The organism is Paenibacillus sp. ATY16 (assembly GCF_003399985.2).
GTDB classification, from domain to species: Bacteria; Bacillota; Bacilli; order Paenibacillales; family Paenibacillaceae; genus Pristimantibacillus; species Pristimantibacillus glycanilyticus.
Genome location: NZ_NMOK02000002.1, coordinates 115,343 through 230,685 on the forward strand (window position 1 = coordinate 115,343; position 115,343 = coordinate 230,685).

Annotated in this window: 120 protein-coding genes and 1 other RNA gene (1 of these 121 cut by a window edge); 102 read left to right on the forward strand and 19 right to left on the reverse strand. The window is 51.3% G+C overall.

Annotation, left to right across the window (positions count from 1 at the left end; all coding sequences use genetic code 11):
• Positions 1-181 precede the first annotated feature (181 nt).
• From hemW to CFI03_RS01330, 13 genes are all read left to right on the forward strand, one after another.
• Entirely contained in the window at positions 182-1,360 is a 1,179-nt protein-coding gene (hemW, locus tag CFI03_RS01270) for a radical SAM family heme chaperone HemW (RefSeq protein ID WP_248756238.1), read from the forward strand.
• Between the two features lie 89 nt (positions 1,361-1,449).
• Complete coding sequence (locus tag CFI03_RS01275) at positions 1,450-1,932, forward strand: N-acetyltransferase (RefSeq protein ID WP_127496419.1); 483 nt, start codon at positions 1,450-1,452, stop codon at positions 1,930-1,932.
• Positions 1,933-2,109: 177 nt separating this feature from the next.
• Complete coding sequence (gene hrcA / locus CFI03_RS01280) at positions 2,110-3,135, forward strand: heat-inducible transcriptional repressor HrcA (protein WP_201003766.1); 1,026 nt, start codon at positions 2,110-2,112, stop codon at positions 3,133-3,135.
• Positions 3,136-3,412: 277 nt separating this feature from the next.
• Complete coding sequence (gene grpE / locus CFI03_RS01285) at positions 3,413-3,952, forward strand: nucleotide exchange factor GrpE (RefSeq protein ID WP_248756240.1); 540 nt, start codon at positions 3,413-3,415, stop codon at positions 3,950-3,952.
• Positions 3,953-4,014: 62 nt separating this feature from the next.
• Positions 4,015-5,859 (forward strand): molecular chaperone DnaK, encoded by a 1,845-nt coding sequence (dnaK, locus tag CFI03_RS01290; protein ID WP_248756241.1) that lies wholly within the window; start codon positions 4,015-4,017, stop codon positions 5,857-5,859.
• 104 nt (positions 5,860-5,963) lie between these two features.
• Positions 5,964-7,103, forward strand: a complete 1,140-nt coding sequence (gene dnaJ / locus CFI03_RS01295) for a molecular chaperone DnaJ (protein WP_127496415.1) — start codon at positions 5,964-5,966, stop codon at positions 7,101-7,103.
• Positions 7,104-7,205: 102 nt separating this feature from the next.
• Complete coding sequence (locus CFI03_RS01300) at positions 7,206-7,376, forward strand: YfhD family protein (protein WP_015843810.1); 171 nt, start codon at positions 7,206-7,208, stop codon at positions 7,374-7,376.
• Positions 7,376-7,588: a hypothetical protein gene (locus tag CFI03_RS01305; RefSeq protein ID WP_127496414.1), complete on the forward strand. Its 213-nt coding sequence runs from the start codon at positions 7,376-7,378 to the stop codon at positions 7,586-7,588. Before CFI03_RS01300 ends, CFI03_RS01305 begins: the two co-directional genes overlap by 1 nt.
• 101 nt (positions 7,589-7,689) lie before the next feature.
• Complete coding sequence (gene prmA, locus CFI03_RS01310; protein WP_201003760.1) at positions 7,690-8,691, forward strand: 50S ribosomal protein L11 methyltransferase; 1,002 nt, start codon at positions 7,690-7,692, stop codon at positions 8,689-8,691.
• Complete coding sequence (locus CFI03_RS01315; protein ID WP_201003758.1) at positions 8,688-9,359, forward strand: site-2 protease family protein; 672 nt, start codon at positions 8,688-8,690, stop codon at positions 9,357-9,359. Before prmA ends, CFI03_RS01315 begins: the two co-directional genes overlap by 4 nt.
• 63 nt (positions 9,360-9,422) lie before the next feature.
• Positions 9,423-10,199, forward strand: coding sequence for an RsmE family RNA methyltransferase (locus CFI03_RS01320; RefSeq protein WP_248756243.1), 777 nt, complete (start codon positions 9,423-9,425; stop codon positions 10,197-10,199).
• A 7-nt stretch (positions 10,200-10,206) separates the two neighbouring features.
• Positions 10,207-11,553 (forward strand): tRNA (N(6)-L-threonylcarbamoyladenosine(37)-C(2))-methylthiotransferase MtaB, encoded by a 1,347-nt coding sequence (gene mtaB / locus CFI03_RS01325; RefSeq protein ID WP_201003756.1) that lies wholly within the window; start codon positions 10,207-10,209, stop codon positions 11,551-11,553.
• Between the two features lie 108 nt (positions 11,554-11,661).
• Positions 11,662-12,093, forward strand: a complete 432-nt coding sequence (locus tag CFI03_RS01330; RefSeq protein ID WP_127496409.1) for an NUDIX hydrolase — start codon at positions 11,662-11,664, stop codon at positions 12,091-12,093.
• Here the strand turns inward: CFI03_RS01330 and CFI03_RS01335 are convergent.
• Positions 12,090-13,058, reverse strand: a complete 969-nt coding sequence (locus CFI03_RS01335; protein WP_201003754.1) for a Na/Pi cotransporter family protein — start codon at positions 13,056-13,058, stop codon at positions 12,090-12,092. The two genes, CFI03_RS01330 and CFI03_RS01335, sit on opposite strands and share 4 nt — an antisense overlap.
• A gap of 96 nt (positions 13,059-13,154) precedes the next feature.
• Here CFI03_RS01335 and CFI03_RS01340 point away from each other — a divergent pair, with 96 nt between their 5' ends.
• The gene (locus CFI03_RS01340) at positions 13,155-14,522 is read left to right on the forward strand and encodes a class I SAM-dependent rRNA methyltransferase (protein ID WP_248756245.1); all 1,368 of its coding nucleotides are present in this window, start codon (positions 13,155-13,157) and stop codon (positions 14,520-14,522) included.
• 258 nt (positions 14,523-14,780) lie between these two features.
• Here the strand turns inward: CFI03_RS01340 and CFI03_RS01345 are convergent, their stop codons facing one another.
• Positions 14,781-15,101, reverse strand: a complete 321-nt coding sequence (locus CFI03_RS01345; RefSeq protein ID WP_248756246.1) for a hypothetical protein — start codon at positions 15,099-15,101, stop codon at positions 14,781-14,783.
• 187 nt (positions 15,102-15,288) lie between these two features.
• Between CFI03_RS01345 and addB the strand changes: the two genes are divergently transcribed.
• The 30 genes from addB to rnpB all read left to right on the forward strand — a co-directional run bounded on the left by addB (position 15,289) and on the right by rnpB (position 47,484).
• Positions 15,289-18,816, forward strand: a complete 3,528-nt coding sequence (gene addB / locus CFI03_RS01350; protein ID WP_248756248.1) for a helicase-exonuclease AddAB subunit AddB — start codon at positions 15,289-15,291, stop codon at positions 18,814-18,816.
• A complete protein-coding gene (addA, locus tag CFI03_RS01355; RefSeq protein ID WP_248756249.1) occupies positions 18,803-22,624 on the forward strand; it encodes a helicase-exonuclease AddAB subunit AddA in 3,822 nt (1,273 codons plus the stop codon). The genes addB and addA overlap by 14 nt, the downstream gene beginning before the upstream one ends.
• Before the next feature lie 99 nt (positions 22,625-22,723).
• On the forward strand, positions 22,724-23,323 hold the full coding sequence (locus CFI03_RS01360; RefSeq protein WP_248756251.1) for a hypothetical protein: 600 nt from the start codon (positions 22,724-22,726) through the stop codon (positions 23,321-23,323).
• 50 nt (positions 23,324-23,373) lie between these two features.
• A complete protein-coding gene (locus tag CFI03_RS01365) occupies positions 23,374-23,781 on the forward strand; it encodes a hypothetical protein (protein WP_248756252.1) in 408 nt (135 codons plus the stop codon).
• Between the two features lie 124 nt (positions 23,782-23,905).
• Positions 23,906-24,259, forward strand: coding sequence for a histidine triad nucleotide-binding protein (locus tag CFI03_RS01370; RefSeq protein ID WP_248756254.1), 354 nt, complete (start codon positions 23,906-23,908; stop codon positions 24,257-24,259).
• Positions 24,260-24,351: 92 nt separating this feature from the next.
• On the forward strand, positions 24,352-24,525 hold the full coding sequence (gene rpsU, locus CFI03_RS01375; protein WP_005547957.1) for a 30S ribosomal protein S21: 174 nt from the start codon (positions 24,352-24,354) through the stop codon (positions 24,523-24,525).
• Positions 24,526-24,540: 15 nt separating this feature from the next.
• Positions 24,541-24,984, forward strand: coding sequence for a GatB/YqeY domain-containing protein (locus tag CFI03_RS01380; protein WP_127496401.1), 444 nt, complete (start codon positions 24,541-24,543; stop codon positions 24,982-24,984).
• Between the two features lie 122 nt (positions 24,985-25,106).
• Positions 25,107-26,483, forward strand: a complete 1,377-nt coding sequence (locus tag CFI03_RS01385) for an NfeD family protein (protein WP_248756256.1) — start codon at positions 25,107-25,109, stop codon at positions 26,481-26,483.
• 37 nt (positions 26,484-26,520) lie between these two features.
• Entirely contained in the window at positions 26,521-27,504 is a 984-nt protein-coding gene (floA, locus tag CFI03_RS01390) for a flotillin-like protein FloA (RefSeq protein WP_127496399.1), read from the forward strand.
• Between the two features lie 35 nt (positions 27,505-27,539).
• The gene (locus tag CFI03_RS01395; RefSeq protein ID WP_248756257.1) at positions 27,540-28,031 is read left to right on the forward strand and encodes a hypothetical protein; all 492 of its coding nucleotides are present in this window, start codon (positions 27,540-27,542) and stop codon (positions 28,029-28,031) included.
• Positions 28,032-28,198: 167 nt separating this feature from the next.
• Positions 28,199-28,486, forward strand: a complete 288-nt coding sequence (gene yqfC, locus CFI03_RS01400; RefSeq protein ID WP_015843829.1) for a sporulation protein YqfC — start codon at positions 28,199-28,201, stop codon at positions 28,484-28,486.
• A gap of 2 nt (positions 28,487-28,488) precedes the next feature.
• Positions 28,489-29,682, forward strand: a complete 1,194-nt coding sequence (yqfD, locus tag CFI03_RS01405) for a sporulation protein YqfD (protein ID WP_248756259.1) — start codon at positions 28,489-28,491, stop codon at positions 29,680-29,682.
• Positions 29,679-30,659 (forward strand): PhoH family protein, encoded by a 981-nt coding sequence (locus CFI03_RS01410; protein ID WP_201003738.1) that lies wholly within the window; start codon positions 29,679-29,681, stop codon positions 30,657-30,659. The genes yqfD and CFI03_RS01410 overlap by 4 nt, the downstream gene beginning before the upstream one ends.
• A 17-nt stretch (positions 30,660-30,676) precedes the next feature.
• Positions 30,677-32,917 carry an HD family phosphohydrolase gene (locus CFI03_RS01415; protein WP_201003736.1) on the forward strand — a complete coding sequence of 747 codons (2,241 nt, stop codon included), beginning with the start codon at positions 30,677-30,679 and terminating at the stop codon, positions 32,915-32,917.
• A gap of 6 nt (positions 32,918-32,923) precedes the next feature.
• Positions 32,924-33,421, forward strand: a complete 498-nt coding sequence (gene ybeY, locus CFI03_RS01420) for an rRNA maturation RNase YbeY (protein WP_248756261.1) — start codon at positions 32,924-32,926, stop codon at positions 33,419-33,421.
• The gene (locus CFI03_RS01425; protein ID WP_201003734.1) at positions 33,421-33,783 is read left to right on the forward strand and encodes a diacylglycerol kinase family protein; all 363 of its coding nucleotides are present in this window, start codon (positions 33,421-33,423) and stop codon (positions 33,781-33,783) included. Before ybeY ends, CFI03_RS01425 begins: the two co-directional genes overlap by 1 nt.
• A gap of 24 nt (positions 33,784-33,807) precedes the next feature.
• Positions 33,808-34,239, forward strand: a complete 432-nt coding sequence (gene cdd / locus CFI03_RS01430; RefSeq protein ID WP_248756262.1) for a cytidine deaminase — start codon at positions 33,808-33,810, stop codon at positions 34,237-34,239.
• An 8-nt stretch (positions 34,240-34,247) separates the two neighbouring features.
• Positions 34,248-35,147, forward strand: coding sequence for a GTPase Era (era, locus tag CFI03_RS01435; RefSeq protein WP_248756263.1), 900 nt, complete (start codon positions 34,248-34,250; stop codon positions 35,145-35,147).
• 100 nt (positions 35,148-35,247) lie between these two features.
• Positions 35,248-35,409 carry a YqzL family protein gene (locus CFI03_RS01440; RefSeq protein WP_091188858.1) on the forward strand — a complete coding sequence of 54 codons (162 nt, stop codon included), beginning with the start codon at positions 35,248-35,250 and terminating at the stop codon, positions 35,407-35,409.
• A gap of 49 nt (positions 35,410-35,458) precedes the next feature.
• Positions 35,459-36,208 (forward strand): DNA repair protein RecO, encoded by a 750-nt coding sequence (recO, locus tag CFI03_RS01445; RefSeq protein ID WP_248756264.1) that lies wholly within the window; start codon positions 35,459-35,461, stop codon positions 36,206-36,208.
• Positions 36,209-36,767: 559 nt separating this feature from the next.
• Positions 36,768-37,655 (forward strand): glycine--tRNA ligase subunit alpha, encoded by an 888-nt coding sequence (glyQ, locus tag CFI03_RS01450; RefSeq protein ID WP_127496388.1) that lies wholly within the window; start codon positions 36,768-36,770, stop codon positions 37,653-37,655.
• Entirely contained in the window at positions 37,648-39,729 is a 2,082-nt protein-coding gene (glyS, locus tag CFI03_RS01455) for a glycine--tRNA ligase subunit beta (protein WP_248756265.1), read from the forward strand. Before glyQ ends, glyS begins: the two co-directional genes overlap by 8 nt.
• Positions 39,730-39,790: 61 nt before the next feature.
• A complete protein-coding gene (locus CFI03_RS01460; RefSeq protein ID WP_248756401.1) occupies positions 39,791-40,603 on the forward strand; it encodes a pyruvate, water dikinase regulatory protein in 813 nt (270 codons plus the stop codon).
• Positions 40,604-40,686: 83 nt separating this feature from the next.
• A complete protein-coding gene (locus CFI03_RS01465; protein ID WP_127496385.1) occupies positions 40,687-41,157 on the forward strand; it encodes a YaiI/YqxD family protein in 471 nt (156 codons plus the stop codon).
• Between the two features lie 41 nt (positions 41,158-41,198).
• Positions 41,199-43,037, forward strand: a complete 1,839-nt coding sequence (dnaG, locus tag CFI03_RS01470) for a DNA primase (protein WP_248756266.1) — start codon at positions 41,199-41,201, stop codon at positions 43,035-43,037.
• 31 nt (positions 43,038-43,068) lie between these two features.
• A complete protein-coding gene (gene rpoD / locus CFI03_RS01475; protein ID WP_127496383.1) occupies positions 43,069-44,199 on the forward strand; it encodes an RNA polymerase sigma factor RpoD in 1,131 nt (376 codons plus the stop codon).
• A gap of 99 nt (positions 44,200-44,298) precedes the next feature.
• The gene (locus tag CFI03_RS01480; RefSeq protein WP_127496382.1) at positions 44,299-45,138 is read left to right on the forward strand and encodes a hypothetical protein; all 840 of its coding nucleotides are present in this window, start codon (positions 44,299-44,301) and stop codon (positions 45,136-45,138) included.
• Complete coding sequence (locus tag CFI03_RS01485; RefSeq protein ID WP_248756267.1) at positions 45,138-45,926, forward strand: tRNA (adenine(22)-N(1))-methyltransferase; 789 nt, start codon at positions 45,138-45,140, stop codon at positions 45,924-45,926. The genes CFI03_RS01480 and CFI03_RS01485 overlap by 1 nt, the downstream gene beginning before the upstream one ends.
• Entirely contained in the window at positions 45,893-47,014 is a 1,122-nt protein-coding gene (locus CFI03_RS01490; RefSeq protein ID WP_248756268.1) for a Nif3-like dinuclear metal center hexameric protein, read from the forward strand. The genes CFI03_RS01485 and CFI03_RS01490 overlap by 34 nt, the downstream gene beginning before the upstream one ends.
• A 64-nt stretch (positions 47,015-47,078) precedes the next feature.
• Positions 47,079-47,484: RNase P RNA component class A (gene rnpB, locus CFI03_RS01495), an RNA gene on the forward strand.
• Between the two features lie 694 nt (positions 47,485-48,178).
• On the opposite strand, the gene CFI03_RS01500 is transcribed toward rnpB, so the two are convergent.
• Complete coding sequence (locus tag CFI03_RS01500) at positions 48,179-50,050, reverse strand: S8 family peptidase (protein ID WP_248756269.1); 1,872 nt, start codon at positions 50,048-50,050, stop codon at positions 48,179-48,181.
• A 187-nt stretch (positions 50,051-50,237) separates the two neighbouring features.
• On the opposite strand from CFI03_RS01500, the gene CFI03_RS01505 reads away from it, so the two are divergent.
• From CFI03_RS01505 to CFI03_RS01525, 5 genes are all read left to right on the forward strand, one after another.
• Positions 50,238-50,738, forward strand: coding sequence for a YpuI family protein (locus CFI03_RS01505; RefSeq protein ID WP_127496378.1), 501 nt, complete (start codon positions 50,238-50,240; stop codon positions 50,736-50,738).
• 54 nt (positions 50,739-50,792) lie between these two features.
• Positions 50,793-50,999 (forward strand): DUF1540 domain-containing protein, encoded by a 207-nt coding sequence (locus CFI03_RS01510; protein WP_127496377.1) that lies wholly within the window; start codon positions 50,793-50,795, stop codon positions 50,997-50,999.
• Positions 51,000-51,005: 6 nt separating this feature from the next.
• On the forward strand, positions 51,006-51,452 hold the full coding sequence (locus tag CFI03_RS01515) for a DUF4190 domain-containing protein (protein WP_127496376.1): 447 nt from the start codon (positions 51,006-51,008) through the stop codon (positions 51,450-51,452).
• A gap of 150 nt (positions 51,453-51,602) precedes the next feature.
• Positions 51,603-52,397 carry an ABC transporter ATP-binding protein gene (locus CFI03_RS01520; RefSeq protein WP_248756270.1) on the forward strand — a complete coding sequence of 265 codons (795 nt, stop codon included), beginning with the start codon at positions 51,603-51,605 and terminating at the stop codon, positions 52,395-52,397.
• Positions 52,382-54,649 (forward strand): alpha/beta hydrolase family protein, encoded by a 2,268-nt coding sequence (locus CFI03_RS01525; RefSeq protein WP_248756271.1) that lies wholly within the window; start codon positions 52,382-52,384, stop codon positions 54,647-54,649. Before CFI03_RS01520 ends, CFI03_RS01525 begins: the two co-directional genes overlap by 16 nt.
• 62 nt (positions 54,650-54,711) lie before the next feature.
• Here CFI03_RS01525 and CFI03_RS01530 read toward each other — a convergent pair whose 3' ends face one another.
• Entirely contained in the window at positions 54,712-55,404 is a 693-nt protein-coding gene (locus CFI03_RS01530; RefSeq protein WP_248756272.1) for a queuosine precursor transporter, read from the reverse strand.
• Between the two features lie 302 nt (positions 55,405-55,706).
• Here CFI03_RS01530 and helD point away from each other — a divergent pair, with 302 nt between their 5' ends.
• Complete coding sequence (gene helD, locus CFI03_RS01535; protein WP_248756273.1) at positions 55,707-58,031, forward strand: RNA polymerase recycling motor HelD; 2,325 nt, start codon at positions 55,707-55,709, stop codon at positions 58,029-58,031.
• Between the two features lie 8 nt (positions 58,032-58,039).
• Here helD and CFI03_RS01540 read toward each other — a convergent pair whose 3' ends face one another.
• Positions 58,040-58,618 (reverse strand): helix-turn-helix domain-containing protein, encoded by a 579-nt coding sequence (locus tag CFI03_RS01540; RefSeq protein ID WP_248756274.1) that lies wholly within the window; start codon positions 58,616-58,618, stop codon positions 58,040-58,042.
• 663 nt (positions 58,619-59,281) lie between these two features.
• On the opposite strand from CFI03_RS01540, the gene glgB reads away from it, so the two are divergent.
• Genes glgB through CFI03_RS01565 form a run of 5 tightly spaced genes read left to right on the forward strand, consistent with a single transcriptional unit; the run spans position 59,282 to position 66,938 of the window.
• Positions 59,282-61,225, forward strand: a complete 1,944-nt coding sequence (gene glgB / locus CFI03_RS01545; RefSeq protein WP_248756275.1) for a 1,4-alpha-glucan branching protein GlgB — start codon at positions 59,282-59,284, stop codon at positions 61,223-61,225.
• Positions 61,204-62,373 carry a glucose-1-phosphate adenylyltransferase gene (locus CFI03_RS01550; RefSeq protein ID WP_248756276.1) on the forward strand — a complete coding sequence of 390 codons (1,170 nt, stop codon included), beginning with the start codon at positions 61,204-61,206 and terminating at the stop codon, positions 62,371-62,373. Before glgB ends, CFI03_RS01550 begins: the two co-directional genes overlap by 22 nt.
• On the forward strand, positions 62,370-63,482 hold the full coding sequence (gene glgD, locus CFI03_RS01555) for a glucose-1-phosphate adenylyltransferase subunit GlgD (RefSeq protein WP_127496367.1): 1,113 nt from the start codon (positions 62,370-62,372) through the stop codon (positions 63,480-63,482). Before CFI03_RS01550 ends, glgD begins: the two co-directional genes overlap by 4 nt.
• Positions 63,483-63,522: 40 nt before the next feature.
• Positions 63,523-64,986 (forward strand): glycogen synthase GlgA, encoded by a 1,464-nt coding sequence (gene glgA / locus CFI03_RS01560; protein WP_248756277.1) that lies wholly within the window; start codon positions 63,523-63,525, stop codon positions 64,984-64,986.
• Positions 64,968-66,938, forward strand: coding sequence for a glycoside hydrolase family 15 protein (locus tag CFI03_RS01565; protein WP_201003692.1), 1,971 nt, complete (start codon positions 64,968-64,970; stop codon positions 66,936-66,938). Before glgA ends, CFI03_RS01565 begins: the two co-directional genes overlap by 19 nt.
• 62 nt (positions 66,939-67,000) lie before the next feature.
• Here CFI03_RS01565 and CFI03_RS01570 read toward each other — a convergent pair whose 3' ends face one another.
• The 6 genes from CFI03_RS01570 to CFI03_RS01595 form a co-directional block, all read right to left on the reverse strand.
• Positions 67,001-67,132 (reverse strand): sporulation protein YjcZ, encoded by a 132-nt coding sequence (locus tag CFI03_RS01570; protein WP_127496364.1) that lies wholly within the window; start codon positions 67,130-67,132, stop codon positions 67,001-67,003.
• Between the two features lie 114 nt (positions 67,133-67,246).
• Positions 67,247-67,657 (reverse strand): spore germination protein GerPE, encoded by a 411-nt coding sequence (locus CFI03_RS01575; protein ID WP_248756278.1) that lies wholly within the window; start codon positions 67,655-67,657, stop codon positions 67,247-67,249.
• Positions 67,658-67,671: 14 nt separating this feature from the next.
• Entirely contained in the window at positions 67,672-67,890 is a 219-nt protein-coding gene (locus CFI03_RS01580; RefSeq protein ID WP_248756402.1) for a hypothetical protein, read from the reverse strand.
• 19 nt (positions 67,891-67,909) lie between these two features.
• The gene (locus tag CFI03_RS01585; protein WP_248756279.1) at positions 67,910-68,587 is read right to left on the reverse strand and encodes a spore germination protein GerPC; all 678 of its coding nucleotides are present in this window, start codon (positions 68,585-68,587) and stop codon (positions 67,910-67,912) included.
• Between the two features lie 27 nt (positions 68,588-68,614).
• A complete protein-coding gene (locus CFI03_RS01590) occupies positions 68,615-68,818 on the reverse strand; it encodes a spore germination protein GerPB (RefSeq protein ID WP_127496360.1) in 204 nt (67 codons plus the stop codon).
• Between the two features lie 3 nt (positions 68,819-68,821).
• Positions 68,822-69,052 (reverse strand): spore germination protein, encoded by a 231-nt coding sequence (locus tag CFI03_RS01595; protein WP_015843867.1) that lies wholly within the window; start codon positions 69,050-69,052, stop codon positions 68,822-68,824.
• A 165-nt stretch (positions 69,053-69,217) separates the two neighbouring features.
• On the opposite strand from CFI03_RS01595, the gene CFI03_RS01600 reads away from it, so the two are divergent.
• The 11 genes from CFI03_RS01600 (at position 69,218) to mntR (ending at position 77,521) form a co-directional block, all read left to right on the forward strand.
• Complete coding sequence (locus tag CFI03_RS01600; RefSeq protein ID WP_248756280.1) at positions 69,218-69,667, forward strand: Hsp20/alpha crystallin family protein; 450 nt, start codon at positions 69,218-69,220, stop codon at positions 69,665-69,667.
• A gap of 173 nt (positions 69,668-69,840) precedes the next feature.
• On the forward strand, positions 69,841-70,041 hold the full coding sequence (locus CFI03_RS01605) for a hypothetical protein (protein WP_127496358.1): 201 nt from the start codon (positions 69,841-69,843) through the stop codon (positions 70,039-70,041).
• A gap of 35 nt (positions 70,042-70,076) precedes the next feature.
• Positions 70,077-70,301, forward strand: coding sequence for a hypothetical protein (locus CFI03_RS01610; RefSeq protein ID WP_248756281.1), 225 nt, complete (start codon positions 70,077-70,079; stop codon positions 70,299-70,301).
• A 94-nt stretch (positions 70,302-70,395) separates the two neighbouring features.
• Positions 70,396-70,833, forward strand: a complete 438-nt coding sequence (locus tag CFI03_RS01615) for a Fur family transcriptional regulator (protein WP_015843871.1) — start codon at positions 70,396-70,398, stop codon at positions 70,831-70,833.
• Positions 70,833-71,108 (forward strand): membrane protein insertion efficiency factor YidD, encoded by a 276-nt coding sequence (gene yidD, locus CFI03_RS01620; RefSeq protein WP_248756282.1) that lies wholly within the window; start codon positions 70,833-70,835, stop codon positions 71,106-71,108. Before CFI03_RS01615 ends, yidD begins: the two co-directional genes overlap by 1 nt.
• A 381-nt stretch (positions 71,109-71,489) precedes the next feature.
• Entirely contained in the window at positions 71,490-73,481 is a 1,992-nt protein-coding gene (gene metG, locus CFI03_RS01625) for a methionine--tRNA ligase (protein ID WP_248756283.1), read from the forward strand.
• A gap of 189 nt (positions 73,482-73,670) precedes the next feature.
• Positions 73,671-74,624, forward strand: coding sequence for a metal ABC transporter substrate-binding protein (locus CFI03_RS01630; RefSeq protein ID WP_248756284.1), 954 nt, complete (start codon positions 73,671-73,673; stop codon positions 74,622-74,624).
• 34 nt (positions 74,625-74,658) lie between these two features.
• Positions 74,659-75,459, forward strand: a complete 801-nt coding sequence (locus tag CFI03_RS01635) for a metal ABC transporter ATP-binding protein (RefSeq protein ID WP_248756285.1) — start codon at positions 74,659-74,661, stop codon at positions 75,457-75,459.
• Positions 75,443-76,252, forward strand: coding sequence for a metal ABC transporter permease (locus CFI03_RS01640; protein ID WP_248756286.1), 810 nt, complete (start codon positions 75,443-75,445; stop codon positions 76,250-76,252). Before CFI03_RS01635 ends, CFI03_RS01640 begins: the two co-directional genes overlap by 17 nt.
• Positions 76,253-76,273: 21 nt before the next feature.
• Positions 76,274-76,990, forward strand: coding sequence for a cytochrome c biogenesis CcdA family protein (locus CFI03_RS01645; RefSeq protein ID WP_248756287.1), 717 nt, complete (start codon positions 76,274-76,276; stop codon positions 76,988-76,990).
• Positions 76,991-77,098: 108 nt separating this feature from the next.
• A complete protein-coding gene (mntR, locus tag CFI03_RS01650; RefSeq protein WP_015843878.1) occupies positions 77,099-77,521 on the forward strand; it encodes a transcriptional regulator MntR in 423 nt (140 codons plus the stop codon).
• Between the two features lie 555 nt (positions 77,522-78,076).
• On the opposite strand, the gene CFI03_RS01655 is transcribed toward mntR, so the two are convergent.
• Both CFI03_RS01655 and CFI03_RS01660 read right to left on the reverse strand, forming a co-directional pair.
• The gene (locus tag CFI03_RS01655; protein ID WP_248756288.1) at positions 78,077-78,670 is read right to left on the reverse strand and encodes a uracil-DNA glycosylase family protein; all 594 of its coding nucleotides are present in this window, start codon (positions 78,668-78,670) and stop codon (positions 78,077-78,079) included.
• Positions 78,671-78,687: 17 nt separating this feature from the next.
• Entirely contained in the window at positions 78,688-79,194 is a 507-nt protein-coding gene (locus tag CFI03_RS01660; RefSeq protein WP_248756289.1) for a hypothetical protein, read from the reverse strand.
• A gap of 276 nt (positions 79,195-79,470) precedes the next feature.
• Between CFI03_RS01660 and CFI03_RS01665 the strand changes: the two genes are divergently transcribed.
• Positions 79,471-80,400, forward strand: a complete 930-nt coding sequence (locus tag CFI03_RS01665; RefSeq protein WP_248756290.1) for a patatin-like phospholipase family protein — start codon at positions 79,471-79,473, stop codon at positions 80,398-80,400.
• On the opposite strand, the gene CFI03_RS01670 is transcribed toward CFI03_RS01665, so the two are convergent.
• On the reverse strand, positions 80,394-80,690 hold the full coding sequence (locus tag CFI03_RS01670; RefSeq protein WP_127494396.1) for a hypothetical protein: 297 nt from the start codon (positions 80,688-80,690) through the stop codon (positions 80,394-80,396). The two genes, CFI03_RS01665 and CFI03_RS01670, sit on opposite strands and share 7 nt — an antisense overlap.
• Before the next feature lie 31 nt (positions 80,691-80,721).
• Complete coding sequence (locus tag CFI03_RS01675; RefSeq protein WP_127494414.1) at positions 80,722-81,627, reverse strand: DUF1385 domain-containing protein; 906 nt, start codon at positions 81,625-81,627, stop codon at positions 80,722-80,724.
• Between the two features lie 223 nt (positions 81,628-81,850).
• Between CFI03_RS01675 and CFI03_RS01680 the strand changes: the two genes are divergently transcribed.
• The 5 genes from CFI03_RS01680 to CFI03_RS01700 all read left to right on the forward strand — a co-directional run bounded on the left by CFI03_RS01680 (position 81,851) and on the right by CFI03_RS01700 (position 86,022).
• Positions 81,851-82,393, forward strand: coding sequence for a YqhR family membrane protein (locus tag CFI03_RS01680; RefSeq protein ID WP_248756291.1), 543 nt, complete (start codon positions 81,851-81,853; stop codon positions 82,391-82,393).
• A gap of 94 nt (positions 82,394-82,487) precedes the next feature.
• Positions 82,488-82,934, forward strand: coding sequence for a type II 3-dehydroquinate dehydratase (aroQ, locus tag CFI03_RS01685; protein ID WP_248756292.1), 447 nt, complete (start codon positions 82,488-82,490; stop codon positions 82,932-82,934).
• A 14-nt stretch (positions 82,935-82,948) separates the two neighbouring features.
• Positions 82,949-84,022 carry a M24 family metallopeptidase gene (locus CFI03_RS01690; protein WP_127494390.1) on the forward strand — a complete coding sequence of 358 codons (1,074 nt, stop codon included), beginning with the start codon at positions 82,949-82,951 and terminating at the stop codon, positions 84,020-84,022.
• Between the two features lie 37 nt (positions 84,023-84,059).
• Positions 84,060-84,620: an elongation factor P gene (efp, locus tag CFI03_RS01695; RefSeq protein WP_127494388.1), complete on the forward strand. Its 561-nt coding sequence runs from the start codon at positions 84,060-84,062 to the stop codon at positions 84,618-84,620.
• 148 nt (positions 84,621-84,768) lie between these two features.
• Positions 84,769-86,022: an aspartate kinase gene (locus CFI03_RS01700; RefSeq protein WP_127494386.1), complete on the forward strand. Its 1,254-nt coding sequence runs from the start codon at positions 84,769-84,771 to the stop codon at positions 86,020-86,022.
• Between the two features lie 214 nt (positions 86,023-86,236).
• Here the strand turns inward: CFI03_RS01700 and CFI03_RS01705 are convergent, their stop codons facing one another.
• The 3 genes from CFI03_RS01705 to comA all read right to left on the reverse strand — a co-directional run bounded on the left by CFI03_RS01705 (position 86,237) and on the right by comA (position 88,337).
• Positions 86,237-86,695: a DUF441 domain-containing protein gene (locus CFI03_RS01705; protein ID WP_127494384.1), complete on the reverse strand. Its 459-nt coding sequence runs from the start codon at positions 86,693-86,695 to the stop codon at positions 86,237-86,239.
• A 69-nt stretch (positions 86,696-86,764) separates the two neighbouring features.
• Positions 86,765-87,487 (reverse strand): 2-phosphosulfolactate phosphatase, encoded by a 723-nt coding sequence (locus CFI03_RS01710; protein WP_127494381.1) that lies wholly within the window; start codon positions 87,485-87,487, stop codon positions 86,765-86,767.
• Positions 87,488-87,515: 28 nt separating this feature from the next.
• The gene (gene comA / locus CFI03_RS01715; protein WP_248756293.1) at positions 87,516-88,337 is read right to left on the reverse strand and encodes a phosphosulfolactate synthase; all 822 of its coding nucleotides are present in this window, start codon (positions 88,335-88,337) and stop codon (positions 87,516-87,518) included.
• A gap of 198 nt (positions 88,338-88,535) precedes the next feature.
• Between comA and CFI03_RS01720 the strand changes: the two genes are divergently transcribed.
• From CFI03_RS01720 to spo0A, 26 genes are all read left to right on the forward strand, one after another.
• Positions 88,536-88,802: a YqhV family protein gene (locus tag CFI03_RS01720; RefSeq protein WP_127494377.1), complete on the forward strand. Its 267-nt coding sequence runs from the start codon at positions 88,536-88,538 to the stop codon at positions 88,800-88,802.
• Positions 88,803-88,899: 97 nt separating this feature from the next.
• Positions 88,900-89,952 carry a stage III sporulation protein AA gene (spoIIIAA, locus tag CFI03_RS01725; RefSeq protein WP_248756294.1) on the forward strand — a complete coding sequence of 351 codons (1,053 nt, stop codon included), beginning with the start codon at positions 88,900-88,902 and terminating at the stop codon, positions 89,950-89,952.
• Complete coding sequence (gene spoIIIAB, locus CFI03_RS01730) at positions 89,949-90,467, forward strand: stage III sporulation protein SpoIIIAB (RefSeq protein WP_127494373.1); 519 nt, start codon at positions 89,949-89,951, stop codon at positions 90,465-90,467. Before spoIIIAA ends, spoIIIAB begins: the two co-directional genes overlap by 4 nt.
• Positions 90,468-90,482: 15 nt before the next feature.
• Positions 90,483-90,686 (forward strand): stage III sporulation protein AC, encoded by a 204-nt coding sequence (gene spoIIIAC, locus CFI03_RS01735; protein WP_015843896.1) that lies wholly within the window; start codon positions 90,483-90,485, stop codon positions 90,684-90,686.
• Between the two features lie 34 nt (positions 90,687-90,720).
• Positions 90,721-91,116, forward strand: coding sequence for a stage III sporulation protein AD (gene spoIIIAD / locus CFI03_RS01740; protein ID WP_015843897.1), 396 nt, complete (start codon positions 90,721-90,723; stop codon positions 91,114-91,116).
• Positions 91,117-91,120: 4 nt separating this feature from the next.
• Positions 91,121-92,359 (forward strand): stage III sporulation protein AE, encoded by a 1,239-nt coding sequence (gene spoIIIAE / locus CFI03_RS01745; RefSeq protein WP_201003665.1) that lies wholly within the window; start codon positions 91,121-91,123, stop codon positions 92,357-92,359.
• A gap of 34 nt (positions 92,360-92,393) precedes the next feature.
• Positions 92,394-93,122: a stage III sporulation protein AF gene (spoIIIAF, locus tag CFI03_RS01750; RefSeq protein WP_248756295.1), complete on the forward strand. Its 729-nt coding sequence runs from the start codon at positions 92,394-92,396 to the stop codon at positions 93,120-93,122.
• 21 nt (positions 93,123-93,143) lie between these two features.
• Positions 93,144-93,776 (forward strand): stage III sporulation protein AG, encoded by a 633-nt coding sequence (gene spoIIIAG / locus CFI03_RS01755; RefSeq protein ID WP_127494367.1) that lies wholly within the window; start codon positions 93,144-93,146, stop codon positions 93,774-93,776.
• Between the two features lie 28 nt (positions 93,777-93,804).
• Complete coding sequence (locus tag CFI03_RS01760; RefSeq protein WP_248756296.1) at positions 93,805-94,434, forward strand: SpoIIIAH-like family protein; 630 nt, start codon at positions 93,805-93,807, stop codon at positions 94,432-94,434.
• Between the two features lie 297 nt (positions 94,435-94,731).
• Complete coding sequence (gene accB, locus CFI03_RS01765; protein ID WP_248756297.1) at positions 94,732-95,229, forward strand: acetyl-CoA carboxylase biotin carboxyl carrier protein; 498 nt, start codon at positions 94,732-94,734, stop codon at positions 95,227-95,229.
• A gap of 47 nt (positions 95,230-95,276) precedes the next feature.
• The gene (gene accC, locus CFI03_RS01770; protein WP_248756298.1) at positions 95,277-96,641 is read left to right on the forward strand and encodes an acetyl-CoA carboxylase biotin carboxylase subunit; all 1,365 of its coding nucleotides are present in this window, start codon (positions 95,277-95,279) and stop codon (positions 96,639-96,641) included.
• Between the two features lie 134 nt (positions 96,642-96,775).
• Positions 96,776-97,183 carry an Asp23/Gls24 family envelope stress response protein gene (locus CFI03_RS01775; protein ID WP_127494359.1) on the forward strand — a complete coding sequence of 136 codons (408 nt, stop codon included), beginning with the start codon at positions 96,776-96,778 and terminating at the stop codon, positions 97,181-97,183.
• Positions 97,184-97,285: 102 nt separating this feature from the next.
• Entirely contained in the window at positions 97,286-97,843 is a 558-nt protein-coding gene (gene amaP, locus CFI03_RS01780; RefSeq protein ID WP_127494357.1) for an alkaline shock response membrane anchor protein AmaP, read from the forward strand.
• Positions 97,844-97,857: 14 nt separating this feature from the next.
• On the forward strand, positions 97,858-98,088 hold the full coding sequence (locus CFI03_RS01785; protein ID WP_015843906.1) for a DUF2273 domain-containing protein: 231 nt from the start codon (positions 97,858-97,860) through the stop codon (positions 98,086-98,088).
• Between the two features lie 121 nt (positions 98,089-98,209).
• Positions 98,210-98,671: a transcription antitermination factor NusB gene (gene nusB / locus CFI03_RS01790; protein WP_127494355.1), complete on the forward strand. Its 462-nt coding sequence runs from the start codon at positions 98,210-98,212 to the stop codon at positions 98,669-98,671.
• Between the two features lie 41 nt (positions 98,672-98,712).
• Entirely contained in the window at positions 98,713-99,573 is an 861-nt protein-coding gene (gene folD / locus CFI03_RS01795) for a bifunctional methylenetetrahydrofolate dehydrogenase/methenyltetrahydrofolate cyclohydrolase FolD (RefSeq protein WP_248756299.1), read from the forward strand.
• Between the two features lie 7 nt (positions 99,574-99,580).
• Positions 99,581-100,954, forward strand: coding sequence for an exodeoxyribonuclease VII large subunit (xseA, locus tag CFI03_RS01800; RefSeq protein ID WP_248756300.1), 1,374 nt, complete (start codon positions 99,581-99,583; stop codon positions 100,952-100,954).
• Entirely contained in the window at positions 100,929-101,189 is a 261-nt protein-coding gene (gene xseB / locus CFI03_RS01805; RefSeq protein ID WP_127494349.1) for an exodeoxyribonuclease VII small subunit, read from the forward strand. The genes xseA and xseB overlap by 26 nt, the downstream gene beginning before the upstream one ends.
• Positions 101,190-101,191: 2 nt before the next feature.
• Entirely contained in the window at positions 101,192-102,100 is a 909-nt protein-coding gene (locus CFI03_RS01810) for a polyprenyl synthetase family protein (RefSeq protein ID WP_127494347.1), read from the forward strand.
• A gap of 129 nt (positions 102,101-102,229) precedes the next feature.
• Positions 102,230-104,125, forward strand: a complete 1,896-nt coding sequence (gene dxs / locus CFI03_RS01815) for a 1-deoxy-D-xylulose-5-phosphate synthase (protein ID WP_201003646.1) — start codon at positions 102,230-102,232, stop codon at positions 104,123-104,125.
• Between the two features lie 12 nt (positions 104,126-104,137).
• The gene (locus CFI03_RS01820; protein WP_201003644.1) at positions 104,138-104,974 is read left to right on the forward strand and encodes a TlyA family RNA methyltransferase; all 837 of its coding nucleotides are present in this window, start codon (positions 104,138-104,140) and stop codon (positions 104,972-104,974) included.
• A gap of 248 nt (positions 104,975-105,222) precedes the next feature.
• Positions 105,223-105,681 (forward strand): hypothetical protein, encoded by a 459-nt coding sequence (locus tag CFI03_RS01825; RefSeq protein ID WP_127494340.1) that lies wholly within the window; start codon positions 105,223-105,225, stop codon positions 105,679-105,681.
• Positions 105,682-105,701: 20 nt separating this feature from the next.
• On the forward strand, positions 105,702-106,154 hold the full coding sequence (gene ahrC / locus CFI03_RS01830) for a transcriptional regulator AhrC/ArgR (RefSeq protein WP_127494338.1): 453 nt from the start codon (positions 105,702-105,704) through the stop codon (positions 106,152-106,154).
• Positions 106,155-106,176: 22 nt separating this feature from the next.
• A complete protein-coding gene (recN, locus tag CFI03_RS01835; protein WP_248756301.1) occupies positions 106,177-107,886 on the forward strand; it encodes a DNA repair protein RecN in 1,710 nt (569 codons plus the stop codon).
• Between the two features lie 123 nt (positions 107,887-108,009).
• Positions 108,010-109,335 carry a SpoIVB peptidase gene (gene spoIVB, locus CFI03_RS01840; RefSeq protein ID WP_248756403.1) on the forward strand — a complete coding sequence of 442 codons (1,326 nt, stop codon included), beginning with the start codon at positions 108,010-108,012 and terminating at the stop codon, positions 109,333-109,335.
• Positions 109,336-109,597: 262 nt separating this feature from the next.
• On the forward strand, positions 109,598-110,416 hold the full coding sequence (gene spo0A / locus CFI03_RS01845; RefSeq protein ID WP_127494332.1) for a sporulation transcription factor Spo0A: 819 nt from the start codon (positions 109,598-109,600) through the stop codon (positions 110,414-110,416).
• Between the two features lie 118 nt (positions 110,417-110,534).
• On the opposite strand, the gene CFI03_RS01850 is transcribed toward spo0A, so the two are convergent.
• Positions 110,535-110,828 carry a DUF2627 domain-containing protein gene (locus tag CFI03_RS01850; protein WP_201003640.1) on the reverse strand — a complete coding sequence of 98 codons (294 nt, stop codon included), beginning with the start codon at positions 110,826-110,828 and terminating at the stop codon, positions 110,535-110,537.
• Positions 110,829-111,095: 267 nt separating this feature from the next.
• Between CFI03_RS01850 and lpdA the strand changes: the two genes are divergently transcribed.
• The 4 genes from lpdA to CFI03_RS01870 form a co-directional block, all read left to right on the forward strand.
• A complete protein-coding gene (gene lpdA, locus CFI03_RS01855; RefSeq protein WP_127494328.1) occupies positions 111,096-112,523 on the forward strand; it encodes a dihydrolipoyl dehydrogenase in 1,428 nt (475 codons plus the stop codon).
• Positions 112,524-112,618: 95 nt separating this feature from the next.
• Positions 112,619-113,632, forward strand: a complete 1,014-nt coding sequence (locus CFI03_RS01860; protein WP_248756302.1) for a thiamine pyrophosphate-dependent dehydrogenase E1 component subunit alpha — start codon at positions 112,619-112,621, stop codon at positions 113,630-113,632.
• 1 nt (position 113,633) lies between these two features.
• Entirely contained in the window at positions 113,634-114,617 is a 984-nt protein-coding gene (locus tag CFI03_RS01865; RefSeq protein WP_248756303.1) for an alpha-ketoacid dehydrogenase subunit beta, read from the forward strand.
• A 37-nt stretch (positions 114,618-114,654) separates the two neighbouring features.
• Positions 114,655-115,343, forward strand: the 5' portion of a protein-coding gene (locus CFI03_RS01870; RefSeq protein ID WP_248756304.1) for a dihydrolipoamide acetyltransferase family protein. Its footprint extends 622 nt past the window's final position; 689 of the gene's 1,311 nt are visible here — the first part of the coding sequence; the start codon lies at positions 114,655-114,657; its stop codon lies beyond the right edge, outside the window.

Below are 115,343 nucleotides of genomic sequence, written 5' to 3' on the forward strand. Positions count from 1 at the left end.
TTCCTGGATAAAGTGTTATCGGAAGAAAAAAATGCAGCAAAGGCGGGCGCTTCGCTCCTCCAGGAGATACCCTTTACCCCAAAGCGGCCTATGCCAATAATCTAGACAGGACTAAGGAGCATGCTCTCCTTAGTCCTGTCGATTTTTTTAATTGGGGAGTAAAAAAGAAGGAAGTGTTGAAATGATTAATTACGCGCCTAAGGCGCTTTACATTCATATCCCGTTCTGTACGAACAAGTGTCATTATTGCGATTTTACTTCGTATGTATTAAAGGGACAGCCTGTCGACGAATATCTCGACGCCTTGGAGAGAGAGATGGCGCTCACGGTTGCTCAAATACCGCCGGAGAGAATCGATACGGTATTTGTAGGAGGAGGTACTCCTACGGTATTGACGCCGCCTCAGATGGAACGTTTTCTCGCTTCGGTGAAAAAGTATTTTCCGCTTGCCGACGATGTGGAATTTACGATGGAAGCAAACCCGGGCACGACCGACCCGGAGAAGCTCGCCGCCATGTTTGCCGGCGGAGTGAACCGGATCAGCTTTGGCGTGCAATCGTTTGATAACGGGCTGCTGGAGCGCATTGGGCGCATTCATAATGTAGACGATGTTTATCGCAGTCTGGAAAATGCCCGCGCCGCAGGCTTTACGAATCTGTCGATTGACCTGATGTTCGGACTGCCGAAGCAGACGGTTGAGATGCTGGAGGACAGCGTTAATAAGGCATTGGCGCTTGATCTGCCGCACTATTCGCTTTACAGCCTGAAGGTGGAGGAAAATACGCTGTTCCACAAGCTTTATCAACGCGATGAGCTGCCTCTTCCTCCGGAAGACGAAGAGTTTAATATGTATACCTTGCTTATGGACCGGCTGAAGCAGGCGGGTTACGTTCATTACGAGATCAGCAATTTTGCTAAGCCGGGGTATGAAAGCAGGCATAACTCGACGTATTGGCGCAACGAGCCTTATTACGGGCTTGGAGCCGGCGCTCACGGTTATGCACGCGGACTCCGCCATGTGAATGTGAAAGGCGTGCAGCCTTTTATCGACTATACAAAAACAAAGCTTCCGCGTCTTGAAGAAAACGTTGTTCCGGAGTACGAAGCAATGGAGGACTTCATGATGGTAGGTCTGCGACTGCTCAAGGGCGTGCGCGTTTCCGATTATGCCGCTCAATTCGATGGCCAGAAGCTGGAGGATAAGTTTGGCCCCATCATTGAGAAGCTTCTTAAAGACGGACTGCTCGAGAAGGTCCTCGAGGAAGGCGATACCGTATACAAATTGACCGATAAAGGCGTTCTTTTCGGCAACGATGTATTTGGTTCGTTTATCGGTTTGGAGGAAGAAGCCGCTGGCTAAAATTCGGAAAAATAGTTCTTGAGAAAACATGCGACTTGCTGTATATTTATTCAATAGAATTTATATGCACCGGGTGGAGGCGAAGCAGCATGGAGGCAACGGAACAGTTAACGGTAGTTTGCAGAAAAGCAGCACCGGAAGATGTGGAAACTTTGTACGAACTCATTAAAGGCTATGCGGAACAGGGAATCATGCTGCCCCGCACCCGGGAAACGTTGCTGCGTCAGATTGATACGTTTGTCGTTGCGGAGATCGGGGATAAGGTTGTCGGGTGCGGCTCCTTATTGCGGCTTGGGCAGGATCTTGTAGAGATTCGTTCCCTTGGCATGTCCCAGGAATATAGAGGCCTTAAGATCGGCAACAAGCTGGTCGATTTTCTGGTCGAGCAAGCCAGAGAGCAGCAGATTCCCAAAATCATGGCGCTAACGTACGCCGTAAATTTCTTTTTGCGTAACGGATTTACCGTTGTGGAGAAAGAGATTTTTCCGGAAAAGGTTTGGAAAGACTGCGTGAACTGTCCGAAGCAGCATGCATGCGACGAAATCGCCGTACTCAAAATGTTAAACGAATAGATGAAGGGTCAGGCTATAATGCCTGACCTTTTTATTTTTATCGAAGGACATAGGCCTGAAAAAAGGGAACTGACTTGACAATGCTTAAGGTGGTTTGGTATTTTTGTATTAATGATTAGCACTCGGGTCTAATGAGTGCTAACGAGAAGATCCGATAAACTTTTTGGAGGGATGCGAATGTTGACTGAACGGCAACGAATGATACTGAATGCAATTGTAGACGACTATATCCGTTCGGCTGAGCCTGTTGGTTCCAGGAGCATATCTAAGCGCGGCGATGTCGCTTTTAGTCCTGCAACGATCCGTAATGAAATGGCCGACCTGGAGGAGCTTGGATTCCTCGAGCAGCCGCATACATCGGCGGGACGTATTCCATCAACCAAAGGTTATCGTTATTATGTTGATCATCTCGTGAAGCTGAATGAAATAAACGAAAATGATTTGAAGCAGGCTCATTCTTTCTTCTCGGAGAAAATGATTCAGATGGAGCAGGTTATCCAGCATGCCGCGATGATTTTGTCCAACCTGACGAATTACACCTCGATTTTGCTTGGACCGGAGATGTTCAGCAACTCGCTGAAGCATTTTAACCTGGTGCCTCTGGACGAGTCGACGGCGGTTGCGATTATCGTAACCAATACCGGCCATGTGGAAAACCGGACCATCACGGTTCCTCCGGGCATCCATATGGATGAGATGGAGAAGATCGTAAACATCCTGAACGCCAAGCTGGTTGGCATTCCGCTCGTGCGGTTGAAGTCGAAGCTGTACGCCGAAGTAGGCCAGGAGCTGGAGCGTTACGTTGACCATTGCGAGGAAGTGCTGGGCATCCTTGACAGCGCGCTGTCTAACGATTCGGAGCAGCGTGTGTTCCTCAGCGGAACAACGAATATGCTTACGCAGCCGGAATTCAAAGACGTCGACAAGGTGAAAACGATCCTGGATCTGCTGGATGAAACGCCTACCGTGATGAAAATGATTTCCGCCGCGCCGTCGGGTATACAAGTACGAATTGGAACAGAAAATGACCATGAGGCAATCGCGAATTGCAGCTTGATTACGGCTACGTATCAGATTGACGGCCAGTCGCTTGGCACCATCGGCATTCTTGGGCCGACACGGATGGAATACGGGAAAGTCATTACGCTTCTTGACGTGATTTCGAAAGATATGGCCCATATATTGGGCCGCTTCTATAAATAAGCTGCTGTTGCTGTGTGGGCGGGTGCTGTGGGCTTGTGCGCGTACGAGCGGGGTATTGCCTTCCGTCGCTGTTGAAAACGGGAATGTGGATTAGGATTCCTGGGGAATATTCCCGTTTTCAAAGGCGAGCGCTCACGCTCTTCAGGCAATACCCCGCTCTCCCGCGCCCGGAGCGCAGCACCGCAGCAAAAGAGCAAAGGCAACACATTTTACGCGCTTGGGGCGCGTATTCAACTGGCACTGAACCGCCAGTTGCAATTCTTTTAAGGAGGTGAATATGGTGAGTAACGACCAACATAACGAAACAATCGATGAAGTTATAGAAGAACTACAAACAGAGCAGCAGGAAGAGAACGAAGCGCATGAAGATCCGCGCATCGAAGAACTGACAAAGCTGGCTGAAGAGAATCAGCAACGATACTTACGCGCGCAAGCGGATTTCGATAACTTCCGCCGTCGTACGCAAAAGGAAAAGGAAGATCTTGCGCAATACGCTTCGATGAAGCTGATCGGGCAGCTGCTTCCGGTTGTCGATAACTTCGAGCGCGCTGTTTCCGCGGCTTCCGCGAATCAGGATTTTGAAGCTCTGGCTAAGGGCGTGGACATGATCTTCCGTCAGCTGGAACAAACGTTGCAGCAAGAAGGCTTGAAAGCAATGGATGCTGTTGGCGAGCCGTTTAATCCCGAATTCCACCAAGCGATTATGACAGTGGAATCGGATGAGCATGAAGAAGGCATCATCGTAGAAGAAGTTCAGAAAGGCTACATCCTGAAGGAGCGCGTTCTGCGCCCTGCCATGGTTAAAGTTAGCGGCTAATCCCTTTTCCGGTTACCGGAATTTAAATACGGAATAAAATTGATATTTAGGAGGAACTTACGATGAGTAAAGTTATCGGTATTGACCTTGGTACTACAAACTCTTGTGTTGCTGTAATGGAAGGCGGCGAAGCTGTCGTTATCCCGAATCCGGAAGGCAACCGCACAACGCCATCCGTTGTAGGCTTCAAAAAAGACGGAGAGCGCATTGTCGGCGAAACGGCGAAACGCCAAGCCATCACGAATCCCGACCGTACGGTAATGTCGATCAAACGTCATATGGGTACTAACCATAAAGAAGTTATTGACGGCAAAGAATATACGGCTCAAGAGATTTCGGCTATTATTTTGCAAAAACTGAAATCCGATGCGGAAGCCTATCTGGGCCAATCCGTAACGCAAGCGGTTATTACCGTTCCGGCTTACTTCAACGACAGCCAGCGCCAAGCAACAAAAGACGCAGGCAAAATCGCGGGACTTGAAGTTCTTCGTATCGTCAACGAGCCAACGGCGGCTGCGCTGGCTTACGGTCTTGAGAAAACAGAAGACCAAACGATCCTCGTCTATGACCTTGGCGGCGGTACATTCGACGTATCGATCCTGGAACTTGGCGACGGCTTCTTCGAAGTTAAAGCAACAAGCGGCGACAACAAGCTGGGCGGCGACGACTTTGACCAAGTCATCATCGACTACCTCGTAGCCGAATTCAAGAAAGAGCAAGGCGTTGACCTGTCCAAAGACAAAGCGGCTGTTCAACGTTTGAAAGACGCTGCCGAAAAAGCGAAAAAAGATCTGTCCGGCGTAATGTCGACGACGATTTCGCTTCCGTTTATCACAATGGCCGATGGCGTTCCACAGCACTTGGAGCTTAACCTGACTCGCGCGAAATTCGAAGAATTGTCCGCTCATCTGGTTGAACGTTCCCTCGCTCCTACGCGCCAAGCTTTGAGCGATTCCGGTCTCTCCGTAAATGACATCGATAAAGTTGTTCTTGTCGGCGGTTCGACTCGTATCCCTGCCGTTCAAGAAGCGGTTAAGAAGCTGATCGGCAAAGAGCCGCACAAAGGCGTTAACCCGGATGAAGTCGTTGCCCTCGGCGCAGCGGTTCAAGCCGGCGTATTGACTGGCGACGTAAAAGACGTGGTATTGCTTGACGTCACTCCGCTGTCCCTCGGCATCGAGACTGCAGGCGGCGTCTTCACGAAGATGATTGACCGCAATACGACGATCCCTACAAGCAAATCCCAAGTGTTCTCCACTTATGCGGATAACCAACCGGGCGTTGAAATTCACGTTCTGCAAGGCGAGCGTCAAATGGCTGCCGGCAACAAAACGCTTGGCCGCTTCACGCTGAACGATATTCCTCTCGCACCGCGCGGCGTTCCGCAAATCGAAGTTACCTTCGACATCGATGCGAACGGTATCGTTAACGTATCCGCTCTTGATAAAGGCACAGGCAAGAGCCAAAAAATTACGATCACTTCCTCGGGCGGTCTGAGCGAGGCTGAAATCGAGCAAATGATGAAGGATGCCGAGCTGAACGCGGAAGAAGATCGCAAACGCCGCGAGCTTGTTGAAGCGAAGAACAGCGCAGACCAACTCGTTTACTCGGTTGACAAAACATTGAAAGATCTGGGCGATAAAGTAGATGCTTCCGAGATCGAGAAAGCTAACGCCGCGAAAGAGAAAGTAACAAGCGCGGTAGCGACAGACGATCTGGATCAAATTACGAAAGCTACCGAAGAGCTGACTGAAATCGTGCAACAGCTGTCCGTGAAGCTGTATGAGCAAGCGCAAGCTGCTCAAGGCGGCCCGGAAGCAGGCGCTGAAGCAGCCGATGCAGGCGCTCGCGGCAAAGACAATGTTGTGGACGCTGACTATGAAGTAGTTGACGAAAACAAGAAATAAGACTTAACTTGTAATGGGAGAGGTCAAAGACAGGGTCTTCCTGTCTTTGGCCTCCTTGTGTGAATAGGCTGTAGTGCAGCAAACATGGGTGGAGGTGAGATGAGTTGGCAGATAAACGCGATTATTACGAGGTGCTTGGAGTAGGCAAGAGCGCTTCCGGAGACGAGATCAAGAAGGCGTACCGACAGCTCGCGCGCAAGTACCATCCCGACGTCAATAAAGAAGCAGACGCGGAAACGAAGTTCAAAGAAGTAAAGGAAGCATACGATGTCCTAAGCGATGACGGACAACGCGCAAGATACGACCAGTATGGTCACGTCGATCCGAATCAAGGCATGGGCGGAGCTGGCGGATTCTCCGGAAATGGTGATTTTGGCGGCTTTGGCGATATCTTTGACATGTTCTTTGGCGGTGGCGGCGGACGCCGCGACCCGAACGCGCCGCAGCGCGGCAATGACCTGCAGTATTCGATGACCATCGAATTCAAGGAAGCTGTGTTTGGCAAAGAGACGGAAATTACGATTCCGCGCACGGAATCTTGCGATACTTGCGCCGGCTCCGGCGCGAAGCCGGGAACCAAACCGGAAACTTGTTCGGTATGTCACGGTTCCGGCCAGCAGGAGGTTGTCCAGAATACGCCGTTCGGCCGTATGGTCAATCGCCGGGCTTGTTCGCATTGCGGCGGCTCGGGCAAAGTCATCAAAGAGAAATGCGGAACCTGCCACGGCGCAGGCAGAGTGAAAAAACAGCGTAAAATCAATGTCCGCATCCCTGCCGGCGTGGATGACGGAGCTCAAATTCGTCTCTCCGGCGAAGGCGAAGGCGGACTCCGCGGAGGCCCGGCCGGCGATCTGTACATCGTGATCCGCGTGAAGGCGCATGAATTCTTCGAGCGCGAGAATGACGATATCTACTGCGAAGTGCCGTTAACCTTCGTCCAGGCGGCGCTCGGTGATGAGATCGAGATCCCGACGTTGACCGAGAAGGTAAAGCTGAAAATTCCCGCGGGCACGCAGACGGGTACTTATTTCCGACTCAAAGGAAAAGGGGTGCCGAAGCTTCGCGGCTACGGCCAAGGCGACCAGCACGTCAAAGTGACGATTGTTACCCCGACGAAATTGTCGGATGAGCAGAAGGATCTGCTTCGCCAGTTTGGCGGAATCGGCGGCGAGTCCCCGGCAGAGACCCAAGAGCATCACGAATCGATTTTCGAGAAAATGAAGAAAGCGTTCCGCGGCGAGTAGCCCGGAACGTCTTTTTTTTGCGGTTGCGAATAGTTCGGCTTTCCTTGCAACAAGCTACTTAAGTAATGGACCTACCTACTTACTTGAAGGAGCTGGATAACAATGACTAACGAGAACAAAGACTATATGGAAAAAGTGAACTTCGGGGATTTGCCGGTTGGCAAAAACGAAGATGTCGAATTCTCCCAAGAGCTTGCCGATGAAGCGGACAAACAAGCGGCGCAACGCGCGGCAGCAGCGGATGCGCGGGCTCAGAACGAGCAGGGCGAGTAATGTCCCAGCAGGTTGAGATCCGGGCAAACTTCGGCGAGCCGGCCGCAGCCCAGGAGGCGCTTCGCAAGCTGCAGGCACTTAGAGCGTTTGAAGTGAACGGTTTGTTCGAGAACGGTCTGCTTACCGCCACGGTGGACGAAGCGATTGTCGAACGGGCCATTCATATGATTGAACAGATCGGCGGAAGTCCGGAGACCGGAACGATCGGCTGATTGTCGTGAGCGGCAAACTTGTGTTTGCCGCTTTTTTGTGCATAAATGATGAATAGTGTACAATAGATGGTAGTTTTCACTTATGGAGGGTTATAGTACATATGAAATGGCATGAAATTACGATCTCGACAACGGAACAGGCAATCGAGATGATCTCTAACTTTTTGCATGAAATGGATGCGGGCGGCGTATCCATTGAAGAATCGGGTACTTTGAACAAGGAGCGGGACACTTCTCTGGGTCAATGGTACGAGAAGCCGCTGAACGATATTCCGGAAGGTCAAGCGGTTATCAAAGGATACTTTACGGAAAGCGTGGACATGAATGAGCTCAAGCTGCAGATCGTGCCGCGGATTGAGCAGTTGAAGGAATTCGGCATTGACCCGGGCACCTACGAAATCTCGTTTAAGCTTGTTGACGAAGAAGACTGGGCTACAGCCTGGAAGCAGTACTTCAAGCCTATTAAAGTGTCGGAAAGGCTGACGATCAAGCCGACTTGGGAAGAATACGAGCCGGCTGCCGGAGAGAGCATCATTGAACTTGACCCAGGCATGGCCTTCGGCACGGGCACGCATCCAACAACCGCGCTTTGCCTTCAAACGCTGGAATCGGTCATTAAAGGCGACGAAGAAGTGATTGACGTAGGTACGGGATCCGGTATTCTGGCTATCGGCGCGATGAAGCTTGGCGCACGCCGCGTATTGGCGCTGGATCTTGATCCGGTGGCCGTATCGAGCGCTACGGAGAACGTAAGGCTTAACGGCCTGCAGAACGATGTCGAGGTGCTGGAAAGCGATTTGCTGGGCGTGCTTGGCGGTAAGGTTGTCCATGCGGTTAACGAACGGGATGCGCTGTCAACGTCGGTAACGCTTCCGGTAGATCTGGTCGTAGCGAACATTCTCGCGGAAATTATTTTGCTCTTTATCGACGATGTGTTCGCGGCGCTCAAGCCTGACGGTATTTATATTGCATCGGGTATTTACATGAACAAAGAAGCCGACGTGGAGGAAGGGTTGATCCGCTCGGGCTTTGAAATCGTAGATAAGCGCCGCGATCAGGATTGGATTGCATTCGTGGCGAGAAAGCCGCAGGTGAATGAATGAGCTGGGATGATTTCTTAGCGTATCCAATCGAGGACCTGCCTTTTATTGCGCTGGTCCTGATCATATCTTTCACGGTGCATGAGTTCGCGCATGCTTATAGCGCCTATAAGTTTGGCGATAACACGCCTAAAGAGATGGGAAGAGTAACTCTCAACCCTCGCGTGCATATCGATCTGCTTGGCGCCATCCTGATTCTGATCGCGGGCTTCGGTTGGGCGAGGCCTGTTCAGATCAACCCAAGCCGCTTCAAGAATCCGCGCGTCATGGGCGTTATCGTATCGGCCCTTGGTCCTATCAGCAATTTGCTTCTTGGCGTCTTAGGCGTTCTTCTTGTGTTAATACTGGATAAGACAGGTTTGATGTATGCAGGCTCAAACGGCGTTAACTTGGCGCTTCAGCATTTTTTCTTTTATTTCATGTATCTGAACTTTCTTTTGTTTATCTTTAATCTGATTCCGCTGCCGCCACTCGACGGATACCGGATTATTCAGGATCTGGTGCCGCTGAAGACGCGGATTAAGATGGATCAGAACGTACAGTGGGGCATGTACATCTTCCTCCTGCTCGTGTTTCTTCCGCCGCTTCGCCGGGTAACGCTGGATCCGATTCTCGGCTGGTGGGAGCCGCTTTACAATTTCTTTTTCAATTTATTCCAACCGCTGTTTTAAGCCGCATTTCATAGATTTTTAAGGCGGAAACATGCTATGATGAAGGATGGTTAGACTGACGCAATGCAGCGATATTTTGTGGCAGCGGAGCAATTTGACGGCTCTAGCGTGCGTTTAATAGGAGAAGATGCCTTCCACGCCGTCCGCGTAATGCGGATGAAGCCGGAAGAGAAGTTTATCGCAAGCGACGGCATTTCCCGCGTCGTGCTTGCTTCGGTACGCGAGGCAGCCTCTTCGGAGGTGGTGGCGGACATTGTGGAGGAGCTGCCGATGGACAGCGAGTCCAGCTGGTCGGTAACCATCGCGCAAAGCTTGCCGAAGGGCGATAAGATGGAGCTGGTCATCCAGAAAGGGACAGAGATTGGCGCTTATGCTTTCGCGCCTTTTCAATCCGAGCGGATGATCGTTCAATATGACGGCAAGAAGGAAGCGAAGCGTATGGAGCGCTGGAGCAAGATTGCCAAGGAAGCAGCGGAGCAGTCGCATCGCTGCCGCGTTCCCGCTATCGAGCCCGTGCGCAGCTGGCGCGAGCTGAAGGAAGCGATTCCGGCTTTTGATTTAGCGTTATTTTGTTATGAACGGGAAGGCGATGCAGCAGCGGGTACGGGCATCCGGGATGCCTTGCTAAGCTGGAGGCAGGCTGGCCATACGGCAGCCGAGCTGAAGGTGCTGCTCATCATTGGACCTGAAGGCGGCTTTACGGAACGGGAAGCAGATGAGGCGGAGGCGGCTGGAGCCGTTATTGTAGGCCTTGGCCGGAGGATCCTGCGGACGGAAACCGCGGGTATCGTCGGGTTGACCTGCTTGCTGTACGAAGCCGGAGAAATGGGAGGAGCGTAAGGATTTTATGCCATCGGTTGCATTTTACACCTTGGGATGCAAAGTTAACTTTTACGACACGGAAGCGATTTGGCAGCTGTTCAAAAACGAAGGATACGAGCAGGTTGATTTCGAATCGACGGCTGACGTTTATCTGATCAATACATGTACGGTTACCAATACGGGCGACAAGAAGAGCCGCCAGATTATCCGCCGCGCGGTGCGCCGTAATCCGGATGCGGTTATTGCGGTTACGGGCTGTTACGCCCAAACGTCTCCTGCGGAGATTATGGCGATTCCGGGGGTGGACCTCGTTATCGGAACGCAGGACCGCGAGAAAATCATGACGTTTGTGAACCAGATTCACGATGACCGCCAGCCGGTTAACGCGGTTCGCAACATTATGAAGACCCGTGAGTTCGAGGAGCTAGACGTACCGGATTTCAACGAGCGCACACGCGCATTCCTGAAGATCCAGGAAGGCTGCAACAACTTCTGCACCTTCTGCATTATTCCGTGGTCGCGCGGTCTTTCGCGCAGCCGCGATCCGAAGAGCGTGCTCGAGCAAGCGAAGCAGCTTGTAGCTTCCGGCTACAAGGAAATCGTCCTTACCGGTATTCATACGGGCGGTTACGGCGACGATATGGAGAACTACCGTCTCGTTGACCTGCTGTGGGATCTGGACAAGATCGAAGGACTGGAGCGGATCCGGATCAGCTCGATCGAAGCCAGCCAAATTGACGATGCGATGATCGACGTGCTTAACCGTTCGACCAAAATGTGCCGCCATCTGCATATTCCTCTTCAAGCCGGCGATTCCTCCGTGCTTAAGCGGATGCGCCGCAAATATACGACGGACGAGTTTGCAGCCAAGCTGAAACGTATCCGCGAAGCAATGCCTGGCGTAGCGATTACGACTGACGTTATCGTTGGCTTCCCCGGCGAGACGGAAGAGATGTTCGAGAACGGCTACAAGTTTATGGAAGAGGTTGGCTTCTCGGAAATGCACGTCTTCCCGTATTCGAAGCGTACAGGCACGCCGGCTGCCCGCATGGATGATCAAGTGGACGAAGAAGTGAAGAATGAACGCGTCCATAAACTGATCGACTTGTCCGAGAAAATGCAGCTTGCTTATGCCGAGCAGCATGTAGGAGCCGTCCTGGACGTTATTCCGGAGCGTGACTACAAAGGCGCTCCCGGTACGGGGCTTGTGATGGGGTACTCGGATAACTATATTCAGATTGTGTTTGAAGGAACCGAAGCGCTTGTCGGCAAGCTTTGCCGCGTGAAAATTACTGAAGCAGGCGTCAATGAATGCCGCGCTCAGCTTGTCCGCGTACTGGACGATGTCCCGGCGGAAGCGATGAGAGCTTAGAGATAGTCATAACGCACGAGGATTTCACGCTCATTTCTGTCGTATCGGAATAAGTGGGGAATCCTCGTTGTTGCATGCAAATGTCGAGCAGGCAAGGGGGAAACGGAATTGGTTGAAATTTCGGCAGGAGGCGTAGTCTATCGCCGGAACGAGGCTGGGCTTTTGCAGATTCAGCTGATACAGGACCGTTATGGCAAAGTGTCGCTCCCGAAAGGCAAGATGGAGCCCGGGGAGACGGTCGAGCAAACGGCGCTTAGGGAAATTGCCGAGGAAACGGGCATGATCGGGGCTATCGTTAAACCGATTGACCAAATCAAGTATCAGTACCATGATGCGAATAAGGGAACCGTCAACAAGGAGGTTCATTATTATTTGGTTGAAGCGGTAGGCGGATCGCTCCAGGCACAGGTGGAAGAAATCCGGGGCGTCGAATGGTTTGATCCGCTTGAAGCCTGGAGACGCCAGAAGCAGTCGGGCTATGAGAATAATAACCGGATCGTGGCGGGGGCCCTCAGCTTGCTTGGCGTGAAGTTTGATTAGACCGGAAGCTTGCGGAAAACAGGCAAATAGCAGAACGGCAAGGCAATCAATGAGCTTAGAATATTGAAAATCGTTTGCGCGTGAGCGATCTGGCTGGCTGGGGAATGGGCGAACCATCCTGATGCAGCCGATAACTCGCCAAGGAACGGCATGAAGAGCAAAGCGCCGCCGGCATTTAGGATGGTATGGGACCAAGCCACGTATTGACCGGGCTTTGAACCGCTGAAGGATGCGAGCAGCGCGGTAGCGCATGTACCGATATTCGCCCCTAGTACAACGGCAACGCCAAGCTCGAGAGGCATTGCCCCGATGGCTGCAAAGCCCATAATAATACCGATTACAGCAGCACTGCTGTGGACGATTGCTGTCAGCACCGCGCCGGCGGCTAATCCCCACCAGAGGCTGCTTGTTGATTTTTCAAGGAACCAGCCGAACATGGGACTTTCCTGCACGGCGGGTCCAATCGCCTGCATCATGGCCATCCCGGCAAGCAGCAGGCTGAAGCCGCCTAAGGCAACGGCGGAGGAGCGAACGGTCTCAAGCAGCCGAAGCGACCGGGTTCTGGGCCAGATTCCGAGTTCGTTCAGCAGTACGGTTGCGAGCCAGCCAGCCAGCGCCAGCAGAAGCAATGGAACGGAAAGTTTATTTAAGCTCAGGCCGATAAGCTCGGTCGTCAGGCAGGTGCCGATGTTGCTTCCGAGGATAATGCCAAGTGTCCGGGGGAAGGTAAGCAGGCCGGCATTGACTAGCCCTATGGCGATAACGGTAACGGCTGTACTGCTCTGCAAAAAGGCGGTAGTTGCCGTACCGACAGCAAGGCCATGGACCGGCGTCGCCGTTGAGCGATGCAGGACACGCTGCAGATACGGGCCGGCTAACCGGTGCAGCGCCAGCTCCATCAGCTTCATCCCGCTTATAAAGATGGTGAAGCCGATCGCCATTGGCAGAAGAATCGAATGGAGCATAGCAAAGGTCTCCTTTTTATAAAAAGTTATCGTTGATACATATGCTTACGCTTAGACAAGCATGACAAGCCAGGAATAGAGAGGGAGATTAACGAAGTGAGCAAAGCGAAAGTTTGGCTGCAGAAGGGCCGCAGGAAACGTCTTGAAGCAGGCCACCCATGGATTTACGCAAATGAAATCGATAAGCTGGAAGGGGAAGCGGAGCCGGGAGCGCTGGTAGACGTCGTTGGGTCTAACGGCAAATATTTGGCGACCGGATATTACAATCCCAAGTCCCAAATCACGGTCCGCGTCGTCTCCTATCAGCCGCTTGAAGAAATGGACGCCGACTACTTCCGCGAGAAGTTTCGTTTATGCGAAGCGCACCGCAGCCGGTTCGTGCAGGACCGCGATTGCCGGCTCGTCTACGGAGAGGCTGATTTTCTTCCCGGTCTAGTGGTAGACCGGTTCGCCGATGTGCTGGTCGTTCAGATTTTGACGCTTGGACTGGATATCCGCCGGGAAGCGATTGTAGCCGCTCTTGTTGACGTGTTCCAGCCGAAAGGGATCTACGAACGGAGCGATGTCGGAGTTAGACAGCTCGAAGGGCTTGAGCTGCGCACCGGAGTGCTGTTCGGGGAATGCCCGCGGATTCTCGAGATTGAAGAGAATGGCCTTAAGCTGGAAGTCGATATCGTGGAAGGCCAAAAGACCGGTTATTTCTACGATCAACGCGAGAATCGCGCTTCTATCGAGCCTCTCATGAAGGGCTGGGGCGCTCGCAGCGGCATTCGCCTCGAGAACCGCCCTGCTGATACCGATACGGAAGTTACAAGGCTTGTACCGGTGAATGCGAACGGCAAAGAAGTAACCTTCCCATATTGGGACGGTGCGACCGTGCTGGAGTGCTTTGCCCATACCGGCAGCTTCACTCTCCATGCCTGCAAATACGGGGCGAAAAAAGTAACCTGTCTCGACGTATCCGAGCATGCCATCGACACGGCGCGCCGCAACGTCGAGCGTAACGGCTTCACCGACCGCGTGGAATTTGTCGTGGCGGATGCCTTTGATTACTTGCGCACGCAGGTAAAAGGCGTTGAAGAGCGCGCGGAGCGCAGCCGTGCCGGTGCGGATACTTCCAAGCCGCTTAGCGGCGGCGGCCGTACATGGGATGTTGTTATCCTTGATCCCCCCGCCTTCGCAAAGACCAAAAGCGCGGTTGCCGGGGCATGCCGGGGTTATAAAGACATCAACCTGCATGGCCTCAAGCTGGTTAACGAAGGCGGCTATCTCGTTACGGCCAGCTGCTCGTACCACATGCGGCCGGATCTGTTCCTAGAGACGATACAGGAAGCGGCATCCGATGCCGGCAAGCTGCTGCGTCTCGTGGAGTGGCGGGCTGCAGGCAAGGATCATCCGCAGCTGCTTGGCGTATCGGAAGGACATTACTTGAAATTTGCCGTGTTCGAAGTGCGGAGTAAATAATACGAAAAAAGCCGTATGGATCGGTGAGGGATCCATGCGGCTTCTTGTTCTAAAAATAGACATATTCAATCGATTGATAGATGTGTATAATAGGAATGTAACGCTGAGAGACAGACGACTGTACCCAGCGGTTCCATAATGGACAGAGCAGTTCACTGCATGTCTACTAACCCATAATCCGGCAGAGCGGAAATCCGCATGCGGGATTTTTTATTTTATTCTAAAAAATTCATAATCGGCGATAGCCGTTTCATCCTGCTAGAAGGATTCTTTGAATTGCCGGCTCAGCTCGACACGCTGCAGCTTTAACAGCCAGACCTCTTCCCGTAACGTTTTCAAATCGGAAGAATCATCGGAATTTCTCAATTGCTGATAAAGATCAATCATCTTCCGGTTAATGACGTCAAACTTTCTCCATAACTCAGCGGCTTTCGTCGACAGAGCTTGCTGGCTTGTTTGTTCCTTCCACCCGGCGAGCGAACGGGTAATCTCCTGCTGCCACTCCAGATCACCGATTTGCTTGGCGTAGTTGAATAAATCCAGATAATCGTTAATCCATTGCGTTTCTTCCGAGGTCATTTGCCGTTCCTCCAATCCGGATCATTATATTACCTAGTATTATACTCGGTATATAAGGGATTGCAATATTTTCTTGTTAAAAAGATAGCACTTCTTCCAGAACATACGTTTGTCGTCCGGGTGAAAAAGGCCCCGCGTTATGGTAGAATGATAGATTATGAGATAGTTTCGGAGGGGAAGAGTTAGGATGGGGCTTCGATTTGTGCTTGGCCGCTCGGGAACGGGGAAAACAACGTATTGTCTGGACGCAATCCGCGCCAAGCTGCAAGGCGAGCCGGATGGAGCGCCGCTTGTTATGCTGGTCCCGGAACAGGCTACTTTCCAGACGGAGTACGCGCTTTTGAAAAATACGACGCTAAGCGGAACGATTCGCGCCCAGGCGCTAAGCTTCCGCCGTCTGGCCTTTCGCGTCATGCAGGAGACGGGCGGCACCGCCTTAATTCCGATCAGCGATAACGGCAAGCATATGATGCTTTTCAAGATTATACACCGGCTAGGCAAGCAGCTTGAGCTTTTCCAAAGCGGGGCGGAGCAGCCCGGTTTCATTGAACGGCTGGGCGAGCTGTTGACCGAGTGGAAGCGTTACGGGATTGACGCCGATCTGCTGAAGAAAAAAACGGCATCGGTGGAAGACGCGTCGCTTCTCAACCGGAAGCTGCATGATCTTCGTCTTGTGTATGACAAGCTGGAGCAGGAATTGCTTGGCCTTTATATCGATTCGGAAGATTATTTGACGCAGCTGATTGCAGGCTATGCCGACGCGCCGGCGATGCAGGGTGCCCATCTGTGGATTGACGGCTTCCATGGTTTTACGCCGAAGGAATACGATGCGCTTGGCACGCTGATCGCTTCTTCCGCGGAAGTGACCGTTGCGCTTACGCTTGACCGTCCTTACGATAACGGCGAAATGCCGCATGAGCTTGAACTTTTCCACCCTACGGCTGAAACGTACGGAAAGCTGGCTGCATTGGCGGCTCAAGCCGGCGTGCCCGTGCATGAAACCGTCGTGCTGGATGAGGGAGTTCCATACCGCTTTACTGGGAGTTCGATGCTTGCCCATTTAGAGAAGCATTACGGCGGAAGAGCCCCAATGCTTATACCGGATAAGAAGATGCTGGCAGTAGACAATTCCGCCTGCGGGGTATCCCTTCATGCCTCCGCGAACAGAAGAGCCGAGGTCGAAGCAGCGGCGCGCGATATGGTTCGCCGGGCACGCGAAGAGGGGCTGCGCTGGCGCGACATGGCGGTTATGGTACGGAACGCGGCTGAATATACGGACTATATTCAAACGATATTCGATGATTACGAAATTCCTTATTTCCTTGACCAAAAGAATAACACGGTCCATCATCCGCTGGTTGAATTTATCCGTTCCGCGCTGGAGACGGTGCTCCACGGCTGGCATTACGAGGCGGTATTCCGATGCATCAAGACGGAGCTGCTGTTCCCGATTGACGGCAGCATGTCTCGCGAGCTGTTTGACCGCCTGGAAAACTATGTGCTGGCAGCCGGAGTCGACGGATGGAAGTGGCTTGACCGCTCCAGGTGGAAGCCGCTTATGCAGCAGTCTCTCGAGGATGAGCCGGAAACGGTATCCGAGCCGTCTGCAAAAGCCAAACGGGAATTTCAGGCCGTAATGGCGGCGAGAGAGGCGATTGTCCCTCCGCTTCGCCGGTTCGAGCAGTCCTTGAAGAAAGCCTCCAGCGTCAAAGAGATGTGCGAAGCGTTGTACAAGCTGCTGGATCATGCGGATGCCGCCGACCGCCTTGAACGCTGGAGCCGCGAGGACAGCGCGTCCGGTCGTACGCAGCGCGCCAGATCACACCGCCAGCTATGGGATGGCGTCATGCAGCTGCTGGATCAGCTGGTGGAAATGGTCGGGGACGAGGATATGCCTCCGGAGCTGTTCGCCGGCATGGTGGAGACGGGGCTCGAAAACTTGAAGCTTGCGGCGGTGCCGCCCGCACTTGATCAGGCACTGGTCGGCAGCATGGACCGGACGCGTTCCGGGGATGTAAAGATCTGTTACGTGCTAGGCGCTAACGACGGCGTCATGCCGATGCGCATTCAAGAAGACGGCGTGCTGACCGAGCAGGAGCGGGAACGCCTTGCCGAAGAAGGACTGGTTATGGCGCCGGGCGTAAGACGCAGGCTTCTCGACGAACGTTTCCTGATCTATAACGCCTTGACAACGGCCAGCCAGCATCTGTGGATCAGCTGGGCGCAGGCGGACGAGGAAGGGAAAACGCTGCTGCCTTCGGAAGTCATCCGGCAGGTGAAGCAGCTGTTCCCAGGCATTCCGGTTTATCAGAAGTCGGGCGAGCCGACTCCGGGAATGGAGACGGGCGAACAGCGCTCTTATATCGAGCATCCTCAGCGGACGCTTGCTTATTTGATCACGGAGCTTCGTGCCTGGCGGCAAGGCTCCGAGATTGCGCCGTTCTGGTGGGATGTCTATAACTGGTTTGCGATCCGGCCGGAGTGGCAGGACAAGCTGCAGCTCATGAACGCGTCATTAAGCTTCTCCAATCAGGAGACGGTGCTTACGACAACGACGGCGGAGCAGCTCTACGGGACAAAGCTGAAGGCCAGCGTGTCGCGGATGGAGAGATTCGTGTCCTGTCCGTTCCAGCATTTTGCCATTCACGGCTTAAGGCTTCGCGAACGCCAGATGTACCGCCTTGAAGCGCCGGATGTCGGGCAGCTGTTCCATGCGGCGCTCAGCCGTCTGGCCGGAAGCGTCGGACAGCGCTGGGGCTCGATGCCGGAAGGGCAAATCCGCGAAGCGGCGGCAAAGACCGTTGACGAGCTGGCGCCAAGGCTGCAGTCGCAAATCCTGCTCAGCAGCGGCCGGTTCCAATACATTGCCCGCAAGCTGAAGGAAATCGTTGCCCAGGCGGCGGTTATTTTAAGCGAGCATTCCCGCAGGGCTCAGTTCCAGCCGGTTGGGCTCGAGGTTGATTTTGGACCGGACGGCACGCTGCCTGCCCTTGTCATACCGCTGGATAACGGGGGCACGATGGAAATTATCGGACGGATTGACCGCGTAGACGCGGCTGAGACCGAGGAGGGCTTGCTGCTGCGCGTCTTGGATTACAAATCGAGCGCAACGCAGCTTAAGCTGGAGGAAGTGGCGTTTGGACTATCTCTGCAGATGCTCACGTACCTGGACGTGCTTGTTACGCATGCTTCCGAATGGCTCGGAAAGCCGGCATCGCCCGCGGGCGTGCTTTATTTCCACGTTCATAATCCGATGCTTGCGGTATCCAACGGGCTATCCGTGGCCGAGGTAAACGCAAGAATGCTGAAAAAGTTCAAAACTCGGGGACTCATTACGGCCGAAGCGGAAACGGCCCGGCTGATGGACGGCGATCTGGAATCCGGCTACTCGGAGATTCTTCCCGTTGCCTTGAAGCGCGACGGAAGCTTTTACAGCAGTTCTTCGGTTGTGACGGACGATCAGTGGGATGTGCTGCGCAGCTCCGTCCGGCGGACCATCGGAAAAATAGGCACGGAAATCGGCTGCGGAAAGGTGTCGATCGAGCCTTACCGTCTCGGAACGAAGTCGCCTTGCCAATACTGCGATTACAAGCCGGTATGCCAATTCGACCCGTTATTCGACGGCAATGAATACATGAAGCTGAGCAAGCTTTCGGAAAATGAAATTTGGCAGAAGCTGCATGGAGAGGAGGAGACAGCGGATGGAAACGATTAATTTGCCGGCTAAGCCGGAGAACAGCACATGGACCGATGACCAGTGGCGCGCGATTGTGACGGAAGGCTCGGATGTTCTCGTTGCCGCGGCAGCAGGCTCGGGAAAAACGGCGGTACTGGTAGAACGGATTATTCGGAAAATCTCCTCGTTCTCCGATGTCGATCGGCTGCTGGTCGCAACCTTCACGAAAGCGGCGGCTGCCGAAATGAAGGACCGGATCCGGATTGCGCTGGAGAAAGAGCTCGAACGTCAGCCGGAATCCGAGCATTTGCGCAGACAGCTTGCGCTTATGAACCGGGCGTCGATTACGACGCTTCACTCCTTCTGTCTCGACGTTATACGGAGGTATTATCCGTTAATCGGGCTCGACCCGGGTTTCCGGATCGCGAATGAAACAGAAAGCGAACTGATGCGCATCGACGTGCTGGATCAGCTCTTCGAAGAAAAATATGAAGGATCAGCCGGCGACAGCGGGGCATTCCTGCGCCTGGCCGACCGCTACGGCGGCGAGCGCGGCGACGAGCCGTTGTATAAGCTGGTTCAACAGCTCTATGACTTTGCGCAGAGCCATCCTTGGCCGGAGCATTGGCTCCGCCAGACCGCGGCCAGCTTTATGGTTGAGAACGTGGAAGGGCTCAGGAGCAGTCCTTGGGTGGCAAGCTTGAGGACTGACGTGGAACAGGCGCTGTCGGGTGCGGCGTCCCTTCTTGACCAGGCAATGCGGTTGACGAGGGAGCCGACTGGCCCGGCACCTTACGCGGCAACTTTTGAAGAGGATCTCGCGGTTGTGGGCAGCCTAGCCGAAACCGTTCGCATGCATCCTTGGGAGAAGTGGTTCGAATCGTTCCAAGCCGTGCAGTTCGGCAAGCTGAAGGCTATGCGCGGCGATGATTACGATAAAAGCATGCAGGAGCAGGCTAAGGAGCTTCGCGATCAGGCCAAGAAGCTGATTAGCTCGCTTGCGGACGAATTGTTTGGACGTTCGGCGGAGGAGTTCGCTTGGGAGCTGCGGGAGCTTGCCCCGCTCATGGCTGCGCTGTCCGAGCTTGTCATCGAATTCGGCCAGCGTTACGAAGCCGCGAAGCGGGCTAAGGGTCTGCTCGATTTTGGCGACCTGGAGCATTATTGCTTAAGGATACTGAGATCGCCGGAATCAACGCCCGAGCTTACGACTCCGTCGTCTGCGGCTATGGAGTACCAGCGCCAGTTCGATGAAATTCTGCTTGACGAATATCAGGATACCAACATGGTGCAGGAAGCCATCGTGTCTCTGATTGCCAATCCGCATGCCGGCAACCGGTTTATGGTAGGCGATGTGAAGCAGAGCATTTACCGGTTCCGTCTGGCGGAGCCGAATTTGTTCATGAGCAAATACAAAAATTACGGCGCGCCCGGGGGTGACGGTCTTCGCATCGATCTGGCCCGCAACTTCCGGAGCCGGCTTGAAGTCGTTGACGGAGTAAATGACGTGTTCCGCGCCATCATGAGAGAAACGGTCGCGGAGATGGATTACGACAAGCGTGCCGAGCTGGTATGCGGAGCTTCCTATCCTGAGCCTGACAGGCCAGGACGATTTGCCGTCGAGCTTGCGGTTATCGACAAAGCGGGCTCTTCGGACGAGGAGGATGGGGCGGCTTCTGCCGCGGATTCCGAAGAAGAATCCGAGCAAGGAGCCGAATCGGCGGAGGAGCTGCAGACGGCGCAGCTGGAGGCAAGGCTTATTGCCCGCCAGATCCGTTCCCTGCTTGACGGGGGCTTCCGGGTATATGACGGCAAGAAGCGGGAAAGCCGCCCGATGGAATGGCGCGACATTGTCATTTTGCTGCGGGCTACGCAGGCTTGGTCTCCCGTCATTATCGAGGAGCTTCAAGGTGCGGGTATTCCCGCCTACGCGGAGCTGAGCAGCGGGTATTTCGACGCGACGGAAGTAGAGACGATCCTTTCCTTGCTGCGGGTCATTGACAATCCGTATCAGGATATCCCGCTCGCGGGCACTCTCCGATCGCCGATTTTTGGCTTGAATGCCGAAGAGCTGGCTCTTATCCGGATCGGAGCGATGCACGATACCTACTATGACGCGGTGCTGCAGGCAGCGGGCGATCTTCTTTTGCCCGATGAGCTGAGACGCAAGCTGTCGCTGTTTCTTGACCGGCTAGACAGATGGCGGAATGATGCCAGACAAGGCTCGCTTGCGGATTTGATCTGGAGCATTTACAGGGAGACCGGCTATTACGATTTTGCGGGGGGTCTTCCCGGAGGCGTGCAGCGTCAAGCGAATCTTAGAGCGCTTCATGACCGTGCCCGCCAGTATGAGGCCACCTCCTTCCGGGGCTTGTTCCGCTTCCTGCGCTTCGTTGAGCGGATGCGGGACAGCGGCGGTGATCTGGGTACGGCCAGGGCGCTTGGCGAACAGGAAAACGTCGTGCGCATTATGTCCATTCATAAGAGTAAAGGACTTGAATTTCCCGTCGTATTTGTGGCAGGCTTAGGCAAGAACTTCAATCAGCAGGATTTGCGCAGCGCATTTCTGAAGCATAAGCAGCTTGGGTTCGGTCCCAAATTTATCGACCCGGAGAAACGCGTCAGCTATCCGACTCTGCCGTTCCTCTCGATCAGGCGGCGTATGCGGATGGAAATGCTTGCCGAGGAAATGCGCATTCTATACGTTGCCTTAACCCGTCCAAAGGAGAAAATGTTCCTGGTCGGCACCGTGTCCGATGCCGCGGCCAAACAGCGCCGCTGGCAAACCGCCGCGGATGCCAAGGGATATATTCCGGATTTCCGGTTAAGCTCGGCGTCTACGTTTCTGGACTGGCTGGGTCCGCTCGCAGCCGCGGCCTTTAATCAGCTGCCGGATGAGACGGTGCCGGGACAGGAGGATTCAAGGCTGCTGCAATGGCGCGCGGGCGTGGTAGATGCCGCTATGCTGGGGCTTGAAGCGGCGATTGGCGTCGAGGAGCGTACGGAAGAGGATCAGGCGAGGGAGGACCGCCTGCAAGGGGTATTGTCTTTAGCCCAGCTTGATCAGGTGGAGCGGGATGAAGAGCTTCGCAATCGGCTGGAGTGGCGTTACGGCTATCGCGCATCTACCCTTGTGGCAGCCAAAACGTCGGTTACGGAGATGAAACGGCTGCATTCGGAAGCGGTGGAAATGCCGGATGACAGCGCAGCTTTATACCCGGCCGATGTCTTTTCCGAGAGCCAGCAAGAAGAAGGCAGGAAGAGCGGCAGCGGAGGCAGTTATACCTTCCGGTTAAGAAGGCCGCGGTTCATGGAAGAGGCCGCGCTTACGGCTGCCGAGAAGGGAACGGTAAGCCATCTTCTGATGCAGCATTTGCCGCTAACGGGCGACGTGGACGTGGCCCGGCTGGAGTCGATTCTGAGCGATATGGTATCGCGCAAGCTGCTGACCGCAAGGCAAGCAGAGTCGATTGATCTTCCGGCCGTGGCAGCCTTTTTCGACACGGAGATCGGCAAGCGGCTTGTTCTTGCCAAATGGGTACGGAGAGAGGTCCCGTTCAGCTGCATGTTCCCGGCGCAGCGCGTGTATCCTGGACTTGCATCCGATATGGCCGGCGAACCGGTTCTGATTCAGGGCGTTATTGACTGTCTCTTCGAAGACGAGAACGGCATTGTCCTGCTTGATTATAAAACCGACCGGATCTATATGAAGCAGTGGGAGCAGGCGGCGGAGCGCCACAGATTCCAATTGGAGCTGTATGCGGAAGCTATCCAGTCAGTTATCGGCCAGCCGATTGCGGAAAGCCATGTATTCTTTTTTGATGGCGGCCAGGCAGTAAAGTTATAAAGACGTTAGGCTATCGCATTCTTTTCTGCGGGAGGGCAGCAATCCTGTCCTTCCGCGGAATAATGACTTCTGTTAACGACTTGGAAGGATGAACAAGAGATGGAACAGGATAAGGAACAATCAAAGAAACGGTCTTACGCAATGCCGATTACTTTATTGCTGCTTGTATTCAGCCTTACGGGCAACGTGTTTCTATACTCGCAATCGCTGCAGGGCGACCAGGATGACAAGTACGAGAAAGGGTTGGATATAATCGAAGCCGCTAAGAAAGCAACCTCTTATTATGAGGCTGTGCTTGATGATGCGGCTGCTATTCTGGAAGGGAAAACGTCAGAGGCGAGCACCGTGATCCGCGATGCGGCCGGCGTGAATGATTTCTTGCAGCTAGCGGGCAGCTTTGATGAGGATCATCCCTTTGATTCCGGCAAAATCTATGCTTATATGATTGACGTTGATCATTCCCTATCGTACATAAAAGAGCAGGACGGACCGCTTACAACGCAGGAATCCGCGTACTTGAAAGCATTGCAGGACGTCTATTCGAAGCAGCTGGCGATCGTCAAGCAGTTTAACGTCGACGCGGACAAAACGCGCAGCGGAGCGATTCAGATTGGGGCGGGAATCGGATGGCTCGATATTGCCAAGCAGCTGGAGCAATCTATCGAAGAGCAATCTAGCATGAAATTGTCCGCCCAGTAGCCAAAAGCCCAGTTCTGCATACGATAGTAGCAGACGGGAGGCTGACAAGGATGGAGAAAAGCAAGAAGGAAAAAGGGAAATTGACAGATGTGAAGCCGGCTGCGTCCAAGCCGGCTACGATTGCTCCAGCAAAGGCAGAGAATCAGGCACCGGCCGTGCAGGCGTCGGTAACGGCGCCGCAGACCCAATCGCTGAAGGATCACTGCTCCGCGCATACCCACCGCTATGTGCTCGCGCAGACGCATGACGGATGGTGTATCGACGGCATCGTTGAATACGTGGATGACCAGTATTTATGTCTGGCAGTCCCGTGCAGCGGGTCCATGGGCTGGGACAGCAGAGCATTTTTGCCGTACCCCGGTCTATATCCTTACCCCTACTACCCGAGAGGACGCTTCTACCGCCAGGTATTGCCGCTGGCCGGGCTCCTCGCATTGTCGTTATTGCCATTTTACTAAGAGCAAAAGGCTATATCCGGCTCAGGAGCGCGTTTGCGTTCCGGCCGACATCCTCCGATTGGACGAGCATGCCATTTGTTTGTTATAATTATTGGCATAGTATGGAATGAAGGGAGGGGCATATTTGGACTGTATTTTTTGCAAAATTATCGAAGGCTCCGTTCCTTCGACGAAAGTGTTTGAATCCGAGAACGTCATAGCGTTTAAAGATATTCAGCCCGCGGCTCCTGTACATATATTGATTATTCCCAAAAAGCATATTCCTACGATGAACGATGTTGCCGAAGAGGATGGACCGGTCATTGCGGAATTGTTTGCGGCTGCTCGGGAAATCGCGAAGCAGCAAGGAATTGCCGAGTCGGGTTACCGGCTGATTAATAATGTGAACAGCGACGGCGGACAGGTTGTTTATCATCTCCATATCCATTTATTGGGCGGGGAGAAGCTAGGTGCACTAGTAGGAAATAGTGTAAGTTGACACTTCATTTTGTTTTGTCTTATAATGAAGTGTGATAAACCGTGTTTATGTTTAATGCTCTGGACGGTCTGTTTCGGAGGGAGGGAAAACTGGTGTCTGAAACTAAAGTTCGCAAAAACGAAACTATTGATGCTGCGCTTCGCCGCTTTAAACGTTCCATCGCTAAAGATGGTGTTTTGGCAGAGGTGAAAAAACGCAAGCATTATGAAAAGCCAAGTGTAAAGCGCAAGAAGAAGTCCGAGGCTGCGCGTAAGAGAAAGTTTTAGGAGGATCCTTCCATAATGAACCTGAGCGATAGATTGAACGACGATATGAAGCAAGCCATGAAGAATCAGGACAAGTTCAAGCTGACTACGATTCGCATGATTCGTGCGGCTATAAAAAATTTGGAAATTGATTTGAAGCGTCCTCTCGAGGATGCTGAAGTGGTAGATATACTTAGTCGTGAAATCAAACAACGTAAAGATTCCCTCCAAGAATTTAGCAAAGCCGGCCGAGATGATCTGGTTACAGATCTTTCAGCAGAAATTGAAATTATTAGTCAATACCTTCCCGTACAGCTGACCGAAGAAGAGATAAAAGCGATTGTAACGCAGACCATCCAGGAACTCGGTGCTTCTTCCAAAGCCGAGATGGGAAAAGTCATGGGTGCGCTTTTGCCAAAAACAAAAGGGCGCGCTGATGGTAAACTAGTAAATCAATATGTACAACAATTTCTGCAATAACTATATGTTCGGACGAAAACACCCCTTTCGAGGGGTGTTTTTGCTTTATTTATGACAATTTTGAAACATAATGTTCATATAAGCGTATTAACGGTTACTGATTGAAAAGGAGGAGCGACACTTTGCAAACGAAACGATGGCGCATTGCAGCTGTCATTTGGCCTCTTCTGATGCTTGTTTCGATGCTGCTGGTTACGGCAGGAGGGCTGGCAACCGGCGGTAAAGCCGCGCATGGAGCGGAAGGGTCAGAGCTTGGTCCCGCGGTGTACGTTGTGCCGGTGAAGCAAACGGTGGAGTCCGGACTTAAATCGTTTTTGGAGCGGGCATACAAGGAAGCGGCCGAAGCAAAAGCGGAGAGAGTCATTCTGGTGATCAATACGTTTGGCGGAGAAGTAACCAGCGCCGAGGAGATTGGCGAGCTAATCCGCAAAAGCAGCGTTCCTACCACTGCTTACGTAGAAGGTAAAGCGGTTTCGGCAGGGACTTATATTGCTCTTAATGCGCAAAACATTGTAATGGAACCCGGGAGCACGATTGGCGCAGCGGCAGTCGTTAACGGCTCCGGCGATCTTATCGAGAACCCGAAGGTCGTTTCCTTCTGGGTGAAGACGATGAGGGAGGCGGCTGAGCTAAACGGACGTGACCCGGATATTGCCGCCGCGATGGTGGATCCAGGCGCCACATTACCCCTTCCGGATCTGAAACAGGTGAAGCAGTCCGGCCAGATTCTGACCTTGACGGCCGATGAAGCGCTTAAAGTCGGCTATGCCGAATACAAAGCGGAGTCCGTGGATGACGCGATCAAATGGCTGGGGCTTGAAAACCGGGAGCGAATCGAACTTAATCCTTCGATTGCGGAGAAGCTTGCTTCCTGGCTGGTAAATCCGATCGTTATGACCGTGTTATTTATCTTGGGCATTGCCGGTATTGCGATCGAGCTGTTCGTGCCGGGCTTTGGAGTTCCGGGCATTGTAGGTATACTTTCGTTCGGCCTGTATTTCTTCGGCCATTACATTGCGGGGTTTGCGGGGATGGAGTCCGTTGTGCTCTTCATTGTCGGCATTGCTCTGTTGTTGATCGAGGTCTTTGTGCCTAGCTGGGGAATTCTCGGCATTCTCGGCAGCGCCTCGCTGATCGCCGGCGTGTTGACAGCGGCTTCAAATCCGATGACGGCATTTATTTCGCTCGTTATCGCTTTGGTGGCAGCGGCCGTAATCCTGTACTTTGTAGTCCGCAAATACAAAGACCGGGGGATCTGGAACAAATTTATTTTGCGCGAGAAGCTGACGACCGAGCAAGGTTATTTATCCGCCGAAACCAAGGAGGACCTGCTAGGCCAAGAGGGGATTGCGATAACGCCGCTCCGCCCGGCAGGCACGATCCAGATTGGGGATAACCGGATTGACGTTGTGACTTCCGGCGAATTTATCGCTTCAGGCAAGACGGTAAAAGTAATAAAAACCGAAGGGACTTGGGTTGTCGTAAGAGAGGTCCTGTAGGATAATAAGAAAAAAATGACATGGAGGGTTATACCCAATGGACGGAATGGTATCTGTTTTAATTATTGTAGTGGTTGCGATTATTGCCCTATCGGTATTCCTCAGCTTCTTCCCGATTATGCTGTGGATTTCCGCTCTGGCATCGGGCGTACGGATCGGCATTATTACGCTTGTTGCGATGCGCCTTCGCCGCGTAACGCCTAGCCGGATCGTGAACCCGTTGATTAAGGCGACAAAGGCCGGACTAGGGCTTACGATTAATCAACTGGAGAGTCACTTCCTCGCCGGCGGTAATGTTGACCGTGTCGTTAACGCCTTGATTGCAGCGCAGCGCGCGAACATTCCGCTTGTCTTCGAGCGCGCCGCAGCCATTGACCTCGCGGGCCGCGATGTACTGCAAGCCGTGCAAATGAGCGTAAATCCGCGCGTAATTGAGACGCCTATCGTAGCCGCGGTAGCAAAAGACGGCATCGAAGTGAAGGTTAAAGCCCGCGTGACGGTACGCGCTAATATCGAACGCCTCGTCGGCGGTGCCGGCGAAGAGACGATAATCGCCCGCGTCGGCGAAGGTATCGTTACGACGGTTGGTTCTTCCAATTCGCATAAAGACGTACTCGAAAACCCGGACATGATCTCCCGTACCGTTCTTGGCAAAGGTCTTGACGCAGGTACGGCCTTCGAAATCCTGTCCATCGATATCGCGGACGTAGACGTAGGCAAAAACATCGGCGCGCATCTGCAAACCGAGCAGGCTGAAGCAGACAAGCGGATTGCGCAGGCGAAAGCCGAAGAGCGCCGCGCGATGGCCGTAGCGCAGGAACAAGAGATGAAGGCCCGCGTCGTAGAGATGCGCGCGAAGGTCGTGGAATCCGAATCCCAAGTGCCGCTCGCGATGGCGGACGCATTGAAATCCGGTAAAATCGGCGTAATGGATTACATGAACCTTAAGAATATCGAAGCAGATACCCAAATGAGAAATACGATTGGCAAGCCGGACACTCCTAACGATAAAGACAACTAAGGCGCTTAAGCCGTGTCTAGCAAGGAGGTGCTGGCGTGAAAATTATAAGTTTTCTTCTCGAGAACATCTATTGGGTGATCGTGGTGGGCGGGGTGCTCTTCTCGATGTTCGGGCGTTCGGGCGCCAAGAAGCGTACGAACCGGATGCCGAGCTTTGGAGGAAGCAACGAGCGCGAGCCGCATAGGCCGGAACGTCGTCAAGATCCGGTATGGGAAGAAGAGGATGAAGAGGAATATCAGCCTCAGAAGCCCGTAATGGCTGGCTCCCCCCTTCAAGGAGAAAGGGGAAGCTCTGGGGAAGTCAACAGGCCGCAAACGCTGGAGCGGGCGATTCAGGCGGCACCAAGCCGGCCGGCGGAACCGCCTCGAGCGCGGCTTGCAGCGGCTAACAAGCCTCAGGCGACAGCGGCTCCAGCTGCAACTAGCCATACCGAAACGCTGAATCCCAAAGCCGACGAGCTGCGCAAAGCGGTCGTATGGGCCGAAATTTTAGGTCCTCCGCGTTCCAAGCGCCCATTCGGCAAATAGAACTAAAAACCGTAACAGCCGGGTAACGATGCGATCATGCATCGCTGCCCGGCTGTTTTTTTATCGGAACGTTCCTCCAGATATCTCATAAATCGTTCCAACGTCGCATATTTTGGTACAGTACAATAATGTGCACTCGCGCGGCGGAGGGGGACAATGGATCAGCTATGGGCCGTATAAACCGTAAATTTCGAAAATGGACTGCCGATATATTGGATTTGCCGCAGGATGTGGTCTATGATCTGCCCCGCATGACGATGATCGGCGACCGGCAGCTTTATATCGAGAATCACCGCGGCGTGCTTCATTTCTCCAGCGATAAGCTGAGACTTGCCTTAAGCAAAGGCGAGCTGGAAGTAACGGGAACCTCGCTTGTCATACGTACGATCTGGACGGAAGAGGTATTCATAGAGGGTCAAATTAAAAGTATCGAAGTTAGGGATCAGGAGGGATAAGCATGGCGGGTCAATGGCTGCAGTGGGTACGCGGTGTCGTTACGGTAAATATCAGGGGCGGACAACCTGAACGGCTTGTGAACAGGGCTCTCGAAGGGGGGCTCGAGCTGTCTTCCATTCGTTGGACAAGCGGTGGGAAGCTGGAATTCGAGCTGTCGGTAGGCGATTTTTTCCTTCTTCGCCCGTTTCTGAAAGAGACAGGCTGCAGGGCGCATGTCGTCAAGCGGGAAGGGATGCCCTTCTGGCTGGTCCGCTTTGAGAAAAGAAAGTTTTTCGCGATCGGGATCGGCCTGTTTTTTGTGGGCATCTATTTGCTGTCTTCCCTTGTGTGGTCCATTGAAGTGAAAGGAAATGTCAAGCTGACCGAGGAACAGATTCTGACCGCCGCCAAGAAGGAAGGAATCTTTCCGATGCAATGGTCGTTCAAGCTTAAGGATAAAGACCTGTTATCCAAGGAATTGGTAACCGATCTTCCGGGAACAACCTGGGTTGGCGTAGAGAAAAAAGGGACAAGGATCGTTATTCAGGTCGTGGAATCCACGGAAGCGGAAAAGGCCGAGCTTCAGAATCCGCGGCATTTGGTTGCTTCGAACGACGCGGTAATAACGGAAATCTATACAGAGAAGGGACGCCCCGTCGTCAAGAAAAACATGAAAGTCAAGAAGGGCCAGACCTTAATTTCGGGAACGATAGGAGGCGGTGCGTATACGCAGTCGGTTGTGGCGAAAGGCAAGGTGCGCGGCCTCGTATGGTATGAATTTAACGTGGCTTCTCCTCTTACGCAGGAGGTCAAAGTATACACGGGCGAGAAGAAAACGAAATGGTACGCGGTAATAGGAAGCCGTGCGCTGCAAGTGAGCGGGTACGGGAAAAATCCGTTTGATACGTCCGAAAACGTTGTGGTGGAGGAACAGGCGACATGGCGCGGTTTGAAGCTGCCGTTCGGACGGCTTAAGAAAACGATTATGGAGGTCCGCACCGACGAGAGGGAGCTTACCGAAGAGGAAGCGAAAAACAACGGAATGCTCCAGGCGAAGGCCGATGTCATGCTGAAAGCAGGCAATGATGCGGTTATATTAAAGGAAATTGTTTTGCATGAAAAGACGGACAATGGTAAAGTTTATATGAAAGTTCTTTTTGAAGTGGAGCAATCAATCGTAGAAGAGATGCCACTAGTCCAGATGCAAGGAGAATGAGGTTGTTGCAGAGTGAAGCAAAAGTAGTCAAAATTCCGCTCCAAAATGCAGTAGAGGGCTTGGCCGTATTTGGTCCCCAAGATAAGTATCTAAAGCTTGTGCAGCAGCAGATGGAGGCGACTCTGTCATCCCGAGACGCGGAGATTGTGATTTCCGGCCCGGCACAAGAGGTGGAATCGCTAGAGCAGTTGTATAACGTGCTGCTACAGCTTGTCCGCGGCGGATACACTCCGTCCGAGAGAGACATTACTTATGCGCTTGATCTTGCGCGCAGCATGCAAGCGGAAGAATTGCTCGATTTGCTTAAAGCTGAAATTACGACGACTTACAGAGGCAAGCCGATTCGCGTGAAGACGATCGGACAGCGGCACTACGTGAAGACAATCAAGAAGCAGGACATCGTGTTTGGGATTGGCCCTGCCGGTACCGGCAAAACCTATCTTGCGGTTGTTCTCGCCGTAGCGGCGCTTAAGGAAGGCTCTGTTAAAAAAATAATGTTGACCCGTCCTGCGGTTGAAGCCGGCGAAAATCTGGGCTTCCTGCCAGGCGACCTGCAAGAAAAGGTAGATCCTTATTTGCGCCCGCTCTATGACGCTCTGCATGACGTATTGGGTCCTGATCAGACGACAAAGGCGTTTGAGCGCGGAACCATCGAGATCGCTCCGCTGGCTTACATGCGCGGACGCACGCTCGATGATTCGTTTATTATTTTGGACGAAGCGCAAAACACGACCCCGGAGCAAATGAAAATGTTCCTGACAAGGCTCGGCTTTGGCTCGAAAATGGTGATTACGGGCGACGTGACGCAGATTGATTTGCCGCGGGGCAAAAACTCCGGGCTTATTGAAGCGCAGCGCATTTTGAGAGATATTGAGGAAATTGGTTTTATTCATTTTTCCGAGCAGGACGTCGTTCGCCATTCCTTGGTTCAGAAAATAATCGTGGCATACAACTGGGACGCTGAAAACAAAGCATAGAGAGGAATGTCCGCTCGATGAATCAGACTCAGGCCGGAAAACAAATTAACCTTCAACAGACAAAATCGGCTGGCTGGAAGCAGAGCACAGCAGTGCGAGCCCTGCTCTTATTTTTGTTTGTGCTGCTGTTTTATTTCAGTCTGGCTCCCCATCTGGTACCTGAAACTTACGATATCCAGGTGGATGCCCCTAGCGACAAGGATATAGCAGCCCCGCATCAGATATTCGACAGCAAGGCTACGCTGGAAGCGCAGGAACAAGCTGCGAATAAGATCGATTCCATCTATTCCAATGTTGCTCTGCGCAACGAACAGCTGATCGATCAAATTTTTATTCGGATTGAGCAGCTGAATCTGGATGATCAGGTGACGGTACAGAACAAGGTTGAAATTTACCGGAATGAGATTCCCGGCAAATATGATGCGTTTGTCGATAATTTCGTCAAAATGAATATGGGCACGGGCAAGTACAACGACTCGCTGCTCGAAGAGATGTCGAAGGTAATCAAGGAGCAGGTATATACGATTCCGGAAGAGACGTTCTACAAGCTCCCGAATCTGACACTGGATCAGCTGGAGGAGATGCGCTCCGTCGGGCAGGATGTTGTGCGCAAGCTGATGAGCGAGCAGCTTCGCGATGCGGAAACGGCGCGCACGAAGGTTGCGGAGCTGGTGAACGCAAGCTCGCTGACCAACCGCACCAGCCGCGAAATTGTGCAGGAGCTGGCACGATTTACGATAATGCCGAACCGGTTCCTCGACCAGCAGGCAACCGATGAAGCCAAAATTCTCGCGAAGCAGAACACGCCGCAGGTTGTCATCAAAGAAGGCGATCTCATCGTGAAAAAGGGCGAGATCATCACGCCCGAGATGTATGAGCTGCTGAAGGAATCCGAGCTTCTGCAGGACAAGCGCAATTATTGGCCGCAGCTTGGACTGCTGCTGATGTCCGTCATGATCGTGGTTGGCCTGTATACATATATACACCAATACGGAAGCAACGACACGACCAAGCCAAGCTACAGCAATACTCATCTGCTGATGCTCTGGCTCATTTATCTGATCAATATTATTACGATGCAGGTTATCTCCCTTACGCAGACCGATTCCGCGCCTTATGCCGGTTATTTGGCTCCGGCTGCGCTTGGCACGATGCTGATTACGCTGCTGCTGGATGTGCATCTGGCGCTGATCAGCTCTGTTTTGTTCGCGCTTTGCGGAAGTATTATACTAAATACGCAAACCGGTCAAATTTTCGACTACCAATACGGATTTGTTATTATCGTCGTTTCCCTGGCGGCAATATTCTCGATTCACCGGGCAAGCCAGCGGTCTACCATCCTTAAGGCGGGCATTATGGTCAGCTTGTTTGGTTCGCTGGCCGTATTGTCGCTGATGTTCCTGAAGGAGCAGTTAGAGCAGGGGCCGCTCGTGTATTCTCTTGCTTTTGCGTTCGCAAGCGGACTATTAACGGCGATTCTCGTTATCGGGCTTATGCCATTCTTTGAAATTACGTTTGGCATATTGTCCGCGCTGAAGCTCGTAGAGCTGTCCAATCCGAATCATCCGCTGCTGCGCAAGCTGCTTACGGAGACGCCGGGAACGTACCATCACAGCGTAATGGTAGGTAATCTTGCCGAAGCGGCTGCCGAATCTATCGGAGCAGACGGCCTGCTTTGCCGCGTAGGTTCTTATTATCACGATATCGGCAAGACGAAACGGCCAAGCTATTTTATCGAGAATCAGACGAATATGGAAAACCCGCACGATACCATCGAGCCTAAGCTGAGCAAGTCGATCATTGTCGCCCACGCCCGCGACGGCGTCGATATGCTGAAGGCGCAGAATATTCCGAAGCCGATACGGGATATAGCGGAGCAGCATCATGGCACAACCTCCTTGAAGTTCTTCTACTTCAAAGCGCTTAAGCAAGCGGAGGAGCAGGGGCTAACCGTGAATTTCACGGAGGATGACTACCGTTATCCGGGTCCGAAAGCGCAATCGAAGGAAGCGGCAATCGTTGGTCTTGCCGATTGCGTGGAGGCGGCTGTCCGCAGCCTGCGAAGCCCTACGGTCGAACAGGTGGAAGCGATGATCCAGAAGATTATTAAAAGCCGCGTAGATGACAATCAATATAATGAGTGCGACCTGACCATGAAGGAGCTCGACAAGATCGCCCATTCTTTGAAAGAGAGCGTTATTGGCATATTCCACTCGCGGATTGAATACCCGGAAGACGTAAAACCAAAGGAGCGTTAACGAAGCATGAGCTTGCAATTGGACTGGAGCAACGAACAAGATAAAATGGAGATTCCCGATCAATGGGTCGAGAGGCTGGAGCAGCTTTTGCAGATTGCCGGCGAAATGGAAGGGCTGACGGATGGCGAAGTGACGTTGACCTTTACCGACAACGAGCAGATTCACCAGCTTAACCGCGAATACCGCAACATCGACCGCCCTACGGATGTTTTGTCCTTCGCGATGCAGGATGACGGAACGGAAGAGCTCGATATTATTTTCGAGGTGGAGAGCGAGGATGAGATTGATCCCATCTCCGGCATGCTTGGCGATATTGTGATCTCGGTTGAGAAAGCGCAGGAGCAAAGCGAGGATTACGACCACTCCCTGGAGCGGGAGATCGGCTTCCTCTTTGTGCATGGATTCCTTCATTTGCTCGGTTATGATCATATGGACGACGCGGGCGAAGCCGAAATGACGGCTAAACAGGAAGCCGTTCTGCAGAAGGCAGGTCTGTCGCGTTAATGCTGAAGTTTATCCGCAGCCTGTCCTTTGCTTGTTCAGGAATTGTCTTGGCTGTCCGGTCTCAGCGTCATATGAAGATTCACACGGCGGCAGCCGTTGCCGTGTGTCTGTTAGGGGCGTTCCTGCCCCTGACCCGGCTGGAATGGGCGGTGCTTCTGTTAACGATATCTGTGGTGTTCACGCTGGAAATGGTGAATACGGCGATCGAAAAAACCGTTGACCTGGCTAGTCCCGGCATTCACCCGCTTGCGAAAGCGGCAAAGGATATTGCTGCCGGTGCCGTGCTGGTTGCGGCATGCTGCGCGATTATGATTGGGCTGCTCATTCTTGGGCCGCCCTTATGGCATTTTCTCATGGATTAATAGAAAGAATAGGAGTTGAGGCTTATGGCATTCGAAGGATTATCGGAGCAGTATTCGAACTTGCTTGAAGCAGCGAAGGAGGCCATGTCGCGGGCATACGTGCCTTACTCCAATTTTCGCGTAGGCGCCGCGCTGCTGGATGAAAGCGGCCATGTCCACTCCGGCTGCAACGTGGAGAATGCCGCGTACAGCCCTTGCAATTGCGCCGAGAGAACGGCGTTGTTCCGCGCAATCGCCGATGGCAAGCGGCCTGGAGAATTCCAAGTCATAGCCGTCATGGGGGATACGGACGGACCCATTACCCCTTGCGGAGTATGCCGCCAGGTACTGGTGGAGCTGTGCAAGCCGGATATGCCGGTAGTTATGGGCAATCTGCGCGGCGACTGGAACATTATGACGGTAAGCGAGCTGCTGCCGGGTGCATTTACACCGGCTTCATTAGAGAAAGGAAGTTAACTATTCACATGACTCAAACGAAATTCCGTTCCGGATTCGTGGCGATTATCGGTCGTCCGAATGTCGGCAAATCCACGCTTATGAATCATTTAATCGGGCAGAAAATTGCCATTATGTCGGACAAACCTCAAACGACTCGGAATAAAATCCATGGCGTGTACACAACCGATACATCGCAGATCGTTTTCCTTGATACGCCCGGTATTCATAAACCGCAGTCCAAGCTTGGCGATTATATGATGAAAACCGCTGAAGGCGCTCTAAAAGAGGTTGAGGCCGTTCTCTTCCTGATTGACGTTGCAGACGGACTAGGCGGCGGTGACCGCTTTATCATCGAGCAGCTGAAAAAGGTGGATACGCCCGTATTTCTTGTCATGAACAAGATTGACAAGGTGCAGCCTGAGAAGCTTTTAGAAATTATCACCCAATACAAGGATCTGTATCCGTTTGCGGAAATAGTGCCGATCTCGGCTCTTCAAGGCAACAACGTGGAGACGCTGCTTGCGCAGATCCAGAAATATTTGCCTGAAGGGCCGCAATATTATCCGGCCGATCAGGTCACTGACCATCCGGAGCAATTCGTCTGCGCGGAGCTTATCCGCGAGAAGATTCTGCATATGACCCGTGAAGAAATTCCGCACTCCATTGCTGTTGGCATCGAGGATATGAGAGTGCAGGAGAATGGCGTTGTTTATATAGGAGCGGTTATTTTCGTGGAGCGGGATTCCCAAAAGGGCATTATTATCGGCAAAAAGGGTGCTTTGCTGAAGGAAGTTGGCAAGCAGGCCCGCCGCGATATCGAAGCTTTGCTTGGATCCCGCACTTTCCTGGAGCTTTGGGTCAAGGTGAAGAAGGATTGGCGCAATCAGGAGCGCGTATTGAAGGACTTCGGCTTCCGGCATGATTAAGCCGGATTGACGAATTTTGTTAAGGATAGCATTCGGTAAAATGCCGTATCCTAATTACCGTCTGGGGCTTCATTTCCATGGCGGAAAGGGATGAATACGAATGCGAAATTTTTCGTGGAAGTATTTTACATTGACCGGTGATGTGGAGTCATACATGCTCTACAAGGAAATGGATCAACTTGGTCCAGAGAATCATCCTCAACATTTGCCGGGAGACAATGAGGAGCTTGCTGCTGAGTTCGAGGATTCGTCTGCCCTTTAATGGATTACCCTGCAGGCTGCCTTGAATCAAGCATGGGGGAGAAGGTAGTATGCTATATCGTGTGGAGGGCATTGTCATCCGCAGCATGGATTATGGGGAAGGCAACAAAATAATTACGCTGCTTACGAAAACAAACGGAAAGCTTGGCGTAATGGTGCGCGGCGCGAAGAAGATGAAGAGCAGGCATGCTTCTCTCGCGCAGCCATTTACATACGGTGAGTTCGTATTTTTCCGGAATAAAGGTTTAGGTACGCTTAATGCTGGTGAGATTCTTGAATCTCACCATCTTTTACGTGAGAAGCTCGATTTGGCGGCTTACGCCTCTTATTTGGCAGAACTGACGGACAAGATGCTACAGGAAGACGAATCCGGTGCCATGTTGTTCGAACAGCTGAAGGCGGGGTATGCCGCAATGGAGGAAGGCAAAGATCCGCAAATCGTATCGCATCTGTTCGAGATGCGCATATTGGAGGCTGCGGGTTATGCTCCGGAGCTGGAGATTTGCGTCAATTGCAGCAGCGAGCAGGGACCGTTCCGGTTAAGTCCTCACGCTGGCGGCGTATTGTGCCTCAGATGCGCAAGAAACGATGCCCAGGCGATCCCTATGGGGGAAGGGGCTTATAAGCTTCTGCGGCTGTTCAGCCGGATGGACTTGAGGCGTCTTGGGGCTATTCAGGTGAAACCGGAGACGAAAAAAGAACTGAAGAAGCTGATGAGGGAGCTTATGGACGTCCACATCGGCATTCCGCTGAAATCCAGAACATTTCTTGATCAAATGGACAAATATTCATTCGAATAAACGACGTGATCGGTCCCCAGACCGAGCACGCCGTTTTTATTTTCCTGTAAGATTAATCTTGTTCAATTGGGAGGAAATGGAGGGATCTCTACGCATGTCGAGAGCCCAGATTCCGCAGGATGTCATGCGAGCGTCTAGTTCATGGGGAAGGCCTCCATGAAGGATCTGATTGGTCATCCTGTAAAAGCGGAACCGGATCGCTACGGAAGTGCCTGGGCATTAGTGCCTAATACCTGGTTTGACAACGGCATTAAAAATGTTTAATATATTTGAATATGAATATGGACAGTGATGGAGAAAGTAGCAGTTGATGCCTAGAGCTAGCGATCCGGGGATAGTGGAAGCCCGGGCAGGCTAAACATGCGAAAAGGCACTCCGGAGTCAATTAACGAAAAGAGGATTTTCGCACGCTGCCGGAATAAGCAGCGGCAAGCGGAAGTCAAGTAGGGTGGAACCGCGGGAGTCAGCTCTCGTCCCTACGTCTGGCAGCAGGCGTAGAGACGAGAGCTTTTTGTGTCTCGCCTTCGCCATACTAATGGATAAAGGAGCGGAAATTGTCATGAATTTTCAAAACATGATATTGACTCTGCAGCAGTTCTGGGCAGAGCAAAACTGTATTCTCGTACAGCCGTACGATGTAGAGAAGGGTGCGGGAACGATGAACCCGATGACCTTCCTCCGCACGATTGGCCCAGAGCCATGGAACGTAGCTTACGTCGAGCCTTCCCGCCGTCCTGCCGACGGCCGTTACGGCGAGAACCCGAACCGGTTGTACCAGCATCATCAATTCCAGGTTATCCTGAAGCCGTCTCCGGACAACATTCAAGAGCTGTATCTGGAGAGCTTGAAGCGTCTTGGAATCGATCCGAAGCATCACGATATCCGCTTTGTTGAAGACAACTGGGAATCGCCGACACTGGGCGCATGGGGCCTTGGCTGGGAAGTATGGCTGAACGGCATGGAAATTACCCAGTTTACGTACTTCCAGCAAGTCGGCGGCATTGACGCTAACCCGGTTGCGGTCGAAATTACGTACGGTATGGAGCGTCTGGCTTCGTACATTCAGGAAAAAGAGAATGTGTTTGATCTGGAATGGGTAGACGGCGTGACTTACGGAGACGTCTTCCTGCAGCCGGAGTTCGAGCATTCGAAATATACGTTTGAAACTTCCGATTCCGCGATGTTGTTCCAGCTGTTCAACATGTATGAGGAAGAAGCGAAAAAAACGATGGAGCATAACCTCGTATTCCCGGCTTACGATTACGTGCTGAAATGCTCCCATACGTTTAACCTGCTGGACGCACGCGGCGCGATCAGCGTAACGGAACGTACGGGCTATATTATGCGCGTCCGTAATCTGGCGCGCGCTTGCGCAGCGACATATCTCGAGGAGCGGGAACGTCTCGGCTTCCCTCTGCTGAAGAAAGGAGTGGAGAACAATGGCTAAGGATTTATTGCTGGAGATCGGGCTTGAGGAAGTACCGGCGCGTTTTGTGCGCGGTGCCATGAACCAATTGAAGGAGAAGGCGGTCAAATGGTTCGACGATTCGCGTATTCCTTACGATTCGGTTGAAGTGTTTGCGACACCTCGGCGTCTGGCTCTGTATGTAAAAGGCGTAGCCGAAAAACAGGAAGACGTAAACGAACAGGTTAAAGGTCCTTCGCGTAAAATCGCCCTTGACGATCAAGGCAACTGGAGCAAAGCGGCGCTTGGTTTCGCGCGCAGCCAAGGCGTTGATCCGGAACAATTCTTTTTCCAGGAGCTTGCCGGCGTTGAGTATGTGTATGCGAACAAAAGCAGCGTAGGCACGGAAACGGCTTCCGTATTGCCGGAAGGGCTGACAAACCTGATCACATCGATGTCCTTCCCGAAAAACATGCGCTGGGGCAGCTATGAACTGAAGTTCGTACGTCCTATCAAATGGATTATCGCTTTGTTTGGCCAAGATATTATTCCGGTCGAAATCACGAACGTGAAGAGCGGCAACGTATCCCGAGGCCATCGCTTCCTTGGCGAGGAGACGGTTGTGGCATCTCCCGCGGATTATAAAGAGCGTCTGCGCGATCAGCATGTCATTGTTGAAGTTGAAGAACGCGAGCAGCTGATCGTGGCTCAAATCCAGGAACTGGCCAAAGAAAAGAACTGGGAAATCGCGATTAAAGAAGATTTGCTCGAAGAGGTCTTATTCCTGGTCGAGTATCCGAACGTATTATATGGGACATTTGATCCTGCATTCCTCAATATCCCGCAAGAGGTTCTTATTACGTCGATGCGCGAGCATCAGCGCTACTTCCCGGTATTAAATGCGGAAGGCCAGCTGCAGCCGTTCTTCGTAACGGTGCGTAACGGTGACCGGACTTCGATCGAGAATGTTGCGAAAGGCAACGAGAAGGTTCTTCGCGCCCGTCTTTCCGACGCGAAATTCTTCTACGAGGAAGATCAGAAGCTTGCGATCAACGATGCGCTTGCGAAGCTTGAAAATATCGTTTATCACGAAGATCTGGGTACGGTTGCGGACAAGGTTGGAAGAATCCGCGCGACAACCGATCTGATTGCCGCAAAACTTGGTGTAGACACAGACGCGGCTTCGGCAGCAAGCCGAGCGGCGGATATTTGCAAGTTCGACCTCGTTACTCAGATGGTATACGAATTCCCTGAACTGCAAGGCATTATGGGCGAAGATTACGCCCGCAAGGCAGGAGAAAGCGAAGCGGTAGCGAAAGCGATCAATGAGCATTATCAACCTCGCTTTGCAGGCGACCGTGCGCCGGCATCCCTTGTAGGCGCCATCGTAAGCCTTGCCGACAAGATGGATACCATCGCGGGCTGTTTCTCGATCGGCATCATTCCGACAGGTTCGCAGGACCCTTATGCCCTGCGCCGTCAGGCATCGGGCATCGTTCAGATCATTCTGGCTCAAGGTCTCGATCTGAAACTGACAGACCTGTTTGACGCAGCGCTCCAGGTGCATGAAGCGCGCGGAATGAAACGCGGCGCGGACGAGATCCGTAAAGATTTGAACGACTTCTTTGCGCTTCGCGTGAAGAATGTTCTGTCGGAGCAAGCTAACCGTTATGACGTCGTTGATGCAGTTATGGCAACCGGTTTTAATGATTTGCGTATTACCGTTGAACGGGCGGCACTGATTAACGAACTGGCATCCGGCAATGAGCGCAGCGAGTTCAAGCTGACGATCGATGCTTTCAACCGGGTATGCAACCTGGCTTCCAAAGCGGAGTCGCGTGCAGTGGATCCGGCTCTGTTCGAAGTAGAGGCAGAGGGTGCTCTTTACGAGCAGTGGCAAAAAGCCCATCCAGCGGTTGCGGCAGCTGTCGCCGAGGGAGATATTGCTTCCGCGCTTGCTAATTTGTCTTCGCTTAAGCAGGCGATCAACGCCTATTTCGATTCGGTAATGGTTATGGCCAAGGATGACGCCGTGCGCAGCAACCGTCTGGCAACCCTTTCGCTTCTCGCGGACGACATTACGGCTATTGCCGACTTCTCGAAGCTGGTCTGGTAATACAGGTTGCACTCGTCAATGTATCATTGTCGTCAATCCATAGAGGGAAGGGATGATGATTATGGCAGGTTCAGCTGAAGTGATTATTTACGTTGTATCCGACGCTGCGGGGGATACCGGAGAGCTCGTCGTAAGGGCTGCGGTAGCGCAGTTCCATCCGGTTCAGACGGACATTCGCCGCGCGCCGTTTGTCATGGACGTGCCCACTCTGGAGCGGTTTGTTCTGCAAGCCAAGCTGTCGGGCGCCATCGTTCTCTATACGCTGGTCATCCCGCATTTGCGGGAAGCGATGAAGAACCTGGCCAGGGAGCATCAAGTGGAAGCCATTGATCTGCTTGGATCGCTGATCGAAAGCCTCGAGCGGCAGACCGGACGTCATTCGCGCCAGGAGCCTGGCCTTAACCATGTTCTTGACGCGGATTACTTCCGCAAGGTGGATGCCGTCGAATTTGCGGTGCGTTACGATGATGCCAAGGACCCTTCCGGCGTCCTGAAAGCGGATATCGTGCTGATCGGCGTATCGCGGACGTCGAAGACGCCGCTGTCCATGTATCTGGCGCATCAAAAATACAAGGTAGCCAATATTCCGCTCGTTCCGGAAATCAAGCCGCCCAAGGAACTGTTCAATGTTCCGGTCGAAAGGATTATCGGCTTGACGATTGGCGTGCCGTACTTGAATACGATCAGGAAGGAAAGGCTCAAGGCGCTTGGTTTGCCCAACAGCGCGTCGTATGCCGCGGAGGACCGGATATTGAAGGAGCTTGAATACGCGGAAGCGATTATGAAACAAATCGGCTGCGTCGTTATCGATGTATCGCATCGCGCGGTGGAAGAAACGGCGAGTCTGATTATGGAGCATTTTCGCGGCGTTTAAGCCAAATTGCAGGATTTTTTTGAAGTATTGCCGTATATAATAGTACGGTAATTGAAATATACAACAATAAGCGGTGATGCGTGATGGAGCTTAATCAACCGACAGTCGTCGTTGACGGCGACGCTTGTCCCGTTAAGACCGAAATTGCTCGGACCGCACGCAGCTTCCGCGTCCCGGTTGTCATGGTATCTTCCTATGACCATCGGCTTGAGCCGCAGGAAGGTGTTTCGGTTGTGCAGGTCGACCGGAGCAGCCAATCGGTCGACTTGTATATCGTCAATCATATAGCCAAAGGCGATATCGTGATTACGCAGGATTTCGGTCTGGCATGTATTGCAATCGGAAAAGGGGCGGTCGTCTTGTCTCCGCGCGGCGAACAGTATTCGGACGAGAACATCGATTATTTGATGGAGCGGCGTCATGAATCTGCGAAAAGAAGGCGTGCCGGGGGTAAAACGAAAGGCCCAAAAGCCATGAATCATGAGGATCGGGAGCGTTTTCAACAAAAGTTGACAAAAGTTTTATCAAACTTGCAGGAGAAACATGACATTTAGCGAATATTATTTACGTGTCATTAGGATGAAGGTGATGGATAATGACCTACGGTAAAATACCGGATGACGTTATTGAGGCGGTACGCCGTCATCATGACATCGTAGATACGGTGAGCAAATACGTTCATCTCTCTAAGAACGGCAAGTATATGAAAGGGCTTTGTCCCTTCCACTCGGAGAAGACGCCTTCCTTCACCGTGACGCCGGAGCTGCAGATTTTTCACTGCTACGGCTGCGGCAAGACGGGCAACGTAATCCGGTTCGTGGAAGAGATTGAAAGCTATACCTTTCCAGAAGCGGTTCGAGTGCTTGCCGAAGAGGCGGGCATACCTGTTACCTGGGCCAACCCGGACGGCTCGAAGCCAACGGCGGCCGATACCGAACGCAGCGCTGTTCTTGAAGCGCATGAGCTGACTGCGAAGCTGTATAACTATCTGTTGAACAATACGCAGCATGGCCGTGCCGCCAAAGACTATTTGCGCGATCGCGGGCTTGGCGACAAACTGATCAGTCATTTTATGATCGGTTACGCGCCGGAACAGTGGGATACGCTAAGCCGGTTCTTGACAGCCAGAAATTTCGATCCCTCTTTAATGGAGAAAGGCGGGCTGCTATCCGCGAAATCAGACGGAAGCGGATATGTGGACCGGTTTCGGGGACGAATCATGTTTCCGATTTGGGATCGGGACGGCAAAGTAACGGCGTTTGCGGGACGAATAATCGGTGAAGGCCAGCCGAAATATTTGAACTCACCGGAAACGATGCTGTTTACGAAAAGCCGCACGATTTACAATCTGCATCATGCGCGACCTGCCATCCGCAAGAGCAAGCAAGTTGTTTTATTCGAAGGGTATATGGATGTCATTAAATCTTGGAGTGCGGGCGTAAAGAACGGGATTGCCACAATGGGAACGGCCTTGACGGAGGAGCATTGCAGCATTCTTGCAAGGCAGGCTGAAGAAATTGTGATCTGTTACGACGGTGATGACGCCGGACAAGCAGCCGCCATGAAGTCTATTCCGATGCTCGAAGGAGCAGGGCTTAGAGTGATGGTGGCCATGCTTCCGAAAGGAAAGGATCCGGATGAATATATTACCGAATACGGTCCGGATGATTTTCTTCGGGAAGTCATTGATCAGCCTGTCACAACTACAAAATTTAAGCTTATATATTCAAGAAAAAACCATATACTGCTAAAAGAAGAAGGTCGGAAAAATTACTTGCTTGAAGCCGCCGGAATTGTGGCAGAGCTTGATTCGGCTATTGAACGCGAGGTTTACCTGCAAGAGCTTTCGCGCGAATTTAATTTCCCATTAGAGGTATTAAAGCAGGATTGTCACCTAAAGCATCAAGAATTGCAAAAAAAGAAACCCGGAAGGGATAATAACGACAATTCGTGGAATAATGGTAGGAATGAAAATCGCCGAAGATCGGGGCCTCCCGTGCTAATGCCTGCTTATACGTATGTAGAGCGGAGGCTGCTTCATGTGATGATGCGCGACAGGGATGTGGCGCAGACTGTCCATGAAAAGCTGGGAGACGCGTTCAATATTGAGGATCACGCAGCGCTTGCTGCTTATTTATACGCATTTTATGCGCAGGGCTATGATCCGGATGCCGGGAGGTTTATCGCCTCGCTCCAAGACGAACGTCTGGAGAGAACGGCTGCAGCCATTCTGATGATGGACGGAGATTTTCCTTTTGACGATGCAATTTTGGAAGCCGATATTCAGGACATTATCAAAGTACCTAGGTTCCGGGAGATCGACCGAAAAAAAGAGGAAATGATGCAGGCGGAACGCGCCGGAGATCATCTGCTCGCCGCGCAAATGTTAAGTGAGATTATAACCCTAGAGAGACAGCTAAAAGGAACGACTTGACGATCGGTTCTAGGGAGGAGGGAGTCGGAATATGGCGAATGATCAGCATACTGAACTAGATGCCGAACAAAAACTGGATTTAGTGAAGGAACAATTGATTGAACAGGGGAAGAAAAGAGCCTCCTTAACTTATAAAGAGATTATGGAGAAATTGTCGCCGTTTGATCAAGATCCGGAGCAAATCGATGAGTTTTTCGAACAGCTTGACGATTTAGGAATTGAGGTATTAAACGAAAGAGACGAGGATCGTGATCCGCTTAACCGCGGTGAGGACTCGGATCGCGAGCAGGATGATTTCAACTTCGACGATGACTTGGCTCTGCCTCCGGGGATCAAAATTAATGACCCTGTACGCATGTATTTGAAAGAAATCGGCCGTGTTCCGCTCCTGTCAGCGGATGATGAAATCGAACTGGCAAGACGGATCGAGAACGGGGATGAGGAAGCGAAGCGCAGACTTGCGGAAGCGAACCTTCGTCTCGTTGTCAGTATTGCGAAACGCTACGTCGGCCGCGGCATGCTGTTCCTTGATTTGATTCAGGAAGGCAACATGGGTCTGATTAAAGCGGTAGAGAAGTTCGACCATCAAAAAGGCTTTAAGTTCAGTACGTACGCAACCTGGTGGATTCGCCAAGCGATTACGCGCGCCATTGCGGACCAAGCGCGTACCATTCGGATTCCGGTTCATATGGTCGAAACGATCAACAAGCTGATTCGGGTCTCCAGACAGCTCCTTCAAGAGCTTGGGCGCGAACCGACCCCGGAAGAAATCGCTGCGGAGATGGAACTCAGTACCGATAAAGTAAGGGAAATTATGAAAATTGCTCAAGAGCCGGTATCGCTCGAAACACCGATCGGTGAAGAAGACGATTCGCATCTTGGCGATTTTATTGAGGATCAAGAAGCACTTGCACCTGCTGACGCGGCGGCTTACGAGCTGCTTAAGGAGCAGTTGGAAGATGTGCTTGATACATTGACAGAGCGTGAGGAAAATGTACTCCGTCTGCGTTTTGGACTTGACGACGGCCGTACTCGCACCCTCGAAGAGGTTGGCAAAGTATTCGGCGTAACCCGTGAACGGATTCGTCAGATCGAAGCGAAAGCACTCCGCAAGCTCCGTCACCCAAGCCGCAGCAAACGGCTTAAAGATTTCCTAGAATAAGATAGCATTAACCGATAAGGACCTTTCTGCTCTTGCAGCAAGGTCTTTTTTTCCAATTGAACCTATCGTCATTCTACCTGAGAGGATAACATAAGGCATATGAATGAAGAGCGACGCCAGATTATCGTCAGAGAAATTGAGCACTGGAGCAGGAGCAAATTGCTGCCGGATCAATATTGTGATTTTCTGCTTAACTTGTATATGGATCATGATCAGGAAGTAAGGCGTGAATCCAATCATTCGATAGCCAAGGCGGTAATGGCCGTTCAACAGGCTTCAGGCAAACATTGGCTCCTTACATTTGGTTTTTTTACCTTTATTTCCTTTGTTGTGCTTTATTTTAACGTTTTTCACCCTCTATTGCAAATTGGGGTTTCGGCCGTTGGCGTCATTGGTCTGTTGTGGTTTGGCGCCCGTTTGAGAAGACGCCATGAGTCAGCCGGGCTTGCTGTAACCGGCGCGGGCATGCTGTTAATGCTTGGCGCCGGCCTATACATATTGGATTTGCACGAGATGACGGAATGGGGCTGGAAGGCAGGGATGCTTGGTTTTTGCGCGCTGTTCTGGGTGGTGTACGGAATCGCGGCAAGAATCCAGCTGCTGCATCTTTGCGGCTGGCTTGCGGGAATAATGGTATATGCATGGCTGCTAGCCAAGTTTACGAGCGCGCCGGAGTGGTATGAATCGCAGCTCTATTGGATGCCGCTCTCGGTTCTGTTCGGCTGGGCAAGCTGGTTTGTCCACCGTTGGTCCAAGCAGGCTGCTATGGTTTTATTCGCGGCATGCGCGATTTTATGGTTTGTGCCGGAGTTATACGAAATGATTGTATGGAAAGAACCGGTTATGCTGCAGCTGCAGCTTCAATTGCTCTTGAAGATTGCGGTGGGCGGCGGGCTGTTGTTCTTTATGCGAAAACAATGGATGGTGTGGGTTGCTTAATGTTGAAATTATCGAGACGTCTGCAAAGAATCGCAGACTTTGTAACGCCGGGCTCGCGCGTAGCGGATATCGGTTCCGATCACGCGCTGCTTCCGGTTTATTTGATTCAATCCGGCCGAGTTCCCTCTGCCATTGCAGGAGAGCTAAATCCCGGTCCGTTTGAGGCGGCGCGTAAGCAAGCCGCGGATGCGGGCCTTACCGGCAAGCTTCAAGTCCGCCGCGGGGACGGGTTGTCCGTCCTGCAGCCCGGGGAGACCGATACGGTAACGATTGCGGGCATGGGCGGCAGCTTAATGAGCAGCATTTTGGAAGAAGGTTATTTAGCCGGAAAGCTGAATGGGGTAAAGGAATTGGTTCTCCAGCCTAATGTCGGCGAAGAGTTTGTGCGAGGCTGGTTATTGAAGCGCGGTTGGTTCCTTGCGGAGGAGTCCATTCTGGAGGAAGACGACAAAATTTACGAAGTGCTGCATGCCTTCAAATATGATAAGGCAGAATCGAAGGAGCGGAATACCGAAGTTTACGACTCCTCTTTCCTTGCACTGCCTACTTATCAAGAGAAAGGTGCTGCGATTCTGGAAAGGATGGGGCCGCATCTGCTTCGCGCGCCGCAGGATGTCTTCTTCAAAAAGTGGCGTCTAGAGCTCGATAAGCTTGGCAAGATTGTAGCTCAGATGTCCCAATCCGATCTCGAGCAAGCGGAGCAGAAGAAGCAGCAATTCCGTGAGGAAATTAATGTAATCGAGGAGGTGCTTCAATGTTTGCAAACGGACAGACCGTCATCCAAATAATGGAGCAGCTTGCGCCAAAGCATTATGCAGTCGAGAATGATAAAATCGGACTGCAGCTTGGGACGTTGAACAAGGAAATCCGGAAAATCGTTGTAGCGCTGGATGTGACGGATGAAGTTGTCGATGAGGCCATCACTGCCGGAGCAGAGCTTATTATTGCGCATCATGCCATCATCTACCGTCCTTTGGCGAAGCTGGATACCTCTACGCCGGCAGGCAGGCTGTACGAGAAGCTAATCAAAAATGATATCGCGGTCTATATCTCGCACACCAATCTGGATGTGGCTGACGGCGGCATTAACGATTGGATGGCCGACCTGGTTGGCATTAAGGCGGAAGGCCGCCAATGTCTCGAAGAGGTGCATACGGATAAGCTGTATAAGCTGGTTGTTTTTGTTCCGGAGGAGCAGCATGAAAAGGTGCTTCAAGCGATGTTCCAAGCGGGAGCGGGCCATATCGGCGATTACAGCCACTGCAGCTTTAATATCGAAGGGACGGGAACCTTCCTTCCCGGAGAAGGCACGAATCCGTTTATCGGCCAGCAGGGGCAATTGGAAAAAGCGAAGGAAATCCGCATTGAAACGATTGTTCCGCATAGCGTTCACCGCAAGGTGGTGCAGGCCATGCTGAAGGCGCATCCTTACGAGGAAGTAGCCTATGATCTGTACTCGGTTGATCTGAAGGGGAGATCCTTTGGCCTTGGCCGCAGCGGAAAGCTGGAGCAGCCTGTCACCCTTGGCGAACTGGTCGAAAAGGTAAAGGAAGTGTTCGAGGTGCCTTATGTTAGACTTGTTGGCGACCCGAACCGAGTCATTAAGAAAGCTGCCGTTTTAGGCGGCTCAGGCGGGCGTTACACCCGTCATGCGCAATTTGCCGGAGCGGATGTGCTCATCACGGGGGACGTCGATTATCATACCGCTCATGACGCGCTTGCGGATGGACTTTCCATTATTGATCCAGGTCATAATGTCGAAAAAATCATGAAGCAGCGTGTGGCCGACTGGCTGAATCAACAGCTGTCGGAACGGAAATACGAGACAAAAGCTGTTCATTCCTCCATAAATACGGAGCCTTTCCGGTTCGTGTAGCATTTGGGACGATAAAACAGGTTGAGGTTTTGTAAAATACCCTGTATACTTATTCGTGCATCGGAAAGTTTGACAGACAATCGCTGGCGGCCTTGTTGCCGCGAGAGGAAAGTCCGGGCTCCACAGGGCAGGGTGCTGGATAACGTCCAGTCAGCGCGAGCTGAAGGATAGTGCCACAGAAATGGACCGCCGATGGCTGGTTTACGCCGGCACAGGCAAGGGTGGAACCGTGGTGTAAGAGACCACGAGGAGTATGGGTGACTATATTCCTGGTAAACCCCACTTGGAGCAAGACCGAGAGAACGTAGCAGCCTAGAGCTGCAGCCTTAGCCCGAGGCTCGTTCGGGTTGGTTGCTTGAGCTGTTTAGCAATAAACAGCCTAGATAGATGATTGTCGCTTCGCCCGTGGGAGGGTCGTTCCCGTTATGACCACTAGAAGCACAGAACCCGGCTTACGGCAAACTTTCCGCAACGGACAACAAATTACGCCTCCTGGCATTCGCCGGGAGGCTTTTTTGTTGCTTGTTGCGGAAAATTTAGGTGGTTGGCCGTTGGATCGTCGGGGCCGGAGTAGCTCTTTCGACCGCTATTGTCTACGGCGGACGCTTCGCTTCTCAAGAGGTACTCCTTTTCCTGTTATCGCCAACCCTTTTCCTGCACGACAAGCTCCACTTGCTACTTATACCAAGGAAGCTTAAGCTTATTACATAATGGCAGCCAGGCTACGTTGTACAAAATGCAGGATATTTCGAGGTTTTCAGCAATGTGTGAGATACATTGCCATAAATGCAGGAAATCTTCGCGCAAATGACTTAAAAAGAGCTGGCTTGGCGAAATATACTGTATTTCATACAACATAATTCCTAATACAAGCCTAAACGAGCTAATTATACTGTATTTCGTGCAAGGTGAGCAGCAGGATATTTTACCAAAAGAAAAGCATCCTCGGCGAAAAGGCCAGAAGATGCTTCCATTTTTATATATAAATTGAACGGCGGGAGTCGAGGGTAAGGGCAAGTATGTTTCCAATCAGGAAATGGTCGAGAAACAGCGGCCGGAAGAACATACTGTCCGTCCCAAGCAATCTGCTGTGAACTCCATACTGTCCGTCCTGAGCAATCTGCTGTGAGCTTCATACTGCCCGTCCCGAGCGAAGAGCCGTTCTTAGCTGCCAGCGCTATACCGCCGGCTAATCGCTTCCAGGCGACGTTCGGTTTGACTTGGGAAGTTCTGCAGGGCAGTGGTGTAGTTCGATGCTGCCTTCAGAGCTTTGTCGACGTCGATCAGACCGTAGCCGAAGTAGTTGTCTTTACCCTTGTTGCCAAGGTCAATAGCCGATTTGCGCATAATGTCCATAACCTCTTCATTGTTGAGGTCAGGGTTAATGGAGCGAATCAAGCCGGCTAAGGCCGCTACGTGCGGGCTGGCCATAGAGGTGCCTGACAACGCCGCATATTGGCTGCCCGGATAAGTGCTGGCGATGCTGTCGCCAGGCGCCGCTACGTCAATGTAATCGCCGAAGTTCGAGAACGAAGCTTTGTTTTTCGACGCATCCGTTGCCGCAACGGCAAAAACTTCCGGATATGCGGCCGGATAACCAGGCCGGTCGGTATTGTCATTGCCGCTTGCCGCAACCATCACGACGTCGTGATCGTAGGCATACTTAATCGCATCATGCAGGAATTCGGCCTGCGCATAGTTGCCAAGACTCATATTAATAACTTTGGCGCCATGGTCGGTAGCCCATATGATCCCTTGCGCAACCGAATAGGTAGAGCCTGCGCCGCTGCTGTCGAGCACTTTTACCGGCATAATTTTGTTATACCAGGAGATGCCCGCAACACCTTCGCCATTGTTGACGGTTGCGCCAATAATACCTGCCACATGGGTACCATGACCAACGTCGTCATTCGGAGCGGCATTCGTATCCACGATGTTTGTGCCATTGAGCAGCTTGCCCTTCAAATCCGGATGATCGGCTTGGACGCCGGTATCCAGAATAGCAACGATAACTTTGTCATTGCCTTTGGATAAGCCCCAGCCTTTTTCGGTTTCGATGGAAGGCAGATTCCACTGGTATTGGGAATATAGGGCATCGTTAGGAGTGATGATGTCGGCTGTGTTATCGGACGCGGCCGTTTCATTCGTCAGGTACAGATAATGAGGCTCCACGTATTCGGTTTTCCAAGATTTTTGGAAATAATGAACCATTTTATCGGCATCCATGTTCTTGGAACGGAATACATAGGTATCGCCAACGCGCTGAATTTTCTCGGCATTGATTTTTTGCTTGATTTGTTCTAATTGCTGATTTGTCAGCTTATCCTGGAAATGTACAACCACATCCTTGACATGATAATGGCTGGCATTGCCGTTGTCTTCGCCATCCCGTACTGTCGTTTCGCGGTTGGTATTAGGTTCCACCGATTCGACTCGGTAGTTGCCTTCAGCAGGATAAGGCACAAGCCGCAAATTCCGTTTTTGATGGCGCTCGACCTGCATAACGATATCCTGATTGATGACGCCTACGACACCAATGCCGTTATTTTTGCCGCTAGGCACTCCAAGCACCATGTATCGGCTGCCGGTTTCGCTCATAAACGGCTTGGAGTGATAAGGCTGGCTGGCTTTTACCTTAGCCTTGGCTTCTTCCACATATTGCGACGCTGTTTTGTCCGGGAGAGCGCCGCGGTCTACGCTTCGATCTCCGTTGATCCAGCTGATGTAGACCATATGCTTATGCATGTTCATCATATGGGCTACTTTATCCGACTGCGCCTTCATTGCGCCCGTTTTGGTGTCGCTGCTCATTAGCTTGCGGAATTCCTTGCTGCATTCCGTCGTACAGAGAAGAGCGGTAGCGTCCATATCCTTGTTTAAAGTTTTGACTTTCAGTGTTTTTTCCTGATGCGCCGAGAAATTTCTTACTTCGGATTCAGGTGCTTTACGGTCATTGAAAATATATCGCGTACCGGGTACAACAATGGCTACCAGTGCTATAATGGCACAAAGACCAACCCATTTTCTCGCATTCATTGTTTCTTTCGTCCCTTCATCGCTTTGCCAGCTTAGTTGCAACGCTAATGGATAGGTTGCGCATCGCATGGCCGAAAATATGCGCCGAACAATGTCTGAACCGCCAGTACCAAACGAATGTAATTTGTGGTATCATATTGTTGATGCCTTAGTTTTTTTGTTGTAGTAGAAGAAAGGGGAACTACCTATGCCATCGACCAATGCGAAGTCGCTTAGTGAAACATCGCGTACAAAGTTAAAAGATGCAATTAATCAATTGGAAACGTTTCTTAACCAGTATTCGCTGAACCAATTAATCGGCGAAGAGACTGGAGATGAAGCACAAACGTTCTACAAAGGCCTCTTGTCTGATTTAAGACATCTGTTGGTCTTCTCTGAAGTCTCGGTTGAGAAACTTGGAGTACTGCTCAGACGGCCAAATTTCGATAACGATTTTGCTGAACGCGCCTTGTACGATGTTTATCATCAGTGCGTGAATGCCTTCTTCTATCCGAAGAATGAATGTTATTCGGAAGACGGCCGTTATGCTTACACCGGACAAGACGCCATCCGTTTCCGCTTCAAGCCTATCCGCGAAGCGCGTAACATCGTCCTCAGCGTTTCGAAAATTTACGAAGAGCTCCGCGACGAGCTGGCGTATTATGAGAATGATTACATGACCCAGCGCCGTATGCAGGGGCAAAAATAGGACGGAATGAATCACTTTCGATCAGGGAAACTTGATATCGGAGGTGATTTTTTTATGCCGAAAGGTGTAACCTGCAGCGTGTCCAATTGCGCCTTCTGGAAAGAGGGCAACAATTGCAATGCTGATGCCATTTCCATCGATATTGATCAGCATGCAGACTTCAACGAAGAATTCGCAGCTGATGATCTTGGGCTTTACCATCAGGATCAAGCTACAGAATCATCCGCTACCTGCTGCCACACTTTTAAACCGAAGGAGTGACGGGGAATGGATCAACGAGGCGTAAAAATCACGGATCGTCACAAGAACGATTATCCGCAATACGAAGTGTCTGCGCCAAATGCAATGCCTGACTTGAACGGCGGTAAAGTGGAAGAATGGGCTAACGAGAACAACGTGGGCAACGTCCACGAAGAGATGGCGGCGGATTTCGCTGTGGGCAGTCCAGTCTCCTATGTACCGAGAGAGCAGAAAATCGAAGAAGCGGCAGATGCCGTGGAGTCCGGGGGAACAGCCCTTGGCTGGGTAGCGCTTGTATTTGCGGCAGCATCCTGGTTCCTGTGGCCCGTGGTGCTGGGTATCACTTCAGCCGTACTGGGCTTTATTGCTTTCCGTCAGGGAGCAAGGGCGCTTGGGGGCTGGGCGATGGCAATTGGTCTTATCGCTGTATTGCTTTCATTAGTTATCGTTCCATTTTATTATGCGGTCACCTGAAGAATTGGCCTTGGCAGCAATTGCTGCCGGGGCTTTTTTATGTTCTCCAATCGTACATACGGAAAAGTATTAATGGACTGTCAATAACTTTGGATTGCCGCTCTGCCCGATTTTACCTATAATTTATAGATGTATGGGAGGGAACATCCGATGGTTATTGATATTCAGCAGGCTAGCTGGGAACGTGGGGACAAGCAGGTCCTTCGCGATATTAATTGGAAGGTTCAGCCAAACGAGCATTGGTGCTTGCTGGGCTTGAACGGATCCGGGAAAACAACACTTCTCAATATGATTAACGGCTATATTTGGCCAACGAGCGGACAGCTTTCGGTGCTTGGCAAAAAATTCGGGGAATACGATTTACGCGAGCTGCGCAAAAGCATCGGCTGGGTAAGTACCTCGCTTCAGCAAAAGCTGTACGGCAGCGAAAATGCCATTAACATTGTGTTAAGCGGAAAGTTCGCCACGATTGGTCTTTACGATCGTACAAATGAAGCAGATCGAGACCAGGCGTTGGCTTTGCTGACGAGTCTGGGCTGCGCTTATTTGGCTGATCGCACTTATGATACGATGTCGCAAGGCGAGCGGCAGCGCGTCTTGATCGCAAGGGCATTAATGGCAAAACCGAAGCTGCTTATCCTGGACGAGCCATGCACGGGACTTGACGTTTTTGCGCGCGAGCAGCTATTGTCCATGATTCATAAGGTGGCGAAAGACGGCCCTACCATTATATACGTCACGCATCATGTGGAAGAAATATTGCCTTGTTTCAGTCATACGCTGTTGATTAAGCAAGGTGAAGTTTTTGCTGCGGGAGCGACCAACGATGTTTTGACCTCAGAGCGAATGAGCCGTTTCTTTGATGTTCCGGTAGAGATTGAACGCCGTGACGGCCGGAACTGGCTGTTCGTCAAGCAATCGGAGTCGCTATGGAACTCGAATTAGTTCAATCGCATTTGCAGCCGGAACCGGAACCGCGAAGAAAGAGATTTCTTAGTTGGCTTAGCTCCCGAATAGGGAACCGGCTCGAATACGATGGTCCGCTCTGGCGGTCCGGGGCGGCGGGACTCCTGTTATTCGGATCCGCAGCAATCATAACCGTCGCATTAGGCATGCCGACCGGATTTGGGACGGCTATCGACGTTGGGGCGTTTGTGCTTGCGAATGCAGTGGCTTTACTGATCGCTACCCAGCTTATTTCCATTATCTTATCGTTGCTGTATGTGCCGATACCGCGTTTATTCGTCGGTTTTCTGATTTACGTCGGCTTCGAGTGCTATTATATTTTGTATTATTCGGATTTCGAGATTTGGAATTCGATTCTATGTGCCGTTATCTATACGATAATAGGCGCTGTTGCCGGGGTACTGATCGGTTGGTTCAGCCGAAGCCGCATACGGCTCATATCCGGCATTGTGATTGCCGCCATGTCGGTGACCGGTGTATTTATATGGATGAAAGAGCCTTACGGCGGCGGGCATGCGGCAGCCGTATTCGCCGGGGCGGAGGAGATAGGAGCTTCCGAAGTAGCTGCTATCGACGCCGATAACCCTAGCGAGCCTGGCAGCTACGGCTATCGTTTTTTCACGTATGGGAGCGGAACGGACAAGCAGCGCAAGGAGTATGGAAAAGGCGCTGAGCTGATCTCCGCATCAGTGGATGCTTCCGATTACATTAAGAACTGGTATTGGATGAAGGAAAGGTTCTGGGGCTTTGACGAAGAAAAGCTGCCGCTGAATGGCCGGGTATGGATGCCCGACGGGGATGGCCCGTTTCCACTCGTCCTGATGGTGCATGGCAATCATCTGATGGAAGATTTCTCGGATGCCGGTTACGATTATTTGGGCAAGCTGCTTGCTAGCCGTGGATACATCGCTATTTCGGCAGATGAGAATTTCTTGAACTATTCGGCTTGGTCGGGTATTCCGGATAATGATTTTAAAGTCAGAGCTTGGATGCTGCTTAAGCATATTCAACAGATTCAAGCGTTTAGCGAAAAGTCGGATAGTGCTTTCTATAATAAGGTGGATTTCTCCAATATTGCGCTCATCGGGCATTCTCGCGGCGGTCAAGCCGTAGCAATGGCAGCCGACCGGGATGCCTGGTTTGCCGGCGATCGGAGTCTGGACAGTCTCGATAAGGAACAGGTTCATATTCAAACGGTAATTGCCCTCGCACCCACGGATAAAGCAATCGATAACAAGTCGGCTAATCTTGCCGATGTGAATTATCTAGTCCTGCAAGGGGCTCGAGACGGGGATGTAAATGACTTTTACGGAGACCGGCAATATATTCGGACTAGCTTTTCTCCGGGTTCCGGTTATAGGAAAGCTTCCGTTTATTTATCCGAGGCGAATCACAGCCGGTTTAATACCGAGTGGGGAACGATGGACGAACGTCCGCCGGGCGGTCTTTTCCTGAGTCAACGCGGAATGATGGAGCCCTTAGAGCAGCAGCTGGCCGCTCAAGTCTATGTGTCGGCCTTCCTTGAAACTACGCTCCGCCATCAGGCGGAATACATCCCGCTGCTGCAGGATTACCGCACCGGCCTCGACTGGCTGCCTGATTCCACCGCTTACGTATCCAGATACGAGGACTCGAGCTTTGATACGATTGCAAGATACGACGAGGACCGGAACAAAACAACGCTGCCGGCAGGCGGAAAGCTTGAAGAGGATAACCTGAAATCCTGGGATGAGCTGGACGTGAAGGACCGGGATCACAATAATAAAGGAACGGTTGGTGCGCAGGTCGAGTGGCTGGAGGACAGCTCATATACCTTATCTTTGGCTGAGCCATTCTCGCTTGCAAGCGCGGCTGACGCGAATCGGATGTTTACCTTTTCTCTCGCCAATCTGTCGTCGCAGCTGGATCCCGACCATCAGGAATCCGTGCCCCAGATTCAAATTGAGTTAATGTCAACGGCTGGAGATACCATTATTCTACCGCTGAGTGCCTATATGCCGGTTCAGCAGCCGTTCGTTACGACGTACACCATTATTCCTTGGCTTGAGAAGACCATTAAAAGCGGGAAGTACAAGCATGACACGGAGTCGGTATTCCAGACATTCCGGGTACCGCTCAATGATTTTGCCGAGGCGGTTGACGACAAGGACTTATCCATCAATCAGATCACTTTCCGCTTTATTGGCGGTCCGGGCAAAATCATGCTTGATGATATTGGATTATCCAATTGAATCTCCAAAATAAAGAGCTCCCTGATTGGGGAGCTCTTTATTTTGTTTCATAAAAATTAAGGCTATTCTTCCTTAAATGTAAACCGCCTTGCCGCATACAGGAACGGAGTAGAACAAAGGGATACGATAAATTTAATGACATAGGTCGAAAGAAAGACCGAGACCCATACGCTTCCTTCCAGCGTGCCGGCAAATGCGATGGTGCAAAAGATAAGGGTATCCACAAATTGACTGATAACCGTACTGCCGTTATTGCGGATCCAGAGTTGTCCGGGAGCCGGGAATACCCGCTTAAGAACGGAATAGATCCTCACGTCGAGAAACTGGCTGACGAAATACGCGCACAAGCTTCCGAGCGCAATTTGCGGCATCAGCCCAAAGATCATGTGCAGGGCATCATTGGTGTTATGGGCAAGTCCGGAGCTGTCCGGGTGGAAAACAAGCGCCATCTGCATAATGATCGTTGAGGCAATTAGCGTAAAGAAGCCGAACCATACCGCTTTTTTGGCAGCACGCTCTCCGTACTTTTCGTTAAGCAGATCGGATGCGAGATAAATGGTGCCATACATCGTATTGCCAAGCGTAATGACGATATCAAAAGGCATTTCCACGGTTTTGACCACCTGTACATTCGCCAGTACGGTTGCCATGCCGATCCAGGCGTAAATGCCGACGCGCCCAAATAACCGGTATGAGATCAGAAATAAGGTAAAATGGACGAGCATAAATAGCGCGCCAAACCACAAATTAAACATATTGCCTCCCTGTAGGTCTCGAATAAAGTAAGCGATGCGCGGAACTTGCAGCAGGGCATCGCAAGGTGTATGATAGATTTTCTGCCTTTGACATTATAATCGCTTGTTATCGGTGGATCAATACTCCCGCCAAAGGACGGAGAAACCGTTTCACCTTGAATTTAGAATTCTCCGGATTGAAACGCGCTCTCCCACCAAAAGGCTGGAGAAACCGTTTCACCTTGACAGGCAGATTTTGTTACAATGGTAAACGAACTTTTAATCGTATTTCGCGTAATTACGCTTGAAGGAGAGGATCAATCATGCAGGACGAGCAGCGAATCGAGGAGCAGAAGCGAGTGGACCGAGTGATGCGGCTGATTCGCGAGCAGCTGGGCAAGCTGCTGCAAAACTCAAGCGGTATGCGGGAAGATATCGTGGACATCCGGAAAAATTTCTGGGACGATGTTACGCTGAATTTCGAGGATGCGTCTGAAGCGGCGGAGTCCGCTGCGAGCCTGAAGCAGCAGGCTGAGGTGCTTGCGGAGCGGGAGCACAGCCACAGGCATGCATCGCAGCAGGTGAAGCTATTGCGTAAGCTGGAGCAGACCCCGTACTTCGGGCGCGTTGATTTTATAGAAAATGGCAGCTCCGAGGAAGAGCGGATCTATCTTGGAGTTGGGTCCATGCTGGATGAAGGCGGGTCGAATTATTTGATTTACGACTGGCGCGCGCCAGTCTCGAGTCTCTACTATGATTATTCGCCGGGTCCGGCTTCCTATGTAACTCCTGCGGGATCGATAGAGGGGCGGATGACGCTGAAACGCCAATATGTCATTCGCCGAGGGCAAATCGACGGTATGTTCGATACCGGTGTCACCATCGGCGACGAGCTACTGCAAGAGGTGCTTGGCAAGCATTCGGATGCCCAGATGAAGAGCATTGTAGCTACGATTCAGCGGGAACAAAACCAGATTATCCGCAATGAACGGGCAAGGCTTCTGATTGTTCAAGGTGCGGCCGGAAGCGGTAAAACCTCTGCGGCGCTGCAGCGCGTAGCCTATCTGCTATACCGTTACAGGGGATCGCTGCAAGCCGATCAAATCGTCTTGTTCTCGCCAAACCCGATGTTTAACAGCTATGTCGCGACGGTTCTTCCGGAGCTTGGCGAACAGAATATGCAGCAAACAACTTACCAGCAATACCTCGAGCATCGCATTGGGCAATCGTTTGCGCTGGAAGACCCGTTTGCTCAGATGGAGTATACGCTTGGAAGCATGGAGGATCCGGATTACGAAACGCGCATCGCCTCTATTCGACATAAGTCGGGCGCATCCTTCATGAAAGTGATTGAGCGTTATGTCGATACGCTTGGTGAATCGGGTTTATTGTTTAAAGCGATCAAGTTCCGGGGACGCAAGCTGATTGCGGCAGAAGCTATCGAAGAGCATTTTTACAGCTTGGACAAAAGCTTCACGATTCCGAACCGGTTCAAGATGACAGCCGATTGGCTGCTTAAGGAGCTGACCAGGCTAAGCAAGGAAGAACGGAAGAAACAGTGGGTAGAAGACGAGATGGAGCTGCTGGATAAAGAAGCATACATTCATGCGTTTAATGAGTTAAACCGCAAGGAGCGCTATACCTCGGACTCCTTTGATGATTTTGACCGCGAAAAAGATGTGCTGGCTACCATGATCGTCCAGGAAAGGTTCAAACGTTTGCGGAGCCGCGTGAAGAAACTAAGATTTGTCGACACGCAGACCTTATACCTTCGATTATACGAAAGCGAGCAGCCTCCATGGCTTGTCGAAGAAAGTCGGCTTGAATGGGAGGCGATCCGCAAGCTTACCGTGGAACAGCTTAAGCATGGAATACTTACTTATGAAGACGCAACGCCTTACTTATATATGAAGGATTTAATTGAAGGCTTCCAGACCAACACATCGGTAAGGCATCTGTTTATCGATGAAGCGCAGGATTATTCGCCATTCCAGTTCTATTATTTGAAGAGAGTTTTCCCCATGGCGAAGATGACGGCGCTCGGCGACCTGAACCAATCGATATTCGCGCATGCCGCTTTGGGGAATGGATTCGATCCGCTGGGAGAGCTTTACAGCAAGGAAGAGACTGAGACAATAGTGCTGACTCGCAGTTATCGTTCGACAAAACCGATTGTCGAATTTACGAGCAGGATGATCGAGGGCGGAAGTCGAATCGTGCCGTTTAATCGTAACGGTGACGAGCCGACGGTAACGGCTGTTGCGAATGTATCGGAGCTGCACGGGATGATTGCGGAGCGAATCCGGCGCTTGCAAGAGGAAGGCGCAAATTCCATTGCGGTCATTTGCAAGACTGCGGAGGAAAGCCTGACAGCTTATGAGGCATTGGAACAGAACTGTCCCGGAACGAGGCTGATTGAGAAGGAGACGGTAACCTTCGAGAACGGCACCGTCGTCATTCCGTCTTATTTGGCCAAAGGCGTGGAGTTTGATGCCGTTATTCTGTACAACGCTTCAAGCGACGTTTATGGCAGGGAGAGCGAGCGCAAGCTGTTCTATACCGCATGCACCCGCGCCATGCATGAGCTGCATCTGTACTATCTCTCGGAACCGACACCGTTCCTGACGGATGCCATGTCCAAAAAATAAGTCAGCGATTACCGGCCGTTACGTACCTCCGGCCAGATATCGCTGACTGCAACCTGCAATTCTCCTGCAATAAGCTCAGCCGTTAACCGGTTGGGCTTTTGTATATGTCCATTTCGAAGCTTGGAGATGGTCTGCAAGGAAATATTCGTCGCGGCAGCCATCTGGTTGGCGCTTATATCCCGCTTGGCCATCCACATCTTAAGCCGTTTGGAAGAGTCATAGACTTGCTTGATCGCCGTTAACGGCTCTTCTCGCGCATGTTCGCTCTTGCTTCCGAAGATGATCAGCGCATATCTGGCCTCATCCTGATCGGATATGGTCAAAGCCCGGAATTCCAGATGCACGGCAATCTCATCTTGTTTGGCGGATATCAGGGTTGTCTCCTGCGTAAAATGCAGGCTGCTGTCGCACGGCAAATAATGGGCTATAAGCAGCTCGATCGACATTCCCTTCAACTGCTCCTGTTTATATCCGGAAAGCCTGCAGAAGGCTTCATTTGTTTCATGTATCGTTGTTGACGCCCTTGATACTCGGATAAGTATCATCGGCTGGTCAAGTATTTGGAAGATTTGGTAAAATGCAATCAAAATTGGTCCTCCTTAATTCCAAGCACGCCAATGCACAAAATCGAGTATAAGCTTTACGCTTGTACTATACAATAGCTTTACTATATTTAACAAAATCGTCAAGAATAAATGCAGTTTGGTTTAATAAATTAAACTTGCTGGCATGAAACGGTTCAATCATGCGGAAGCTGTCATTTCTATGACAAAATGATAGGGTGTTCAGCTACCAGCGAGTTTTGTATGAATCTATGTTCTCGGGTAATATTAGAAAACGCAGGTTTGAAACTTAGGGGGAAATAGACAACATGAAAACATGCGGGATCGATAATTGCTCCAAACCGGTCAAGGCAAGAGACCTGTGCTCCATGCACCATCAACGCCTGATGAGACATGGCGATCCGAATACCGTTATGCCTCGCAGGACAAAGAAACTGGTCGATTGCAGCTGGATCAATTGTTCAAGTCAAGCCGTATCGAAAGGACTGTGTGTCAAGCATTATTACATCAATCGAGTTTTAAAGAAAAATGACCAATTTGATGTAAGGTAACTTTACATCCATTTTCTGAAAATGGGGTGTTTATTTTCATTAAAATATGTATAATGGAGGTAACTCCCTATTTACCAGAGAATGAATCCTTTAACGCTGCGGTACCATTGTAACCAAATGGAGGCGATTGTCGGAAATGATTCAAACGGCACCATACGGCCTTCTGATGAGCGATTTGTATCTGTTCAACAAAGGCAGCTCTCACCACAGTTACCGGTTCATGGGTGCGCATGTCATGGACTGGGACGGTAAAGATGGCGTCAGGTTTGCAGTGTGGGCTCCGCACGCCAGGGAGGTTCGGCTTGTTGGCCAGCATAACAACTGGGATGGTTCCGGTTCGTTGATGGAACGCGTTTCTTCGACAGGGGTCTGGGTTCTCTTCGTACCGGGACTTGGCGAAGGCGCTATTTACAAGTACGAGATTGTGACCTCAACAGGTCAGCGGCTGCTCAAGGCAGATCCTTACGCTTTCCTCGCCGAAAGGCGTCCTCAAACCGCCTCCGTAGTGTCTGATCTATACGGATTCCCTTGGCGGGACAAGAAATGGATGGATTCCAGGCATAAGCGGCCCGCTTATTCCAATCCGCTAATGCTTTACGAAGTGCACGCTGGCTCCTGGCAGCTGAAAGGGGAGGAGAATTTCCTCACCTACGAAGAACTTGCCGATCAGCTTGTTCCTTACGTAGCCAAAATGGGATATACCCATATCGAGCTGATGCCAATCAATGAACATCCTTTTGACCAATCCTGGGGTTATCAGATTACCGGTTATTACGCGCCGTCCAGCCGTTACGGCAAGCCTAAGCAGCTGATGAAGTTTATCGACCGCTGCCACGCGTACGGCATAGGCGTTATTCTCGACTGGGTTCCCGGTCACTTCTGCAAGGATGAACATGGATTGCGTCGCTTTGACGGTACTCCGATCTTTGAAGGAAATGACGAGCGGCTTGCCGAAAAGCCTTTATGGGGAACACTGGCCTTCGATTTCAAACGAAACGAAGTGATCAGCTTCCTGATCTCCAATGCCATCTACTGGATGGAAATGTTCCACTTCGACGGTCTTCGGATTGATGCCGTCGCCAGCATGATCAATCTCCACATGGATAAACCGCCCGAGCTCTTCACCTGGAACGAGTATGGCGGCACCGACAATCTAGACGCTCTCCGCTTCATGAAACGGCTTAACGAAACCGTATTTCACTACTACCCAGACGCACTAATGATCGCAGAAGATTCTTCCGCTTGGCCTGCAGTCACCTCACCTACCTACTTAGGCGGGCTGGGATTTAACTTTAAATGGAATATGGGCTGGATGAACGACGTGCTCAAATACATGTCGATCGATCCTGCCGACCGCTCACACCACCACCACCTACTTACTTTCTCACTTTTGTACGCTTTCTCTGAAAATTACGTTTTACCGTTCTCGCATGACGAGGTTGTACACGGCAAACGTTCCTTGCTGAACAAAATGCCTGGCACCTACGAGGAAAAATTCGCTCAATTACGTTTGTTATACGGCTATTGGATCGCCCATCCGGGCAAGAAGCTGCTGTTTATGGGCAGCGAATGGGGACAGTTCGACGAATGGAAGGACCGCGAACCGCTTGATTGGATGCTGCTCGATTACGATCTTCACGGCAAGATGCACGGCTATGTCAAAGCTTTGAACCAGGTTTATACCCATGAACCGTCGCTATGGGAAAGAGATCAGGACGCTTACGCATTTCAATGGATTGATGTGAATAATGCTGAACAATCGATCATATCTTTCATTCGTTATGGCAAGCAGGGCTTCACTGTTACGGTTGCCAACTTCTCCAGAAACGGTTATACCCATTATCGATTAGGCGTGCCGCAGCCGGGCTGTTATCGCATGATCCTAAACAGCAATGAGGTACAGTTCGGAGGTTCCGATTCACAGTGTTTACAGAAGCATGACAGCGAGAAAGTGAGCTGGCACGGCTATAACCAAAGCATTTCCATCAATCTCCCCCCTCTATCCTTCCAATTATACAGCTTTGCGGGCGGAGACCACATTAAGAAGGGGTTGGTGTCATGGGTCGAAAAAAGGAAATGATTGCAATGCTGCTGGCAGGAGGAGAAGGCAAGCGACTGGGAGTTCTCACAAAGGATTTGGCGAAGCCGGCTGTCTATTTTGGGGGGAAGTACCGCATTATCGACTTTACTTTAAGCAATTGCACGCATTCGGGCATTGACACGGTTGGGGTTCTTACGCAATACCAGCCGCTCGAATTGAATCGGTATTTGGGCATCGGAAGCCCATGGGGGCTGGACCGCAGGGATGGCGGCATGTCCATTCTGCCTCCATTCGTCAAGCAAAAAGGCGGGGTATGGTATAAAGGAACGGCAAATGCAATCTATCAAAATATGGCGTTTATTGAATCTTATGACCCAAACTATGTTCTGGTCATCTCGGGTGACCATATTTATAAAATGGATTACGATCTGATGCTGCAGCATCACAAGAAAAGTGGGGCGGACATTACGATTGCCGGCATTGAAGTGCCGTGGAAGGAAGCAAGCCGCTTTGGCGTCATGCACGTGGATGACGAAGACCGGATTACGGCTTTCGAAGAAAAGCCTAAAAATCCGACCAGCAATATCGCTTCGATGGGCGTCTATATTTTCACCTGGTCGGTATTGAAGAAGTATTTGATTCAAGACGAAGCCAGCCGCAATTCCAGTCATGACTTCGGCAAGGACGTAATTCCTTCCATGATGAGAGACGGTTTGCATCTGAGCACGTATGCTTTCCGCGGTTACTGGAAGGATGTCGGCACGATCGAAAGCTTATGGGAAGCCAATATGGATTTATTAGATGATAAGCCTTCGCTTGATCTTGCCGATAAAGATTGGCGAATTTTCTCCGTCAGCCCTAACCGGCCGGCCCAATACGTGGCTTGCGGGGCGAGCGTATCCTCCTCTATGGTGACGGAAGGCTGCATTGTGGAAGGCGATGTCGAGCGATCCGTACTGTTCTTTGGCGTTACGACGGGCAAAAACAGTATCGTTAACGAATCGGTCATTATGCCGAATGTGAAAATTGGCGAAGGAGCCCGCGTCTACCGGGCGATAATTGGCGAAGGTGCTGTAATCGAAAACGGCGTATGCATCGGCAGTCCCGACGATGATGCGATTACCGTTGTTGCCGTAGGCGAGTTTGTATCCAATGAACCGATGCTGCTGGAGGTGGAGCCGTCATGAAACATCAAGTTATGGGCGTTATCAATCTGATTCACGAAAACGACGATATGGAGCGGCTGACGCAAAACCGCTGCCTTGCTACCGTGCCGTTTGGCGCAAGATACCGGCTTATCGATTTCATTCTGTCAAGCATGGTGAACTCCGGAATTAATAAAGTAGCCGTATTCGCACATACGAAATACCGTTCCCTCATGGATCACGTCGGTTCCGGCGACCATTGGGACTTAAATAACCGTCAGAGCGGCTTGTTCCTTCTTCCTCCGGCAACGGACGACATTCAGGAAGTCAGCCGCGGGGACTTATATCATTTCTACCAGCACCGCGACTATTTCAACCGATCCACGCTGGAATATGTCGTAATTGCCCGCAGTCATATGGTGTGCAACATCGATTTCGAACCGATTATCGAAGCGCATAAGGAACGCGAAGCGGATATTACGGTCGTGTGCAAGCGGGATGCCGACCTAATGGGCGGCAAGGCCCGCAAGATGAAGATGGATCCGGATGGCCGCGTCACGGCTATGCAGGACCATTACGGAAGAATGAACAGCGATATCTCTTCCATGGAAATGTACGTAATGCGCAAGGATCTCCTGATGGAACTCGTCGAGACATCCCTTGCCCAAGGGCAGGACCACTTGGTCCGCCACGCGATTTTCTCGAGAATCGATAAGCTTCGCGTCTACGGCTATTTGCACGAGGGTTATCTGGCTGTCGTGAATACTTTGTCGAGTTTCTACCAGAGCAACATGAGCCTGCTTCGCCCCGACGTGTGGCGCGAACTGTTCTTCCAGCCGGGCATGGTCTTCACGAAAGGCAAGGATGAACCGCCGGCCCGCTATTTGGGAACATCCAAAGTGACCGATTCCCTTATCGCTAACGGCTGCCGAATTGAAGGAACGGTCGAGAACAGCATTCTGTTCCGCGGAGTTCATGTCCGCAAAGGGGCCGTTGTCCGCAATAGCATTATTATGCAAAACGGCGACATCGGCGAGAACAGCCTGGTTCAGCACTGCATTCTGGATAAGGATGTACGCGTTCAGTATGACCGCGATATCCGCGGTTCTTCCGAAAATCCGTTTCTGGCAGGCAAGCGTAAGATTATATAAATAGCAATTAAATTATGGATAGGGTATGAGGTGATCAGGCGTGAATATATTAATGGCCGCTTCCGAAGCAACTCCGCTCGCCAAATCGGGCGGACTGGCTGACGTTGCAGGAGCTTTGCCGAAGGCGCTTAAGCAACGTGGAGCCGATGTTCGTATTATTATGCCCAAGTATGAGCAGATCCCAGATTATTATATTCAGAATTTTGAGCGAATTGCAGAATTTTATGTAAATTTTGGTTGGAGAAGTCAATATTGCGGCTTGTTCCGTGCGGAAATCGACGGCGTAGTCTTCTATCTGATCGATAATGAGTTTTATTTCGGGCGCAGAGGGCTGTACGGTTACAACGACGATGCCGAGCGGTTTGTCTTCTATTCCGTTGCGGTAATGGAGGCTGTGCGGTACCTGGATTACAAGCCGGATATCGTTCACTGCCATGATTGGCAGGCCGGTCTTATTCCGGTTCTGCTCCGCACCCGTTATTCGAATGATCCAGCCTGGGACGGCGTGAAGTCGGTATTCACGATCCATAACCTGATGTATCAAGGGTTGTTCGGCATTGATCTATTGAAGGAGCTTCTGGGAGCGGGAGACGAAATGTTTACCGCCGACAAACTGGAATTTCACGGTGCCGCAAGCTGCCTGAAAGGGGGGCTTGTCTATGCGGACAAGCTGACAACGGTCAGTGAATCCTATGCGCGGGAAATCCAGAGCTGGGAGCACGGCGAGAAGCTTGACGGTCTGCTAAGCAGCCGTTCCGGCGATCTTACAGGCATTATCAACGGGATTGATACCGAGCTATACGATCCGATGAACGATGATGCCCTACATACGCCTTACCGTTCCTCTATCTCCCGCAAGCGCAAGAACAAGCTGAGCTTGCAGGCGGAGCTGGGTCTTCCAGAATCGGAGGAAACCCCGCTGATCGGTGTTATCAGTCGTCTGGTGGAGTCGAAAGGGATGGACCTCATTACCTGGAAGCTTGACGAGCTTATGCAGGAGGATGTACAGCTTGTTGTTCTGGGAGCGGGAGATTGGCATTACGAGAATGCCATGAATCATCTGGTCGCCCGTTATCCGAATAAAGCCGCGGTATGGCTTGGTTATAACGACCGCCTGGCAAGAAGGATCTATGCAGGCTCGGATATTTTCCTTATGCCTTCCCGTTTTGAGCCTTGCGGCTTAAGCCAGCTGCTTGCTCTTCGTTACCGTTCCATTCCCGTAGTCCGGGAAACTGGCGGTCTAAAGGATACGGTCTTCTCCTATAATGAAGAGACCGGGGAAGGCAACGGCTTCAGCTTCACGCACTATAACGCGGACGATTTCATGTATACGGTGAGACGGGCGCTGCACTTCTACCGCGATGATGCCGTCTGGCGCCGCATCGTAGACAACGCCGGCAAGGAAGATTACAGCTGGAGCCGCTCGGCAAAAGCTTATATAGCCTTGTACGATCAACTTCTTGCTTCTCGAAAGGGGACTGAAAGATGGCCCGTCACCTTGTAATCGGCAATGGTAAGTTGCTGCTCAATTTGGATCAACATTGTTTTATTCGGGATATTTATTTTCCGTATGTCGGACAGCTAAACCATGTGGGCGGTCACTATTGCCGGTTCGGGATCTGGATCGGAGGCGCATTTTCTTGGCTGGATGAGAAGGAATGGGAATTCGAGCTCAACTATATCGAGGATTCCCTTGTGACGAACATTATTGCGAGGCATGAGGGATTAGGCGTAGAGTTGCAAATGAACGATGGTATTCATCAGCGCGAATGCATCTACATTAAACGGGTTGTTGTGCGCAACAAGAGGAATGAAAGCCGGGAAGCCCGGCTTTTCTTCCATCAGGATTTGATGATCGAAGGTTCTGAGGTAGGAGATACGGCTGCTTATTATCCGGAAAATAACACGATGTTCCACTACAAGCGTTCGAATTACTTCATGTTCAGCGGATGCACGGATGAAGGCGGCATTATGCAATATTCTACCGGTATTAAAAGGTTTCACTCCGCCGAGGGAACCTGGCGCGACGCGGAAGACGGCGTGCTCATGGGCAATACGATTGCCCAAGGCTCGGTTGACAGTACGATTGGCCTTCGCACAACGGTGCCGGGCAACGGAGAAAAGACGTTGTATTACTGGATGTCCGTTGGCAAAAATCTCGAGGAAGTCAAAACCCTTCATAAATACGTGAAGGATAATCATCCCGAGAAGCTGCTCAGCCGGATCGTCATTTACTGGAAGCATTGGCTGCAGCGTGCCGAGTCCGATCTAGGGGATTTGCCCAAAGAGGTCACCCGAATGTTCAAGCATAGTCTGCTGCTTGTCCGGACGCAGGTCGATGAGCGCGGCGCTATTCTGGCAGCGAACGATACGGATATTTTGCAGTACAACCGCGATCATTACAGCTATATGTGGCCGCGCGACGGCGCGCTGATCGCCGAGGCGATGTCGCTTGCTGGCTATCAAAGCGTCATTTCGCCGTTTTTCTATTTCTGCGCGAACGCCTTGTCACCGGAAGGTTATCTGTATCATAAGTACAATCCGGACGGCACGGTAGGCTCCAGCTGGCATCCCTATATTGTGAAGGGGAGCCAGAGAATTCCGATCCAGGAAGACGAGACCGCGCTTGTTCTGTTTGCCTTGTGGCAGGACTACTCGCGGAATCAGGTTATCGAGCTGCCTCAATCCCTCTACAGCAACTTGATCCGGAAGGCTGCTTCCTTCCTCAGCGAATATATCGAGCCGGAGCTGTCGCTTCCGAAGCCAAGCTATGATCTGTGGGAGGAACGGTACGGGATCTGGACGTATACCGCCGCTTCCGTGTATGCCGGTTTAATGGCAGGAGCCTTCTTCACCGAGCTGTTCGGAGATTATGAGCGGAGCGACCATTACCGCAATATGGCGCATACGGTCAAGACCGGGATATTGACCCATCTCTGGGATGAAGAATCCGGCCGTTTCGCCCGCGGGCTTGTACAACGGGATAACCGGTGGGTGAAGGATATGACGCTGGAGAGCAGCATATTCGGATTATGGGAATTTGGCGTCTTGTCCGTTCATGATGAACGCGTGCAGAAGACGATGAATGCCATAAAAGAAGGGCTTCGCGTAAAGACTCATATTGGCGGTATCGCCAGATATACCAATGATTATTACTTCCAGCAATCCGGAGAAATCGACCAGGTTCCAGGCAATCCGTGGATCATCTGCACGCTGTGGGTCGCTAATTACGAGATTGAATCCGCGCTTACGCTGGCAGACCTGGAAGGTCCGCTCAGGACGTTGGAATGGGTCGTCGATCACGCCTTGTCGAGCGGGCTGCTGCCGGAGCAGCTTAATCCGTACGACGGCTCGCCGCTGTCCGTGGCACCGCTCACCTGGTCGCATGCGACCTTTGTTCAAAGCGTAAGCAAATACGCTGCGAAGTATAAAGAACTCCAAGGCGCGAAGAAGTAAATCCATGAAGTAAAGCCGCTTAGCAGACTGCTAAGCGGCTTTGTTTTGATCCGTAGCGCTTCTTAGAAGAAGCTGCAGGTACGGATAATGATAACCAGCAATACGAATAAAACAAGAATATAGGCCGCGCTATTATTCCAGACTCCTTGAACCGGTGCACAGCCCATATTAGCTCCTGCTACAGGGTAACCCATTGTTCATTCCTCCCGAGTCGTTGTGGTGATTCCCAATCACAAGACCAATATATGAGGGGAGTGTGTACGGAAATTGGACATTTGTACCTGTGCAGATGCTTTTGATGATTTCGCCTAGGTGATAGGAATCAGCGTTTTCTCGTACTGCCTGATATGCTTGATTCTAGATTCTGCGGTTGTTCGCATCGCGTTGCCCGCGAGCAGGCTTGAAGTGGAGCCCACGCCAACCACGCTTATGCAGCCTACGTTAATCCTAGGGCAGTGGTTAACCCTTTTGACCCGTACATCCTCTCCGGCGTCCGCTACCGGGTCGATCAGCTTGGGGAGCGGACGATCGAAAATCGGGTAGGACTCGAAATAAACGCTTCCTGCCTTCGTATGATCAATAGCCCGTTGAACGGCAAGGGCATTCAGCTTAGGCGAGCCTTCGGCGCGGTCCCCAAATTGGATAATCGCCCCAATCGAAACATCAACAACGGATACCAGCCCAATCTGGGATACCCTTATGGGATAAGATTCTTCCATTCGTACGGTCCCCCCTAACCGGCCATCGGGGATTCGCCAACCGCTTCCTCTTCGCCTTCCGGCGTGGGGAGCGGGGCTATCGGCCCAACAATGACGGATTCGGGCGGGGTATCAAACATCGAATACAAGGTGACGTAGTCAGAGTCGCCGATCTGGAACATGGAAGCTGCCGATACACCTAATATTTCAATATTGCCAACGGTCAAACCGCAATTATGCACTGTGAAATTCACCATTGCCTAACCTCTCCTGTCAGCTGCCATTGCCGCTTTTTAGCGACTGGATATATTTTTGCATGGCGGCATCCGCATCCCGGATCGTTTTGGATAAAATCATTTCTTTTTTCTCCTGCTCGGTTTGCGGATTTTGTTCTTGTCCGCCGGCTCCTGCTTCCGCCTCGCCCGGCTTCAGCTGCATATAGAAATGAATGCGGGTTGGAAGCTGCTTGCGGATATCCTCGAGAACCATGCGGCGATGATACGGATCAAGGTCGACCCCGTATTCGGTTTCGAGTGCGATAAGCCTTTGCGTACCGTGCTGGCTCAAAAAACGATCCACTTCCGCCCGCAAGCCCGCATATGGCTCGGACGGCGGGGTTATGCCGGAGGCTGCTGCCGGGTATACGTTAGGCTTATGCTGCTGTACCGCAAGCTGATCGATATCCCCGTCGCCGCCGGGCATGCCCGGCGGAGTCATGCCGATATTTAAAGTGCCTTCAAGCTTCTCTACTTTTAATTGGTCGAAATGATATTCCAGCTTCTCGATATTATAGGTTGGCTTGTTCTCCAATTGCTTCAGCTGCTCGCTTAGAACAGCGAGCTGCTGCTCCAAGGAATAAATCTGGCTCTGCTGCGCTCTTAATTTGGTCTGAAGCTCAAGCGACCAGGCTTGCCATGGAGACAGCCCATTGCCGGGCGGCTGCTGCTGCATGATAAAAGCCTCCTCTCTAATTAAACGTTAAGCGGGATCGGGAAGCGGGACCAGCGATAGCGGGCTTTCTTCCCCGAGCTGCGGCGCGGGTTGGGTAAATCCTCCCGTATTGTACATTTGGGATAAAGACCGGATGGATCCCGCGCTTCCGACTTGCAGGACAGAGCTGTTCGATACGCTGTTTACTCGAAGCTGCTGTATGGTGATCGTCTGATAAATAGTCCAGTTCATACCTTACACCACGGTTTCAAGATTGTTTTGAGAATTGTCTTGAACGTCCGGATCAAGCGTGTTGGTCGCGCTGACCGCATTGTTTGAATTTGCCAGGCTTCCTGTCAGGAACGAGCCGGAGCCGGCATAGGTTTTCGTCTGGCTGGAGGGCGATACTTGAACCGCGTCTCCGAATTGAACGACGGCACTGGAGCCGACGCTTACGACTTTTACAAATCCAACGATAGAAGGCATTCGTACTCACCCTTTTCCCTTAAAGCGTCTCGTATATTATCGTATGCGGCATACGCCTAGAGGTTCCGCGGCCCGTGTGGATAAGTGCCCAGCGAACGGAAAGAAGTAGCCGCACCGCCCAGCTTCGCATATGCTAACAAGGAATGGCTGGAGGTGAACGGGATCGTGGAAAACAAATGGGATGAGCTTGAGAGATGGCTGGACGGACAACGTTTGCCAAAAGGCTTCGATGTGATGAAAGAGCCGGATTGGGTGGAGAAATTCGTCAGGAAGATGATGACGAAATCACTGCCTTCTGCAGCAAATTCCATCTTGGATCAAGCGGATGAGAACGAGGGGATTTCTTTCTTTGAGACTCATCAAGACTTACTTGTGAAGTTCCACCTTCCGCGTGAAGTAAGCCGGGAAAATCTTCGGTTGTACGTGCGGGACGACCGATTGCGGATTGAAGGGCTTCCTAATCAACAGAAGGAAATCATTAAGCTGCCTAAGCTTGTAAAGCCGACTATTTGCCAAGCGGTTGTGAAAAACTATGTGTTGCAAGTTAAGCTGCGCAAAAGACCTCGGGCTGGCTCTTATTACGAAACGGATATACGATGGTTGAGAGGTCGCTAATCCAGGGCCTGTTGGCCGTCGTTTTCTTTAGGTTAGTAACGTTTTGAACCAATGGGTGGTGAAAGCCGTTTCATTTTGTCACCTTTTCTTACGGATTGTGGTTGGCGAACGGAGGGACAATCCCTTATAATGCTAATTGTGTACTTGCATTATTACATAGGGGAGTGTATGCAGTGACTTTAGTCGATGTCAGTGACATCTCTACTTCGTTATTTATTATCGGGGTCGTCTTTTTATTGCTCATATTCGGATTATTAAGTCTTGGCATTCTTCGGATGTTCCAGCAGCGCTTCCGTTACGGATGGGTTTGTTTTGCGGGAGCTGTCGTCAGCTTCATCGCCTTGATGATTATTTTGAACAAATGGTATTTATAGCGGGTTTCTGCAAATAAATAGGGAGGGTGCCCGTTATGATGTGGACGGCGATCTGGTTTGTTATTAACATGTTTTTTGTTGCATCCGTCATTACGCTGTTGTTCATGCACCGATCCGTTACGGAAGCGGCACTTGATCCCACAGGCGGCGAACGCCTGGCGGCGGCGAAGACAAGACGCAAATGGGTGTCGATCGTAAGTATGGTGTTATTTTTGGCTATGTGTGCAAGTTTTCTAATAAACATGCGGCTGAACGGGTGATAAAGGCCGCGGCTTAAGAGAGGCTCTCATTGACGAGAGTCTTTTTTTTCGGCATTATGAATAGAAAGACACTTTATTTTCGGAGGTCCTTTCATTGCATACCATAGATGAAATCATACAAAGAATGACCGGACAAGGACTGCGCATTACGGATCAGCGCAAATCGCTGGCTAAATTGTTTGCGGAGACTCCGGGATACCTGGCACCTAAGGAAGTTTACGAATATATGGGCAAGTCATACTCGGGCCTGAGCTTCGATACCGTATACCGCAATTTGCGCGTGATGGAGGAGCTTGGGGTCATCGAGCAGGTTATCTTTGAGGATGGCGTTAAATTCAAGCTTCATTGCAGGGAAAACGACCACCACCATCATATGATCTGCCTGCAATGCGGACACACGTATCCGATTACGTTTTGTCCAATGGAGCAGACGGTCGTGCCGGATGATTTCCGGGTAGTAAAGCATAAATTCGAAGTGTTCGGCTACTGCAAAGACTGCATTCAAGAAGAGTCGGCTGCCGGGGCAAACTGATGGCACGCAGCCGAACAGCCGTTAGAGTGCTGAAGGCACCGGTCCTTTTTTACCGCAAAGTGATATCTCCGCTTACGCCGCCGACCTGCCGTTATTATCCGACCTGTTCGGCGTACGCCCTGGAAGCGCTTGAGAAGCACGGAGCAGCTAAGGGCTCATGGCTTGCCGCGAAGAGGATCGCAAGATGTCATCCGTTCCATCCGGGGGGCTATGATCCTGTTCCTCCTGTCCCGGGAGAGCAGGAGAGTGACGCGGGCGGAACGGCTGCTCCTTGACAATGGAGCGTTTAATTGGTTATATTTTGTCATATAAGCATATTTCCAATATTCGATGAACGGATAAGTACGATGAAGATGCCATAACAGAGAGCCGGGCAGGACGCTGGAAGCCGGTATGGATAAGCATCCGAAGATGGTCCCGGAGAATCTGTTTCCGAGCCTCAAATACGAGGTAAGGGGATGGCGTGAAGCTGGCGTTAACGGCTCTGCCGCCCATAGAATGGCGGCAACACGAAGCTGCTGTGCGGTGGTTGAATCATGAAAGCGCAGCGGGAATTTGGGTGGTACCGCGTGAGTGAACTTGAACTCTCGTCCCATGTTGGACGGGAGTTTTTTGCGTTCTCTCGCTTTATTTTGATCATAACGGAGGAATGACAAATGGGTAACGATAAAAAATCCTTTTATATTACGACACCGATCTATTATCCGAGCGATAAGCTCCACATCGGACACGCGTATACGACGGTAGCCGGCGATGCGATGGCACGCTACAAGCGTCTTCGCGGGTATGATGTCTGGTATTTGACCGGCACGGACGAGCATGGCCAGAAAATTGAACGCAATGCGAAGGACAAAAACAAATCGCCGCAGCAGTTTGTAGACGATATTGTCGTTGGCATCAAAGAGCTCTGGTCGAAGCTGGAAATTTCGAACGATGATTTCATCCGTACGACGGAGCCTCGCCATAAAGAAGCGGTGGAGAAGATTTTCGCCCAATTGCTGAAGCAGGACGATATTTATAAAGGCGAATATGAAGGCTGGTACTGTACGCCATGCGAATCGTTCTTCCTCGAGCGCCAGCTGGTAAACGGCAACTGTCCGGACTGCGGACGTCCGGTGGAGCTCGTGAAGGAAGAAAGCTATTTCTTCCGGATGAGCAAATATGCCGACCGCCTCTTGAAGCATTACGAAGAGAACCCGGATTTCATTCAACCGGAATCGCGCAAGAACGAAATGATCAACAACTTCATTAAGCCCGGTCTTGAAGATCTTGCGGTATCCCGTACAACCTTCGATTGGGGCGTTAAAGTTCCTGGGGATCCGAAGCATGTCATCTATGTATGGATTGATGCGCTGTCGAACTACATTACAGCGCTTGGTTACGGCAAAGATGGAAGCAGCGATTTGTATGACCGCTTCTGGCCGGCAGACGTTCATCTGGTCGGCAAGGAAATCGTACGCTTCCATACGATCTATTGGCCAATCATGCTGATGGCGCTTGGCCTGCCGCTTCCGAAGAAAGTTTTCGCGCATGGCTGGCTGTTGATGAAGGACGGCAAAATGTCGAAGTCGAAAGGGAACGTCGTTGACCCGGTAACCCTGATCGACCGTTACGGCCTGGATGCGGTTCGTTACTACCTGCTCCGCGAAGTGCCGTTTGGTTCCGACGGCACCTTCACCCCGGAAAACTTTGTTGACCGGATCAACTTCGATCTGGCTAACGACCTGGGCAACCTGCTCAACCGTACGGTAGCGATGATCGATAAATATTTCGATGGCGAAATTCCGGCTTACGGCGGCAATGTAACGTCATTTGACGAATCTCTTCAAGTGCTTGCGGCAGAAACCGTACGCCAGGTGGAAGCGTCTATGGAGACGATGGAATTCTCCGTTGCTCTGTCGGCGATCTGGCAGTTTGTCAGCCGTACGAACAAATATATTGACGAGACGTCTCCTTGGGCGCTTGCGAAGGATGAAGCGAAGAAGAACGAACTGGCTTCCGTCATGTATCATTTGGCGGAATCGCTCCGCATCATCTCGATTCTGCTTCAGCCTTACCTGACGCATGCTCCTCGCGAGCTGTGGCGCCAGCTTGGTCTGGAAGAGGGCGAATTGACCGCTTGGGAAAGCACGAAGCGCTTCGGACAGCTGCCTGGCGGCACGCGCGTGAGCAAGGGAGCGCCTGTCTTCCCTCGTCTGGATGCAGCCGAAGAAGTTGCTTATATTGCTGCTGCAATGGGCGGCGGAGCTGCGGCTAAAACGGAAGCGGCCGCGCCGGCAGCAGACAACGCTGCTCAAGCCGCTGCACCGGCGGTCGAAGCGAAGGAAGAGATCGGGATCGAAGATTTCGGCAAGGTCGAGCTTCGCGTCGCGCAGGTTATTGCAGCCGAGCCGGTGCAAAAGGCCGACAAGCTGCTTAAGCTGCAGCTGGATCTTGGCTATGAGCAGCGTCAGGTTGTATCCGGAATCGCGAAGTTCTACACGCCGGAGCAGATGGTTGGCCGCAAAGTGATTTGCGTAACGAACCTGAAGCCGGTTAAGCTTCGCGGAGAGCTGTCGCAAGGAATGATCCTTGCGGCTTCGCATGGCGATCAATTGACGCTTGCTACGGTGCCGGATGAAATGCCGAACGGCGCAATCGTAAAGTAAAATAGAATGGCTTGGGAACCGCCCGGATCTGGATCCGTGGCGGTTCTCTTGCTTCTTATGTATGCAGAGGTACAAGCATGTAAATAGTAGTTAATAGTTTATGGTTGACAGGCTGAGAGCACGCTCGTATAATCTAGAACGTAATAGTAACGATTACTAAAAAGAGTTTTTGAAATGGAGATTATACGAATGCGTTCTTTTAAACATATGAGTGTGCTGCTGTTGATCATGACCGTTTTGCTTTCCGCATGCGGCGCTAATTCGGGCAACACGCTTGTTGAAGGCAAGACCAATGTCGTTACGAGCTTTTATCCTCTTTATTATTTAGCTTCCGAGATTGGCGGAGACAATGTTCATGTCGTCAACCTTATTCCCGCCGGCGTAGAGCCTCATGATTGGACTCCTAAGAGCCAAGATTTGACTATTGCTTCCAAGGCGCAGCTGTTCCTGTATAACGGTGCCGGTCTAGAGGGCTGGACGGATGATTTTCTGAAAGGTCTGCCGAAGAACGGCGGTCTGATCACGGCTGAAATGAGCAAGGGAATTGCACTCATTCATGGAAATCCGGAAGAAGAGGAAGGTCACGATCATGGCGAAAATGATCATGACCACGATCTTGACGTCGATCCGCATACTTGGGTGAGTCCGAAGTCTGCCATAGTTATGGCCGCAAACGTGAAAGACAGTCTCATTCAGGCAGATCCTGCCCATAAGGAAGCGTTCGAAGCGAACTATCAAACGCTTGTAGGCAAGCTGGAAGCGCTGAACGAAGAGTTTGAATCTAAATTAGCTGCAGCGCCTCATAAATCGATTGTTGTGTCGCATCAAGCTTTTGGTTATTTGGCCAGAGATTACGGGCTGACGCAGATCGCGATTACGGGTCTGTCTCCCGATGCCGAGCCTCGCGCCCAGGATTTGCTCAAGGTTGCGAAGTTTGTGAAATCGGAGGGCATCAAATATATTTATTTCGAAGAGATGGTATCGACTGATCTGGCAAAAACGATCGCAAGCGAAACGCATACCAAGCTGCTTGTGCTTAATCCGATCGAAGGTCTTACGCCGAAGCAGGAAAAGGCTGGAGAGGATTACCTTAGCCTGATGGAGAAAAATCTGCAAAATTTATTGACCGGATTAACGAAATAATAGGATAGATATAGCGAAAGTGAGGTGGGGAACGATGCAAAATATAAATTGTCATCAAGATATAATAACGCTTGAGGATGTATCCTTTTCCTATCAGAGTCAAACGGTTCATAAAGGACTTAATTTCTCGGTAAAAGAACGGGATTTCATCGGACTTATCGGTTCAAACGGCGCCGGAAAAACAACCCTGCTGCGCATGATTGTCGGGCTGCTTAAGCCGGAGAGCGGAACGATCCGCCTGTTCGGGCAGCCGGTCTCCCAGTTCAAGGATTGGGACCGGATCGGTTACGTCCCGCAAAAAAATTCGTTTAATCCGCTGTTCCCGGCTACCGTCCGCGAGGTTGTATTGTCGGGTCTATACAGCCGGAATAAACTTTTCCGCAAAATTACGAAAGCCGATCAGAAGAAATGCGAGGACGCCCTTCATGCCATGAATATTGAAGATCTGGCTATGAAGCGAATCGGAGAGCTGTCCGGCGGACAACAGCAGCGGGTATTTCTTGCAAGAGCGTTAATCAACAATCCGTCGCTGCTGATTTTGGACGAACCAACGGTTGGCATCGATTCGGAGACGCAGGAAGGCTTCTTCCATATGATCAAGCATATGCACCAGCATCATAATATTACGTTTCTCATGGTATCGCATGACATGGAGATGATCCGGTCCTATCTAGGCCAGCAGCCTGCGGCGGAAAGCGGCAAGCTGAAATTTTACAAGAAGCATTCGCATGATCTGCAGAATTGCGTAGAGAGCGATTTGACGCATAGCTTGAAGGAGCTTCGTCAACAAATGGAGAGCAGGAGAGAGGTCGTTACGGTTGGAGATCTTAGCTAGTGAGTTTTTTCAGCGGGCGTTAATCGGAGGCGTATTGATCGGGATCACGGCACCGCTTATGGGGATTTTCCTTGTGCTGCGCCGCTTATCGATGATTGGCGATACTTTGTCCCACGTATCGATTGCGGGGGTCGCCCTAGGATTCCTGATTGGCGTGTATCCGGTAGCGGTTGGCCTGGTGTTCGCGATTATTGCTTCTTTCTTTATCGAGAAGCTTCGGAAAACGTACAAAACCTACGCGGAATTGTCCATTGCCATTATCATGTCCGGCGGCGTTGCATTGGCGTCAATCCTGTTCACGATGGGCAGAGGCTTTAATATTAATGTGAACGGCTATTTGTTCGGCAGTATTTTTACCCTCGACAACGTGGATCTCATTACGATTGCCGTCGTTACGGTTGTGGTATTGGTAGCGATCCGCACGCAGCTAAAGGAGCTGTTCCTGCTTACGTTCGACGAGGATGCGGCTGCCGTAAGCGGCTTGCCCGTTCGGTTCTATAATGTTATGATTAGCGTGCTTACTGCACTTGTCATTAGCGCGTCTATTAAAATCGTGGGAGCGTTGCTTGTTTCCGCATTGCTTACTATTCCGGCGGCCTGCAGCCTGATTATTGCCCGCAGCTTCCGTCAAAGCGTCATTACGGTAGTTGTGATCGGGGAGCTAGCCGTTGTGGCCGGACTGATGATGGCAGGCGTATGGAATCTTGCGCCGGGCGGTACGATCGTTTTGTTATTGATTGCGATTATGCTTGTTCTTCTGCTGCTGAAGCGCGGCATGAAGATGGGAAGTTAACTTCGATTGAGGTGTTTAACTTTGGATAACATTAACGTATGGCTGGCGTTTGGCGCCGGCTTTGCTTCATTTATCTCGCCTTGCTGCCTGCCTTTATATCCTTCGTATTTATCTTACATAACCGGCATTTCCGTTAGCGATTTGAAGAATAATAATCAGACTTCCCAGATGAGAATGAGGACGATGTCGCATACCTTGTTTTTCATACTGGGATTTTGTACGGTCTATTACACGCTGGGCTACGGCTCCAACGTGTTCGCAGAATTTTTCAGCCAATATGAGGATTTGATCCGCAAGCTGTCGGCTATTCTGATCGTGCTTATGGGTTTATTCCTCGCGGGTATTTTTCAGCCGCAGGTGCTCATGAAGGAACGGCGTTTCAACTTTGACCCGACCAAAAAAACCGGCTATCTCGGTTCCTTTATTTTTGGCGTTGGCTTCTCGGCAGGCTGGACGCCTTGTATCGGACCGGCATTAACCGCCATTCTGGCTCTGGCAGCTTCGAAGCCGGGGACATGGTTCGAGCTGACAACAGCGTATGCGTTAGGGTTTGCCATTCCGTTTTTCCTGTTGGCCTTTTTCCTTGGATCGGCACGCTGGCTGCTTAAATATTCGTCCGTTGTTATGCGAATCGGCGGAGGCGTAATGGTGCTGATGGGGATTCTTCTGTTTACGGATCAGATGACCAAAATTACGATTTGGCTGAATCAGGTAACGCCCGCTTTTATGAAGTTTTAATGGGGAAGCGTAAGTTAATCGGCTTGCAGTAGCATTAAAAATCGTTGTATGATACTAAGAGTAACGCCATGAGACAAGGTGTAGAATGCAGGGTTAGGGGGTTCTTCATTGCCGACTCCGAGCATGGAAGACTACTTGGAACGTATTTATAAGCTTATTGACGAGAAAGGCTATGCGCGCGTATCGGATATAGCCGAAGGGCTTGAGGTGCATCCTTCATCTGTCACCAAGATGATTCAGAAGCTGGACAAAGACAATTACTTGATTTACGAGAAATACCGCGGGCTTGTTCTGACAAGCAAAGGGAAAAAGATGGGCAAGAGGCTTGTTGACCGCCATCATTTACTCGAGTCATTCCTGACGATTATCGGCGTGCAGGAGGAGAACATTTACCGCGATGTGGAAGGCATCGAGCATCATCTAAGCTGGGATTCAATTACATGTATCGAGACATTGGTTGAATTCTTTAACCGTGAGCCGTCTCGCTTGGACGAGCTGAGAGGGATACGGACTGAACTAGAAACGGAATGAAAAGCTCGCCGCTTGCGGCGGGCTTTTTTAGTTGCCTGATGTGAGGGCGGGCATTGCTGCCGGATGTGGCTTGGGGCACGGGGTATCTCCTTCGGCATCTGTTGTCCGTGTATTGCTTGAACAATATGCAGCTATGGCTGCAATACCCGGACAAAGGCTGACGCTACGCTCCTCCAGGAGATACCCCTTAGCCCCGGCGCGCCGGCAGCCGCTGTAGACAACATAAAAAAGCCTGCCGCTAAAGCTAAATCGGCGAGCTTTTTTTGGGGGAAGGGCAAAGGGAGGCCGCCGAAGCCCAGCTGGCTGCCGTAAGGCAATATAGAAACAGCCCGCCGATTTAACGGCGGGCGTAGTGCTCAATAGTCGGATACCCTGCATAAAATGCAATGGTTTTTCCAGTTAATAGGTGATTTTTGGAATTATGGTGTACGTTATGCAGCATATTGCACAGTTTCTCGTCCAATGGGACAGCTTTCAACTGAATATCCTGCAAAAAGTGCAATGGAGCCAAGCTGAATAGAGTGTATAGCACCAATAGACTGCATAATATGCAATCTAAATATCGGTCTCTTTAAGGCCAAGTACATCCCATACCATCTTCTTGATCTCCGGCACCCTTTTCTCTTCGAACGATGGATGGGTTTTGAACCACCTCACATTAAGCGGAGAAGGATGGGGGAGCACGATGGTTGGTTTGCCGTTAATCCGATAGTTTTTGAGAACCAAGTCTTCAAAACTTTGTTTCGGAAATAAATATTTAGCCGCTCTGGCACCGATGACGATATAGATCTCGTTGTCTACCATATCCATCTCTTGGGCGAGCCATTTATTCGCGCACGCGAGCGGTGGAGGGTTGTCTCCGCCTTTAGGATGCTTGCCGGGAAAGCAATGGGCGAGCCCTGTCATGTAGAAGTTGTCTTCATTGTAGAAAATTTCGTCCGAAATTTGATACCATTGATATTTTAGCTTTGCTCCCGAAGGGTCATTAAACGGCAAGCCGCTCTCATGCACCTTTTTGGAGGGAGCCTGACCGATCTGCATGATCTTCGAGTGCGCTTTTCCGTGGAAGACGGGATGAGGAGTGAATCCGAACTTCTGCGCGCAGTCCCGGCAGCTTATAATTTGTTCTTTTATATCATGAAAGTCCATTGTCTAATCTCCGATGTTTATATAGTATCTTCTAGCTTAAACCATTTGCAGTATTGAGAAAATAATTTCAGCAGCTGCTTCTCCCCAACCATATGAAAGGTCTGCTCAAAGGAATACTCGTAAAAATCCAATAGATCCGTCCTAACCGATTTTAACATGGAGACGAGTTCATCATGTTCATACGAAATGCAGAACATGGCTTTTCTCTTTTCCCCGGACAATTCTTTATTCCACTTTCCCGAAAAATCATCGGACCAGACTTTTACGGTATCATCTTCATATTCAACTTCATATTCAATGGAAGGGTAGGGATCATGACCAAGCCATGGACTTGACCTGCCAAGTACCGTTTTGTATACCTCTTGCCAATCTTCCAGCCCGCAGCAGCAGCTTGGAGTTATTAAGCGTTCCTGGTCTACAAAAGCGATTCCGCCTCTTATGGCGATTTCATCCTTTTTTATTAGCTCCTTAAAAACCTTCTCGGGTTTCTGTTCAATATCAACATCGTTATACCAACTTAACAACGTCAGAAAGAGTACGGCATCTTCTTTTGTAGAGTTCCTTGATAGAAAACCGTATCTTTATAGGTAACTTCCGGCAGCCAAGGGGGCTGCTTAAAGTAAGGATTAGTGCTGACTGCATGTATTTTTGCCATTTTGCAACTCCCGTCAGCCTTGCAGGGTAAAATGGTTCTTCGAATATTTTCTCACAACGCTAACATGTAGACAATTCTTCTTCGCATATATACTTCTGATGGAAGCCGGATTTGACACTGCTTCCGTTGTCCGGAGGATGCGGAAGTGAAGATTAATGCAGTGTTCGAAGGCGGAGGAGTGAAGGGGATATCGCTGGCAGGTGCGGTCAGAGCTGCGGAGATGCAGGGAATTCAATTTAATCAGGTGGCGGGTACATCAAGCGGGGCCATCATTTCCGCGCTGATAGCGGCAGATTACAGCGGTCTCGACATCAAGCGGATCGTGGAGAATACGCCGTTCTCGTCCTTTCTGAAAAGGTCGTTTATTTTTAATCTAAAGGTCATCAGCCCGGCATTAAGGGTGCTTATCAAAAAGGGGCTTTATAGCGGCGAAGCGCTTGAATATTGGATTTCATGCTTGCTGGAAGCAAAGGGGATAAAGACGTTTGGGGATTTGCCGGAATGCAAGCTTCGAATCGTAGCTTCGGATATTACGAACGGGAGACTGCTTGTCCTGCCGGAGGATGTAAAGATCTATGGCATGGATCCGAAAAAACTCAGCGTTGCCCGGGCGGTCCGGATGAGCGCCAGCATTCCCTATTTCTTCGACCCGGTCGTAATCCGTTACTCAAAGCTTCATTCCTTAACGAATAAAGGGAAAGAGAAAGCGCAGCTGCATCAGGCTTATATTGTGGACGGGGGCTTATTGAGTAATTTTCCTTTATGGCTGTTTGATAAGGAGCAGGCGGGAAGGACAAATCCGGTTCCGACAGTGGGCTTCCAAATGGTCGGTAAAAACGACAACGAACCGCATGAAATAAGCGGTCCGTTGACAATGCTTGAAGCGATATTCGAGACGATGATGCAAGCTCATGACGAGCGTTATATCAAGAAATACGCGCGTGACCGGACGGTGAAAATTCCTACGCTAGGTGTCCGGACTACTCAGTTCCATTTGCCTGAAGGGATGGCGGAAAAGCTGTTCCATTCCGGCTTCAAGGCAGCAACGCAGTTTTTTGAAGGCTTCCGTCAGTGATATTTCGGCAGATCATCGTCATCTTTGCCGCCATCGATAACGCGGAACGGCGCCCGGCGGGACTTCGGTTTTTGCCGAGGGGTCGTTCTGGTTTGTTTCACATGAGGCTGCTGTCTGACCCGGACACGGGTACCCCATGTGTTAGGCGGATATTTATACAGCAGGAAAATGCCGCCCAGCACAATGATGGGAATTAGAAACGAAGTAAGATGCTGTCCGATTCCGTACAAAATCCCGATTGCCAGTAGCGTCAGCACGATAATTGACGATGCGTTCCATCTCCGCGGCATAATATCACCTGTCCTTTATGTTGGAATAGATTTAAGCTTTGATGCTCATTTGCTTATCGAGCTCGCGCATCCGGTTGAAGGAGGCGATAGATACGGCAACTTGATCATCCTTGGGTTCTTTTGTGGTCAATAGCTGAAGCCATAGCCCAGGATAACCCAGGTAACGCAGTACCGGCACATCGCGCAAGGCATTTGTCCAGCGGAGTACTTCGTAAGAGATACCCAAAGTAACCGGCAGAAGCAAAATCCGGATATATACGCGTTCCCAGATGCTATGCCATTCAAAGATTGGCAGGGAGTAGATAATCACCCCTACGATAACGGTAAAAATGATAAAGCTGCTGCCGCAGCGGTAATGAAGCCTGCTGTACTTCTGAACGTTGGCGACGGTTAGTTCCTCACCGGCTTCGTATGCGCTGATAACCTTATGCTCGGCGCCGTGGTATTGGAACAAACGTTTGATGAGCGGCGTCATCGACATGAGGTACAGGTACGCAAGAAGCATGATGAGTTTAATAAGTCCTTCTAACAGATTATGACCAACTTTGTTCTCGAATACATTCTCGAACAGCAAACTTTCGATCGCTGCCGGCGCCGCGGTCAGAAGCAGCTTGCCGAATATAAAGGAGATAACGCCTGCGGCGGCAACGCCTACAATCATGCCCAGGCTCCAGCCGGATTTTTCTTTTTTCTGGGCTGCGGCTTTATCCGCCTCGGACATATCCGATGTCTCGTCCTCCGCATAGGCCTCCATGGAGAAATTCAAATGCTGGGAGCCCTTGGCGCTGGAATCAATAATCCCTACAAAACCACGGACGAGAGGGATTTTCTTGAGAACCTGGATCCACCGCTGTGTCGTGCGGGGCACCTCGTAAAAAACGATCTCATCGTTTTTTCTGCGTACAGCGGTTACATTTACATGCTTGCCTGCGAACATGACGCCTTCGATCACAGCTTGTCCGCCGTAAATGCTTGTAGTGTTTTGAGACAAGAGCTTGTCACCTTCCTTAATAGTATCGTCCCGATCAGGTGACGAAAGGTATACGTCTATTGTACTTGATCGCTAATGGATTTGCCAACGCCATCATCTTGGTTATCCGCGGCGCTAAAGTCGCATACTAGAAGAAGACTTTAAGCGGATCATGAATGGAGGCATACGCATGGCGGTAACGAACGAAAAAAGCATTAGCGATGGCAAGAAAGGCGAGGATCATCGCAAAACCGAGTACGGTGGTCAGCATCATACGAACCCTTGGCTGTTCAGCAGCATGATCGGTTTTTTTGCGGGATTGATCTGGGGAATCCTCCGCTGGCTCTTTTACGAATTGAAATTTACGACCGAGCTTCCGGGCATGTTGGCCGACCCGTTCTTTAAGTCTACTTATTTAAAGACGGGCTTGGGAATCGTCGTTGGCATTGCAAGCTATATCGTATTTTCCGTTCTGGCTGCTCTGCTGTACAAGGTGCTGTTAGGCCGGCTGAGAGGGCCGTGGCCGGGCGTATTGTACGGTCTTGCATGGTGGGCGGTCATTTTTCTGCTGCTTGGTCCGGTACTCGGCATGTCCCGTCAAATTACGGTTGCAGGTTGGAATACGCTGTTCTCCGAGTTGTGCATTTTCCTCTTATGGGGGCTCTTTATCGGCTATTCCATCGCCTTCGAATTTACCGACGAAGCATCGCGGGAACCGTTAGGCGCGCATTAAGCAGGTTGCGACTTCTCAAGAAGCGGTCATATGTGGTAAAATGGCTAATGATCTTTGGCTAAATGCAAGATTCGGCTGATTGGGAGGTGCGAAATTGCTTAGAATTGTTGTTTTAAACGGGCCTAACTTAAATATGCTTGGCGTACGAGAGCCAGGTGTTTACGGCACGGAAACGCTGGCCCAGATCGAAGCGAAATTGCGCGAGCAAGCATTGCAGCTCGACGTGGATCTGGATTTTTTCCAATCCAATCACGAGGGTGCTCTTATTGACCGGATACATAGCGCATTTGGACAGGCGGATGGTATACTCATTAATCCGGGTGCATTAACGCATTACAGCTACGCGCTGAGAGACGCGTTAAGCACGGTAGCTTTGCCGGTGGTTGAGGTGCATTTGTCCAATATACATAAACGTGAATCCTTCCGTCATGTATCGGTCATTGCGCCGGTTGCGATTGGCCAAATCGCAGGCTTTGGCGGTCAAAGCTATGAGCTTGGACTTGCAGCGCTTGTTGCAAAGCTTCAAAATGGTGCAGCGTGAAAGGGGAGAGTAGCATGACACTCGAAAGAGTTAACCGGCTGAGACAAGTCATGGCCGAACAAAACCTTGAAGCGATCATTATCGGAAGCGAGCATAACCGTCGTTATCTCAGCGGATTTACGGGATCATCCGGAACGGTTGTTATTACCGGGCAGGAGCAGTTCCTGTTTACGGATTTCCGTTATATGACACAGGCACCTCAGCAGGCGCCTTCATTCCAGGTGGTTGAGCATGGATCGAAAGTCATCGGGGATATCCGCGACTTGCTGGCAGGCAAAGGAATCCGAAGCGCGGCATTTGAACAGGATCAGGTCGTGTACAGCCAATATGCGGCTTGGAGCGAGGCTTTAGGCGATATCAAGCTGACGCCGGTATCCGGTCTTGTCGAGAATCTGCGCATGATTAAGGACGACGCGGAACTGCAAATTATGCAGGAAGCGGCCGATCTGGCCGATGCCACGTTCCGCCACGTGCAGAACATTATCAGACCCGGCATGAAAGAAAGCGACATTGCGCTTGAGATGGAGATGTATATGAGGAGCCATGGGGCGACTTCATCCTCCTTCGATACGATTGTAGCGTCCGGCGAACGTTCCGCATTGCCGCATGGCGTGGCTAGCGAGCGGGTTATTGGCAATAATGAGTTTGTAAAGCTTGATTTCGGCGCTTATTACAAAGGATACTGCTCCGACCTCACCCGTACGGTTGTCGTTGGAACTCCTACCGATAAGCATCGCGAAATCTATGATATCGTGCTGGAAGCCCAGCTTCATGCTCTCGAGAACATTCGTCCGGGCATGACCGGCCACGAGGCCGACGCGCTTACCCGCGATATCATTACGAAGTACGGTTATGGCGACAAGTTCGGCCATAGCACAGGCCACGGACTCGGCATGGAAATTCACGAGTATCCGCGCCTTGCAAGAAACAGCGATACGATTTTAACCCCCGGAATGACCGTGACGGTTGAACCCGGCATCTATCTCCCCGGCTTTGGCGGAGTACGGATCGAAGACGATATCGTCATTACGGAATCCGGTATTAAAATATTAACCTCATCCCCGAAACAATTAATTACTCTGGGTTAAGGACTATTAAAGCAGCTATTTCAGGAGGGAATTTGAAGTGACAGTTTCAGTTAACGATTTCAAAACAGGCTTGACCGTCGAAGTGGACGGCGATATTTTCTCGGTTACCGAATTCCAGCACGTAAAACCAGGTAAGGGCGCGGCATTCGTCCGTTCCAAATTGAAAAACCTCCGCAACGGCAACGTTGTCGAGAAAACGTTCCGTGCAGGCGAAACAATCGGCCGCGCAATCATCGAGAACCGCGAAGTGCAATACTTGTACAATTCCGGCGATGAGTACACTTTCATGGATAACGAAACTTACGACCAATTCGGTCTGGATTACAAACAGCTCGAGTGGGAACTGAACTTCCTGAAAGAGAACATGAACGTAAACATCTCCAGCTACCAAGGCGAAATCATCGGTATCCAAATGCCGAACAGCGTTGAGCTGAAAGTTGTTGAGACAGACGCAGCCGTTAAAGGCAATACGGCGCAAGGTGCGACTAAGAATGCTAAAGTCGAAACAGGCCTGAACGTTCAAGTTCCATTGTTCATCAATGAAGGCGACGTACTGCTGATCGATACTCGCGAAGGCAAATACATCTCCCGTGCATAGTATATAGAAGTCAAGCCGCCCGAATCCAACGATTCGGGCGGCTTTTTCTTTTTCGACAAAATCCGTGGGCGGATATACCCAGACAAGCCGGGGATGTGATATACTATTGACTTGTATGTTATATGTCAAGGTTGGGAGTGAATCAGCTTTGTCGTTGATTGTGATGAAGTTTGGCGGAAGCTCGGTAGGAACACCGGAGCGGATGCAGCGTGTTGCGAAGCGGATTGTAGACAGCCAGTTGGCGGGTAACCGCGTCATTGTTGTCGTGTCCGCGATGGGAGATACAACGGATGATTTAATCGATCAGTCGAAGCTGCTTAACCCGAACCCGCCGGCGCGGGAGATGGATATGCTGCTTACGACGGGTGAACAAATATCGGTTGCCTTATTGTCGATGACGATTCATCAGCTGGGCCATCAAGCCGTATCGCTTACAGGCTGGCAGGCTGGCATTCGGACGGAAGCCGTACACAGTAAGGCGAAGATTACGGATATTCGTCCTGATCGTTTGTTCAAGGAATTGGATGCGGGCAATGTCGTTATTGTCGCGGGCTTCCAAGGCATGACGGAAGACGGAGACATTACGACGCTCGGACGCGGCGGTTCGGATACGACAGCCGTAGCGCTTGCCGCAGCGGTTAAAGCGGATGTGTGCGAAATCTACACGGACGTGGACGGCGTTTATTCGACGGACCCGCGCGTCGTGAAAGTCGCGCGCAAATTGAATGAAATTTCGTATGACGAAATGCTGGAGCTTGCGCATCTGGGCGCAGCCGTTCTTCACCCTCGCGCGGTGGAATACGCAAAGCATAACAATGTGAAGCTTGTCGTGCGTTCCAGCTTTACGCAAAACGAAGGTACCAGTGTGAAGGAGGAAGCGGTCATGGAGCAAGGCGTAGTCGTACGCGGCATCGCTTTTGACAAAAATGTAGCAAGAATCAGCATCCTCGGCGTGGAGGATGAGCCAGGCGTACTCGCCAATGTATTCGGTTCGCTGGCAAATAGCGGAATCGACGTAGACGTTATCGTGCAAAGCGGAGTGAAAAGCGGCAAAGCGGACTTTTCCTTCACGGTTTCCGGCGATGACGAAGCTCGTGCGGTTGACGTGATCAACGGCATTCGCGCGGAAGTTCCGTTCAGCGAAGTGACTTCCGAAGCGGGCCTAGTGAAGGTCTCGATCGTTGGCGCGGGCATGGTCAGCAACCCTGGCGTTGCCGCTACGATGTTTAAGGCGATTTCGTCGCTGGGCGTCAGCATCAAGATGGTCAGCACTTCCGAAATCAAAGTATCCTGCATTATCGCAGCCGAACCTCTGCAAGAGGTTGTTCGTTCGCTTCATACGGCTTACGGCCTGGACACGGCTGAGCAGGTATTCGTCGGCGGACCTCAAGACCGCCGCTAATAACCATTAATTCCATACAAAAAAGCCGTGCGCGATTCAAATCCGCACGGCTTTTTTTGGTCCCCACATTTAAACGGTAAACGGAGCATTTCAAATGATTCTGGAGAAGTGGTAACGTTCGCTTTTGTGAGGGGATTCTTACCGCTTGAGAATTGTTCGAAAGAATCCCCGAGCAATGGCGATCGGAAGAACATTTGAATGCGTAGTTCGCCGTTTATCCGCCGCCGATTAGCTTAAACAACTTATACAAAATCGCCGTAATTCCCGCAGCCATCAGAGGGCCAACCGGGATCCCCCGAAGAAAAATAATGCCGAAAATCGAACCGATAACAAGTCCGACGACCATCTGAGGATCAAGCTTAAGCAAATCAAGGCCCTTGGCATTCATATAAGCGGCGACGGCTCCGCCTATTAGGGCGAGCCAGCCCGGCCAAGTATTGAAGGCGGCAATGAGTTCCTTCATCTGCACTTTGCCTGAGGCAAACGGGACAAGGACGCTAAGCGTAAGGAATAATAAACCGAGCTCCAGCCCCCGACGCTCGATCGAAGGCAGGAACCGGCTGAGATGAAGAAGCTTGACGGCCAGAAGTACGCAAGCCGCCGTCGCTATAATTGGCGAACGCCCGATCAGACCAATAATAATCAAACCTACTAATATCAATTCACCAGTCATCGTTCGTACTCCAGTCATGAAGCGGATAAACTGCTTGCTTCATTATATGGACAGACTCTGGCGAATATGTCAGCTGCACGAACAGATCAACGTATCACCGTTAGCCTGAAGCCGGGGAACTCCCGCGAAGGTGTCAACCTCCGAACAAAGATCGATATCTCTCCCCATACCCAGCTTGAGAAGCCGTTTGCCGGTTGCGCCTTTCCGAATCGTTTCTTTTATATCATTGGCGCGTTCTTGATAGAGTGATAGCATGGCGAGTCCGAAGTCATCCATTTCAAGCGGGGCAGAACCCCGTTCTTGCATTCTGGAAAGAAGAAGTCCGGCGCATAAACCATCCTCAATGGCGAATTCATCATGGCTTCCCGCACACAAAATAACAACATCCCGCCGAAGATCAACCGCCGCTTTCGCGCATGCGGAGGCATTCAGCAACGCAGCTACCAATACATAATCCGCCCGGGTAGATTTGTGAATGGCCCGGGTGCCGTTCGTTGTCGTCAAGATGACACGGCGGTCTTTAACCGAATTGAGCAGTAACTCGTCAGGCGAATTTCCGAGATCGAAGCCGGCGATTTTTTTGCAGAAGCGTTCCCCGCATAAAAGATCGCCTTCCTGCTGCGCAGCTCGTGCCTCCATCACGGTCTCCACGGGGACAACGCCGGAAGAACCGGCAGCCAGCGCGGTAATAATGGAGCTAGTAGCCCGTAGCACATCGATAATAATAGCCGTTTTGTGGACGAATTGCGCGGAGCTGGCTTCATTCACGCTTGAAATGACTTGCACCTGCATAGCAATCGCTCTTCCTTTCTGTTGTTGCTTAAATCATGTAATGAGCGGGCTCCTCCCGCATTCCGAACTCGAAGGTGTCGGAACGGAGTCCGCGGCGCATCGCTTCGAGCGCCAAGGCATCGCTAGGCGGAATGTTGCCAAGATGTACGTTCGGACCAAACTGCTGGAGCAAATAAGCCTGCTGCTGCTTCAGCGGAGCTTCCCACATCAAACAGTCCTGGCTAGTCATTTCGGCCAGAATTTGCTCAATCGTCTGCTCGCGGCAGTTGCCCTTTTCATCAAATAAGCCTACATCGATGCCCGATTCCCTGGCTTCTACCGTAATCCAGGCGGCGCCTGCCGCAAGGTCGTAATCGGCTGTAACGGCCAATTGCTCGGGATCAATAAGCGAACCCGCCGTTTTTTTGCCGTATTCGGTAAGAACCAGAAGCCCCCTTTGCTTGCCCTCTTTTATAAGCTCTGTCCGCTGTTTTCTGCTCATTTCTATTGTGCCGTCCGAAACCTCGATCCCGTTAAAGCCAAGCTCGCAGATAGAATCAAAAAACGATCCGGTCAAACGCTGCTGGACTGCTGTTTCCAATAGCGTTCCGCCGGGCATGATGATAAGCCCGTTTTTTCGGGCAAGCTCGATTTTGCGCTGCAGGAACTCCGGTTCGTATAGAACGGCCGTACCGAATCCAAGCTTGATGACATCCATATAAGGACCCGCCACTTGAATGAGATCGGCGAAAGCGTTTAGTCCGATTCCTTTGTCGATTACCATCGTTTTGCCTTTATGTTTTGCAGGGCTGTAATCGCGATATCCGCTTGGATCATGCATCGTGCGGTGCCAGAAGCTTGTTTTTGTCATGGGAGTTGACTCCTAACATTTGTTGATACCCGCATGAGGGCGGGGCATGGAGCAATATATGCAGCAACTGCTGGGCGTGTGCCCGAACCGGAAGCATGAACAGGAGACGAGCCTGCATAGGATGTAGAGATGGAAGTTTGTTTATAGCTGCTTGAATAAGGCCTGATTCGTTAGGAACGGACAAGGAGGTGAACGGTTATGTTGAATAAAATCGTGCTCACCATGGCGTCTCTGCGGATAACCTCGGGGACAATCGAAATTTGCGCGGCGCTGCTCATGCTTCGGTTAAACCAGATCGACAAGGCGCTGGTCGTCAATTCTTCGCTCGCATTAGTAGGACCTTTTATATTAATCGCCACAACCACGATCGGACTCATAGGCATGACAGACAAGCTGTCTTTCGGGAAGCTGGCTTGGGTTACGGCGGGAGTCGTCTGTTTGCTAATAGGAATCTTAAAAAAATAGTAATCTAGCAATCTTCAAGAAGTTGGACATATTTATGAGGGTCAAGCATACAAATAAGAGTACGTACGAAGGACTTTTCATCCGGGAGTGATGACTCATGCTGGACCGTGTCATACATCTGCTTCCGCCGGAGCTTAAGGCGGTGCTGGAAAAGCTGCCCGAATCGGCTATGGAGCATTTAGAGGAAATTCGGATCCGCGAGGGCCGGCCGCTCGAGCTTGGTATCCGGGGGCAATCCCGTTTCGCCGCATCCGACGGAACTCTGCGTGCGGGCAGTGACGGAGCGTACAAGCCAACTGCCGATATTTGCCGTAAGCTTCTGGAGAAAATAACCAATCATTCGCTATACGCAATGGAAGAGGAGTTAAAGAGGGGATTTATTACGGTAGCAGGCGGGCATCGGATCGGGCTTGCCGGCCGGACGATTCTGGACGGCGGCAATGTACGAGGGATACGCGATATCGGCGGATTTAACATCCGGATCGCCCGGGAAGTGGTCGGTTCGGCGCGAAACCTGCTGCCCAAGCTGCTGGACAAGAACCGCAAGACCGTTCATTCGACGTTGATCCTCGCCCCTCCTCAGCAAGGCAAAACGACTATTGTCCGCGACATTGCCCGCTCGATCAGCTACGGACATTGGGGACTGTTCGAGAATGCGGCAGGCTGGTCCGGGCGCAAGGTAGGCATTGTGGATGAACGCTCGGAGATCGCGGCTTGCGTGAGAGGAATTCCGACCTTTGACGTTGGACCGCGGACGGATATTATGGACGCCTGTCCCAAAGCGGAAGGCATGATGATGCTTCTCCGGTCCATGTCTCCTGAAGTGGTTATCGCCGACGAGATCGGCCGGCCAGAGGATGGAGAGGCGATCCGCGAAGCCAGCCATGCCGGAATCAGCGTCATTGCAACCGCTCATGCTTACGATCTTCAGGATGCAAGAGGCAGACCGGTTCTGAAGCAGCTGCTCGAGGACGGTACTTTTACTTACGTCGTTGAACTTAAGCGGACGGGGGAAGGTTTCATGCACAGGGTTGTTGCTGCCGATCTGAAAGACAAGCTGCCTCCCGCCGCCAGGGAACCTACTGCCGCAGCCTCTAAAGGCGAGCAGGGGCGGACATACGCCGGAATGCAAAGGGGAGATGCCCCTTGATCAAGCTGCTGGGCGCTGTACTCATCCTTTTCGCAGGTACGATGATCGGCTTTCAACAGGCTGCCAGGCTTGCTGCGAGACCGCGGCAACTTCGCCAGCTGGCGCATGCCTTGCAAAGGCTCGAGACGGAGATCGGCTATGGCCATACTCCTCTTCCGGAAGCGCTGGAGAGGACCGCGGAAGCTGTTCCGGAACCGCTCGCTGAACTGTTTCGGGATACCGCGGACCGGGTGCAGGGACCTGAGGGGCTTACCTTTCGCGAGAGCTGGGAGCAAGCGATGACAAGCGGATGGGGCTTAACGGCGCTTCGGCAGACGGAGCAATCGGTCATGCTGAGGCTTGGTTCGACCCTTGGCATCAGCGATAAGGAGGATCAGCTGAAGCATATCCACCTGGCGCTGCTCCAGTTGAAGGCGGAGGAAGACACAGCAAGAGAGGATCAATCGCGCTATGAAAAAATGTGGAAAAGCCTAGGTGTATTGATCGCCGTGCTCGTCGTGATATTGATGGTTTAGTGGGGTGCCGCACAAATGAACATGGATGTGAGCGCTATTTTCCAAATTGCGGGTATCGGAATTATCATTGGCATGATTCATACGGTACTGAAGCAGATGGGGAAAGAGGATATGGCGCAATGGGTAACCTTGATCGGCTTTGTCGTTGTACTATTTATGGTCATTCGGCTGCTGAACGATTTGTTTCAAGAAATCAAGACGATCTTCCTGTTCCAGTGAGACGTCTAGAGAAGCCGCAAGTAGGTGAATAGAATTGGAGATTATTCAGATCGTCGGCCTCGGGCTGATCGCCACCATTCTCATCATTGTTGTCCGGGAGCAGAAGCCGTTGTTCGCCTTTCTGCTTGCGGCTTTTACCGGGCTTTTTATCTTCATCTTTCTCATCGGTAAAATCGATTCGGTCATCAAAGTACTTGAGGATCTGGCGAACCGCTCGGGCATACCATCCATTTACTTGAAGACGATTCTGAAAATAATCGGTATCGCCTACATCGTTGAATTTGGCGCACAGATTGTAAGGGATGCCGGTCAGGAAAGCATTGCATCAAGAATTGAGTTCGCCGGCAAGGTGCTTATTCTCGTCATGGCGGTTCCGATAATAAGCGTCATTGTCGAGACTGTAATCGGGCTGCTGCCGGCGGGGAGTTGAACGGATGAACAAACTCTATAAGTATACCGTCCGTTTGATAACGTTCGTATGCATCGCCTGGCTGGTCAGCATGCTTCTGGTATCGCCGGTTACGGCCGCCGGAAACGCGCCGGAAGACGGAACAACGCAGCAGCAAAGCGAAACGACGATGACGGATCAGTTGACGGAAAGCCAGCTGAAAGGCTTGGACACCGGAACAGTCGAGAACTACTGGAACCAGCTGAAGGAACAATACGGCGGTTACTTTCCCGATGAGAAGATGCCGAGCTTCTTCGAAATGCTGAAGCCCGGCGGTGAAGGCCTCAAGCTGTCTACCGTATTCAAGGGATTGCTTGGTTACTTCTTTCATGAAGTTCTTTATAACGGCAAGCTGCTTGTCACAATCGTAATGCTGACGGTATTCAGTATGGTGCTGGAAACGCTGCAGAACGCTTTCGAACGCAATGCCGTCAGCAAGGTGGCTTACTCGATCACCTACATGGTGCTTATCATCATTGCCGTCAACAGCTTTCATGTCGCGATCGGGTATGCCAAGGATGCAATCGGCACCATGATCCAGTTCATGCTTGCCATGATGCCGCTGCTTCTGACCTTGCTCGCTGCAATGGGCAACGTGTTGACGGTCTCGATTTTGCATCCTTTGATCATTTTCATGATCCATACGGTTGGAACCGTCATCTACACCATTGTGTTTCCGCTGCTGTTCTTCTCGGCCGTCCTTCACATCGTTAGCGCCATGTCAGACAAGTTCAAAGTGACCCAGCTGGCGAATCTGCTGCGGAACGTCGGAGTTGGGATCATGGGGGTGCTTGTCACGGTGTTTCTCGGCGTGCTTTCGGTGCAGGGGGCAAAAGGGGCGGTAACCGACGGGATTACGATGAGGACAGCCAAGTTCGTCACCGGCAACTTCGTTCCTGTGGTCGGGCGGATGTTCACGGATGCGGCGGATACGGTGATCTCGGCTTCCCTGCTTGCCAAAAACGCGATCGGCCTTGCCGGCGTTATTATTCTGCTGTTTCTCTGCGCATTCCCGGCTATCAAAATACTGACGCTGGCGCTTATCTACAATGTCTCTGCCGCAGCGATGCAGCCGCTTGGCGATTCTCCCATCGTCGCTTGCCTGCAAACGATAGGCAAAACGATGATCTACGTATTCGCCGCTCTCGCAGCCGTCAGTCTCATGTTCTTTCTGGCCGTTACCATCGTGCTCACGGCGGGCAACGCCGCTCTTATGGTTCGATGATGACATTGCGGCATACCGAAGGGAGCGAGGATTCGTGATTGCTTGGCTCAGCGACTGGCTGAAGAATATTATCGCGGTTATCATGCTGGCGGCATTCGTCGAACTGCTCCTTCCGAACAAAGCGATGCTTCGTTATGCAAGGCTGGTCATAGGGCTTCTCATTTTGCTTACGATCATGTCGCCGATCCTTCGGCTGCTGCAAGGAGATTTTAATGCCAAGCTGAAGGAAGGAATCACTCACTGGGACCAGCTTGAACCGCAGCATGGGGTGAAGATGCCCACTCTGAGCGATATTCAGAAAAAAGCGGATGAGCTTAACAAGCAGCAAAATAATGACGCGGCGGTATTAATGGAGCAGACGCTGGAAGCCGCCATGAAGGATGCGGTAGTTAAGCAAATGAAGCTGGCGGTCGAAGCGGTGGACGTTTCCTTGAACTGGGAAAAGCAGGGGCAGAAATTAACGCCAACGATAGCTTCGGTACTGGTGACTTTGCCGGCGGAGAAAGAAGCGCCTGCCGGAACGGCTGAGCCGAATGAGGAGGACGTCAAAGAGGTTTCCGCCATTTCGGTAGACGTGGACGTGCAGACGGAAACAGGCGAAACGGATAAGCAGCAGGCGGAAGCAGGCAAGTCAGAGGCTGGTGATGGCTGGGTGCAAGTTAACCCTACCGAAAGCAAGGAGATCAGGAGCTTGCTGGCCGAAGGCTGGGGGATCCGTTCAGCGAACGTTCAAGTAAGGCAGCGGGCAGGGAATAGCGATTAAAGGAAAAGGAGAGGAAGCGCAGTGGCCAAATGGCTGAGTGGTCTGGAATCGATGGTGGGCGGCGGTCCGGGTGGTCCGAAGCGGGTTAAGACATTTAGGCTGCTTCTCGTTATCGGTTGTATTGGAGCGGCCCTCATGCTGCTGAACTCCTTTCTCAAATTCGACAAGGTCGATACCTTGACCCAAGGGCCGAACCCGCCTCCCCAGGATACGGCCGCATCGTCTAATTCGATATCGACGGACTCGTCGCCGTTTGCGGCAATCGAAGGGCCGCTGGAGAACCGGCTGAAGGAGATTTTGGAGAAAATCGTTGGCGTCGGCTCGGTGGACGTTCTGGTGACGATCGATTCCACGGAAGAAATTGAAGTTGCCAGAACGGATCAGGAGTCGCAGTCCATAACGGATGAGACCGACCGCAATGGAGGCAAGCGGCATATTACGGCGATCAACAAGGATGGCCAGGTCGTTATTGCTGAAGTAGCGGGCGATCAGAAGCCGATCGTGACGAAGACGATTAATCCGAGCATTCGCGGTGTGCTGATCGTCGCCAAAGGCGCCGAGAACCAGACCGTGAGACGCCTTATCATAGACGCGGTGGAGAAGGGCGTAAACGTCCCGGCCAACCGCATTTCCGTAGCGCCAAGCAAGCAATGATAATAAACCAATATTAGGAGGGTGTTCTATGAACACGAAAAGACAAACAATTTGGCTCGTATCGATGCTTAGTTTGATGGTTGTATTGTCCGCGTATTACCTGTTTACGCAAGATACTAAATCGCCAGACTTGCTCTCTGACGGCACGCAGCAGGAGCAGAAGGCGGGAGCAACGGAAGCGTCGTCAGGCAATAACAGCCAGATTGTCGTGGATCAAGTGGATCCTGCCGGCAACGCGTCCGCATCGAAAGACAGCGGCATCTCGGATGCCGACAAGCAGGTGCTTGACCAGATTGACGCGCAAGGCGGGGTAGACAGCAGCGTATTTGCCCAAGTTGAAGAGAAGCGCAGCGAGCTGAACAGCACGCAGCAGGATAAATTATTGGGCGATATGACAAATCTGCAGGATCCGAAAGAAGCGCAAGCAGCTGCTACGCAGCTCGACCAACTGGAAGAGAAAAACTCCAAATTGACAAGCATCGAGAACGAGTTAATGAAGACTTTCCAACAGGCAATCGTCAATGAAGAAGGCAACGGCTACAAGGTTCTGGTAGAAAGCGACAAGCTCGACAAGAGCCAAGCGGCAAACATTATCGATCTCGTTATGAAAACATTGGGCGTAGACGCAGACCAAGTTTCCGTGCAATTTATCAAATAAGGAAAGTAGAGGCCGGCAGGGTTTCATGCCCTGGCCGGCCTCTTTTTATTTACTTTTTCGCCGCCGATTCTTCAACTCGAAACGCATCGTTGCTTCTGTGCGGAAGGATGGCGCATCCGTTGGCGGCTGGCCTCGTTAAAAAATTGATTCGTGTTCTGCCGCGTTTATGATATAATGTTAGACGTTATGTAAAGGATAACTAGGATTATCCATCGAAACTGAATAATGCTATTTCCATCTGAGAAAACGCATACGAAGCAGAAGGCTTCGGAAACTTTTAAGGAGTGAAAACTATTCATGTTCAAATTGAGCGAGATTAAGGAATTGATCAAACTGGTTGATCAGACTTCCGTTCATGAGCTGGAGATCGAAAACGAAGGAGCACGCTTATTCATTCGCAAGCCTGGCAAAACCGAAGTGGTGAATGTACAAGCTGCAGCCCCAATTACGCATACATATACGCAGGCGCCTGTACTTGCACCGCAGCCGGTTCAAGAAGCTCCCGCGGCAGCGGTACAAACCAGCACGCCTGCAGCACGTTCCAACACGGACAACCTGCATCAGATTGTATCGCCGATGGTCGGCACGTTTTACAGCTCCCCGTCTCCGGACGCTGCGGCATTCGTTAAAGAAGGCGACCGCGTAAACGAGAAGAGCGTTGTATGCATCCTTGAAGCAATGAAGCTGATGAACGAGCTCGAAGCGGAAGTTCGCGGCGAAATCGTTGAGATTCTGGTGTCGAACGGTCAACTGGTTGAATACGGTCAGCCGCTCTTCCTTGTTAAACCGGAATAATACAAGCTCCGAATTTGGAGAAATTGTTGCCTGAGAGGAGTACAAACGTGAAATTCCAAAAAGTATTAATCGCTAACCGCGGAGAAATCGCGGTACGCATCATTCGTGCCTGCCGCGAACTCGGTATTTCCACAGTTGCCGTTTATTCCGAAGCAGACCGCGACTCCCTGCATGTACGTCTTGCAGACGAAGCGTACTGCATCGGACCAACCCCATCCAAGGACAGCTATCTGAACCTGACCAACCTGATGAGCGTTGCTACGCTTACGGGCTGCGATGCCGTGCATCCGGGCTATGGATTCCTGGCGGAGAATGCGGATTTCGCAGAAATCTGCGAATCCTGCAACATTACGTTTATCGGTCCTTCCCCTGAAGCCATCAGCAAGATGGGCGACAAGGCGGTAGCCAAGCAAACCATGAAGGAAGCCGACGTACCGGTTATTCCGGGCTCTGACGGTCTGATTGAAAATATGGATGAAGCTGTCCGCGTTGCGCGCGACATCGGTTATCCGGTTATCATCAAAGCGACAGCCGGCGGCGGCGGTAAAGGGATTCGTATTGCAGAAGACGAGGAATCGCTTGTTCAGCAAATTACGACAGCCCAGCAGGAAGCCCAGAAGGCGTTCGGCAATGCCGGCGTTTACCTGGAGAAGTACCTGACGGGCATGAAGCACGTCGAAATTCAAATTATGGCCGACAAGCACGGCAATGCCGTACATCTGTTCGAGCGCGACTGCTCCGTGCAGCGCCGCCGCCAGAAGCTTGTTGAAGAAGCTCCTTGTCCGGTTCTGACGCCGGCCATGCGCGAGCGGATGGGACGCGCTGCCGTGCGTGCGGCGCTTGCCGTGCAATATGCGGGAGCGGGGACGCTCGAATTCCTGCTTGGTCCAGACGGCAACTTCTACTTTATGGAGATGAACACCCGTATTCAGGTTGAACATCCGGTAACCGAGATGATTACAAATGTCGACCTGATCAAAGAGATGATCTCCGTAGCGGAAGGCAACCCGCTGTCGTTCAAGCAAGAAGATCTCCAGATCAACGGCTGGGCGATCGAATGCCGCATTAACGCCGAAGATTCGGAACGCAACTTTATGCCGTCTCCTGGTCCGATTCCGTTCTACCTGCCGCCGGGCGGCACGGGCGTACGGGTGGACAGCGCGGTATATCCGGGCTACACGATCTCCCCGCATTACGATTCGATGATCGCGAAGCTGATCGTTTGGGGCAGAACTAGGGAAGAAGCGATCGCGCGGATGAAGCGCGCTCTTGCCGAGTTCGCGATCGACGGAATCAAGACGACGATTCCGTTCCACCAGAAGCTCTTGAATCACCCGGTCTTTGTGAAGGGTAATTTCGATATTAAATTCCTCGAGGAATATGACGTTAACCAGCCGGAATTAGCCGAATAGTACAATCTGTTCCTGGTTTGTCATATTTCACGTCGAATGCTATAGTATAGAAATAAGATGCGAAGGCAACACTCCGGTATTTACCTCGCGGTAAATACCCGGAGCGCGCAACTTTAAGGAGGTGTACAACCATCATGAGTACGATTGCTGCAGATTATGAGAGAACGGACATTGGCACGATTCAAATTGCCCCTGAAGTCATTGAAGTTATCGCGGGACTAGCTGCTGTCGAAGTGAAGGGCGTAGCGGGTATGAGCGGAGGTTTTGCAGGCGGTATCGCCGAGCTGCTTGGCCGCAAAAATTTATCCAAGGGTGTAAAAGTTGAAGTTGGCCAGCGGGAAGCCGCGGTCGACGTGTCGATTATCGTGGAGTACGGCAACCGGATTCCGGAGATCGCCTCGGAGATTCAACAGAATGTCAAACGCTCCATCGAAATGATGACGGGATTGAACGTTATTGAAGTGAACGTACATATTCACGATGTCCATTTCAAGACGGAGAGCAAGCCGGAAGAAGAAGATTCGAATTTCCGCGTGAAATAACATATACACGCAAATGAATTGAATTCATATAACCCCCTCGTGATGGTTATGCCGCTTCGCGCCAGGGGGTTTTCATTCGCTCAAATGCGAGGAGGCGTTACGTTGATCCGAATTATAGACAAGCTGTTCTTGTTTATTTACAGTATAGTCATCGGCGTTATATCCGTCTTTATTGCCTGTATCGGTTTTGAGTGGATACGGGAAGACGATTTGAATAATATGGTCAGCGAGCTTTACGGTACGGACTCATTCCTGATAACAACCATAGTAGTTGGTCTGGTTCTGCTCGTACTCAGCTTGCGCTTCTTTATTGTATCGCTGAAACGTTCTTCCTCTTCGGCGCCGTCGATCGACCAGCGTACCGACTTTGGCGATATTCGTATCTCGATTGAGACGATTGAGAATCTGGCTCTTAAGGCTGCCGGGAAGCAGCGCGGCGTAAAGGATCTGAAAGCGCGGATTCAGGCATCCGATTCGGGTCTCAACATTATTTTGCGCGCGGTGGTAGACGGGGAAAACTCCATTCCTAGCCTTACGGAGGAAATCCAGAAGGCCGTAAAGGATCATGTGGAGGAAATCGCCGGCATTCCGGTGACGAACGTAGCCGTCTATATCGCTAACGTCATTCAATCCGCACCGAATAAAAGTCGCGTCGAGTAAAGGGGAGAATGCCGATGTGGAGGGAGTACTGGGCAGTCTATGGGAAACGGACGGTCGGCGCTGCCGCAGGTCTGTTTTTTGGATTCGTGTACTTGTTTGCCGGTTTTTGGGACATGCTGTTTTTCATACTGCTCGTCTCGGTAGGTTATTGGATTGGTAAACAAAAGGACTTGCAGAACGGTTCTATCCTGCCCTGGCAGAGGCTTTGGTCATGGCTCATGGAAAGGTATCGGCCGTTTAGATAATCCTGTGGTCTCCTCCGTACGCCGGAAGATGGATTGCCGCCAGTTCCGGGCAGGGAGGAGATCATAGGTTTTTTTATAAAAATAAGAGTAAATCGGCAGAGAAGCTGCCGAGGAGGAATTCATGAAACGTAGATTAGCACGCGAGATTGCAGTATCAAGCTTGTATCAATTGGAAATGAACGAAGTAACCCCCATGGAAGCCGTGGACATGCTTATGGAGGAAGCTCGTTCCGAGAACGAGATCGAAGCGGAATTCGTAGAGAATGATCAGACGGACCAATATGTCCGTGAGCTGGTTAACGGCGTTGCAGATAACAAAGCCGCGATCGACGAGATGCTGCAGCATTATTTGACGGGCTGGCAGGTTGATCGCTTGTCTCGCGTAGACCGTCAAATTTTGCGTCTTGCCTGCTTTGAGATTGCTTACCGCAACGATGTTCCGCCTAAAGCCGCAATCAACGAAGCGATCGAACTGGCCAAGCATTTCGGCACGGAGGAATCCGGCAAATTCGTAAACGGCGTGCTGGGCAAGCTGCTTAAAGAACGCGAAGGCGAGACGGCAAATTCGGAATCGACTAATTAGATAAGCGGCCTGTCGGCCGTCTACATAGGGGAGAGATGATGATGAGCGCACAAATTATTGCAGGGAAAAAGATTTCGGAAATGATCCGGGAAGAAATTCAGAAGGAAACGGCTGATCTGAGAGAAAAAGGCGTCGTACCCGGTCTTGCGGTTGTTCTCGTAGGGGAGGACCCGGCTTCGAAGGTCTATGTGGGCTCGAAAGAGAAAGCCTGCCAGCAGCTTGGCTTCCATTCCGAGGTTCACCGCTTGGAAGAGTCCGCTTCGGAAGAGCAATTGCTTGCGCTTATTGATCAATTGAATAACGATGACAAGATCAACGGTATTCTCGTACAGCTTCCACTGCCTAAACACATCAACGAAAAAGCGGTTATTGACGCCATTCGCGTGGAGAAGGACGTTGACGGCTTCCATCCTGAAAGCGTCGGCAATCTGGTTATCGGCGATGACAGCCTTCTGCCGTGCACGCCTGCCGGCTGCATTGAGCTGATCAAACGGAGCGGCGTGGATATTTCGGGTAAACACGCTGTCGTGATCGGCCGCAGCAACATTGTGGGGAAACCGGTTGCCATGCTGCTTCTTCGCGAGAACGCAACCGTTACGATCTGTCATTCCCGTACAGCCAACATGGAGGAAATCGCTAAACAAGCTGACATCCTCGTTGTAGCCATCGGCAAAGCGAAAGCCATTGACAGCAAATACGTGAAGCCTGGTGCGGTCGTGATCGACGTAGGCATTAATCGCCTGCCTGACGGCAAGCTTTGCGGGGACGTAGACTATGATGACTGTCTGGAAACGGCAGGCTTTATTACTCCGGTGCCGGGCGGCGTTGGTCCTATGACGATTACCATGCTTATGAACAACACGATTACTGCTGCGAAGCGAGCACACAAAATCGGGGAGTGATTGCGCTATGGCAGATCAACCTCGCATTTATTCGATAAAAGATATTAACCGGTACATCCGGATGAAGCTCGAGTCGGATGCCTTGCTCGGGGATGTATGGCTGAGAGGCGAAATCTCCAATTTTACTCACCACTCCAGCGGCCATATGTATTTTACGCTCAAGGATAAGGACAGCCGGCTAAAATGCATCATGTTTGCTTCGCATAATCAGCGGCTGCCGTTTATCCCGCGTGAAGGCTCTAAAGTCATGGCGCGCGGTAATGTATCGGTCTACGAGCGCGACGGAAACTATCAGTTTTATGTGACGGCTATGCAGCCGGACGGAATTGGCAGCTTGTATCTAGCTTATGAACAGCTGAAATCAAAGCTGGAGACGGAAGGGTTGTTTGCCGAATCGTGCAAACGGCCCATTCCGCGTTTTCCCCGGGCTATAGGGGTAATCACTTCTCCTACCGGCGCGGCGGTCCGGGATATTATCATTACGCTGCAGCGCAGGCATCCTTCCGTTCCTATTTATGTGTATCCGGTGCTGGTCCAAGGGACGCAGGCGGCACCTTCCATTGTAAAAGCGATTGAATCGATGAACCGTTTTGGCGAAGTCGACGTATTAATTGTAGGCAGGGGCGGAGGTTCTTTGGAAGAACTTTGGGCATTTAACGAAGAACCTGTCGCAAGAAGCATTGCCGCATCGCAAATTCCCGTCATTAGCGCGGTTGGGCACGAGACGGATTTTACGATAGCGGATTTTGTCGCCGATCTTCGGGCGGCAACGCCAACCGCGGCCGCGGAGCTTGCGGTGCCGCATGTAGCGGAGCTGCAGCAGCAGCTGGCAAGGCAACGGCAACGGTTAGAGCAATCGCTCCGTATGATGGTTCAAGGCCGTAAGGAGCAGCTGCAGCGCGTTAGAAGGTCACCGTTTTTCGTGCATCCGCGCAAATATTTGCTGGATCAGGCACAGCGGCTGGACCGTTTGCAGGAACGACTGCAGCATCGGACTTTACGATTAACCGAACGCGGGAAAGCAAAGCTTGAAAGACTTCAAAGCCAATTAGCCGGACATCATCCGGGAGAGCAGGCTGCTTTTGCGGCTAAGCGTCTGCAAGGTGATATGAAACGACTTGAGCAGGCGATGGTATCCTCTCTAAAAGAGCGGCGTTTACAGCTCCATAGCGCAATTAGGCAGCTGGATGCGCTTAGTCCTCTCAAGGTAATGGCCAGAGGCTACAGCCTGGTCTACGACGAACAGGAAAAGCGACTGATTAAATCCATTGCAGATGTTCAGCCGGGTGATCTTGTAAGGGTGAAGGTAGCGGACGGACAGCTAGACTGTCATGTCTGGTCAATGAAAGGAGAAGATGGCGTTGAAAGCAGCGGAGAATAGTGAGCTTAGTTTTGAGGAAGCAATGGAACAGCTGGAGAAAATCGTCGAACGGCTTGAAAACGGCGATGTACCGCTCGAAACGGCAATCGATCTGTTCCAGGAAGGCATGAAGCTGTCGCAGCTGTGCGGCGGCAAGCTGGAGCAGGTTGAGCGCAAGATTGAAGTGCTGATTGAAACAGAGCAAGGTTTTCAGAAGAAGGCATTCGCTCCAATGAACGAGGAAAAAGGGGAATAACGTTGATTACAGATATCAAGACCTACTTGCATGAATGTGCTGCGCTTGTTGAAAAGTCACTTCCCGAAGCGCTGCCTGCCGAATGGAATATTCCGCTGCAGCTCAGGGAATCCATGCTGTATTCCCTGCAGGCCGGAGGAAAACGATTGCGTCCTGCACTCGTTCTGGCTGCCGCGGAGGCCGTGCACGGCCAGGCAGCGGCTGCTCGCCATGCGCTTCCGGTTGCATGCGCAATTGAATATATTCACACGTATTCGTTGATCCATGACGACCTGCCGGCCATGGACAACGATGATTATCGCCGGGGGAAGTTGACGAATCACAAGGTGTTCGGAGAGGCGATGGCGATTCTGGCTGGAGACGCCCTGCTGACGCACGCGTTTCACCTTATTCCGAGAGTAGCGCGCCTTGGCGGGATCAGCGCCGAAGTAGCACTTGATATCGTGGAAGACCTTGCCATGCTTGCCGGTGCAAGAGGCATGGTTGGCGGTCAGGCGGCCGATATGCAGGGAGAGCAGGGAATCACTTCGATTGAGGAACTTGAATACATTCATCTTCACAAAACGAGCGATTTGATTGTTTTCTCGGTCACGGCGGGCGGCCGCATTGGGGGCGCAACGGCAGAGCAGCTTGAAGCGCTGCGCCATTACGGGCGCAATATCGGTCTTGCCTTCCAGATTCAAGACGACATTCTTGATCTGATTGGCGACGAGCAGAAGCTTGGCAAAAAAACAAACAGCGATGTTGAGCAGCAAAAGGTTACGTATCCTTATCTAATCGGGATCGAAGAGAGCAAAGCGCAAGTCAAACGGTTAACTCGCGAAGCGAAGGCTGCCATTCTCGAAGCACAGCTGGATGCGCCGGATAAATTGCTGCTCATTGCCGATTACCTTGTGCAACGAGACTATTGATTAGGATCGTGCAACTGGGTACATTGGGAAATGTTCTGCAATTGTGCTATAATGATTGAAATATTTTGACGTTTATTGTGGAATGGGATCATGCTCGAAATGTCGTATTCCAGAAAGCGAGGAAGTAACGTGCTGCTTGATCAAATTAACGGACCTCAAGACCTGAAAGATTTATCAGTGGGAGAGCTGGAACGGTTAGCCGAGGAAATTCGCCAGTTTCTTATTGAGAAGCTTTCCGTTACAGGTGGTCATCTCGCACCTAACCTGGGGGTTGTGGAGCTGACTCTCGTCCTCCATTATCTGTTTGACAGTCCGAAGGATAAGTTTCTATTTGACGTAGGACATCAATCGTATGTTCACAAAGTTTTGACCGGGCGTAAAGACCGGTTTGATACATTGCGTAAATATAAAGGGCTGTGCGGCTTTGTCAAACGCGCCGAAAGCGAGCATGACGTTTGGGAAGCCGGCCACAGCAGCACTTCTCTGTCGGCCGCGATGGGCATGGCTCTGGCCCGTGATCTGAAAGGCGAGAATAACCGGGTTGTTGCCGTCATCGGCGATGGCGCCCTGACAGGCGGCATGGCGCTTGAAGCGTTGAACCATATCGGGGACGAGAAGAGAAAACTGATTGTCGTTCTGAATGACAACGAAATGTCGATTGCTCCAAACGTTGGTGCCATGCATCATTATTTGAGCAAGATCCGTACCGACCGCCATTACCAGAAGGCGAAGGATGAGCTTCAGCATCTGCTGAACAAAATTCCGGCCATCGGCGGCAAGCTGGCCAAGACGGCCGAGCGTTTCAAGGACAGCTTGAAATATTTGCTGGTCAGCGGCATTTTGTTTGAACAGTTCGGCTTTACGTATCTTGGACCGGTAGACGGCCATGACATGGAGCAGATGCTTGAACTCTTCAAGCAAGCGGATTCCATCCCCGGGCCGGTTCTCGTGCACGTTATTACGGTGAAGGGAAAAGGCTATTCTCCTGCCGAGGTAGATTCCTTCAAGTGGCATGGCATTTCACCGTACAAGATTGAATCGGGCCAAGTGGTAAAGGCGGTTGGTCCGCCGATGTACACGGAAGTATTCGGCAACGCCCTTATTGAGCTGGCCGAGAAGGATAAGCGGATTGTTGCGGTAACTCCGGCAATGCCGGGCGGTTCCGGCTTGCTCCCGTTCGCTGAACGATTCCCGAACCGCATGATCGACGTTGGCATTGCCGAGCAGCATGCCGCAACGATGTCGGCAGCACTCGCCATGGAAGGCATGAAGCCGGTCTACGCCGTGTATTCGACCTTCCTGCAGCGTGCCTATGACCAGGTTGTGCATGATATTTGCCGTCAGAACGCCAACGTGGTATTCGCGATAGACCGGGCGGGCTTTGTTGGTCCTGACGGAGAGACGCATCAAGGCGTGTACGATATTGCGTTCCTTCGCCATGTGCCTAACCTTGTCATTATGATGCCAAAGGACGAGAATGAGCTTCGCCGCATGATGAAGACGGCAATCGACTACAATGAAGGGCCGATTGCGGTCCGTTATCCGCGCATTAACGGCCTCGGCGTGAAGATGGACGAAGTGATGCGTCCGCTTCCAATCGGGAAGTGGGAGACGCTTCGCGAAGGCGATTCCGCCGTTATCCTGGCGATGGGGCCAATGATTCAGGTAGCAGAAGAAGCTGCGGATCTTTTGAAGAGAGACGGCCTCAATGTTCAAATCGTTAATGCCAGATTCATTAAACCGCTTGATGAAGAGATGCTGCTGTCGTTTGCAGCGGAAGGCAAGCATATTCTCGTCATCGAAGAAAGCTCCGAGCTTGGCGGGTTCGGCAGTTCGGTAATGGAGTTTTACTCCCTCCGCGGAATTTATGGCATGCCGGTCCGCATTATGGGCGTTCCGGATATTTTCGTGGAGCACGGTTCCATTAAGGAGCAGCGCGTGGAAGTTGGTTTAACGGGAGAACGGGCGGCGATGGAGATCAAAAACCTGCTGCCAAGCCTTCAGAAACGCGCAACCGGACAGTAACGAAGGAGAATCATGACGACAACACCTAAGGAAAGAATAGATGTATTGCTTGTGGAACGCGGGTTCTACGAGAGCAGGGAAAAAGCGAAGGCGGCCGTCATGGCCGGTCTGGTGCTGGTGAATAACGAGCCGGTAGACAAAGGCGGCATGAAGGTCCCGCGGGAAGCCGAGATCAAAGTGAAAGGCGCTGTCCACCCTTACGTCAGCCGAGGCGGGCTTAAGCTGGAAAAAGCGATCCGGTCCTTCGATATCGACTTAACCGGGAGGGTAATGCTGGACATCGGCGCTTCAACCGGAGGTTTTACCGATTGTGCCTTGCAGCATGGCGCTTCGTTTGTATATGCCATCGATGTTGGCTATAACCAGCTGGATTGGTCGCTCAGACAGGATGAACGGGTCCGCGTAATGGAGCGTACCAACTTCCGGTATACGCAGCCGGCCGATCTGGACGGTCCGCCGCCTACTTTTGCCTCGATTGACGTATCCTTTATATCGCTCAAGCTGATTTTGCCGGCACTCAGCGGTCTGCTGAGCGTAGGCTCCGGAATTGTCGCCCTTATTAAGCCGCAATTCGAGGCAGGGCGGGAGAAGGTTGGCAAATCGGGCGTTGTCCGGGAGCCAAGCGTTCATAAGGAAGTGCTCGAGACGGTTCTGAAGGCTGCGTCAGAGCTTGGCTACAAGCTGCAAGACCTGACGTTCTCACCGATTACGGGCGGGGAGGGCAATATCGAGTTTCTCGCCTACTGGACGTGGGAGAATGAGCCGAACGGGCCAATCCCTGACGAAGAAGGCATCAAGGACGTTGTCCGTCAAGCCGGCGAGACCTTCACCGTAAAACAGAAACATTAACCGTAGCAGCCGTGTTTTGCGCAGTTAGCGTAATCGCGCGTATTGGAGCAACACGTATTATAAGGGAATGCTTCGACCGTTTTGAAAGCGGCCAGCGTTCCCTTTTGTTTTTCCTCTTTACAAACATGTGTTCGATTTGCTAAACTGAGAGCAACCAAACATGCGTTCGTCCATTTGTTTTTAAGAGGAAAATGCTCCCTACATCACGAACCAATTAAGATAGGTTCTAATGGGATGGAGGGCTGCTTATGGAAATGTACGGTGACTGGTTTATTATGCTGGTCGCTGGCGCGTTTTTGTTATTCTGGGCGTACCGGGGATTCTATCGCTGGCTTCATCAGCCTGCGAGCGTCAATCGATTGACGCTTGGCAAAGGCGGTGAACTTGCTAAAGATGACGAGAACATTCAGTTCCTGAAACGTTCGGGATATGGAGTTGTTTCCGGTAAGCACAGGGTTCCGATCGGAATCGAATTGGACGGACAATCACTTAACAGCCGATTGTACATTGATTATATTGCCGAGCAAGATGGCAAAATGTATATTGTAAAAACTGCCCGAGAACGTATGCCGATGGATTGGACAGGCAGCGGTGTTCGAGACCGCCTGCTTGTATATTCCCTCCTGTTGCCCGAGTGTGCGGGAGTTTTGTTTGTAGACGTGAAAGAGCAGATCATTCGGCGAATTATTTTTGACATAAGCGATTAGCTAGTTTGGGGAGGAAAGTTATGAAGGGCATCAGACAGTACAAAATCAAGGAATTAATTACGAAGAGTACAATCGAAACGCAAGAGGAACTGGTGGACGCCCTTAGGGATGCGGGACTTCAGGTAACTCAAGCTACCGTATCCAGAGATATGAAAGAGCTTATGCTCATTAAAGTACCCGCAGGCGATGGACGTTATAAATACTCGCTGCCACAGGATCAGCAGCGTCAGAATCCCATCAATAAGCTGAAGCGGGCGCTTATCGATCATTTTACCCATATCGACTTTACCGAGAATCTGGTGGTCATGAAATGCTTGCCAGGCACAGCCAATGCGATTGGCGCGCTGATCGACAACATGGAATGGCCGGAGGTCATGGGGACGATATGCGGCGATGATACGATCCTTATCATTTGCAGAACGAAGGAGAAGAGCGGCGAGCTTGTCGAGAAGCTGCTCGACCTTCTGAATTAAACATTGTTGGAGGTCATTGGCCATGCTGCGCGAGCTATCCATTCGGAATTTAGCCGTTATTGAGGAAGTAAACGTTTCGTTTCATCATGGATTTCATGTATTAACAGGCGAGACAGGTGCGGGGAAATCCATTCTTATTGACGCACTTAGCTTAATTGTTGGTGGACGGGGCTCCGCAGATATGGTCAGGTATGGCTGTGATAAAGCCGAGATGGAGGCAATGTTCGATTTGCCGTCCCAGCATCCGGTATGGGCAGTAATGGAGCGGCTTGGCGTACAGGCGTCGAGAGAAGAGATGCTTGTTATAAGACGCGAGCTGACTTCTCATGGCAAGAGCAGCAGCCGTGTAAACGGGCAGCTTGTCACGATGACGATGCTGAGGGAGATCGGCGAATGCCTTGTTAATATCCATGGTCAGCATGAGCATCAATCGCTCTTGCGGACCGAGCAGCATCTTGAATGGCTGGACTTGTTTGCTGGCGATTTGCTCATTGAGCGGAAGACTGCTTATCGTGCCGTGTATCAGCAGCTTCAGCAAGCGCGTGCATCCCTTCGCGAGCTGGAAGAGACAACCCGCCATAATGTTCAGATGCTGGATTTGTACCGCTACCAGATCGAAGAGATCTCAAATGCCAACCTGAAAGACGGCGAAGATGAGCAGTTGATGGAGGAGCGCCGCAAGCTGCAATACGCAGGCAAACGGATGGATTCCGTATCCGAAGCTTACGCCTTGCTGTACAACGGCAAAGGCCTTGACGCAATCAGTAAAGCCATCAGCAAGCTGACCGATATCCAGACTTATGATCCTGCGGTTCTTACGCCTATGCTGGAACAGCTTCAGTCTGCTTTTTATCAAGCGGAAGACGCGGTTTTCCAGCTTCGCGATTACAGGGACAGCATTGATTCCGATCCGGAGCAGCTGTCCATTATTGAAGACAGGCTGGATTTGATCAACGGACTGAAACGCAAATACGGAGAGTCTATCCCGGATATTCTTCAATATTTGGAGCGCATTACGGAAGAGCGTGACAAAATCGAGAACCGCGACGAGTATCTGGAAAAGCTGCGAAAAGATGAATTACGACTGTATTTGCAGGCACATGAATTGGCACAGGAGTTGTCCGAGCTTCGATCCCATGCATCTGAACGTCTCGCAGCCGCAATCGAGCTTGAGCTTAAGCAGCTTCAGATGGGCAATACGATCTTCCGGGTTCAGCTCGACCACTCGACAGCTTCTGAAACGTCGGAGATGGCAGTCCTTAACGCTAACGGCATCGATGAAGCCATCTTTATGTTGTCGACGAATCCAGGCGAGCCGCTTAAACCGCTTAATAAAATTGCTTCCGGCGGCGAGATGTCCCGAATCATGCTTGCGCTTAAGGCAATTTTTGCCGAGATCGACCAAGTGCCTGTTCTGGTCTTTGATGAAGTGGATACCGGCGTAAGCGGCAGAGCGGCGCAAGCCATTGCGGAGAAAATGTCGCAGCTGTCTGCAAAATGCCAGATCTTCTCCATTACGCATCTGCCTCAGGTTGCTTGCATGGCGGATCACCATTACGAAATTAAGAAGCATATTATTGAACAACGCACTTCCACAAATGTCACGAAGCTGGTGGAGCACTCGCGTATTGAAGAGCTTGCCCGCATGCTGGGCGGCGTTGAAGTAACGGAAAAAACACGTCATCATGCTCAAGAAATGCTTGTTTTGGCGGATCGGCAGAAGGGAGCCTAAAGGAAGGTATTCAGGGAATGTTTTTGTGGTCATAAAACAAACAGTGCAGGGTAACTTAAAGGTACGCCAATGGCGAAACGACCTTTCTCGTCATGCGATGGAATAACAGGGAGCGTGAAATCATTGAACTCCAGCCCAAGGAAGAAATGGTTTGGCCTAGTTCTCGTTATCTGCGTCTGCATGATCGGACTCTCCGCGCCGTTTCAACATTTTGCCGCATTCCCGAATGAACTTCGTTTATTCTCCGGCCAACTGAAACGATTACAATATGGAGTTCCCGTACATGCAGAAGTTACCGTGGATCCACGAATGCTTCAAATCAATGGCTCAACCCGTCAGTCATTATCAGTCAATTTGAATGACCCCATTTCGTTACAGCCGCATCAAAGCGGACAGACGAGCATGAAAGTGAAATTATTTGGTAAAATTCCGTTCAAGACCGTTAAAGTGAATGTCGTGCCTGATTTAAGGGTCATCCCAGGTGGTCAGACAATTGGCGTGAAAGTGAAATCCGCCGGTATTCTCGTTGTTGGCCATCATCAGGTTCGCGCGAGTAACGGAACAAAGGAGTCGCCTGGCGAAAAAGCAGGTCTCCGTTTAGGCGATCTTATTATTAGGATCGATGGGCACAATATTAATGAAGTCAGCAAGGTGGCCAATCTGGTGGAGCAAGCAGGCAAGGAGCAGCGTCCGCTTGCAATTACTTACAAACGTAATGGTGCCATCGGAGAAACGAGGCTTTATCCGGTCCGTGATGCGGAAGAGCGCAATTGGAAGCTTGGTCTTTATATTCGCGATTCAGCGGCCGGTGTCGGTACATTAACGTTTTATGCTCCTGATCAAGGTGTCTACGGTGCTCTTGGCCATGTCATTACCGATATGGATACCCAGACGCCGATCGAAGTTGGCGAAGGGCAGATCCTGCAGTCCAGCGTGACGTCCATTAACAAGAGCCAAACGGGAGAGCCGGGTGAGAAACGTGCCCATTTTGTCAAAGAAGGCAAGATTTTAGGCAATATCGAACGAAACACGCCATTCGGTATTTTTGGCAAAATGAACGAAAACCCGAACCATAGCTTTAGCGATAAAACGATTCCTGTGACGTTCGCCGAAGATGTTAAAGAAGGTCCGGCTCAAATTTTGACTGTTGTTAACGGACAAAAGGTCGAGCGGTTTGATATTGAGATCGCTCATGTTACGAAACAGCCTGCGCCAGCAACCAAAGGTATGGTTATTAAAATTACCGATAAACGCCTTCTTGATAAAACGGGGGGGATAGTTCAAGGGATGTCGGGTTCTCCGATTATCCAGAACGGGAAGCTGGTTGGAGCCGTTACGCATGTCTTTGTCAACGATCCTGCTTCGGGTTACGGATGCTTTATTGAATGGATGCTGCAGGATGCAGGCATCTTGATGAGAGAGAAATCAACGCAAGGTACAGCTGCATAACCAATAAAATAACCGCTGATTGGGCTTGTTAAACCCTTCAGCGGTTTCTTCATGGAGACGTCTGGAATTGGTTGGATTTGTCGAAAATATACGAACGGCATCATAAATTGTAATAAATTATTTATTATAACGAAAAAGATTAAAAAATCAAAGGAAAAAAATTTTCGACAGAAGGAATTTAAACCGGCATGTCGAAAACTTTATCCAAGACAACTAGGGAAAGGTAATCGCGAGTGAATATCATTTAAGGGAGGACCAGACCTTGCACAAGATCGAAGTATTGCTGGCAGATGACAATCGTGAATTCACCAATTTATTATCCGAATACATATCGGATCAAAATGATATGAACGTAAGCGGAGTAGCTTATAACGGTGAAGAGGTATTGTCTTATTTCGAAGAAGGCAGAAAAGTACCTGATGTTCTAATCCTTGATATTATAATGCCTCATCTGGACGGCTTAGGCGTACTGGAACGCATTAAAGAATTAAATATTACGCCAATGCCCAAAATCATCATGCTCACTGCATTTGGTCAAGAGAACATCACCCAAAAAGCCGTTCAGCTTGGCGCATCTTATTACATTTTGAAACCGTTCGATATGGAAATACTCGCAAATCGGATTCGTCAATTGGTTGGCAATTCCACGTTTGCTTCCTCGGCATCGTTTAGCAGTTCTGCCGCAACAACAACGGTCAAATCAAATGTTGTGCCACTTGCCAAAGGCAAAAATCTCGACGCCAACATTACAAGCATTATTCACGAAATTGGTGTTCCTGCCCATATCAAAGGTTATCAATACCTGCGCGAAGCGATTACGATGGTGTACAATAACATCGAAATTCTGGGAGCCATTACAAAAACGTTGTATCCTGCCATTGCGGAAAAGTTTAAAACAACGCCATCCCGCGTTGAACGCGCCATCCGCCACGCTATTGAGGTAGCCTGGACGCGCGGCAATATCGACAGCATCTCGCACCTGTTCGGCTATACGATCAACATCAGTAAATCCAAGCCGACCAATTCCGAATTTATTGCGATGGTAGCTGATAAGCTCCGGATCGAACACAAAGTTAGCTAAAGAATAAAACCGCTATTTATTATTGGTTCTGCCCAATATGAAGGCGGTTTTTCTTTTCAGGGCAAAAAACAACACCCCGCCATACTCCAGGAGTAGCAGCGGGGTGTTCTATGTTCGTTTATGCTTGCGGTTTAGGCGGTCTTGGGCGTTTTGGACGGAATCTTGGGGCTACGTAATTGCGTTTGCGGTCGCGGAAGAAGATCCAGCCGCCGATAAACCCAACTCCAATGGCAAAGAGTACAAGTCCAAATAGAAAGCTTAGCCAAGCAAAGTCTGGCTTAATGGCATCGTTTCCAAAATCGGAGAAGTAATTAAAAAGGGCATTTTTCATCTTAAGAAAACCGATACAGGCGGCAATGCCGGGAATGACGAGCAGCAGTACGGCAACTAGACGGGCAGCAACTAATCTCATATGTATGACGATCTCCTTGTTCCGTTATTGAACATTCCTTCCTATGATACCTTTTTCTGCAGACAGTGTCTATTTCGGAAATTTAACGATGTAAATCGATTTGAAAAAAGGTACAATAGGACGAGTGGTAAAAGAGTTGTCACTAAACAGCTGTACATAATAGCTTACCTGCAACAATCTTAAAGCGAACGCTTTCGAAGTATGAATCATCACGATCACCGCAGTACGGCCATTGTGGTGATAAATCATTTCAGGAGGGAATACATAATGACAATCCAAGTGGATGTAGCTGTGCTTGGCGGCGGCCCCGGCGGATACACAGCAGCGATCAGAGCTGCTCAGCTGGGCAAAAGCGTAGCTATTGTGGAGCTCGATAAGTTGGGCGGCACTTGCTTACATAGAGGATGTATACCAAGCAAATCGCTGCTTCGCAGCGCGGAGGTTTACGCGACTTTGCTTGAAGCGGATAAATACGGAGTTTCGGTTACAGAGGGGGCTCTGTCACTGGATTTCAATAAAGTTCAGGACCGTAAAGAAAAGACGGTTGAACAATTGCATCGCGGCCTTAAAGGCTTGATGAAGAAGTATGATATTCAGATTATTAACGGCAAAGGCCGCATTATAGGTCCGTCTATTTTTTCGCCCCGCAGCGGTTCATTAGCCGTTGAACTGGCTGACGGAGAGATGGAATCGGTCGTTTCGACGAACCTGATTATCGCAACAGGCTCGCGCCCTCGTCATCTGCCGGGGCTAAAACCGGACGGCGTGCATATCTTGTCCAGCGACGATGCTCTTCAGCTTGATAAGCTTCCGGAATCGATGCTAATCGTTGGCGGCGGCGTTATCGGGGTGGAATGGGCTTCGATGCTGCAGGATTTTGGCGTTCAGGTAACCTTGGTGGAGGTTGGCGCAAGACTTCTTCCTGGCGAAGATGCGGAGGTGTCGGCAGAGCTGACAAGATTGCTTCGCCGCCGCGGAGTGCGGGTTCTCACGAATGTCCAGCTCAAAACCGAAGAGCTCTCGATAAACGGAGATGAAGTATCCATTACAGCAGAAACTTCCGAAGGCAATATTATGCTTACAGCAAGCAAGCTGCTCCTGTCTGTCGGCCGTCAGGCGAACATTGAAAACATCGGTCTCGAAAATACGGATATTCAAACCAAAAACGGCGTCATCTATGTCAACGAATTCGGTCAAACAACCGAGCCTCATATTTATGCGATTGGCGATGTCATTGGCGGCGTGCAGCTTGCGCATGCGGCATCCCATGAAGGCGTTGCTGCAGCCGAGCATATTGCGGGACATAAGAAAGAGTCGGTTGATCCCAATCTGATTCCGCGCTGCATCTATTCCCGCCCGGAAGTGGCTTCTTACGGTTTAACCGAAGACGGAGCCCGGACGAAAGGGCATGATATTAAGACCGGTAAAATTCCGTTCGCCGCAATTGGCAAAGCTCTCGTGCTCGGCGAAGCTGACGGATTCGTCAAAGTGATTGCAGACCGCAAGACCAATGACATTATTGGGGTTCATATGATCGGTCCGCATGCGACAGATTTGATCTCCGAGGCGTCGCTTGCCGGACTGCTTAATGCAACGCCTTGGGAAGTCGGTCAGCTTATTCACCCGCATCCAACCTTATCCGAAGCTCTTGGGGAAGCCATGCTTGCCATTGACGGCAAATCTCTTGCTCTCTAGCGAAGGATTTTCTTTTTAAGCCGAATGCGGTTATAATAGGTAATATCAAGTCTTAGTACCTGGTTTTAAAATCAGGTTAAAGGAGGCACAACCTCATGAGTCAATCAACCGAACAAACCTTTCGTCATAACGAATTAGGCTTAACTAACGAACAGGCTCTTGAAATGTACGCAATGATGGTGCTCGCCCGCAAATTCGACGAGCGCAATTTATTGCTGCAAAGAGCGGGTAAAATTAATTTCCACGTCTCCGGCATCGGCCAAGAGGTTGCGCAAGTGGCAGCTGCCTTCGCGCTTGACCGGGAGAATGATTATTTCCTGCCTTATTATCGCGATTATGGATTTGTCCTTGCCGTCGGAATGACGGTAAAAGAATTAATGCTGTCTGTTTTCGCGAAAGCGGAAGACCCGAACAGCGGAGGCCGTCAGATGCCTGGCCACTTCGGAAGCAAGCGCCTCCGGATCGTAACGGGCTCCAGCCCGGTTACGACGCAGGTTCCCCATGCGGTTGGCATTGCATTGGCCGCGAAAATGAAAAACAAACCGATCGTCAGCTTTGTAACCTTTGGGGAAGGCTCGAGCAACCAGGGCGATTTCCACGAAGGATGCAACTTTGCCGGAGTACATAAACTTCCGGTCATCCTCATGTGCGAGAATAACCAATACGCGATCTCGGTGCCGGTGAGCAAGCAGCTCGGCGGACGCGTAGCTGACCGTGCCCTTGGTTACGGCTTCCCGGGCTACCAGGTTGACGGAAATGACGCCCTCGAAGTATTCCGGGTAGTGAAGGAAGCGCGCGAACGCGCGATCGCCGGCGAAGGTCCGACGCTTATTGAAGCGATGATGTACCGCCTGTCCCCGCATTCTACTTCCGATAACGATCTTGCTTACCGCACGAAGGAAGAAGTTGACGAGAACCGCGCGAAGGACGGAATCCCTAAATATAAAAGTTATCTGGAAGAATGCGGCCTCTGGAGTGAAGAGCTTGAAGCTGAGCTTCAGGCGCGTACCCGCAAGATGATCGATGAAGCAACGGAATACGGCGACAACGCGCCATTCCCGGCGCCAGAATCCGTACTGTTGCACGTATACGCGGAGGAGGGACGCTAAGATGGCAAAAATGGATTATATCGACGCGATTCGGTTGGCAATGAAAGAAGAGATGGAGCGAGACGACGACGTATTCGTGCTAGGGGAAGACGTTGGCGTAAAGGGAGGCGTATTCACGACGACCAAAGGGCTGCTTGAGCAGTTCGGCGAGATGCGCGCTCTTGATACGCCTCTTGCCGAGTCCGCTATTGCAGGGGTTGCCATTGGTGCAGCCATGTACGGCATGAAGCCGATTGCGGAAATGCAATATTCGGACTTCATGTTCCCGGCAACTAACCAAATTATAAGCGAAGCGGCAAAAATCCGTTACCGCTCCAATAACGATTGGAGTTGTCCGGTTGTTATCCGCGCGCCAATCGGCGGCGGCATTTTCGGCGGCTTGTATCACTCGCAATGTCCGGAATCGGTATTTTTCGGCACGCCGGGCATCAAGATTGTAGCGCCTTACACGGCTTACGATGCAAAAGGTCTGTTAAAAGCGGCTGTCCGTGATCCCGATCCGGTTATCTTCTTCGAAAACAAAAAATGCTACAAGCTTATTAACGGCGACGTGCCGGAAGATGATTATATTGTTGAGATCGGGAAAGCCAACGTGCTGCGCGAAGGCGACGACATTACCGTTATCGGTTACAGCATGCCTCTCATATTTGTTGAGCAGGCTGCTGCAGAGCTTGCGCAAGAAGGCATCAGCACTCATATTCTTGACCTTAGAACGCTGCAGCCGCTTGACAAGGAAGCCATTCTTGCATCAGTCCGGAAGACGGGCAAAGTATTGATTATTCATGAAGACAACAAGACTGGCGGCGTAGGTGCGGAAGTATCGGCTATTATTGCGGAAGAGCTGCTGTATGAGCTGGATGCTCCAATCCAAAGACTTTGTGGCCCGGATGTGCCGGCAATGCCGATTAACCCGCCGGGCGAGAAGTTCTTCTTGCTCAACAAAGACAAAGTAAAAGAAGCAATGCGCAATTTGGCGCTATACTAAGCGACAAGTACGTGTCAGGTAGGGAGATGGATAATTAATGAAATCGGTGAAGGAGATCGTCATTCCTCAGTTGGCGGAATCGCTGGTCTCGGCGACTATTGATAAATGGCTGAAGCAGCCGGGTGACCGGATTGAGATGTATGAACCAATCTGTGAGCTTATCACGGATAAAGTAAGCGCGGAGCTGCCGTCCACGATTGCCGGCACGCTGGTTGAGATTCTGGTTGGCAATGGCGAGACCGTACCGGTCGGGACTCCGGTATGCCGTGTAGAGACGGAAGTTGCTTCATCCGCATCGGAAGCTGAGGGAGCATCGGAAGCAGCTAAAGCTGCCGTAACCGCGGAATCGGCGGATGAAGGCGACCAGTCGATGCGCAACCGCTTCTCGCCGGCTGTCCAGCAGCTTGCGGCTGAACATGGCGTCCGTCTGGCTGATGTGCCGGGAACGGGACTTGGCGGAAGAATTACGCGGAAGGATATTTTGGCTTACGTAGCTTCCGGTGCGGGACAAGCGCCTGCGTCTGCAGCGGCCAGGCCGGTGACGCCTCCGCCAAGCACAACCGTATCGGAGGTGCGTTCGTCCGGCCTGCATTTAACGGAGACGCCTCGCACGCCAACCGTACCTAGTCAAAGCGCCTCCATTTCGGGCCGTGGGGAAGACTTCATCGACGTATCGCCGATCCGGAGCGCAATCGCCCGCAATACGATGTTAAGCGTAAATGAAAT

Coding starts and splice junctions, on each gene's coding strand:
- hemW (WP_248756238.1), top strand. CDS start 182: ATGATTAATTACGCGCCTAAGGCGCTTTACATTCATATCCCGTTCTGT.
- CFI03_RS01275 (WP_127496419.1), top strand. CDS start 1,450: ATGGAGGCAACGGAACAGTTAACGGTAGTTTGCAGAAAAGCAGCACCG.
- hrcA (WP_201003766.1), top strand. CDS start 2,110: ATGTTGACTGAACGGCAACGAATGATACTGAATGCAATTGTAGACGAC.
- grpE (WP_248756240.1), top strand. CDS start 3,413: ATGGTGAGTAACGACCAACATAACGAAACAATCGATGAAGTTATAGAA.
- dnaK (WP_248756241.1), top strand. CDS start 4,015: ATGAGTAAAGTTATCGGTATTGACCTTGGTACTACAAACTCTTGTGTT.
- CFI03_RS01300 (WP_015843810.1), top strand. CDS start 7,206: ATGACTAACGAGAACAAAGACTATATGGAAAAAGTGAACTTCGGGGAT.
- CFI03_RS01305 (WP_127496414.1), top strand. CDS start 7,376: ATGTCCCAGCAGGTTGAGATCCGGGCAAACTTCGGCGAGCCGGCCGCA.
- prmA (WP_201003760.1), top strand. CDS start 7,690: ATGAAATGGCATGAAATTACGATCTCGACAACGGAACAGGCAATCGAG.
- CFI03_RS01315 (WP_201003758.1), top strand. CDS start 8,688: ATGAGCTGGGATGATTTCTTAGCGTATCCAATCGAGGACCTGCCTTTT.
- CFI03_RS01320 (WP_248756243.1), top strand. CDS start 9,423: ATGCAGCGATATTTTGTGGCAGCGGAGCAATTTGACGGCTCTAGCGTG.
- mtaB (WP_201003756.1), top strand. CDS start 10,207: ATGCCATCGGTTGCATTTTACACCTTGGGATGCAAAGTTAACTTTTAC.
- CFI03_RS01335 (WP_201003754.1), bottom strand. CDS start 13,058: ATGCTCCATTCGATTCTTCTGCCAATGGCGATCGGCTTCACCATCTTT.
- CFI03_RS01345 (WP_248756246.1), bottom strand. CDS start 15,101: ATGACCTCGGAAGAAACGCAATGGATTAACGATTATCTGGATTTATTC.
- addB (WP_248756248.1), top strand. CDS start 15,289: ATGGGGCTTCGATTTGTGCTTGGCCGCTCGGGAACGGGGAAAACAACG.
- addA (WP_248756249.1), top strand. CDS start 18,803: ATGGAAACGATTAATTTGCCGGCTAAGCCGGAGAACAGCACATGGACC.
- CFI03_RS01360 (WP_248756251.1), top strand. CDS start 22,724: ATGGAACAGGATAAGGAACAATCAAAGAAACGGTCTTACGCAATGCCG.
- CFI03_RS01365 (WP_248756252.1), top strand. CDS start 23,374: ATGGAGAAAAGCAAGAAGGAAAAAGGGAAATTGACAGATGTGAAGCCG.
- CFI03_RS01380 (WP_127496401.1), top strand. CDS start 24,541: ATGAACCTGAGCGATAGATTGAACGACGATATGAAGCAAGCCATGAAG.
- floA (WP_127496399.1), top strand. CDS start 26,521: ATGGACGGAATGGTATCTGTTTTAATTATTGTAGTGGTTGCGATTATT.
- yqfC (WP_015843829.1), top strand. CDS start 28,199: ATGGGCCGTATAAACCGTAAATTTCGAAAATGGACTGCCGATATATTG.
- yqfD (WP_248756259.1), top strand. CDS start 28,489: ATGGCGGGTCAATGGCTGCAGTGGGTACGCGGTGTCGTTACGGTAAAT.
- CFI03_RS01410 (WP_201003738.1), top strand. CDS start 29,679: ATGAGGTTGTTGCAGAGTGAAGCAAAAGTAGTCAAAATTCCGCTCCAA.
- CFI03_RS01415 (WP_201003736.1), top strand. CDS start 30,677: ATGAATCAGACTCAGGCCGGAAAACAAATTAACCTTCAACAGACAAAA.
- ybeY (WP_248756261.1), top strand. CDS start 32,924: ATGAGCTTGCAATTGGACTGGAGCAACGAACAAGATAAAATGGAGATT.
- CFI03_RS01425 (WP_201003734.1), top strand. CDS start 33,421: ATGCTGAAGTTTATCCGCAGCCTGTCCTTTGCTTGTTCAGGAATTGTC.
- cdd (WP_248756262.1), top strand. CDS start 33,808: ATGGCATTCGAAGGATTATCGGAGCAGTATTCGAACTTGCTTGAAGCA.
- era (WP_248756263.1), top strand. CDS start 34,248: ATGACTCAAACGAAATTCCGTTCCGGATTCGTGGCGATTATCGGTCGT.
- CFI03_RS01440 (WP_091188858.1), top strand. CDS start 35,248: ATGCGAAATTTTTCGTGGAAGTATTTTACATTGACCGGTGATGTGGAG.
- recO (WP_248756264.1), top strand. CDS start 35,459: ATGCTATATCGTGTGGAGGGCATTGTCATCCGCAGCATGGATTATGGG.
- glyQ (WP_127496388.1), top strand. CDS start 36,768: ATGAATTTTCAAAACATGATATTGACTCTGCAGCAGTTCTGGGCAGAG.
- glyS (WP_248756265.1), top strand. CDS start 37,648: ATGGCTAAGGATTTATTGCTGGAGATCGGGCTTGAGGAAGTACCGGCG.
- CFI03_RS01460 (WP_248756401.1), top strand. CDS start 39,791: ATGGCAGGTTCAGCTGAAGTGATTATTTACGTTGTATCCGACGCTGCG.
- CFI03_RS01465 (WP_127496385.1), top strand. CDS start 40,687: ATGGAGCTTAATCAACCGACAGTCGTCGTTGACGGCGACGCTTGTCCC.
- dnaG (WP_248756266.1), top strand. CDS start 41,199: ATGACCTACGGTAAAATACCGGATGACGTTATTGAGGCGGTACGCCGT.
- rpoD (WP_127496383.1), top strand. CDS start 43,069: ATGGCGAATGATCAGCATACTGAACTAGATGCCGAACAAAAACTGGAT.
- CFI03_RS01480 (WP_127496382.1), top strand. CDS start 44,299: ATGAATGAAGAGCGACGCCAGATTATCGTCAGAGAAATTGAGCACTGG.
- CFI03_RS01485 (WP_248756267.1), top strand. CDS start 45,138: ATGTTGAAATTATCGAGACGTCTGCAAAGAATCGCAGACTTTGTAACG.
- CFI03_RS01490 (WP_248756268.1), top strand. CDS start 45,893: ATGTTTGCAAACGGACAGACCGTCATCCAAATAATGGAGCAGCTTGCG.
- CFI03_RS01500 (WP_248756269.1), bottom strand. CDS start 50,050: ATGAATGCGAGAAAATGGGTTGGTCTTTGTGCCATTATAGCACTGGTA.
- CFI03_RS01505 (WP_127496378.1), top strand. CDS start 50,238: ATGCCATCGACCAATGCGAAGTCGCTTAGTGAAACATCGCGTACAAAG.
- CFI03_RS01510 (WP_127496377.1), top strand. CDS start 50,793: ATGCCGAAAGGTGTAACCTGCAGCGTGTCCAATTGCGCCTTCTGGAAA.
- CFI03_RS01515 (WP_127496376.1), top strand. CDS start 51,006: ATGGATCAACGAGGCGTAAAAATCACGGATCGTCACAAGAACGATTAT.
- CFI03_RS01520 (WP_248756270.1), top strand. CDS start 51,603: ATGGTTATTGATATTCAGCAGGCTAGCTGGGAACGTGGGGACAAGCAG.
- CFI03_RS01525 (WP_248756271.1), top strand. CDS start 52,382: ATGGAACTCGAATTAGTTCAATCGCATTTGCAGCCGGAACCGGAACCG.
- CFI03_RS01530 (WP_248756272.1), bottom strand. CDS start 55,404: ATGTTTAATTTGTGGTTTGGCGCGCTATTTATGCTCGTCCATTTTACC.
- helD (WP_248756273.1), top strand. CDS start 55,707: ATGCAGGACGAGCAGCGAATCGAGGAGCAGAAGCGAGTGGACCGAGTG.
- glgB (WP_248756275.1), top strand. CDS start 59,282: ATGATTCAAACGGCACCATACGGCCTTCTGATGAGCGATTTGTATCTG.
- CFI03_RS01550 (WP_248756276.1), top strand. CDS start 61,204: ATGGGTCGAAAAAAGGAAATGATTGCAATGCTGCTGGCAGGAGGAGAA.
- glgD (WP_127496367.1), top strand. CDS start 62,370: ATGAAACATCAAGTTATGGGCGTTATCAATCTGATTCACGAAAACGAC.
- CFI03_RS01565 (WP_201003692.1), top strand. CDS start 64,968: ATGGCCCGTCACCTTGTAATCGGCAATGGTAAGTTGCTGCTCAATTTG.
- CFI03_RS01570 (WP_127496364.1), bottom strand. CDS start 67,132: ATGGGTTACCCTGTAGCAGGAGCTAATATGGGCTGTGCACCGGTTCAA.
- CFI03_RS01575 (WP_248756278.1), bottom strand. CDS start 67,657: ATGGAAGAATCTTATCCCATAAGGGTATCCCAGATTGGGCTGGTATCC.
- CFI03_RS01585 (WP_248756279.1), bottom strand. CDS start 68,587: ATGCAGCAGCAGCCGCCCGGCAATGGGCTGTCTCCATGGCAAGCCTGG.
- CFI03_RS01590 (WP_127496360.1), bottom strand. CDS start 68,818: ATGAACTGGACTATTTATCAGACGATCACCATACAGCAGCTTCGAGTA.
- CFI03_RS01595 (WP_015843867.1), bottom strand. CDS start 69,052: ATGCCTTCTATCGTTGGATTTGTAAAAGTCGTAAGCGTCGGCTCCAGT.
- CFI03_RS01610 (WP_248756281.1), top strand. CDS start 70,077: ATGATGTGGACGGCGATCTGGTTTGTTATTAACATGTTTTTTGTTGCA.
- yidD (WP_248756282.1), top strand. CDS start 70,833: ATGGCACGCAGCCGAACAGCCGTTAGAGTGCTGAAGGCACCGGTCCTT.
- metG (WP_248756283.1), top strand. CDS start 71,490: ATGGGTAACGATAAAAAATCCTTTTATATTACGACACCGATCTATTAT.
- CFI03_RS01630 (WP_248756284.1), top strand. CDS start 73,671: ATGCGTTCTTTTAAACATATGAGTGTGCTGCTGTTGATCATGACCGTT.
- CFI03_RS01635 (WP_248756285.1), top strand. CDS start 74,659: ATGCAAAATATAAATTGTCATCAAGATATAATAACGCTTGAGGATGTA.
- CFI03_RS01655 (WP_248756288.1), bottom strand. CDS start 78,670: ATGGACTTTCATGATATAAAAGAACAAATTATAAGCTGCCGGGACTGC.
- CFI03_RS01670 (WP_127494396.1), bottom strand. CDS start 80,690: ATGCCGCGGAGATGGAACGCATCGTCAATTATCGTGCTGACGCTACTG.
- CFI03_RS01675 (WP_127494414.1), bottom strand. CDS start 81,627: ATGTTCGCAGGCAAGCATGTAAATGTAACCGCTGTACGCAGAAAAAAC.
- CFI03_RS01680 (WP_248756291.1), top strand. CDS start 81,851: ATGGCGGTAACGAACGAAAAAAGCATTAGCGATGGCAAGAAAGGCGAG.
- CFI03_RS01690 (WP_127494390.1), top strand. CDS start 82,949: ATGACACTCGAAAGAGTTAACCGGCTGAGACAAGTCATGGCCGAACAA.
- CFI03_RS01705 (WP_127494384.1), bottom strand. CDS start 86,695: ATGACTGGTGAATTGATATTAGTAGGTTTGATTATTATTGGTCTGATC.
- CFI03_RS01710 (WP_127494381.1), bottom strand. CDS start 87,487: ATGCAGGTGCAAGTCATTTCAAGCGTGAATGAAGCCAGCTCCGCGCAA.
- comA (WP_248756293.1), bottom strand. CDS start 88,337: ATGACAAAAACAAGCTTCTGGCACCGCACGATGCATGATCCAAGCGGA.
- CFI03_RS01720 (WP_127494377.1), top strand. CDS start 88,536: ATGTTGAATAAAATCGTGCTCACCATGGCGTCTCTGCGGATAACCTCG.
- spoIIIAA (WP_248756294.1), top strand. CDS start 88,900: ATGCTGGACCGTGTCATACATCTGCTTCCGCCGGAGCTTAAGGCGGTG.
- spoIIIAC (WP_015843896.1), top strand. CDS start 90,483: ATGAACATGGATGTGAGCGCTATTTTCCAAATTGCGGGTATCGGAATT.
- spoIIIAE (WP_201003665.1), top strand. CDS start 91,121: ATGAACAAACTCTATAAGTATACCGTCCGTTTGATAACGTTCGTATGC.
- CFI03_RS01760 (WP_248756296.1), top strand. CDS start 93,805: ATGAACACGAAAAGACAAACAATTTGGCTCGTATCGATGCTTAGTTTG.
- accB (WP_248756297.1), top strand. CDS start 94,732: ATGTTCAAATTGAGCGAGATTAAGGAATTGATCAAACTGGTTGATCAG.
- CFI03_RS01775 (WP_127494359.1), top strand. CDS start 96,776: ATGAGTACGATTGCTGCAGATTATGAGAGAACGGACATTGGCACGATT.
- CFI03_RS01785 (WP_015843906.1), top strand. CDS start 97,858: ATGTGGAGGGAGTACTGGGCAGTCTATGGGAAACGGACGGTCGGCGCT.
- nusB (WP_127494355.1), top strand. CDS start 98,210: ATGAAACGTAGATTAGCACGCGAGATTGCAGTATCAAGCTTGTATCAA.
- folD (WP_248756299.1), top strand. CDS start 98,713: ATGAGCGCACAAATTATTGCAGGGAAAAAGATTTCGGAAATGATCCGG.
- xseA (WP_248756300.1), top strand. CDS start 99,581: ATGGCAGATCAACCTCGCATTTATTCGATAAAAGATATTAACCGGTAC.
- xseB (WP_127494349.1), top strand. CDS start 100,929: ATGGCGTTGAAAGCAGCGGAGAATAGTGAGCTTAGTTTTGAGGAAGCA.
- CFI03_RS01820 (WP_201003644.1), top strand. CDS start 104,138: ATGACGACAACACCTAAGGAAAGAATAGATGTATTGCTTGTGGAACGC.
- CFI03_RS01825 (WP_127494340.1), top strand. CDS start 105,223: ATGGAAATGTACGGTGACTGGTTTATTATGCTGGTCGCTGGCGCGTTT.
- ahrC (WP_127494338.1), top strand. CDS start 105,702: ATGAAGGGCATCAGACAGTACAAAATCAAGGAATTAATTACGAAGAGT.
- recN (WP_248756301.1), top strand. CDS start 106,177: ATGCTGCGCGAGCTATCCATTCGGAATTTAGCCGTTATTGAGGAAGTA.
- CFI03_RS01850 (WP_201003640.1), bottom strand. CDS start 110,828: ATGAGATTAGTTGCTGCCCGTCTAGTTGCCGTACTGCTGCTCGTCATT.
- lpdA (WP_127494328.1), top strand. CDS start 111,096: ATGACAATCCAAGTGGATGTAGCTGTGCTTGGCGGCGGCCCCGGCGGA.
- CFI03_RS01860 (WP_248756302.1), top strand. CDS start 112,619: ATGAGTCAATCAACCGAACAAACCTTTCGTCATAACGAATTAGGCTTA.
- CFI03_RS01865 (WP_248756303.1), top strand. CDS start 113,634: ATGGCAAAAATGGATTATATCGACGCGATTCGGTTGGCAATGAAAGAA.